Origin of the sequence: Nocardia sp. JW2 (genome assembly GCF_051843015.1) — a bacterium.
Lineage (GTDB): Bacteria > Actinomycetota > Actinomycetes > Mycobacteriales > Mycobacteriaceae > Nocardia > Nocardia coubleae.
This window is the reverse complement of record NZ_JBPXLK010000007.1, coordinates 115,344-227,085: the sequence shown is the minus strand read 5'-3', so window position 1 is coordinate 227,085 and position 111,742 is coordinate 115,344. Positions and strand designations below refer to the sequence as shown.

Annotated in this window: 115 protein-coding genes (2 of these 115 only partly in view); 59 read left to right on the top strand and 56 right to left on the bottom strand. The window is 68.3% G+C overall.

Annotated elements, in window-relative coordinates; translation table 11 throughout:
• On the bottom strand, positions 1-751 hold the 5' portion of the coding sequence (locus ACSVDM_RS13345; protein WP_439265064.1) for a flavin-containing monooxygenase. The gene continues 620 nt to the left of window position 1, outside the view; 751 of the gene's 1,371 nt are visible here — the first part of the coding sequence; the start codon lies at positions 749-751; the stop codon falls past the left edge of the window.
• An 80-nt stretch (positions 752-831) separates the two neighbouring features.
• Here ACSVDM_RS13345 and ACSVDM_RS13340 point away from each other — a divergent pair, with 80 nt between their 5' ends.
• The gene (locus tag ACSVDM_RS13340) at positions 832-1,476 is read left to right on the top strand and encodes a TetR/AcrR family transcriptional regulator (protein WP_067637343.1); all 645 of its coding nucleotides are present in this window, start codon (positions 832-834) and stop codon (positions 1,474-1,476) included.
• A 2-nt stretch (positions 1,477-1,478) separates the two neighbouring features.
• Here ACSVDM_RS13340 and ACSVDM_RS13335 read toward each other — a convergent pair whose 3' ends face one another.
• From ACSVDM_RS13335 to ACSVDM_RS13325, 3 genes are all read right to left on the bottom strand, one after another.
• On the bottom strand, positions 1,479-4,037 hold the full coding sequence (locus ACSVDM_RS13335; protein WP_439265063.1) for a LuxR C-terminal-related transcriptional regulator: 2,559 nt from the start codon (positions 4,035-4,037) through the stop codon (positions 1,479-1,481).
• A gap of 154 nt (positions 4,038-4,191) precedes the next feature.
• Entirely contained in the window at positions 4,192-4,407 is a 216-nt protein-coding gene (locus ACSVDM_RS13330) for a hypothetical protein (RefSeq protein ID WP_067491732.1), read from the bottom strand.
• 68 nt (positions 4,408-4,475) lie between these two features.
• Positions 4,476-4,808: a TfoX/Sxy family protein gene (locus ACSVDM_RS13325; RefSeq protein WP_439265061.1), complete on the bottom strand. Its 333-nt coding sequence runs from the start codon at positions 4,806-4,808 to the stop codon at positions 4,476-4,478.
• A 147-nt stretch (positions 4,809-4,955) separates the two neighbouring features.
• Here ACSVDM_RS13325 and ACSVDM_RS13320 point away from each other — a divergent pair, with 147 nt between their 5' ends.
• On the top strand, positions 4,956-5,384 hold the full coding sequence (locus ACSVDM_RS13320; RefSeq protein WP_067491510.1) for an Ig-like domain-containing protein: 429 nt from the start codon (positions 4,956-4,958) through the stop codon (positions 5,382-5,384).
• Between the two features lie 56 nt (positions 5,385-5,440).
• On the opposite strand, the gene ACSVDM_RS13315 is transcribed toward ACSVDM_RS13320, so the two are convergent.
• Both ACSVDM_RS13315 and ACSVDM_RS13310 read right to left on the bottom strand, forming a co-directional pair.
• Positions 5,441-6,406 carry an alpha/beta hydrolase gene (locus tag ACSVDM_RS13315; protein WP_357151162.1) on the bottom strand — a complete coding sequence of 322 codons (966 nt, stop codon included), beginning with the start codon at positions 6,404-6,406 and terminating at the stop codon, positions 5,441-5,443.
• Positions 6,407-6,484: 78 nt separating this feature from the next.
• Positions 6,485-7,417, bottom strand: coding sequence for an NAD-dependent epimerase (locus tag ACSVDM_RS13310; RefSeq protein ID WP_439265059.1), 933 nt, complete (start codon positions 7,415-7,417; stop codon positions 6,485-6,487).
• 97 nt (positions 7,418-7,514) lie between these two features.
• Here ACSVDM_RS13310 and ACSVDM_RS13305 point away from each other — a divergent pair, with 97 nt between their 5' ends.
• Positions 7,515-8,462: a GlxA family transcriptional regulator gene (locus ACSVDM_RS13305; protein ID WP_439265057.1), complete on the top strand. Its 948-nt coding sequence runs from the start codon at positions 7,515-7,517 to the stop codon at positions 8,460-8,462.
• 61 nt (positions 8,463-8,523) lie between these two features.
• Here the strand turns inward: ACSVDM_RS13305 and ACSVDM_RS13300 are convergent, their stop codons facing one another.
• From ACSVDM_RS13300 to ACSVDM_RS13290, 3 genes are all read right to left on the bottom strand, one after another.
• Positions 8,524-9,105 carry a TetR/AcrR family transcriptional regulator gene (locus ACSVDM_RS13300; RefSeq protein ID WP_439265055.1) on the bottom strand — a complete coding sequence of 194 codons (582 nt, stop codon included), beginning with the start codon at positions 9,103-9,105 and terminating at the stop codon, positions 8,524-8,526.
• Positions 9,106-9,130: 25 nt separating this feature from the next.
• Positions 9,131-10,015: a hypothetical protein gene (locus tag ACSVDM_RS13295; RefSeq protein WP_439265054.1), complete on the bottom strand. Its 885-nt coding sequence runs from the start codon at positions 10,013-10,015 to the stop codon at positions 9,131-9,133.
• Positions 10,016-10,111: 96 nt separating this feature from the next.
• Positions 10,112-10,837, bottom strand: a complete 726-nt coding sequence (locus ACSVDM_RS13290; RefSeq protein ID WP_439265052.1) for an SDR family oxidoreductase — start codon at positions 10,835-10,837, stop codon at positions 10,112-10,114.
• Positions 10,838-10,924: 87 nt separating this feature from the next.
• Here ACSVDM_RS13290 and ACSVDM_RS13285 point away from each other — a divergent pair, with 87 nt between their 5' ends.
• Positions 10,925-11,812 (top strand): LysR family transcriptional regulator, encoded by an 888-nt coding sequence (locus ACSVDM_RS13285; protein WP_439265050.1) that lies wholly within the window; start codon positions 10,925-10,927, stop codon positions 11,810-11,812.
• A gap of 69 nt (positions 11,813-11,881) precedes the next feature.
• Here ACSVDM_RS13285 and ACSVDM_RS13280 read toward each other — a convergent pair whose 3' ends face one another.
• The 6 genes from ACSVDM_RS13280 to ACSVDM_RS13255 form a co-directional block, all read right to left on the bottom strand.
• Complete coding sequence (locus ACSVDM_RS13280) at positions 11,882-12,628, bottom strand: sirohydrochlorin chelatase (protein ID WP_439265049.1); 747 nt, start codon at positions 12,626-12,628, stop codon at positions 11,882-11,884.
• A complete protein-coding gene (locus ACSVDM_RS13275; protein WP_067491501.1) occupies positions 12,622-13,860 on the bottom strand; it encodes a uroporphyrinogen-III synthase in 1,239 nt (412 codons plus the stop codon). The genes ACSVDM_RS13280 and ACSVDM_RS13275 overlap by 7 nt, the downstream gene beginning before the upstream one ends.
• Positions 13,857-14,234 (bottom strand): nitrite reductase small subunit NirD, encoded by a 378-nt coding sequence (nirD, locus tag ACSVDM_RS13270; protein WP_067491499.1) that lies wholly within the window; start codon positions 14,232-14,234, stop codon positions 13,857-13,859. The genes ACSVDM_RS13275 and nirD overlap by 4 nt, the downstream gene beginning before the upstream one ends.
• Positions 14,235-14,297: 63 nt before the next feature.
• Complete coding sequence (gene nirB / locus ACSVDM_RS13265) at positions 14,298-16,844, bottom strand: nitrite reductase large subunit NirB (RefSeq protein ID WP_439265048.1); 2,547 nt, start codon at positions 16,842-16,844, stop codon at positions 14,298-14,300.
• A gap of 30 nt (positions 16,845-16,874) precedes the next feature.
• Positions 16,875-18,314, bottom strand: a complete 1,440-nt coding sequence (locus ACSVDM_RS13260; protein ID WP_439265046.1) for a nitrate/nitrite transporter — start codon at positions 18,312-18,314, stop codon at positions 16,875-16,877.
• A 266-nt stretch (positions 18,315-18,580) separates the two neighbouring features.
• Entirely contained in the window at positions 18,581-19,732 is a 1,152-nt protein-coding gene (locus tag ACSVDM_RS13255; protein ID WP_245655271.1) for an MFS transporter, read from the bottom strand.
• 294 nt (positions 19,733-20,026) lie between these two features.
• On the opposite strand from ACSVDM_RS13255, the gene ACSVDM_RS13250 reads away from it, so the two are divergent.
• Both ACSVDM_RS13250 and ACSVDM_RS13245 read left to right on the top strand, forming a co-directional pair.
• Positions 20,027-20,713: a FadR/GntR family transcriptional regulator gene (locus tag ACSVDM_RS13250; RefSeq protein ID WP_439265044.1), complete on the top strand. Its 687-nt coding sequence runs from the start codon at positions 20,027-20,029 to the stop codon at positions 20,711-20,713.
• A gap of 136 nt (positions 20,714-20,849) precedes the next feature.
• Positions 20,850-22,331: an MFS transporter gene (locus ACSVDM_RS13245; protein WP_067491488.1), complete on the top strand. Its 1,482-nt coding sequence runs from the start codon at positions 20,850-20,852 to the stop codon at positions 22,329-22,331.
• A 55-nt stretch (positions 22,332-22,386) separates the two neighbouring features.
• On the opposite strand, the gene ACSVDM_RS13240 is transcribed toward ACSVDM_RS13245, so the two are convergent.
• The 3 genes from ACSVDM_RS13240 to ACSVDM_RS13230 form a co-directional block, all read right to left on the bottom strand.
• Entirely contained in the window at positions 22,387-23,238 is an 852-nt protein-coding gene (locus ACSVDM_RS13240) for a TIGR02569 family protein (protein WP_067491486.1), read from the bottom strand.
• A 108-nt stretch (positions 23,239-23,346) separates the two neighbouring features.
• Complete coding sequence (gene moeZ, locus ACSVDM_RS13235; protein WP_067637377.1) at positions 23,347-24,528, bottom strand: adenylyltransferase/sulfurtransferase MoeZ; 1,182 nt, start codon at positions 24,526-24,528, stop codon at positions 23,347-23,349.
• A 158-nt stretch (positions 24,529-24,686) separates the two neighbouring features.
• Positions 24,687-25,778, bottom strand: coding sequence for a DUF3152 domain-containing protein (locus ACSVDM_RS13230; protein ID WP_439265042.1), 1,092 nt, complete (start codon positions 25,776-25,778; stop codon positions 24,687-24,689).
• A gap of 191 nt (positions 25,779-25,969) precedes the next feature.
• On the opposite strand from ACSVDM_RS13230, the gene ACSVDM_RS13225 reads away from it, so the two are divergent.
• Positions 25,970-26,635: a TetR/AcrR family transcriptional regulator gene (locus ACSVDM_RS13225; RefSeq protein WP_067985004.1), complete on the top strand. Its 666-nt coding sequence runs from the start codon at positions 25,970-25,972 to the stop codon at positions 26,633-26,635.
• Positions 26,636-26,804: 169 nt separating this feature from the next.
• On the opposite strand, the gene ACSVDM_RS13220 is transcribed toward ACSVDM_RS13225, so the two are convergent.
• Together ACSVDM_RS13220 and ACSVDM_RS13215 are read right to left on the bottom strand one after the other, a co-directional pair.
• Positions 26,805-27,032: a DUF3107 domain-containing protein gene (locus ACSVDM_RS13220; RefSeq protein ID WP_067491482.1), complete on the bottom strand. Its 228-nt coding sequence runs from the start codon at positions 27,030-27,032 to the stop codon at positions 26,805-26,807.
• Positions 27,033-27,213: 181 nt separating this feature from the next.
• The gene (locus ACSVDM_RS13215; RefSeq protein WP_439265040.1) at positions 27,214-27,747 is read right to left on the bottom strand and encodes a YceI family protein; all 534 of its coding nucleotides are present in this window, start codon (positions 27,745-27,747) and stop codon (positions 27,214-27,216) included.
• A gap of 100 nt (positions 27,748-27,847) precedes the next feature.
• Here ACSVDM_RS13215 and ACSVDM_RS13210 point away from each other — a divergent pair, with 100 nt between their 5' ends.
• On the top strand, positions 27,848-28,705 hold the full coding sequence (locus tag ACSVDM_RS13210; protein ID WP_439265038.1) for a helix-turn-helix transcriptional regulator: 858 nt from the start codon (positions 27,848-27,850) through the stop codon (positions 28,703-28,705).
• A gap of 119 nt (positions 28,706-28,824) precedes the next feature.
• Here the strand turns inward: ACSVDM_RS13210 and ACSVDM_RS13205 are convergent, their stop codons facing one another.
• Both ACSVDM_RS13205 and ACSVDM_RS13200 read right to left on the bottom strand, forming a co-directional pair.
• Positions 28,825-29,514, bottom strand: a complete 690-nt coding sequence (locus tag ACSVDM_RS13205) for a ferritin-like fold-containing protein (RefSeq protein ID WP_067491477.1) — start codon at positions 29,512-29,514, stop codon at positions 28,825-28,827.
• Positions 29,515-29,542: 28 nt separating this feature from the next.
• Positions 29,543-30,595, bottom strand: coding sequence for an alpha/beta fold hydrolase (locus tag ACSVDM_RS13200; protein ID WP_439265035.1), 1,053 nt, complete (start codon positions 30,593-30,595; stop codon positions 29,543-29,545).
• Positions 30,596-31,025: 430 nt separating this feature from the next.
• Between ACSVDM_RS13200 and ACSVDM_RS13195 the strand changes: the two genes are divergently transcribed.
• The 5 genes from ACSVDM_RS13195 (at position 31,026) to ACSVDM_RS13175 (ending at position 36,056) form a co-directional block, all read left to right on the top strand.
• Positions 31,026-32,762, top strand: a complete 1,737-nt coding sequence (locus ACSVDM_RS13195; protein ID WP_439265033.1) for a DEAD/DEAH box helicase — start codon at positions 31,026-31,028, stop codon at positions 32,760-32,762.
• A 263-nt stretch (positions 32,763-33,025) separates the two neighbouring features.
• Positions 33,026-34,261, top strand: coding sequence for an Rv3212 family protein (locus tag ACSVDM_RS13190; RefSeq protein ID WP_439265031.1), 1,236 nt, complete (start codon positions 33,026-33,028; stop codon positions 34,259-34,261).
• Between the two features lie 26 nt (positions 34,262-34,287).
• Positions 34,288-34,896: an acid phosphatase gene (locus ACSVDM_RS13185; RefSeq protein WP_439265029.1), complete on the top strand. Its 609-nt coding sequence runs from the start codon at positions 34,288-34,290 to the stop codon at positions 34,894-34,896.
• Positions 34,897-34,931: 35 nt separating this feature from the next.
• The gene (locus ACSVDM_RS13180) at positions 34,932-35,372 is read left to right on the top strand and encodes a GNAT family N-acetyltransferase (RefSeq protein ID WP_439265120.1); all 441 of its coding nucleotides are present in this window, start codon (positions 34,932-34,934) and stop codon (positions 35,370-35,372) included.
• A 6-nt stretch (positions 35,373-35,378) separates the two neighbouring features.
• Positions 35,379-36,056, top strand: coding sequence for an endonuclease V (locus ACSVDM_RS13175; RefSeq protein WP_439265027.1), 678 nt, complete (start codon positions 35,379-35,381; stop codon positions 36,054-36,056).
• On the opposite strand, the gene ACSVDM_RS13170 is transcribed toward ACSVDM_RS13175, so the two are convergent.
• Entirely contained in the window at positions 36,053-36,496 is a 444-nt protein-coding gene (locus ACSVDM_RS13170) for a hypothetical protein (protein WP_067637544.1), read from the bottom strand. The two genes, ACSVDM_RS13175 and ACSVDM_RS13170, sit on opposite strands and share 4 nt — an antisense overlap.
• A 193-nt stretch (positions 36,497-36,689) precedes the next feature.
• Between ACSVDM_RS13170 and ACSVDM_RS13165 the strand changes: the two genes are divergently transcribed.
• A complete protein-coding gene (locus ACSVDM_RS13165; protein WP_439265117.1) occupies positions 36,690-37,634 on the top strand; it encodes a diacylglycerol/lipid kinase family protein in 945 nt (314 codons plus the stop codon).
• 252 nt (positions 37,635-37,886) lie between these two features.
• Complete coding sequence (locus tag ACSVDM_RS13160) at positions 37,887-38,141, top strand: WhiB family transcriptional regulator (protein ID WP_022567051.1); 255 nt, start codon at positions 37,887-37,889, stop codon at positions 38,139-38,141.
• A 111-nt stretch (positions 38,142-38,252) separates the two neighbouring features.
• Here the strand turns inward: ACSVDM_RS13160 and ACSVDM_RS13155 are convergent, their stop codons facing one another.
• Entirely contained in the window at positions 38,253-39,767 is a 1,515-nt protein-coding gene (locus tag ACSVDM_RS13155) for a sensor histidine kinase (protein ID WP_439265025.1), read from the bottom strand.
• Positions 39,768-39,798: 31 nt separating this feature from the next.
• Entirely contained in the window at positions 39,799-40,014 is a 216-nt protein-coding gene (locus ACSVDM_RS13150) for a biotin/lipoyl-binding carrier protein (protein ID WP_067491718.1), read from the bottom strand.
• A gap of 148 nt (positions 40,015-40,162) precedes the next feature.
• Here ACSVDM_RS13150 and ACSVDM_RS13145 point away from each other — a divergent pair, with 148 nt between their 5' ends.
• Positions 40,163-40,237: a 50S ribosomal protein bL37 gene (locus ACSVDM_RS13145; protein WP_022597109.1), complete on the top strand. Its 75-nt coding sequence runs from the start codon at positions 40,163-40,165 to the stop codon at positions 40,235-40,237.
• 56 nt (positions 40,238-40,293) lie between these two features.
• On the opposite strand, the gene rsrA is transcribed toward ACSVDM_RS13145, so the two are convergent.
• Entirely contained in the window at positions 40,294-40,557 is a 264-nt protein-coding gene (rsrA, locus tag ACSVDM_RS13140) for a mycothiol system anti-sigma-R factor (protein WP_439265115.1), read from the bottom strand.
• Positions 40,558-40,568: 11 nt separating this feature from the next.
• Positions 40,569-41,204 (bottom strand): sigma-70 family RNA polymerase sigma factor, encoded by a 636-nt coding sequence (locus tag ACSVDM_RS13135; protein ID WP_067491716.1) that lies wholly within the window; start codon positions 41,202-41,204, stop codon positions 40,569-40,571.
• Between the two features lie 201 nt (positions 41,205-41,405).
• Here ACSVDM_RS13135 and ybaK point away from each other — a divergent pair, with 201 nt between their 5' ends.
• Positions 41,406-41,897 carry a Cys-tRNA(Pro) deacylase gene (gene ybaK / locus ACSVDM_RS13130; RefSeq protein WP_067491458.1) on the top strand — a complete coding sequence of 164 codons (492 nt, stop codon included), beginning with the start codon at positions 41,406-41,408 and terminating at the stop codon, positions 41,895-41,897.
• Between the two features lie 88 nt (positions 41,898-41,985).
• Positions 41,986-42,294: a hypothetical protein gene (locus ACSVDM_RS13125; RefSeq protein ID WP_067491456.1), complete on the top strand. Its 309-nt coding sequence runs from the start codon at positions 41,986-41,988 to the stop codon at positions 42,292-42,294.
• 22 nt (positions 42,295-42,316) lie between these two features.
• On the opposite strand, the gene ACSVDM_RS13120 is transcribed toward ACSVDM_RS13125, so the two are convergent.
• Positions 42,317-43,090 (bottom strand): SOS response-associated peptidase, encoded by a 774-nt coding sequence (locus ACSVDM_RS13120; RefSeq protein ID WP_439265022.1) that lies wholly within the window; start codon positions 43,088-43,090, stop codon positions 42,317-42,319.
• A gap of 85 nt (positions 43,091-43,175) precedes the next feature.
• Between ACSVDM_RS13120 and aroA the strand changes: the two genes are divergently transcribed.
• The 3 genes from aroA to ACSVDM_RS13105 all read left to right on the top strand — a co-directional run bounded on the left by aroA (position 43,176) and on the right by ACSVDM_RS13105 (position 45,906).
• Positions 43,176-44,486, top strand: coding sequence for a 3-phosphoshikimate 1-carboxyvinyltransferase (gene aroA, locus ACSVDM_RS13115; protein ID WP_439265113.1), 1,311 nt, complete (start codon positions 43,176-43,178; stop codon positions 44,484-44,486).
• Positions 44,483-45,487, top strand: a complete 1,005-nt coding sequence (rsgA, locus tag ACSVDM_RS13110) for a ribosome small subunit-dependent GTPase A (RefSeq protein ID WP_208115331.1) — start codon at positions 44,483-44,485, stop codon at positions 45,485-45,487. The genes aroA and rsgA overlap by 4 nt, the downstream gene beginning before the upstream one ends.
• 101 nt (positions 45,488-45,588) lie before the next feature.
• On the top strand, positions 45,589-45,906 hold the full coding sequence (locus tag ACSVDM_RS13105; RefSeq protein WP_225278907.1) for a hypothetical protein: 318 nt from the start codon (positions 45,589-45,591) through the stop codon (positions 45,904-45,906).
• A gap of 72 nt (positions 45,907-45,978) precedes the next feature.
• Here ACSVDM_RS13105 and ACSVDM_RS13100 read toward each other — a convergent pair whose 3' ends face one another.
• The 3 genes from ACSVDM_RS13100 to ACSVDM_RS13090 form a co-directional block, all read right to left on the bottom strand.
• Positions 45,979-47,049 carry a hypothetical protein gene (locus ACSVDM_RS13100; RefSeq protein WP_439265019.1) on the bottom strand — a complete coding sequence of 357 codons (1,071 nt, stop codon included), beginning with the start codon at positions 47,047-47,049 and terminating at the stop codon, positions 45,979-45,981.
• An 86-nt stretch (positions 47,050-47,135) separates the two neighbouring features.
• A complete protein-coding gene (locus tag ACSVDM_RS13095; RefSeq protein WP_439265018.1) occupies positions 47,136-48,704 on the bottom strand; it encodes a protein kinase domain-containing protein in 1,569 nt (522 codons plus the stop codon).
• 62 nt (positions 48,705-48,766) lie between these two features.
• Positions 48,767-50,698: an N-6 DNA methylase gene (locus tag ACSVDM_RS13090; RefSeq protein WP_439265016.1), complete on the bottom strand. Its 1,932-nt coding sequence runs from the start codon at positions 50,696-50,698 to the stop codon at positions 48,767-48,769.
• A gap of 323 nt (positions 50,699-51,021) precedes the next feature.
• On the opposite strand from ACSVDM_RS13090, the gene ACSVDM_RS13085 reads away from it, so the two are divergent.
• The 3 genes from ACSVDM_RS13085 (at position 51,022) to ACSVDM_RS13075 (ending at position 52,626) form a co-directional block, all read left to right on the top strand.
• A complete protein-coding gene (locus ACSVDM_RS13085; protein WP_439265015.1) occupies positions 51,022-51,609 on the top strand; it encodes a DUF4352 domain-containing protein in 588 nt (195 codons plus the stop codon).
• 73 nt (positions 51,610-51,682) lie between these two features.
• On the top strand, positions 51,683-52,126 hold the full coding sequence (locus ACSVDM_RS13080; protein ID WP_439265013.1) for a MarR family winged helix-turn-helix transcriptional regulator: 444 nt from the start codon (positions 51,683-51,685) through the stop codon (positions 52,124-52,126).
• 62 nt (positions 52,127-52,188) lie between these two features.
• Complete coding sequence (locus ACSVDM_RS13075) at positions 52,189-52,626, top strand: hypothetical protein (RefSeq protein ID WP_439265011.1); 438 nt, start codon at positions 52,189-52,191, stop codon at positions 52,624-52,626.
• On the opposite strand, the gene ACSVDM_RS13070 is transcribed toward ACSVDM_RS13075, so the two are convergent.
• Both ACSVDM_RS13070 and ACSVDM_RS13065 read right to left on the bottom strand, forming a co-directional pair.
• Entirely contained in the window at positions 52,601-53,299 is a 699-nt protein-coding gene (locus tag ACSVDM_RS13070) for a type 1 glutamine amidotransferase domain-containing protein (RefSeq protein WP_439265009.1), read from the bottom strand. The genes ACSVDM_RS13075 and ACSVDM_RS13070 overlap by 26 nt on opposite strands.
• 29 nt (positions 53,300-53,328) lie before the next feature.
• A complete protein-coding gene (locus ACSVDM_RS13065; RefSeq protein WP_067491441.1) occupies positions 53,329-53,664 on the bottom strand; it encodes an ArsR/SmtB family transcription factor in 336 nt (111 codons plus the stop codon).
• Between the two features lie 78 nt (positions 53,665-53,742).
• On the opposite strand from ACSVDM_RS13065, the gene ACSVDM_RS13060 reads away from it, so the two are divergent.
• Genes ACSVDM_RS13060 through ACSVDM_RS13035 form a run of 6 tightly spaced genes read left to right on the top strand, consistent with a single transcriptional unit; the run spans position 53,743 to position 59,740 of the window.
• Positions 53,743-55,329 carry an ABC transporter substrate-binding protein gene (locus tag ACSVDM_RS13060; protein WP_439265007.1) on the top strand — a complete coding sequence of 529 codons (1,587 nt, stop codon included), beginning with the start codon at positions 53,743-53,745 and terminating at the stop codon, positions 55,327-55,329.
• A 20-nt stretch (positions 55,330-55,349) separates the two neighbouring features.
• A complete protein-coding gene (locus ACSVDM_RS13055) occupies positions 55,350-56,303 on the top strand; it encodes an ABC transporter permease (RefSeq protein WP_439265005.1) in 954 nt (317 codons plus the stop codon).
• Positions 56,296-57,126 carry an ABC transporter permease gene (locus tag ACSVDM_RS13050; RefSeq protein WP_439265003.1) on the top strand — a complete coding sequence of 277 codons (831 nt, stop codon included), beginning with the start codon at positions 56,296-56,298 and terminating at the stop codon, positions 57,124-57,126. Before ACSVDM_RS13055 ends, ACSVDM_RS13050 begins: the two co-directional genes overlap by 8 nt.
• Positions 57,123-58,190: an ATP-binding cassette domain-containing protein gene (locus ACSVDM_RS13045; RefSeq protein ID WP_439265002.1), complete on the top strand. Its 1,068-nt coding sequence runs from the start codon at positions 57,123-57,125 to the stop codon at positions 58,188-58,190. The genes ACSVDM_RS13050 and ACSVDM_RS13045 overlap by 4 nt, the downstream gene beginning before the upstream one ends.
• A complete protein-coding gene (locus ACSVDM_RS13040; protein ID WP_439265000.1) occupies positions 58,177-58,824 on the top strand; it encodes an ABC transporter ATP-binding protein in 648 nt (215 codons plus the stop codon). Before ACSVDM_RS13045 ends, ACSVDM_RS13040 begins: the two co-directional genes overlap by 14 nt.
• Before the next feature lie 55 nt (positions 58,825-58,879).
• Complete coding sequence (locus ACSVDM_RS13035; protein WP_439264998.1) at positions 58,880-59,740, top strand: D-arabinono-1,4-lactone oxidase; 861 nt, start codon at positions 58,880-58,882, stop codon at positions 59,738-59,740.
• Position 59,741: 1 nt separating this feature from the next.
• Here the strand turns inward: ACSVDM_RS13035 and ACSVDM_RS13030 are convergent, their stop codons facing one another.
• Positions 59,742-60,854, bottom strand: coding sequence for a cytochrome P450 (locus ACSVDM_RS13030; RefSeq protein WP_439264996.1), 1,113 nt, complete (start codon positions 60,852-60,854; stop codon positions 59,742-59,744).
• Positions 60,855-61,059: 205 nt separating this feature from the next.
• Between ACSVDM_RS13030 and ACSVDM_RS13025 the strand changes: the two genes are divergently transcribed.
• From ACSVDM_RS13025 to ACSVDM_RS13005, 5 genes are read left to right on the top strand one after another with little or no spacing between them, the layout of a single operon-like run.
• Positions 61,060-62,088 carry a 3-oxoacyl-ACP synthase III family protein gene (locus ACSVDM_RS13025; RefSeq protein WP_439264994.1) on the top strand — a complete coding sequence of 343 codons (1,029 nt, stop codon included), beginning with the start codon at positions 61,060-61,062 and terminating at the stop codon, positions 62,086-62,088.
• Positions 62,089-62,094: 6 nt separating this feature from the next.
• Positions 62,095-62,961, top strand: a complete 867-nt coding sequence (locus tag ACSVDM_RS13020; protein ID WP_439264992.1) for a hypothetical protein — start codon at positions 62,095-62,097, stop codon at positions 62,959-62,961.
• On the top strand, positions 62,958-63,320 hold the full coding sequence (locus tag ACSVDM_RS13015) for a hypothetical protein (RefSeq protein WP_439264990.1): 363 nt from the start codon (positions 62,958-62,960) through the stop codon (positions 63,318-63,320). Before ACSVDM_RS13020 ends, ACSVDM_RS13015 begins: the two co-directional genes overlap by 4 nt.
• A gap of 13 nt (positions 63,321-63,333) precedes the next feature.
• The gene (locus tag ACSVDM_RS13010) at positions 63,334-64,089 is read left to right on the top strand and encodes a glycosyltransferase family A protein (RefSeq protein ID WP_439264988.1); all 756 of its coding nucleotides are present in this window, start codon (positions 63,334-63,336) and stop codon (positions 64,087-64,089) included.
• Entirely contained in the window at positions 64,086-65,612 is a 1,527-nt protein-coding gene (locus ACSVDM_RS13005) for a class I adenylate-forming enzyme family protein (protein ID WP_439264986.1), read from the top strand. The genes ACSVDM_RS13010 and ACSVDM_RS13005 overlap by 4 nt, the downstream gene beginning before the upstream one ends.
• Positions 65,613-65,853: 241 nt before the next feature.
• Here ACSVDM_RS13005 and ACSVDM_RS13000 read toward each other — a convergent pair whose 3' ends face one another.
• Entirely contained in the window at positions 65,854-67,128 is a 1,275-nt protein-coding gene (locus tag ACSVDM_RS13000; protein ID WP_439264984.1) for a phthiocerol/phthiodiolone dimycocerosyl transferase family protein, read from the bottom strand.
• Positions 67,129-67,327: 199 nt separating this feature from the next.
• On the opposite strand from ACSVDM_RS13000, the gene ACSVDM_RS12995 reads away from it, so the two are divergent.
• The 3 genes from ACSVDM_RS12995 (at position 67,328) to ACSVDM_RS12985 (ending at position 68,769) form a co-directional block, all read left to right on the top strand.
• On the top strand, positions 67,328-68,047 hold the full coding sequence (locus tag ACSVDM_RS12995; RefSeq protein ID WP_439264982.1) for a DUF4352 domain-containing protein: 720 nt from the start codon (positions 67,328-67,330) through the stop codon (positions 68,045-68,047).
• A gap of 123 nt (positions 68,048-68,170) precedes the next feature.
• Positions 68,171-68,449 (top strand): hypothetical protein, encoded by a 279-nt coding sequence (locus ACSVDM_RS12990; RefSeq protein ID WP_067491422.1) that lies wholly within the window; start codon positions 68,171-68,173, stop codon positions 68,447-68,449.
• Positions 68,446-68,769, top strand: coding sequence for a hypothetical protein (locus ACSVDM_RS12985; protein WP_067637425.1), 324 nt, complete (start codon positions 68,446-68,448; stop codon positions 68,767-68,769). Before ACSVDM_RS12990 ends, ACSVDM_RS12985 begins: the two co-directional genes overlap by 4 nt.
• Before the next feature lie 7 nt (positions 68,770-68,776).
• On the opposite strand, the gene ACSVDM_RS12980 is transcribed toward ACSVDM_RS12985, so the two are convergent.
• Both ACSVDM_RS12980 and ACSVDM_RS12975 read right to left on the bottom strand, forming a co-directional pair.
• Entirely contained in the window at positions 68,777-69,196 is a 420-nt protein-coding gene (locus ACSVDM_RS12980) for a type II toxin-antitoxin system VapC family toxin (protein WP_439264979.1), read from the bottom strand.
• Positions 69,193-69,459 carry a hypothetical protein gene (locus ACSVDM_RS12975; RefSeq protein ID WP_439264977.1) on the bottom strand — a complete coding sequence of 89 codons (267 nt, stop codon included), beginning with the start codon at positions 69,457-69,459 and terminating at the stop codon, positions 69,193-69,195. Before ACSVDM_RS12975 ends, ACSVDM_RS12980 begins: the two co-directional genes overlap by 4 nt.
• A 182-nt stretch (positions 69,460-69,641) precedes the next feature.
• Between ACSVDM_RS12975 and ACSVDM_RS12970 the strand changes: the two genes are divergently transcribed.
• Complete coding sequence (locus ACSVDM_RS12970; RefSeq protein WP_439264975.1) at positions 69,642-70,391, top strand: peptidase inhibitor family I36 protein; 750 nt, start codon at positions 69,642-69,644, stop codon at positions 70,389-70,391.
• A 287-nt stretch (positions 70,392-70,678) separates the two neighbouring features.
• Complete coding sequence (locus tag ACSVDM_RS12965) at positions 70,679-71,290, top strand: Uma2 family endonuclease (RefSeq protein ID WP_439264974.1); 612 nt, start codon at positions 70,679-70,681, stop codon at positions 71,288-71,290.
• A 53-nt stretch (positions 71,291-71,343) separates the two neighbouring features.
• Here the strand turns inward: ACSVDM_RS12965 and secA are convergent, their stop codons facing one another.
• A complete protein-coding gene (gene secA / locus ACSVDM_RS12960; RefSeq protein ID WP_439264972.1) occupies positions 71,344-74,145 on the bottom strand; it encodes a preprotein translocase subunit SecA in 2,802 nt (933 codons plus the stop codon).
• A 262-nt stretch (positions 74,146-74,407) separates the two neighbouring features.
• Between secA and ACSVDM_RS12955 the strand changes: the two genes are divergently transcribed.
• From ACSVDM_RS12955 to bluB, 6 genes are all read left to right on the top strand, one after another.
• Positions 74,408-75,817 (top strand): WS/DGAT/MGAT family O-acyltransferase, encoded by a 1,410-nt coding sequence (locus ACSVDM_RS12955; RefSeq protein ID WP_439264970.1) that lies wholly within the window; start codon positions 74,408-74,410, stop codon positions 75,815-75,817.
• A gap of 10 nt (positions 75,818-75,827) precedes the next feature.
• A complete protein-coding gene (locus tag ACSVDM_RS12950; RefSeq protein ID WP_439265110.1) occupies positions 75,828-76,379 on the top strand; it encodes a DUF6912 family protein in 552 nt (183 codons plus the stop codon).
• 79 nt (positions 76,380-76,458) lie between these two features.
• Complete coding sequence (locus ACSVDM_RS12945; protein WP_067637443.1) at positions 76,459-77,589, top strand: ferredoxin reductase; 1,131 nt, start codon at positions 76,459-76,461, stop codon at positions 77,587-77,589.
• A gap of 161 nt (positions 77,590-77,750) precedes the next feature.
• Complete coding sequence (locus ACSVDM_RS12940) at positions 77,751-79,085, top strand: fatty acid desaturase family protein (RefSeq protein ID WP_067637445.1); 1,335 nt, start codon at positions 77,751-77,753, stop codon at positions 79,083-79,085.
• Between the two features lie 94 nt (positions 79,086-79,179).
• Entirely contained in the window at positions 79,180-80,421 is a 1,242-nt protein-coding gene (locus ACSVDM_RS12935; protein WP_439264968.1) for a fatty acid desaturase family protein, read from the top strand.
• A gap of 23 nt (positions 80,422-80,444) precedes the next feature.
• The gene (gene bluB / locus ACSVDM_RS12930; RefSeq protein ID WP_357151045.1) at positions 80,445-81,080 is read left to right on the top strand and encodes a 5,6-dimethylbenzimidazole synthase; all 636 of its coding nucleotides are present in this window, start codon (positions 80,445-80,447) and stop codon (positions 81,078-81,080) included.
• A gap of 48 nt (positions 81,081-81,128) precedes the next feature.
• Here the strand turns inward: bluB and hpf are convergent, their stop codons facing one another.
• The 6 genes from hpf to ACSVDM_RS12900 all read right to left on the bottom strand — a co-directional run bounded on the left by hpf (position 81,129) and on the right by ACSVDM_RS12900 (position 87,628).
• Entirely contained in the window at positions 81,129-81,824 is a 696-nt protein-coding gene (gene hpf / locus ACSVDM_RS12925) for a ribosome hibernation-promoting factor, HPF/YfiA family (protein ID WP_067491399.1), read from the bottom strand.
• Positions 81,825-82,007: 183 nt separating this feature from the next.
• On the bottom strand, positions 82,008-82,652 hold the full coding sequence (locus ACSVDM_RS12920; RefSeq protein ID WP_439264965.1) for a ComF family protein: 645 nt from the start codon (positions 82,650-82,652) through the stop codon (positions 82,008-82,010).
• Positions 82,653-82,685: 33 nt separating this feature from the next.
• A complete protein-coding gene (lpqB, locus tag ACSVDM_RS12915; protein WP_439264963.1) occupies positions 82,686-84,482 on the bottom strand; it encodes an MtrAB system accessory lipoprotein LpqB in 1,797 nt (598 codons plus the stop codon).
• The gene (gene mtrB / locus ACSVDM_RS12910) at positions 84,479-86,203 is read right to left on the bottom strand and encodes an MtrAB system histidine kinase MtrB (RefSeq protein WP_439264961.1); all 1,725 of its coding nucleotides are present in this window, start codon (positions 86,201-86,203) and stop codon (positions 84,479-84,481) included. Before mtrB ends, lpqB begins: the two co-directional genes overlap by 4 nt.
• Before the next feature lie 22 nt (positions 86,204-86,225).
• Entirely contained in the window at positions 86,226-86,903 is a 678-nt protein-coding gene (gene mtrA, locus ACSVDM_RS12905) for an MtrAB system response regulator MtrA (protein WP_067491393.1), read from the bottom strand.
• A 77-nt stretch (positions 86,904-86,980) separates the two neighbouring features.
• A complete protein-coding gene (locus ACSVDM_RS12900; RefSeq protein ID WP_439264958.1) occupies positions 86,981-87,628 on the bottom strand; it encodes a dTMP kinase in 648 nt (215 codons plus the stop codon).
• Positions 87,629-87,747: 119 nt separating this feature from the next.
• Between ACSVDM_RS12900 and ACSVDM_RS12895 the strand changes: the two genes are divergently transcribed.
• Together ACSVDM_RS12895 and ACSVDM_RS12890 are read left to right on the top strand one after the other, a co-directional pair.
• Complete coding sequence (locus ACSVDM_RS12895) at positions 87,748-88,005, top strand: hypothetical protein (RefSeq protein WP_067491388.1); 258 nt, start codon at positions 87,748-87,750, stop codon at positions 88,003-88,005.
• Positions 88,006-88,124: 119 nt separating this feature from the next.
• Positions 88,125-88,412: a hypothetical protein gene (locus ACSVDM_RS12890; protein WP_439264956.1), complete on the top strand. Its 288-nt coding sequence runs from the start codon at positions 88,125-88,127 to the stop codon at positions 88,410-88,412.
• 77 nt (positions 88,413-88,489) lie between these two features.
• Here ACSVDM_RS12890 and ahcY read toward each other — a convergent pair whose 3' ends face one another.
• The 9 genes from ahcY to cofD all read right to left on the bottom strand — a co-directional run bounded on the left by ahcY (position 88,490) and on the right by cofD (position 96,771).
• Positions 88,490-89,971: an adenosylhomocysteinase gene (gene ahcY / locus ACSVDM_RS12885; protein ID WP_439264955.1), complete on the bottom strand. Its 1,482-nt coding sequence runs from the start codon at positions 89,969-89,971 to the stop codon at positions 88,490-88,492.
• Positions 89,972-90,027: 56 nt separating this feature from the next.
• On the bottom strand, positions 90,028-91,185 hold the full coding sequence (locus ACSVDM_RS12880) for an alkane 1-monooxygenase (RefSeq protein WP_439264954.1): 1,158 nt from the start codon (positions 91,183-91,185) through the stop codon (positions 90,028-90,030).
• 153 nt (positions 91,186-91,338) lie between these two features.
• Positions 91,339-91,887 (bottom strand): TetR family transcriptional regulator, encoded by a 549-nt coding sequence (locus ACSVDM_RS12875; protein WP_157104819.1) that lies wholly within the window; start codon positions 91,885-91,887, stop codon positions 91,339-91,341.
• A gap of 77 nt (positions 91,888-91,964) precedes the next feature.
• Positions 91,965-92,147 carry a rubredoxin gene (locus ACSVDM_RS12870; RefSeq protein ID WP_067491380.1) on the bottom strand — a complete coding sequence of 61 codons (183 nt, stop codon included), beginning with the start codon at positions 92,145-92,147 and terminating at the stop codon, positions 91,965-91,967.
• Positions 92,144-92,317, bottom strand: coding sequence for a rubredoxin (locus ACSVDM_RS12865; RefSeq protein ID WP_084456705.1), 174 nt, complete (start codon positions 92,315-92,317; stop codon positions 92,144-92,146). Before ACSVDM_RS12865 ends, ACSVDM_RS12870 begins: the two co-directional genes overlap by 4 nt.
• Entirely contained in the window at positions 92,314-93,546 is a 1,233-nt protein-coding gene (locus tag ACSVDM_RS12860; RefSeq protein ID WP_067491688.1) for an alkane 1-monooxygenase, read from the bottom strand. Before ACSVDM_RS12860 ends, ACSVDM_RS12865 begins: the two co-directional genes overlap by 4 nt.
• 189 nt (positions 93,547-93,735) lie before the next feature.
• Positions 93,736-94,257 carry an NUDIX hydrolase gene (locus tag ACSVDM_RS12855; protein WP_439264951.1) on the bottom strand — a complete coding sequence of 174 codons (522 nt, stop codon included), beginning with the start codon at positions 94,255-94,257 and terminating at the stop codon, positions 93,736-93,738.
• A gap of 202 nt (positions 94,258-94,459) precedes the next feature.
• Entirely contained in the window at positions 94,460-95,806 is a 1,347-nt protein-coding gene (locus ACSVDM_RS12850; RefSeq protein ID WP_439264950.1) for a coenzyme F420-0:L-glutamate ligase, read from the bottom strand.
• Complete coding sequence (cofD, locus tag ACSVDM_RS12845; RefSeq protein WP_439265108.1) at positions 95,803-96,771, bottom strand: 2-phospho-L-lactate transferase; 969 nt, start codon at positions 96,769-96,771, stop codon at positions 95,803-95,805. Before cofD ends, ACSVDM_RS12850 begins: the two co-directional genes overlap by 4 nt.
• A 515-nt stretch (positions 96,772-97,286) precedes the next feature.
• Here cofD and ACSVDM_RS12840 point away from each other — a divergent pair.
• The 8 genes from ACSVDM_RS12840 to ACSVDM_RS12805 all read left to right on the top strand — a co-directional run bounded on the left by ACSVDM_RS12840 (position 97,287) and on the right by ACSVDM_RS12805 (position 104,931).
• Entirely contained in the window at positions 97,287-97,520 is a 234-nt protein-coding gene (locus ACSVDM_RS12840) for a WhiB family transcriptional regulator (RefSeq protein WP_133733920.1), read from the top strand.
• 114 nt (positions 97,521-97,634) lie between these two features.
• The gene (locus tag ACSVDM_RS12835) at positions 97,635-98,117 is read left to right on the top strand and encodes a metallopeptidase family protein (RefSeq protein ID WP_201449895.1); all 483 of its coding nucleotides are present in this window, start codon (positions 97,635-97,637) and stop codon (positions 98,115-98,117) included.
• A gap of 85 nt (positions 98,118-98,202) precedes the next feature.
• On the top strand, positions 98,203-98,577 hold the full coding sequence (locus tag ACSVDM_RS12830) for a DUF3499 domain-containing protein (RefSeq protein WP_067491375.1): 375 nt from the start codon (positions 98,203-98,205) through the stop codon (positions 98,575-98,577).
• Positions 98,578-98,939: 362 nt separating this feature from the next.
• Positions 98,940-100,319 (top strand): phosphomannomutase/phosphoglucomutase, encoded by a 1,380-nt coding sequence (locus ACSVDM_RS12825; RefSeq protein ID WP_067491373.1) that lies wholly within the window; start codon positions 98,940-98,942, stop codon positions 100,317-100,319.
• A 169-nt stretch (positions 100,320-100,488) separates the two neighbouring features.
• Positions 100,489-101,709, top strand: coding sequence for a tobH protein (locus tag ACSVDM_RS12820; RefSeq protein ID WP_439264948.1), 1,221 nt, complete (start codon positions 100,489-100,491; stop codon positions 101,707-101,709).
• The gene (gene manA, locus ACSVDM_RS12815; RefSeq protein ID WP_067637476.1) at positions 101,709-102,929 is read left to right on the top strand and encodes a mannose-6-phosphate isomerase, class I; all 1,221 of its coding nucleotides are present in this window, start codon (positions 101,709-101,711) and stop codon (positions 102,927-102,929) included. The genes ACSVDM_RS12820 and manA overlap by 1 nt, the downstream gene beginning before the upstream one ends.
• A gap of 82 nt (positions 102,930-103,011) precedes the next feature.
• Entirely contained in the window at positions 103,012-103,929 is a 918-nt protein-coding gene (locus tag ACSVDM_RS12810; RefSeq protein WP_067491368.1) for a cation diffusion facilitator family transporter, read from the top strand.
• Positions 103,930-103,983: 54 nt separating this feature from the next.
• Positions 103,984-104,931, top strand: coding sequence for a cation diffusion facilitator family transporter (locus tag ACSVDM_RS12805; RefSeq protein ID WP_439264946.1), 948 nt, complete (start codon positions 103,984-103,986; stop codon positions 104,929-104,931).
• On the opposite strand, the gene ACSVDM_RS12800 is transcribed toward ACSVDM_RS12805, so the two are convergent.
• Positions 104,922-106,391 (bottom strand): phytoene desaturase family protein, encoded by a 1,470-nt coding sequence (locus ACSVDM_RS12800; protein WP_439264944.1) that lies wholly within the window; start codon positions 106,389-106,391, stop codon positions 104,922-104,924. The genes ACSVDM_RS12805 and ACSVDM_RS12800 overlap by 10 nt on opposite strands.
• Positions 106,392-106,588: 197 nt before the next feature.
• On the opposite strand from ACSVDM_RS12800, the gene ACSVDM_RS12795 reads away from it, so the two are divergent.
• Complete coding sequence (locus ACSVDM_RS12795; RefSeq protein ID WP_067637572.1) at positions 106,589-106,804, top strand: DUF4287 domain-containing protein; 216 nt, start codon at positions 106,589-106,591, stop codon at positions 106,802-106,804.
• A 50-nt stretch (positions 106,805-106,854) separates the two neighbouring features.
• On the opposite strand, the gene ACSVDM_RS12790 is transcribed toward ACSVDM_RS12795, so the two are convergent.
• Positions 106,855-108,228, bottom strand: coding sequence for a cation:dicarboxylate symporter family transporter (locus ACSVDM_RS12790; RefSeq protein WP_439264942.1), 1,374 nt, complete (start codon positions 108,226-108,228; stop codon positions 106,855-106,857).
• 94 nt (positions 108,229-108,322) lie between these two features.
• Here ACSVDM_RS12790 and ACSVDM_RS12785 point away from each other — a divergent pair, with 94 nt between their 5' ends.
• The gene (locus ACSVDM_RS12785) at positions 108,323-109,876 is read left to right on the top strand and encodes an ATP-binding protein (protein ID WP_067637483.1); all 1,554 of its coding nucleotides are present in this window, start codon (positions 108,323-108,325) and stop codon (positions 109,874-109,876) included.
• Positions 109,873-110,571, top strand: a complete 699-nt coding sequence (locus ACSVDM_RS12780) for a response regulator (RefSeq protein ID WP_067491360.1) — start codon at positions 109,873-109,875, stop codon at positions 110,569-110,571. The genes ACSVDM_RS12785 and ACSVDM_RS12780 overlap by 4 nt, the downstream gene beginning before the upstream one ends.
• A 1-nt stretch (position 110,572) precedes the next feature.
• Here the strand turns inward: ACSVDM_RS12780 and ACSVDM_RS12775 are convergent, their stop codons facing one another.
• A protein-coding gene (locus tag ACSVDM_RS12775) for a cytochrome P450 (RefSeq protein WP_439264940.1) crosses the window boundary here: on the bottom strand, positions 110,573-111,742 show its 3' portion. The gene runs 156 nt beyond the window's last position; 1,170 of the gene's 1,326 nt are visible here — the last part of the coding sequence; the start codon falls outside the window, past its right edge — the gene reads right to left on this strand; its stop codon occupies positions 110,573-110,575.

Genomic DNA, 111,742 nt, shown 5'->3' with positions numbered 1-111,742 from the left:
GATTCTTCCGCACGAAGCGCTGCTTGAGTTTCAGCGCGACTTTCGGCGGCATCCACTTGGGCATCGACCGGCGGTCACCCACCTGGCCGCGCACGTATTTCGGGAGCACCCACACACCGCGCCGAGCCGACACGAACAGCCGTTCGGCCAGGAAACGCTGGGACAGTTCGGAGGCGATATCGAGCCCGGAATTGCCCATGCCGACCACCACGATGCGCTTGCCACGCATGTCGATGGGATCGAAGGGGTCGTTGTAGGCGTGGCTGTGCATGAGCACACCGTCGAAATCCCCGGGGTAATCCGGCATTCGGGGGTCCCAGTGGTGGCCGTTGCAGACGATCAGCGCGTCGAAGACCTCGGTGTCACCGGCGGCCGTCACCAGCCAGCGGCCGTCGTCGGTCCGCTCGGCCGCCGTGACCAGCGCGTCGAACCTGATCCGGTCGCGCAGGCCGAAATGGTCGACGTAGTCCTTGAAGTACTGGTGCAGTTGCGAATGGTGCGGAAAGTCGGGCCAGTCCGCGGGCGCGGGAAAGTCCTCGAACTGCAGTCGGTACTTGGACGTATCGATGTGCAGGCTCTGATAGCAGGCCGACATGCCGTTGGGATTGCGGTAATACCAATTGCCGCCGACCTCGTCGGACGCCTCGTAACAGACGAACGGAATGCCGTACTCGGCAAGGCGTTTGGCCGCCGTGATACCCGACGGGCCCGCGCCGATGACGCAAACCCTCGGCAGCTCCGGTGTATTCATGCACGACTCCTCATCGACTCACGCTCACCGACGTGACCCGCACCACACGATAGCGGTTCGCTGGACACAGCGTCCAGTGAATGAGCATGCCGTCTACGATGGTCCTCATGTCGCCGGAACCCACCGCCCAGCGAGGCTCGCTGCGCGAGGAACACAAGCGCCTGACCACGGCACGCATCGTCGACACCGCGCGCACACTGTTCGAGACCCGCGGCTACTCCTCGGTCCGGGTCGACGACATCGCCGCCGCCGCGGGCTGCAGCCGGGCCACCTTCTACCTGCACTTCGCCGGTAAACCCGAGGTGCTGCGCGCCATCGCCAACCAGGGCACGCTCACCAGCGTCCGGATGGTGTACGCCGACCTCGACCGCGTGCTCACCACCGGATCACGCGCGGCGTTCGCGGACTGGATGGCCCGCGCGATCGACTGGTTCTTCGTGAACAAGGACATGCTGCCCGCCTGGGACGAAGCCACCGCGGTGGAACCGGAATTCCGCAGGCTGGCCCGCGAGGGCATCATGACGCTGGCCGACAGCATGCCGGACTATCTCGCCCGCTGGCCCGAGGACCGGCGCGAGGAAGCCCGGTTACGGATCGAACTGCTCGTCGCCCAGCTCGAGCGGTTCTTCACCCGCTGGGCGATGCAGGGCACCATCGACGTGACCGCCGAACAGGCCGCCGAAGTCCTCACCGACGTCTGGTTCCCCGCGCTGCGCGCCCCGTGAACTCAGAGCAGGCCGACGCACCGCGCCTGCGCGATGGCCGCACCGCGCGCGTTCACACCGAGCTTCTGATAGATGCCGCGCAGGTGCGTCTTCACCGTGTTCACCGAGACTCCCAGGTCGGCGGCGATGCTGGTGGCGGTCAACCCCGACGGAAGACGGCGCAGCACAACGAGTTCGGTGTCGGTGAGCCGTGGTGCGTCGGCCACGGCACCCCGGTGGGCGCGCACGTGGTCGACGAAGGCGTCGTAGCGACCGAAGTGCGAGCCCAGCCGGTCGAGCAGTTCGGCGGCACCCGGCACGTCAAGGAACGGACGGATCAGGTGTTCCCCACTGGCGTGGGCAAGGGCCTGATCGAAGGCGTCCTCGACCTTGCGCGGACGATCGAGCTGGTCGGCGGCGACCGCGATGAGCAGCCACGCGGCCACGGCCTGGCCGTCGGTGACCTCGCCGACCAGCGGTGTCAGCAGCGGTAGGACGGCGGCCGGGCGCTGGGTGTGCAGCGCAAGGGCGGCTTCGGCCAGCTGGGTGTCGACGGTCTTGCCGAGTACCCGGGTCGCGTGGTCGACGAGGGCGCGCGCCTCGACCTTGGCATGCACCCGCAGCAGTAGCCACAGCACCTCGGTGACCAGGTTTCCGGCGCCGAGCAGCGCCGGGGCGTCGTCGAGCAGGTGGTGCAGGCGCCTGCTCAGCGCGGTGGCCGCGGCGGCGCGGTCGATGGTGTCGTCGAAGGTGAGGACGCCGATGACGATGCGGGCCTGGCGTAGCAGGGCGGGGGTGGTCGTGTCGTCGGCCGACAGGTCGGGCAGCGGCTTGCCGTAAGCGCAACCCTGCCGGTGCGCGCCGTAGGCGGCGGTCACGCGGGCCATCGCGGCCTCCGACGATCCGGTGAGCCCGTAGCGATCAGCGCACTCGAGGGCCTGGGCGGCCAGCACCCGCAGCTCACCGACCCGGCCCGTGATACCCGATGCCGCCGCGACCGCCGTGCGGGCCCGTACCGCGACGCGACCGAGTCCCGCCTCCTCGGCGTAGACGACCGCATGCCGCAAAGCCGCAGTGCCGCTGACGATCCGGCCGCCGAACACTTCGGCCGCACCGCAGTGCAGTGCCACATAGCAGTCGAGATCGGTGTGACCGGTGACCGGCGGCAACTGCCACCGCATGGAGGCCGAATCACCGGCCAGCACGGCCACCCCCGCGCTCACCGCGTGATCGAGCGCGGCGATCCACTCGGCCGGAACCAGTGCCGACCCCGGCCACGAACCCACATGGGCCGACTCCAAATACACTTCCGCCGCGGCGATCTCACCGTCTTCCACCGCGACGGCGGCGCGCAACAACCCGACGAACGTGTCGTCCGACAGGCCGGGTACCTGATCGAGGGCGTGCAACAGCAGGTGACCCTTGCCGTCGAGCACCATCCGTACGCCCCACTCCCACAGGAACGACGCCAGGCCCGGCGCACCCGGTTCGGCGAGCACATGGTCCAGAGCGCATCCGGGCAGGGCGGCGCCGGTGAACCACTCGGCGAGGTGCCGGTGCAACCCGGGCAGGCGTTCGGCCCTGGTGTGCGCGGCCTCGGCCAGCAGGTAGGCCCGCAGCAGCGGGTGATAGGTGTACCAGAGCTGTCCGTCGGTGGCGACCGTGTGCAGCGGGAAGCTGGCACGCAGTAGTTCGTCGAGAATGCGCGACGCGGCCGGGCCGAGCAGTTCCTCGGCCATCGGCAGGCAGAACCGGGTGGGAACGGCTGTGGTGAGCAGGAATTCGACGGTGCGTGGGGGCAGCGTCTCGATGAGTTCGGCGACGAGGAAGTCGGCGACCGCGTGGGTCGGTGCGGCCAGCGCGGTGAGGGCGGTGGTCCGGTCGTCGGTGCCGAGCGAGATGGCGGCGATCCGGACCAGGGCGGCCCAGCCGCGGGTGAGCTCGTGCAGGGCGGCGAGGTCGGTGTCGTCGAGGTGGCAGTCGTGCTGGGCGAGCAGCTCGGCGACGCGATCCGGTGGCATGGCCAGTTCGGTCGCGCCGAGGCGGGTGAGCCTGCCCGCCAGGTCGAGCACGTGCCAGCGCAGCGGCGGTTCGAAACGGCCGCCGAGCAGCGCGGTGATCTTCGGCGGCAGCCGGGTGAGCAGGTACTCCAGACCCGCGAGTTGCAGTGGGTCGGTGAGCAGGTGGACATCGTCGATGACGAGGACGGTCTCCTCGGTGTCGGCGAGCGCGGCGACGAGGTCGGCAGCGCGGTCGGCGGGCGTGCGCAGGACACCGTCGGGAACGGCCGCGGCCGTCGGGTCGAGCGCCCGGGCCACGGCGGCGAGCAGATCGGCGCCGGGGCTGGTGCACACCGTCAGCCAGGCCAGCCGTGGCGCGGGCCGGGCGGTGTTCACCCAGTCGACCATGGCCACGGTCTTGCCGCTGCCTGCCGGTCCGCACACCAGGACGACGTGCCCCGGCGCGGTGCGGGCACTGTCGAAAGCCGCGGTCGCCGCGTCACAGCGGACGGGGGCGAAGGACAGTTCTGGAACGCGGTCCTCGGTCCCACGCCCGGCCACAGCTATCGCGGAGCGTGCCATCACGAGCCTCCTGAACTCGAGTTCTCACCTGCCCCCGACATCGTGTGCAGTTCGACGGTAGGCCACGCGGGCGCCACGAGTTTGCTGGTGACGACATCTCGACGTGCTCGTTACCAGATCGACGCAGGCTCTTTGCGTGGCCCGCCCCGCCACCTCAGTCGGGCAGGCGTGACATCTCGAGCAGCGTGAGGCCGAGGGTGTCGATGCGCGCCAGAATCCCCCGCACAGCGGTGCTGTCGGCGACCGTGCCGAACAGCGTCGTTGTCCCGGCCGCGGCATGATCGCTGGGAATGAGCTCGGGAAACGCCGCGAGTACACGATCGGACAGTTCGCCCTCGAGGACGAATTGATAGCGCAGCGGCCCGGACATGGTGTCAGTCTTGCAGTTCGCGCCCGGGTCACACCTCACCCGAGGCGGGTGAAATCGGCGGTGGCCGATTATTTGCTGGGCAGGGCCTCGGCGAAGGCGACGCCGCGGGCCACCCAGTCCCGCAGCGACGCATCGTCATCGACCGCCTCGGGGGCGACGCGTAACCAGCCGCTGAGCTCGCGGCCACCCATCACCATCGGCGACACCGCCGACCCGTCGAGCAGCGTGTCGCCTTCGGCCGGATCGACACGCACCAGCAATCCGCCCTGCCCGCTGGCGGCGACGGCCATGTTGCCGCCGATCAGGAACGCGAGCCCACCGAACATCTTCTTCTCGGCGAGATCGGCCCGAGGGTAGACGATCTCCCGGATCCGCTCGGCGAGTTCCTCGTCGTATGCCATGGGCCGAGTATGCGCCGGGGTACCGACAGATTCCGCCCGGCTTTCCCGGCCGCCAGAATTTTAAACACCTCTTTTTCTGTTTTGCGGACCGCGGCCGAACCGACTGGCTAATCTCGCGCTCACCACAGCTCGACACAGGAGAACACCATGCAGACCTACCAGGCACGGCGCACCGGCTTCGGCCTCACAGCGTTCACCGCGATCGCGGCGGCGGCCGTGCTGACGGCACCGCAGGCCTCGGCGCTCGTCCAGAGCATCGCGGTGAGCGGCACCACCCACTACGTGGGCACCCCCTACACCGTGACGGCCGATGTCACCGCCACGTCGTTCCTGTTCAAGGTGACCTTCACCGACAACGGCACGCAGATCGGCGAGCCGGTCGCGGTCAGGGACGGCAAGGCGACCATCAGCTGGACACCGACCACGCCCGGCGCCCACGAGATCAAGGCGGTGCAGGAACTCATCAGCTCCAAGACCGTCACCGTGCAGGTCTCCGAGAAGCCGACCACCCCGCCCGACGGTGGCAGCACCGGCTCCGCCGATCTGGGCGGACTGCTCACCGGTTCGGCGAGCTAGCTGCGCACATGACGACGGCCGCCACGTGCTGCGTGGCGGCCGTCGTCGTGTGTGGTTCAGACGCCGAGGGCAGCGGCGAACATCGGCCAGGAGTCGTGCACGTCGTCCTGCCAGTACGGCCAGGCGTGCGTACCCGCGGCCCGGAAGCGGACGTCGGCGGGGATGCCGAGCTGACCGAGGCGTCCGACGAGCGGTCCCGAGCAGCTGCCGACGACGGCTTCCATGGTGCCGCCGACCAGGACCCGGTCGAGCAGCACGCCGACATTGCCCGCGATGCTCGGATCGTTGAGCGCCTCGTGCGGGCCGGGGGCACCGTTGCCCGAGGACAGGTACACCGAGGTGCCACGCAACCGATCCGCGTGCAGCACCGGATCGTTGGCCACCCACGCCGGGTCGCCGGGCCCGCCCCACATGTTGTCGGCGTTGGCGCCGAAGGTGGCGAGCTGGGAACGGACGAGGGTCTGGGCCAGCGGATTCGCGGTCTGCGTGCAGCCGCTGAAGGCGCCGACCGCGCGGTAGCGGCCCGGGGCCGCGATGGCCAGGTTCAGCGCCGAGGTGGCCGACATCGACAGTCCCGCGACGCCGTTGGCACCGGTCATGCCGAAGCGGTCGTCGAGCAGTGGGGGCAGCTCGCTGGTGAGGAAGGTGGTCCACTTGTTGCGGCCGAGAACCGGATCGTCACGTTGCCAGTCGGTGTACATGCTGGCCCGGCCGCCGATCGGGACGATCACATTCACCGGCTTGTCGGCGAAGAAGTCGACCACATCGGTGCGCCGCATCCACGGCCCGCCGCTCTCCCCGCCGTCGACGGCGTTGAGCAGGTACAGCGCGGGCGCGCCCGGACCGGGATGCGACATCCACAGGGTGATCGGCCGGTTCATCGCCGCAGAATGGACGACGACCTCGAACTGCCTGCCGCCGAGCGGCCGGACCTCGAGAATCGATGAATTCGCCGATGCCGCAGGTGAGACCACCACACCGCAGCCGAGCAGGACGAGCAGACAGCACAACAGCCGACGCATGCGCACGAGTGTGCCGCATCGATCAATAGATACCGCGCATTGCCGGCGAAAGTGTCCGTGTCGTCCCGTATGGGTGGGCTAGGGCGTTTCGGCCGGTACCCGAGCGGCCCGGACGACGTCGGCGAGGACATCGTCGACATCCGACGCGGTGACGCCGAAGGTCGTGCGCAGGGCCGTGTCGTCGACCAGGAAGTCGCGGCGCGACATGTGCGCGGTCTCCAGCAGTTCCGGCCAGAACGGGTCGTCGCGGCCGAGTTCGAGGATCTCGTCGTCGGTCATCTCGGTGAGCACGGGAGCCGGTGCGTCCGCGAGTTCCGCGAGCCGGGTCGCGAGTGCGCGGATGCTCGTCGTGATCACCGGCGCGTGCCAGGCGCGACCCCAGGCACGGTCGTCACGCGCCACGGCGACCAGCGCCCGTGCGGCGTCGCCGATCGCGGTGAACGCGTGCGCGAGATCGAGACCCTGCGGCACGCTCGCGGGTTCACCCGCCAGTACCGCGGGCTGCACGAGCAGGGAGAACAGGGAAGCGGCGCCGACTCCGACGAACTGGCCCGCGCGCACCTCGGTGACGCGGACCCGGCCCGCCCGGTGGGCGTCGAGCGCGTCGATCCACACCTGGGCACGGACCCGACCCTTCGCACCGGTGGCCGCGAGCGGTGTGGTTTCGTCCACCACGCCGTCGACGGGGCCGTAGCCGTAGTGGTTGCCGAGCAGCACCAGGTCGGCCCCGACGGCTTCGGCCGCCGCCCTGATCGAATCGAACAGGGGCGGAAGGGTTTCCGGCCAGGTGTGATAGGCGGGCATGGCGCAGTTGAAGACGGTCCGGGCGCCACGGGCGAGTTCGGTCAGGGCGGCGGTGTCGCCGGCGTCGAGCGCGATCAGCTCCACGTTCGGGTGGGTGGGACCGAGCCCGCCCCGGCTCACCATGCGCACCCGCTCCCCCGCTTCGGCGAGCAGCAGTGCGGTGGCTGTCGCGACGCCGCCACGACCGACGATCACATTCATGGACACGGTATTTCCTTTCCCAGCAGGATGTTTCGCCCAACGATGCCGTGCGGGGCCGGGCTACACTAGTGGCCGGAATGCCAGCTATCCCAAGGATCGGGCCATGAAGACAATCGCGGTGGTCGCCGTCGCGCCGGTGAAGGCATTCGACCTGTCCATGCCGGAGACCCTGATGGGTTCGGTACTCGTCGACGGCGAACCCGGGTACCGGGTGGTGGTGTGTACGGCCGAGCCGGGTGTCCTGCCTTCCACGCCGGGCGGTTTCGATGTGGTCGTCCGGCACGGGCTCGAGGTGCTCGACGAGGCCGACACCGTGATCGTGCCGAGCACCGGCAGTCGCACCGGCGCCGATCCGGTCACCCTCGCCGCGCTGCGAGCGGCCGTGGCGCGGGGTGTGCACGTCACCTCGATCTGCAGTGGCGCTTTCGTTCTCGCACAGGCGGGCTTGCTCGACGGGCGCACCGCGACGACGCACTGGGGACTGTCCGACGAACTGGCCACGGCTCATCCACTGGTAACGGTGCGGACCGATGCCCTGTTCATCGAGGACGGGCCGGTCACCACGGCGGCGGGAGCGGCGGCCGGGATCGACCTGTGCCTGCACCTGATCCGCACCGACTACGGCGCCACCGTCGCCAACGCGGCCGCGCGCGCCGCCGTGGTGACGCCGGTACGACCAGGCGGCCAAGCCCAATTCGTCGACACCGCACTGCCTCCCGACGAAAACCTCTCCCTGTCGGCTACTCGCGCCTGGGCCATGCAACGGCTCGACACTCCCCTGTCGCTGCGCGATCTCGCCGCACACGCGCGGACCAGTGTGCGCACGCTGACCAGGCGGTTCCACGAGGAAACCGGACTCAGCCCACAGAAGTGGTTGCTGCATCAGCGCATTCATCGTGCGCGCGAACTGCTCGAATCGACGACGCTGTCGGTCGAGTCGGTGGCCAGGCACAGCGGAATGGGGACGGCGGAGTCGTTGCGCCAGCACATGATTCGCCAGCTCGGCGTGCCGCCGAGCACCTACCGCGCCAATTTCGCCACGGCTCGCTGAAGGCATCCGGGCTCCCGGCGAGGCCGACCGGGAACCGGATGCGCCGGGTCGAAGCAGTGCGTCAGCTGAGGAGCGCGGTGACGATCCGGTTCGCGTCGCGCAGCCGGGAAGCGGCGTTCGGGGTGCGTTCGAGGACCCAGACGCCCTGGAGGAAGACGAGCAGGAAGCGGGCCAGGGCGCGCGGGTCGCTGCCGGGAGCGAGTTCGGCCTGGGCGCGGGCTCTGGTGAGGGCGCCGGTCAGCGCGGTTTCGGTACGGGCCCAACTGGATTCGACCGCCCGGGCGACCTCCTGGTCGCGGGCGGCCAGTTCCACCGCCGACGTGGTGACCAGGCAGCCGAGGAAGCGGTCCTCCGTGCACGACTCGCGCACGAACTGGTCGATCAGCGCGCGCACGGCGGGCAGCGCCGGGCCGGGCACGGACAGCTGCGTGGTGACCCGTTCGTCGACGACCTCCAGGTGCCGCTGCAGTGCCCGCATGAACAGGTCGTGCTTGTTGCCGAAGGTGGCGTAGATGGAACCCCTGGCGATGCCGAGATGCTCGGTGAGATCGGCCATCGAGGTCGACTCGTACCCGCGCTCCCAGAACAGATCCAGTGCGCGGCCCAGTACTACATCGGGGTCGAATTCCTTGGTGCGCGCCACTGTTCGAGCCTAACAGCGCCGCTGGTCAGCGGGGTCCCGCGAGCGGGTACTGCGGGTAGGCCGGGCGGGCGGGTGCGAAGAAGGGCGCCGACTTCGGGTTCCAGAGCAGCACGACGGCTCCGAGCCCGATGGCGAAACCGGCGAGGGTGAACGCCAGTGCTCCCGGGGTGACGCCCAGGTCCGCCACCACCCCGAGTACCGCGTAGAGCGTCGAGAGGACGTTGAAGCCGAAGAATATGGTCGAGGTGATCCGCGCCCAGTTCTTCCCGGCCCGGCACGCGAACGCCATCCAGATCCACAGCCCCACCGTGATCAACGCCCCGACCACCGTCGCACCGACCGTCGCGTACACGAGGACATCGAGGCTCGAGCCGCGGAACATTCCCTCGGAGGAGTCGAGAAGGGTGGTGCGAACGGTGTCGATATCGGTGAGCGAATACGCCCCGCCGAGAAACGTCACCGCCGCCCCGACCAGCATCACGATGAACGCCATCCGGATGTTCTCCGGGACCACCCGCGGCTCGGTCTCCGCCGGCTCCGGCACATACGCGGGATACGGCGCAGGGGGAAACACCGGCCCACCCGGCTGCCCACCGACATAAGGCTGTCCTGGAGAAGCGCCGGGCGGGAACTGCGCACCGATCGCCTGGCCGCCCGGCTGCTGCCCGGGAACATAGGGCTGCCCCGGAGCAGTGCCGGGCGCGAACGGCCCGCCGATCGGCTGCCCGGGCACAGGCTGACCGACAGCGGGCATCGGAGTCTGCGGCTGACCCGGCACATACGGCTGCTGACCCGGTGCGAAGGGAACGGCAGCCGGGGCAGGCGGCTGCGGGACGGCCACTTCGTCGGCGGGGTACGACGTCAGTTCGTTCGGCTCCTGCGCGTACTGCTTGTCGTCCGAACCGGACATGGACGGGTACCCCCTTCGATGGAAATCACACCACCCTATCGCGACCGGCACCCCACTGCCGCCTACGAAGCGGTGCCCCGTCGCCCCTGCGCACAGCTACCAGGCGACGGTTCCCTGATCGTCGAAGAAACCGCCTCGGGGACCGTCGTCGGGGAGGGTGGCCAGGCGCAGGGCGATCGCGGCGCCCTGCTCGGGCGTGCGTTCTCCGGCGAATCCGGTGAAGTCGGTGGCGACGTAGCCGGGGCAGGCCAGGTTCACGATGATGTCCGTGTCGGCGAATCTGCGAGCGTACTGGGCCGTGACGCTGTTGAGCATCGACTTGGAAGGCGCGTAGGCGGCCATGACCGGCCCGGTCTGCAGGGTCAGCGAGCCCATATTGCTCGACATGTTGACGATCCGGGGCGCGGTGGCACGACGGAGCAGCGGCAGCATCGCGTTCGTCACCCGGATCACCCCGAGCACGTTCGTTTCCAGGACCGTGCGCAGGACATCGAGGTCGAGGGTCGTCGGGTCCTGCGCGCCGTCCTCGAACCGGCCTGCGATGCCGGCGTTGTTGACGAGCACGTCGAGTCGCCCGGCTTGTTCCTCGATGCTCGCGGCCGCGGCGGTGACACTCTCGTCGGAGGTGACATCGAGGGCGACGCCGAATGCGTCTGTGCCGCCCGCACGCAACCGCGCCACGGCCTCCCCACGTCGGGTCTCGTCGCGCGCTCCCACCGCGACCGCGAAGCCGAGGGATCCGAGACCTTCGGCGATGGCGAAGCCGATGCCCTTGTTCGCGCCGGTGACCAGCGCTGTCTTGGTGTTGTTCACGCACTCCATGCTCGGCGCGCGATATCCGTTGCGTCCAATATTGATCGGGTACCGCGAGATACCCGGCGGGTATCACCGGGTGGATACAGTGGGCGCGTGGACGACCTGGAGACCCGTGAGCTGCGGTACTTCGTGGCGGTGGCCGAGGAGCTGCACTTCGGGCGTGCTGCCCAGCGGCTCGGGATCGCGCAGCCGCCGCTCTCGCGGGCGATCCGGCAGCTGGAACGTCGACTCGGCGTTCAGCTTCTCGACCGGGACCGGCGGGGCGTGGCGTTGACCGGCGCGGGCGATGTGCTGCTGCACGAAGCCCGCCTCGCCCTCGACGCGGTCGCGTCCGCTGCTCGACGGACCCGGCGGGCGGCGGATCGGCAACGACCCCTTGTGCTGGTGACGAAAGCCGGTGCGTCGCACGAGCTGCTGCAACAGCTTCTCGCCGCGTCGGCGGCCCGCACCGATACGGCACCGGTGGAAGTTCTCCTGTGCGAGGTCGGTGAGCAGGCACGATTCCTGCGCAACGGGCGCGCGGACGTGGCCCTGATGCACCGGCCGGTCGATGACCTCGCCGGGTTCGACACCGAAGACATCTGCACCGAGGGCCAGGTCGCCCTCCTCCCGGCGGGACATCCGCTCGCCGCACGTCCACAGCTCACCCTCGCGGACGTGGCCGACGTGCCCGGTCTCCCCATCGCGCGATGGCCCCGGCTCGACGGCTCCTACCCCGACGGTCCCGGGCCCGAAGTGCGCACCCAGTCACAACTCGCGCAGCTGGTGGCGCTCGGCAAGACCCTGCTCGTCATCCCGGCCTCGAGCCGCGCCTGGCAGTGGCCCGACCATGTCGCGGTACCCGTCGTCGACGCCCCGCAGATCACCACTGTCCTCGCCTGGCCTGCCGACAACCGTGCACCGGCCATCGCCGCACTGGCCCGAGCCGCGGCCGAGGTCCGCACCATGCCACCAGCTGCGGCCCAGACAGCGGGACGGTAAACGGACGACCGCGGACACGGAACGGCTAGCGGACGATCGCGGGTGTTGTTCTGCCCGAAAGCGCAAGTCCTAGTGGACGTTCGCGCGGGCGAGTTCGTGAGCGGCGGTGCGGTAGCGGTCGGCGATGAGACGGACTACCGCGGGGTGGACACCGATCGGTTCGGCGACGCCGTCGGCCCCCGCGTCGTGCAGGCGCTGGTGGAACAGGCCGTGGGCCAGCAGGTACGACGCGATGAACACCCGCTGCGAGCCCGATTCACGCAGGGCGGCAACAACTTCCGGGACGCGCGGGGCGCCGGTGGCCACGTAGGCGATCCGCACCGGTGCGGCGAGCTGCTCGGCGAGCATTCCCGCCGCGCGCCGGACATCCTGGCGCGCACGGGAATCCGACGAACCGGCGGCCGCGAAGACCACCGCGTCACCCGGCTGCCAGCCGGCGGCGCGCAGGCGCATCGCCATGATCCTGGTCAGTGCGGGGTCAGGACCCATGGCGGGAGTCACCGCGACGGCGGTGTGTCCGCTCTCGGCCACCTCACGCGGAACATCTTGGTACACGTGGTAACCCGAGGCCAGGAACGCCGGCACCACCACGGCCGGGCCGTCGAGGTCGCGCAGCACCTCCGACGGCGACGGGCCGAGTACATCGACGAAAGCGGTGCGCAGCAACGGGTTCGGGCCGGTGGTGTCCATGCCGCAGCCCAGTTCGATGCCGACCGCGTCGGCGAGGGCGGCGATCATCTCCACCCCGCGCGCGCTGCGGGTGCCGTGCGCGACGAGCACGAGGGCCGGCTCACCCGGCCGCACCGTGCTCACCACACCCCGATCGTCTGGCTCCGCGCCGACCGCGCGGGAGTGCCGATGCCTGCGGCGTGCGGCGGCTGCACCGGCGGACGCGACGGCGCGTCGGAGCAGTCGGCCGCGTCGAGAGCGAGGCGGTAACCGCGTTTCACCACGGTCTGAATGGCCTTCGGTGTGCCGAGTCCCGCGCGCAGGCGGGCGATCGCGGTTTCCACCGCATGGGTGTCGTCGCCACCGCCGGGCAGCGCCGACAGCAGATCCTCACGCGAGACCACCCGACCAGGCTGACGGGCCAGCGACCGCATCAACGCCATCGGGGCGGGCGCGAGCTGACGCACCTCACCGTCGACGACAACGCAGCCACCGCGCACGCTGATGAGGTGCCCGGCCGCGTAGATCCGGCTGGCCCGGCGCGGCAATTCCTCGGCCACGTGGCGGGCGAGCGCACCGAGCCGCGCCCGGCCGGGCATGGTCGTCGGCACGCCGAGTTCTTCCAGCGGCGCGGCGGTGATCGGGCCGACACAGGCGGCGAGCACGCGTCCGCGCAGGGCGTGCAGCACCGACTCGAGCAGCCCGGTTTCCTTGGCGCGCATGAGAAGTGAGGCCACGGCGGGGGCGCTGGTGAAGGTGACGCAGTCGAGGCTGCCGGAGATGATCGCATCGATCATCGAGTCCATCGGACCGCGGTCAGCCGGCGGCTCCCACCGGTACACGGGCACCGGAACCACGTCGGCGCCCGCGCAGCGCAGCACCTCGCAGAAGTCGGGCACCGGTTCCCACTCGGTGGTCGCACCGTGCAGCTGCACAGCGATGCGCACACCCTCGACACCCTCGGCGAGCAGGTGGTCGAGCACCTCGGCCGACGACTCGGACGCGGGCGACCACTCTTCGCGCAGCTCAGCGGCCCGGATGGCGCCCTTGGCCTTGGGCCCACGGGCGAGCATGCGGGTGGCGGCAAGGGTGTCACGCAGCGTCTCGGCCAACCCCCAGCCCTCGGCGGCCTCCATCCAGCCACGGAAACCGATGCCGGTGGTGGCCACAGTGATGGCGGGCGGGTCGGCGATGAGCTGTTCGGTGACCCGCTCGAGTTCGGTGTCGTCGGCGAGCGGGATGATGCGGATGGCGGGCGCGCTCACCACGGTGGCGCCACGGCGGGTGAGCAGGGTGCCGAATTCCTCGGCGCGACGAGCAGCGGTGATACCGATGGTGAAACCGGCGAGACAGGGTCCCGCTTCGGGCACAGAATTCATGAAGTCACCGGTTCGTTCGACACCGAGACGATGCCTGCGTCGAGTCGCACGGCATACACCGGCAGCGACTGGGTCTCATCGTCGAGGCAGCGGCCGTCGATGAGGGAGAAAGCCTGCTTGAGCAGCGGCGACGCGACCACGGGTACCCCGCCCCGGTCGCCGACGATGCCGCGCGACATGACCGCGGCCCGACCGAACGGGTCGACATTGCCCACGGCGGCCAGTGTGCCGTCGGGTAGCAGGAACAGGGCGGCCTGCTTGCCGCCGTCGAGCAGGACCGCAACGCCGCGTCCCGGAATAAGGAAATCGAGTCGGCACGCCTGGGTCCAGGTCGTGGTCTCGGTGGTGATGGTGGGTGTGTCGATAACGGTCATCGGTTCCTCCTCCGAACGCCTTACCTATTGGTACAGGCGCCCTGTTTCCACAGGGTTAAGCGCTTATTTCCCGGCTGCTGCTGTGTCGGAGCCAACACCGGCGGGCATCCCCGGCAGACCGAGAAGCACTGGCACCTTGCGTTCCCCGCTCTCGTCGAAGGCGATCGTCGGGTCGGCCTCGTCAGGGGCATTGACGAAGGAGACGAAGCGCGACAGCTTGTTCTCGTCCTCGAGCACCGCGGCCCACTCGTCCTTGTAACCGTCGACGTGCTTGGCCATGGCGGCCTCCAGATCCGCGGCGATGCCGAGGCTGTCGTCGCACACGACGGCCTTCAGGTAGTCCATGCCACCTTCGAGGGCCTCCTGCCAGGGCGCGGTTCGCTGCAGGCGGTCGGCGGTGCGGATGTAGAACATCAGGTAGCGGTCGATGTATCGGATCAGCGTCTCGTCGTCCAGGTCGCCTGCCAGCAGCACGGCGTGCTTGGGGGTGAGACCACCGTTGCCGCCGACATAGAGGTTCCAGCCGTTCTCGGTGGCGATCACGCCGACGTCCTTGCCACGGGCTTCGGCGCATTCACGCGCACAGCCCGACACGGCCAGCTTCAACTTGTGCGGCGAACGCAGACCCCGGTAGCGCTTCTCGAGCAGCACGGCCATGCCGACCGAGTCCTGCTGGCCGTAGCGGCACCAGGTGGAACCGACGCAGCTCTTCACGGTGCGCAGCGACTTGCCGTAGGCGTGCCCGGATTCCATGCCCGCGTCGACCAGGCGCTTCCAGATCAGCGGCAGCTGCTCGACGCGGGCGCCGAACAGGTCGATGCGCTGACCGCCGGTGACCTTCACGTACAGGTCGAATTCCTTGGCGACCTCACCGATCACGATCAGCTGCTCGGCGGTCACCTCACCACCGGGCATGCGCGGCACCACCGAGTAGGTGCCGTTCTTCTGGAGGTTCGCCAGGAAGTGGTCGTTGGTGTCCTGCAGCGCGGCCTGCTCGCCCTCGAGGATGTGGTCGCTCGAGGTGGAGGCGAGGATCGAGGCGACGGTCGGCTTGCAGATATCGCAACCCGAACCCTTGCCGTGCTTGGCGATGAGCTCCGAAAACGTCCGAATGCCAGTGACATTCACGATGTCGAACAGTTCGGCACGCGACTGCTCGAAGTGCTCACACAGCGCCTTGGACAGCGCCACACCGGACTGCTCCAGCAGCTTCTTGATCATCGGCACGCAGCCACCGCAGGAGGTACCCGCGTTGGTGCAGCCCTTCACGGCCGGGATATCACAGGCACCCTCGGCGATGGCGCCGCAGATGGCGCCCTTGCTCACGTTGTTGCAGGAGCAGATCTGCGCGTCGTCGGGCAGCGCGTCGGCACCCAGTTCGGCGCCGGCCGGGGAGATCAGCGAGGCCGGGTCGGCGGGCAGCGGGCGCCCGACCAGCGGACGCAGCGCGGCGTAGGCCGACGCGTCGCCGACCAGGATGCCGCCGAGCAGGATCTCGGCGTTGTCGGAGACGACGAGCTTGGCGTAGGTGCCCTTGGCGGCGTCGTGCAGCACCACCGACAGCGCGCCCTCGGTGGTGGCGTGCGCGTCACCGAAGGAGGCCACGTCCACGCCCATCAGCTTCAGCTTGGTCGACATGTCGGCACCGGGGAACTCACCCGCACCGCCCAGCAGGCGGTCGGCGACGATCTCGGCGGTGGTGTAACCGGGCGCCACCAGGCCGTAGCAGACGCCCTCGACGGCGGCGCATTCACCGATCGCGTAGATGTCGGGATCCGAGGACCGCAGGCCGAGATCGGTGAGAATGCCTCCGCGCGGGCCGATTTCGAGCCCGGCCTCCTTGGCGACGGAGTCGTGCGGGCGGATACCGGCGGAGAACACCACCAGCGAGGCGTGGATCTCGGACTCGTCGGACAGGTGCAGCTTGACCCCGCCGGTCTCCTCCTCGATCGACTCGATCTTGGCGGTGCCCACCCCCGTGTGCACGTTCAGGCCGATGTCGGAGACCAGCTTCTCCAGGATCGCGCCACCACCGGCGTCGACCTGGGCGGGCATCAGGCGGTCGTTGTACTCGATGACGTGCGGGGTCATGCCCATCAGGCGCAGCGCGTTGGCCGCCTCCAGGCCGAGCAGTCCACCGCCGATCACCACACCGTGCGCGCCGGGTCCGGCCTTCTCGGCCGCGGCGCGGATGCCGTCCAGGTCTTCGATGGTGCGGTAGACGAAGCACTCGGGCAGGTCGTGGCCGGGCACCGGCGGCACGAAGGCGTAGGAACCGGTGGCCATCACCAGCGCGTCGTAGGCGATGACGTCACCGGTGGAGGTGGTGACGGTCTTGGCCGCGCGGTCGATGGACTCGCCGCGCTGGCCGAGCCGCAGCTCCACCAGCTCGTCGCCGTCGTACATGTTGCCCGGCAGGGCCAGGTCGTCGGGGTTCCAGTTGCCGACGTAGTAGGACAGGCCGACGCGGTCGTAGGCGGGCAGCTTTTCCTCGGAGAGCACGACCACGCGCCACTGTCCGGCGTCGTCGCGCGAGCGAAGGGCCTCGACGAAGCGGTGTCCGACCATGCCGTGGCCGACCACGACCACTGTCTTGCGAGTGCTGTTCATGAGAGTGACCTCCTGGATTGTGGTCGGTTGTCAGCGAGCCGACGAAGTGCTGGATTCGGCCTCGAGGACCAGGGATTCGGCCTCGGCCACGACATCGGAGTCGACGGCGACCCGGGGGCGGCGCAGGAACACCGTCCAGGTGACCGCGGCGCAGACCACGTAGAAGGCGAGGAACACCCAGAACGCGGTGGTCGCCGAGGCGGTGCTGGCGTAGGAGGAGCGGAGCACCATGTTGATGCCGACGCCGCCGAGCGCACCGATCGCGCCGACGAAACCGATCAGGGCGCCGGAGGTGTTCTGCGACCACGCGGCCTGTTCGGCGCGCGGCAGCGGCAGGCTCTTGGACTTGGCCTCGAACACCGACGGGATGATCTTGGTGACGGCGCCGTTGCCGAAACCCGACAGGATGAACAGGGCGATGAAGCCGGCGACCAGGATCGTCATGGTGGATCCGGTGGCGATGCCGTTGTTGCGGTCGGCCAGCGTCGAGGCGAAGATCACGACCAGCGCGGCGGCCATCATGGCGCCGAAGGTGGCGATGGTGACCTTGCTGCCACCGATGCGGTCGGCCATCTTGCCGCCGTAGGGGCGGGCGAGCGAACCGAGCAGCGGACCGATGAACGCGATCGAGGCGGCGTGGATGGCGGCCTGGGTGGCGGTGTCACCACCGGCCTTGAAGCTGATCTGCAGGATCTGGCCGAAGGCGAAGCTGTAGCCGATGAACGAACCGAAGGTGCCGATGTAGAGGAAGGCGATGGCCCAGGACTGCGGCACGCGCAGGGCCTTGAGCATGTAGGACATGTCGGCCTGCTGGTTGGTCAGGTTGTCCATGTACAGCGCGGCGCCGACCGCGGTGACACCGACCAGGACCAGGTAGACCGCGCAGATCACGTAGGCGTAGTCGCCACCGAGGGTGACCAGCACGAGCAGGCCGAGCAGCTGGATCACCGGCACGCCGATATTGCCGCCACCGGCGTTCATGCCGAGCGCCCAACCCTTGAGCCGCTGCGGGTAGAAGGCGTTGATGTTGGTCATCGAGGAGGCGAAGTTGCCGCCACCGAAGCCCGCGAACGCGGCCACGATCAGGAACGTGGTGTAGGAGGTGCCCGGCTGGTTGACGAAGTACAGCGTCAGCAGCAGGGGCACGAGCAGCAGGAACGCGCTGAAGATGGTCCAGTTGCGACCACCGAAGCGGGCCGTTGCCACGGTGTAGGGAATGCGCAGGAACGCGCCGACGAGCGTGGGCATGGCGACGAGGAAGAACTTGCCCGCCGGATCGATGCCGAACTTGTCGGTGGGCATGAACAGCACCATCACCGACCAGATGGACCACACCGAGAAACCGATGTGCTCGGCGATCACCGACCAGATCAGGTTGCGCTTGGCAACGTCCTTGCCGCCGGCCTCCCAGGCCGCGACATCTTCGGCATCCCAGTGCTCGATGTCGTGGTTACGCTTCAGCGTGCTCAAGTTGGGCCTCCCAAAAGTGCGATGGCCCAACGGTAGGAAATGGGTATTGCCGAAATGCTGCGGGAAATTGCGCTTGAATCAACGGTTTCTCACGCCGACCCGGTCACAGGGGTGAGATCAGCCCTTTTGTTTCGGGCATGTGACACAACGGTTTCCGCACGTAAGAAGGCGGCCGGAAATCATTCGAAACGCCCGTGAGGGTGTGATGTAGGTAGCATCGACCCGAACGCACCATTACGCAACTCGAACGGTGAGTTTTCTTCCGCTCAATTCCAGGTGTCTTCGAGCATGCGCGGTTTGCAGGCCTGCCAGGCGCCGGTGAGCAACACACCGAGCGCGACGAGCAGCAGACCGAACGGGGCGAGCCAGCCACCGGTGGCGGTGTGCAGGATGCCGAACAGCAGCGGACCCACACAGGCGACGACGTAACCGACACCCTGGGTGAATCCGGACAGCGCCGCCGAGCCCTGCGGTGTGCGCGTACGCAGGTTGATGAGCGTGAGCGCCATCGGGAAGGTGCTCGGGCCGAGGCCGAGCAGCACCACCCACAGCAGCGGCGCGCTCATCGGCGCGATCAGCAGACCCGCGAAAGCGATGACGAACAGCACCATGCACGCGACGACGACCGGGAACGGGTTGCGCATGCGCGAGACGACGGTCGGCGCACCGAGCGCGGGAATCAGGCCGATCAGCGCGAACAGCGCGACCATGTTGCCGCCGAAGGCGGCGCTCGCGCCCGCATCGGCCAGGATGGTCGGCAGCCAGGTGAACATGGCGTAGGTGGTGAGCGAGGTCATGCCGAACATGCCCGCCATGCCCCAGGCCACCGGGGAACGCCACACTTTGCCTGTGGCCGTCGGTGTTTCGGACGGCAGCGCGGTGGTGTCGGCCTTGTCGCGGCCGCGGCGGTCGCGCAGGACGACCAGCCACGGCACCGCCGCGGCGAAACCGACGAGCGCCCACACGCCCATCGAGATGCGCCACCCGTGCGCCTCGGCCAGCGGCACCGCGACGAACGCGGGAATGACCGTGCTCAGCTGCACCATCACGATGTAGAGCGAGGAGATCGACGCCAGCCGATCGGCGAAATACCGCTTGACCAGCGGCGGAATCACCACATTGCCGATGCCCATGCCGAGCAGCGCCACCCCGGACAAGGCGAGCAGCTCGCCGGTGCCGGAGGAGAAAACGCGGGCGAGCGAACCGAATCCGGCCAGCAGCATCGCCAGCAGAACCGTGCGCTCCAGCCCGAAACGCCGCACCGCGAACGGGGTGACCAGCCCGGCGACACCGAACATGGCGGTCGGCAGCATGCCGAACACGCCGACGATGGCGGTGCCGTACCCGATGTCGTCACCGATCTGCTCGGCCAGCGGGCTGAACGCGGTGACGGCGGCACGCAGGGTGAGCGCCGACATGATGATGGCCGCGAGAACCAGCAGCCGTCCCTCGATCAGTGACCGACGGGTGAGCTGCTCGGGCTCCGCCTGATCGACCTCGGCGGGCGGATTCGGGAGTGCACTCCCACCATCGACCGCATCCCATCGACCATCGACCCGCCCATCGACAGGGGTGAGCCGGGTCAGGGTTTCGGAGGAGGGCGGAGGAGTCACAGACGAAATCATAGGATGACCCGATGATCGACGCCAGCAAATGTGAGCGACAAGTCAGGCTCGAGTACCGGCCTGCCGCTTTGCCTTACGCTGGCTCACGTGCAACCCGTCCGGCGCTCCAGCCTCATCGCCCAGGTGACCGAACAACTGCGCGCCGAAATCCGGTCGGGCCGTTGGCCGGTCGGCGGCCGTATCCCCACCGAACCCGAGCTCACCGAACTCACCGGCACCGGCCGCAATACCGTGCGTGAAGCCGTGCAGGCCCTGGTCCACGCGGGCATGCTCGAGCGCCGCCAGGGTTCGGGGACCTACGTGATCGCCACCTCCGAGGTGGGCGGCACGCTCGGCAAGTACTTCGCCGACGCCGAGGAACGCGACATCCTCGAATTGCGCCAGGCGCTCGACACCACCGCCGCGGGCTTGGCCGCGCGTCGCCGCGACGACACCGATATCGCCAACCTGCGCCGCCTGCTCGCCGAACGCAACGACCGCGACTGGACCAAACCCGACCCGGTGGCCATCGCCGCCGATGTGGAATTGCACCGCGCGATCGTCGTCGCCAGCCACAACGCCGTGTATCTGGAGTTCTACGACTCGCTGCTGCCGGTGATCGAGCAGGTGATCCACGCGCGCACCGCCAAATCCGACGACGCCTACGACAGCGAGCACATCGAACTGGTGCAGGCCGTCATCGACGGCGACGCCGAGCGCGCGATGCAGGCGGCGCGCTGCTTCCTCGGCTCACTCATCGCCGAGTACCCGGATCGCCCGCGTTTCGCCGGGTAACCGAGCTGTCACCCCGACGGGAACGGCGCGGTGAGCCCGAGTTGGCTCGAATGTCACCTGAGGCCATTGTCACGCAACAACCGGCTTCTACCGTTTCTCTCGACACCGCATCACGCGCCCGATCGAGAGGAAGCCGATGACCGCAATCGCCGCCACCGGCCAGACGACAGACACCGCGTCGTTCGAATATGAGAAGAAGGGCCGCTGGCTGACCCAGTGGGAGCCCGACAATCCGAAATTCTGGGAATCGGGCGGTGAGAAGACCGCCAAGAAGAACCTGTGGTTCTCGGTGTTCGCCGAGAACCTCGGCTTCAGCGTCTGGGTCCTGTTCGGTTCCATCGTCACCGCCATGGGCGCCGCGGGCTTCACGTTCCTGGACGGCCTCGGCAAGGGGAACCCGACCGCCGTCGCCAACGCCCTGCTGCTGACCTCGGTGCCCACCCTGGTCGGCGCCACCCTGCGCATCCCCTACACCTTCGCCGTCCCCAAGTTCGGCGGTCGGGCCTTCACCGCCTTCAGCGCGGGCATGCTGCTGTTCCCGACGCTGGGCCTGGCGTACTTCGTCAACCAGCCGGGCACCCCGATGTGGGTGTTCCTGCTGCTGGCCGCGCTCGCCGGTGTTGGCGGCGGCAACTTCTCGTCGTCGATGGCCAACATCTCGTTCTTCTTCCCCGAGGGCAAGAAGGGCGCCGCGCTCGGCATCAACGCCGCGGGCGGCAATCTCGGTGTGGCACAGACACAATTGGCCGCACCGTTGCTGATCACGCTCGGCACGCACCTGTTGGCCAAGGACGCCGCGGGCTACCGGTTCGGCCTCACCCTCGCCATCCTGGTCTGGGTGCCGTTCATCCTGATCGCCGCGTTCGGGGCGCTGCGCTACATGGACTCGATCACCTCGGCCAAGGCCGACGGCAAGTCCTACAAGCTGGCGCTGACCAACCCGCACACCTGGATCATGTCGTTCCTCTACATCGGCACCTTCGGTTCGTTCATCGGCTTCTCGTTCGCCTTCCCGACCCTGATCAAGGCCAACTTCCCGCACCTGACCCAGATCGGCTGGATCAGCATGGTCGGCAACCTCGCCTTCCTCGGCGCCCTCGTCGGGTCGTTCAGCCGCCCGGTCGGCGGGTGGATCTCCGACAAGGTCGGCGGCGCGCGCATCACGGTGATGGTCTTCACCGGAATGGCTGTGGCGGTCGCGTTGATCATGACCGCGCTGTCGATGAAGAGCTTCCCGCTCTACCTCGCCGCGTTCCTGCTGCTGTTCGTGCTCACCGGTGTCGGCAACGGCTCGACCTACCGGATGATCCCGTCGATCTTCGGCGCCACCGCCAAGAAGTACGCCGCCGAACACGGCATGCAGCTCACCGAGGCCCAGGCATCGGCACGTCGTCAGGCCGGCGCCGCGATCGGCGTGATCGGTGCCGTCGGCGCCTTCGGCGGATTCATCCTGCAGCAGGCACTTCGCCTGTCCAACATCAACTTCGGCTCCATGGCCCCCGCCTTCTGGGCCTACGCCGTCGCCTTCGTCGTCATGGCGGGCGTCACCTGGTGGTGCTACCTGCGCACCTCCTTCGCCACCGACAAGGTCCCGTCCCTGGCCTACGCCAACGTCTGACACCACGAAAGCCGCGCCCGGAATCCCCGACCGGGCGCGGCTTTCGGCATTTCTGCTACAGGACCAGGCGGACCATATCGGCCGTGCGGGCAAGACCCGGAAAGGCTTCCGGGGTGGAGCGGGGGTGCAGGGCGTGCACGGCGAGGCGGAAGATCAAGGCGCGCAACAGCATCTGTGGCCATTCGGGCAGGCTCGACCAGCGTTCCAGGAGGCCGTCGTCACCGCCGCCCCAGGCCAGGGCGTCGACGACGACCACACCCGCCGCCCAGGAGGCGGGGCGCCAGTACGGGGTGATGTCGGTGAGGCCGGGGGCGTGGGTCCCGGAGAACAGGACCGTGCCGAACAGGTCGCCGTGGACGAGCTGGTCGGGGCTGCGCACCGGTTTGCGCAGAGTGGCCAGTTGGCCGATCAATTCGAGGCTGCGTTGGCCGTCGGGGGTCGCGGTGAGGGGGACGCCGCCCGCGCGCAGGGTGCGCAGCGGCACCGACTCCCAGGCGGCGCGGTCGGCGGCGACGAACACATCCACATCCACCCACGGCGCGACGGGCGGCTGCACCAGGAAACGCGGGCGCTCCAATTGTGCTGTCGCCTTGTGTAATCGCAGCGACACCGACACCACCTCGTCGTGGCGGGGTTCGGGGGCGCCGTCGATGAAGGTGTCGGCACGCCAGCCCGACACCACGTAGCGGCCGTCGGTGGCACGCACCGGTCGCGCGACGCGCACACCGTCGACGGCGAGGGTTTCGCGCACCTTGGCCGACCACGCCGCGCGGGCGTGATCGGCCACCGGGCTCAGCACCACATCGCCGAGCCGCCAGCCACCGTCCCAGTCACCGAGGGAGACCGGCGTCACTTCGCGAAGACCGAATGTGGCCCGCACATGCTCGGGTGGTTCGACTGAAGTCACTGACGTCACGGCCGTACCGTAACCCTGAGGACGCGTCAACAGCCCGAAGGCACGCTGGCACGCGACCCCATTGCGACCTCCCCGCAATCAACGGCGGACCGGTACGGATCAGTACACGGGCAGCGACGGATCGACCTGCTTGGCCCACGCGACCACGCCACCCTGCAGGTGCGTGGCGTCGGCGAAACCGGCGCGCTTGAGCGCGGCCAGCGCCTCGGCCGAGCGGATCCCGGTCTTGCAGTGCAACACGATCGGCTTGTTCTGCGGCAGCTCCGAGAGCGCCTCACCGGAGAGGATGCGGTCCTTGGGGATCAGGGTCGCACCGTCGATGTGCACGATGTCCCACTCCACCGGCTCACGCACGTCGATGAGTTCGACCTTGTCGGCGTCGAGCAGGTCCTTCAGCTCGGCGGCGGTGACGGTCGACCCGGCGGCGGCGGCCTGGCCCTCCTCCGACACCACACCGCAGAACGCCTCGTAGTCGATCAGTTCGGTGATCGGCTGACGTTCCGGATCGCGGCGCAGCTTGATGGTGCGGTAGTTCATGTCCAGTGCGTCGTAGACCATCAGACGGCCCAGCAGCGTCTCACCGATACCGGTGATGAGCTTGATCGCCTCGGTCACCATCACCGAACCGATCGACGCGCACAGCACGCCGAGCACGCCGCCTTCGGCGCAGGACGGCACCATGCCCGGCGGCGGGGCCTCCGGGTACAGGTCGCGGTAGTTGATGCCTCGCCCGTCGGGTGCGTCCTCCCAGAACACCGACACCTGGCCCTCGAAGCGGTAGATCGAGCCCCACACGTAGGGCTTGCCCGCGAGGACGGCGGCGTCGTTGACGAGGTAACGGGTGGCGAAGTTGTCGGTGCCGTCGACGATCAGGTCGTACTCGCGGAACAGCTCGACGGCGTTGTCGGGTTCGAGGCGGATCTTGTGCAGCCGCACGTCGATTCCCGAATTGATCTCGAGGATCGAATCGCGGGCGCTGTCGGCCTTGGACCGGCCGATGTCGGACTCGCCGTGGATGACCTGCCGCTGCAGGTTCGACATGTCGACCTCGTCGAACTCGACGATCCCGAGCGTGCCGACGCCCGCGGCGGCCAGATACAGCAGGGCGGGCGACCCGAGACCGCCCGCGCCGATCACGAGCACCTTGGCGTTCTTCAACCGTTTCTGACCGTCGACACCGAGATCGGGGATGATCAGGTGGCGGCTGTACCGCGCGACCTCATCTTTGGTCAGTTCCGCCGCAGGCTCGACGAGCGGCGGCAAGGACCCGTTGAAAGACACCTTCGGAACTCCGTTTCTTCGGCGGCTGGCGCCGCGGGTTTGCGGCGCACCCTCTGGTCAGTCCAGATCAAGGCGGCCGCAAACCGATGGCCGTGTGTATCTACAACACTGACCGCCGTACTGTTCTTCCCGCCCATGGTCTCGCACCGGCGGAGTTCTCAGCCGCGCGGGTACGGCCAGGGATTGAAGCGGCAGGTCTTGCCGTCGGGCGGGACCACACCGTGCGGGTCGAGCAGGGCGATGTCGTTGTTCTTGGTGCCGAAGGTCTGCTGCATCATGATCGGCGCCAGGCCGCCCTCGGTCTCGCACGGCTGGTGGCCGTGGTAGCCGATGGCGTGGCCCACCTCGTGGTTGACGAGGTATTGCCGGTAGGAACCGATGTCGCCGTCGAAGGCGAGCGCGCCGCGCACCCAGCGGGCCTCCGACAGCACCACCCGGTCGATGCTCGCGTTGTAGCACGACGAGTCGATGGGGATCTCGAATCCACAAGCGGCGCGGGTGCTTTCGCGGGAGGTGAGCGAGAGCCGGAAGTCGGGTTCGCCGACGTCGATGCGCTGGAACCCGAACTTGGGATCCTTGGTCCAGCTCTTGGGGTTGGCCAGGGTGGTCTCCACCATCTTGGCCACGGCCACGTCACCACCGTAGGCCGAGGTGTCGATGCCGTCCTCCACCTCGACGGTGTAGCGGAACACCCGCTCGGTGCCCGCCCCGACCTGTGGGCCCGCGCCCGGCACCACATGCCAGGTGCCCGCGCCGCGCTCGACGAACGCGCCGCCCTCGGGGAGCGCGCCGAGCGGCAGATCGGCGGGGAACTTCCCGTCGCCGGGCGGCGCGCCGATGATGCCGGACTGGGCGACGTTCGGGCTCAATGCCCCGAACCCCGGGTCCACCGGTGCGGGCTGCTTGGCCACGCGCAGCGCGTCGAAGATCACGAACGCCGTCACCGCCAGCAACACCGGCAGCGCGTAGGCCCGCCACCCGTAGGTGGACACGAAGCGGCCGAGGGCGCTCTGCTTCTTGGCGTCGCGCTGTGGGCTGCGCGGCCTGCCGGTGTCGGCTTCGGTGGGATCCCAGCGTGCGCGGAGGGGCTGACGCGATCGGTCGGCCGGTTGGTACAGCCCGAGGGGGTCGTAGACCTGCAGTTCCCGCCCTTCTGACTCCGAAGTCACTGAACCGGACTCGGTGGTTTGCGTGGGGCGAGCGACATCGCGCCCGCCGCCGGATGGTCGTTCCGGGCGGTCGGTCACCACACCAGATTCTCACAGTGGCCAAATCGGTGACGCGGGTGGCCGGGGAAGATCCGCCGGTTACGGCCCGGCGAACGTTCCCGCCTGGTACTACATTTCCAGGGCGAAACTCTGGGGGAACACTGTGCGAGTATCGTTCGTGGGACATCGGGCGCACATTCGCCTGCCTGGTGTAGTCGACAAAGAGAGCCGAGATGACTGACCTCGTGGACCGCATGACCTCGCGCCGATCGGTGCCGGAGACGGTCCCGGCAAAGCGCGGCACCCGCCTGCCTCGTGACGAGCGGCGTCAGCAACTGCTCCTCGCGGCGAGCGAGGTATTCGTCCAGCGTGGCTACCACGCCGCGGGCATGGACGAGATCTCGCAGGTGGCCGGTGTCAGCAAGCCGGTGCTCTACCAGCACTTCGCGAGCAAGCTGGAACTGTATCTGGCGGTTCTGCAGAACTATGTGGACATCCTGGTGTCGAGCGTGCGTCAGGCGCTGCGCTCCACCACCGACAACAAGCAGCGTGTGCGCGCCGCCGTCGCCGCCTACTTCGACTTCGTCGACAACGAGATGCAGGGCTTCCGCCTCGTCTTCGAATCCGACCTCACCAGCGAACCGCAGGTGCAGCGCCGGGTGGAACAGGCCACCGAGGCCTGCGTCGACGCGGTGTTCGACCTGGTCGCCCACGACTCCGGTCTCGACCCGTACCGGGCACGCATCCTGGCCGTCGGACTGGTCGGCGCGAGCCAGTTCTCGGCGCGCTACTGGCTCGAGGCCGACCGCCCGGTCCCCAAGGACGAGGCCGTCGACACCACCGTCGCCCTGGCCTGGGGCGGCCTGAAGCACGTGCCGTTCCGCCTCTCCGGGTCTTAAGGCCAGACTCGGGTTCGTGGGGATTTCCGGAGGCGGCAAGCTCTCTGGAAGTGGCTGGGTCAGCCCGTACCCGGTGAGTTACCCATGTACTGGCGAAATCAGTTGTCTCGTCCGTGACAAGAATGGGCCCGCCTTCGGTGTGAAGGCGGGCCCATTCTTGTTTCGCGTCTTACACCGTGGCGAAGCCGACGCGGCCGACGGCCGGGGAACCGATCTCCACGTAGGCGACCTTCGCGGCCTGGATCAGGAACTTGCGGTTCTTGTCGTCGGTGAGCTTGACGACGCCACCGGAGCCGCTGAGGGCATCGGTCACCAGCGCCTCGATCTCGTCAGGGCTCTGCGAGCTGTTGATGACGAGCTCCCGAGGGCTATCCGAAATACCGATCTTGACCTCCACGGCCAACCTCCGAACGTAAGAGTCCTGTGTTGTCGAGTTCCAGGCTAACCCGCCTCTCCGCGACTCGGGCCGACGGCTCCCGAAGTGGTTGGCCCCCTGACCGGGCCTGCGGCCGTGTTCAGCACGGTTCTGGGCGTACCCGATGAGTTACCCATGTTCTTGCGAAATCAGTTGACGCTGATCAGGGCTCGATGAGCTCGATTTCGAGTTCGATCTTCACCGTGTCCGACAGCATGCCCGGCATGGGGCCGCCGACACCGAAATCGGTGCGCTTGATGGCACCGGTCGCGGAGAAGCCGGCGTGGCGCGAGCCGTCGGGGAAGTCGCCGACGCCGCCCCACTCCACCTCGAGGGTGAGCGGCTTGGTGACGGTGCCGAGGGTGGCCTCGCCGGTGACGGTGAAGGTCTCGGCGATCCGGACCGGTTCGGTGGCGCGGAAGCTCAGGGTGGGACGGTTGGCGACGTCGAGGAAGTCGGCGTTGCGCACGTGGGCGTCGCGGTCGGCGTTGCCGGTGTCGAAGGAGTCCAGGTCGATGGTCGCGCCGATGGTGGCGGCACCGGATTCGTCGACAACGAACTCGGTCTCGAACCGGGTGAAGCCGCCGCGCACCTTGGCGATGCCGAGGTGGCGAACGGTGAACGAGACCGAGGAATGGCTGCGGTCGAGCGCCCAGGATCCGGCCTTCAGCTGCTGTGTCTGTGTCGAAGAAGTCATGCGTTCAGCCTGACCGGACCGTGGTCCGTTAACCAGACCGCCGTTATCCTGGACCTGTCAGGGCCAGGCTGCCGGAGCCGGGACCAGGGAGGATGGAGCAATGCCCGACCAGCTTGGAGCCCGCTCGACCTTCGCCGAACTGCTCATCGCCCGCCGTGCGGAACTGCGCCCCGAAGACGTGGGCCTGCCCGGCGGCGGTCGTCGGCGCACACCGGGACTGCGCCGCGAGGAGGTCGCGGTGCTGGCGGGCGTGAGCGCGGACTACCTGGCCCGGCTGGAGCAGGGCCGCGACAGCAACCCCTCCCCGGCCGTGGTCGACGCGCTGGCCACCGCCTTGCGCTTCAACGACACCGAACGCGCCCATTTCGGCTGGCTGGCACTGACCACCAGCAAGGAAGCGCGCTGCCCCAGTACGGCTTTCGACCCGAAGCTCGATCAGGTGCCGCCCGCGCTCACCGCCGTGCTCGACGCCCTCACTCCCACCCCCGCCTTCGCTCTGGGCCCGCGCGCGAATGTGCTCGCGTGGAACGACTCCTGGGAAGACCTCGTCGCCCCGCTCGGCCTGCTCGACGATCCCGAGCAGGTGAACCTGGCGGTCTGGGCGTTCCGACACCCGCTGGCGCGCACCACCATCACCGACTGGCCGCAATACGCCGACCTGCTCGCCGATCAACTGGCCCGCACGCGACTGCGCCGCCCCGAAGACGAAAGCATCGCTTCGACCATCGAATTCCTCAGCACCGAACCGGAATTCGCCCACCGCTGGCAACCACACCGCCTCGCCGAAAACCTACCGACCCTGCTCGGCCTCGAACACCCGACCCGCGGCACACTCACCTTCACCGTGCAGACACTGTCCGCAGAGAACGATCAGCAGGTCGTCATCTGGCTCCCCCGCGAAACCGCCGCTCGCGCACCGGAACTACGCCTGATCCACCCCCAGGCAGCAAACGGCTGACAGATCACGCAAGCACATGGGCAACTCACCGGCCACGACCTACCGCAACCCATTGCCAGTCTGGCCGCCGACGCAAGCCTCCCCGCACCTGAGTCCGGCCAAAAGTCGCGGAGAGGCGGTCACAGCCCTAGTTGGGCCATGCGGGCGGCGTGGCGCTCTTGCATGCGGTCGAACAGGGAGACGATGCCGTTGAGGTCGCCCGTGGCGGCCAGCACCAGTTCGGCGAGTTCGTCGCGCTGAGCCATCACGTACTGCGCCTGGGTGATGGCCTCACCGAGCAGCCTGCGACCCCACAGGGTGAGCCGGTCGCGCTCGGACCGGCTGGCGGTGACCGCGTTGCGGACCTCCTCGACCACGAACTGCGAGTGCCCGGTCTCGGCGAGCACGTCGCGCACCACATCGGCGACCTCGGCGGGGAGCGCGCCGGCGATCTCGGTGTAGAAGTCGGCGGCCAGGCCGTCACCCACGTAGAACTTCACCATCGACTCGAGCCACGTCGACGGGTCGGTGGAGGCGTGGTAGGAGTCCAGCGCGCCCTGGTACTGGTCCATCGCCCGCTCGGCGTCGACCCCGCGCGCGCTCAGGGCCGCCTCGAGGGCCTCGAAGTGCGCCAGCTCCGCGGCCGCCATCTTGGCCACCGCGACCCGCCCGCGCACCGACGGCGCGAGCTTGGCTTCCTCGGCGAGCCGATAGAACGCGGACAGCTCGCCGTAGGCGAGGACCGCGAACAGCTCGGTCACCCCCGGGTGATCGGCGGACAGCGGTGCGGTCGAGAAAATTTCCGGCGCGGCTGAGGTCTGGGCTCCCATGACCGCCAATCGTAGTCGCGATCGCGGGTCAGTCGCGATCGGCCAGGAATTTGTCCAGATGCGTCCAGGTGGTGTCGCGGGCCTGTGGTCCGGCGAGAATGCCGAGGTGGCTGCCGGGAACGACCTCGTAGGTCACCGAGGGCGACCCGGTGAGCGTGCGCAAACCCGCCTCGACAGCGGCCTTCGGCGTGATGACGTCGGCGGTGCCGCCGAACAGCAGCACCGGCACCCGCACATCGGCGAGGTCGATGGTGAGGTCGCGCAGGTGCACCTTGCCCTTGCCGATGTCGTTGGCGAGGATGAACCGGCCCCACAGCTGCCCGTAGAAGCGGCCGGGGTAGCCGGGCATGGCGGCCTGGAACCGGTCGATGGATTCCATTCTGGCCAGCGTCTCGGTGCGCGCGATATTGCCCGCGATGAACATCGGCCGCGCCAGTTCGCGGTCGAACGCCGCCACCCGGTAGGCGAATTTGGTCAGCGGCGCGGGGATACCGCCGACGGCCCGCACCACGTTGGTGACCGCTTTGCCGCCGGTGATCCGGGCGACCGCGCGCACCTGCGGCATGCCGAGCATCTTGTCGTAATCGAGCGGCGGGCCGAATCCGGTGACCGAACGAATCGGCAGGTCGGCGTTGGCAGCGGTGGTGAGCAGGGCGAAGATGCCGCCGATGGACCAGCCGACGAGGTCGACGGGCGCGCCACCGCGATCGGCGCTGACCCGGCGGATCGCCTCGGGCAGGATGTCGGTGACCCAGTCCTCGAAACCCATCCGGCGGTCGGCGAAGCCGATCTCGCCGTAGTCGATGAGGTAGGTGGGGCGGCCGGTGGACACCAGGTGGCGAACCAGGCTCTGGTCGGGGCGCAGGTCGAAGCAGGTGGCGGGCGCCGCGAGCGGCGGAATCAGCAGCACCGCGGAATCGGTTGTGGCCGAGTCGTTTTCGGTGTCGTAGCGGCGCAACAAGCGGTGCGGTTCGTCCCACAGCACAGTCGAGGGCGCGGGGTCGGGCGCCTCGATGCCCGCGCCGAAGCTCAGCGCCCAGGCGTTGCGCGCGGCGGTGGTGACGGTGTCGGTGATGCTCACGACAAGAAATGTCTCACATCCCGGTACCGCCGGTTACAGTGACCTCTATTACATCCGCGACACGCGCGAAAACCGGAAACGGTGAATTGCGCTGCGTCGCATCGTGTATGCGGGCGTGACCGGCGACGATTTCGATTTCCACGCGACGCCTCGGCGACGTGAAATTCGGATTGCGCAGAATATCACGCTACAATCACTGTGGACAACGCTAGTTTCGTAGCCCCGGCACACTTCGCGGGCGCGTCACACCACGGCGCACAGCGCCACCCGGCAGCGTTGACCAGGAAAATGTGCGCGCACCGAATCCGTATCACCGATGTGCCGCGCCGATGACGCAGACGCGATCGGCGCTGGCCCGGCGAGTATCACAGGCGGATATGTGGTCGTCGCGGGCCGACCGGCCCGCCCCACCTCGTGCGTGCGAGATGCAATGACGAGGAAGGCACGAACCCTGAGCAAGATCACTGTCGAACAGGAACCCGGTGTGGCCGACACCCTGCTGACGGCCGAACTGGACGACACCCACACGCCGCCGAGTTTCGCCGAATTGGGGGTGCGCTCCGAAATTGTGCGCGCGCTCGGCGAGATCGGTATCGAACGCACCTTCGCGATTCAGGAACTCACCCTGCCGCTGGCACTGGCCGGCGAGGATCTCATCGGTCAGGCCCGCACCGGTATGGGTAAAACGTTCGGTTTCGGTGTGCCGCTGCTGCACCGCATCGCGACCGCCGACACCGGGACCACCCCGCTGGACGGCACGCCGCGCGCGCTGGTCATCGTGCCCACGCGCGAGCTGTGCATCCAGGTGACCAAGGACCTGGAGAACGCGAGCAAGTACCTGACCAACCACCAGGGCCCGCTGAAGGTCGCCGCCATCTACGGTGGCCGCCCCTACGACTCCCAGATCGCCGACCTGAACAAGGGCGTCGACGTGGTCGTCGGCACCCCGGGTCGACTCTTGGACCTGGCGAACCAGAACCATCTGATCCTCGGCAAGATCGGCGTGCTCGTCCTCGACGAGGCCGACGAGATGCTCGACCTGGGCTTCCTGCCCGATATCGAGCGCATCCTCACGATGGTGCCCGACAAGCGTCAGACGATGCTGTTCTCGGCGACCATGCCCGGGCCGATCATCACGCTCGCCCGCACCTTCCTGACCAAGCCGACGCACATCCGCGCCGAGCTGGCCAACGATTCCGCGGTGCACGACCGCACCAAGCAGTTCGTCTACCGCGCGCACGCGATGGACAAGGCCGAACTGGTCGCCCGCGTGCTGCAGGCCGAGTCCCGCGGCGCGACGATGATCTTCACCCGCACCAAGCGCACCGCGCAGAAGGTGGCCGACGATCTGGCCGAGCGCGGTTTCGCCGTCGGCGCCGTGCACGGCGACCTGAACCAGGTGGCGCGGGAGAAGGCGCTCAACAAGTTCCGCAACGGCACCATCGACGTGCTGGTCGCCACCGATGTCGCCGCGCGCGGTATCGACATCGACGACGTCACCCACGTCATCAACTACCAGTGCCCCGAGGACGAGAAGACCTACGTCCACCGCATCGGGCGCACCGGTCGCGCGGGCCGCACCGGTGTGGCGATCACTCTGATCGACTGGGACGAGCTGCACCGCTGGGAGTCGATCAACAAGGCGCTGGGCCTGAACATGGCCGATCCCGCCGAGACGTACTCGCGTTCGCCGCACCTGTATTCCGACCTCGGCATCCCCGAGGGCGTCACCGGTGTGGTGCGCAAGCCGAAGCCGGAGCGCGACGAGGACGCGGTCGTCGTGGAGCGCACCGAGCGCCCCAAGACCACGCGCAGCCGCCGCCGCACCCGTGGCGGCAAGGCCGAGTCCGCCGAGACGACCGCTTCGGAGACCACCACCGAGGAATCGTCGGACGCGAGCGACACCGCCGAAGGCGACAAGCCCGCCCGCCGCCGCCGTCGCCGCCGCAAGCCGGCCGATGGCACCGACGCGACCACCGAGTCGGCCACTGATTCGGCGCCCACCGAGTCGACACCGACCGAATCGGCTGCCACCGAGTCGGCTCCGGCCGATTCGACCCCCGCCGAGGCGACCGATTCCGACGCCGAGCCCAAGCCCGCTCGCCGCCGCCGTCGCCGCAAGCCCGCGGACACCACCGCCGATACTCAGGTAACCGTCGACGCCTGACCGCACCCAGCACCACCCGAAACGGCCCGTCATCACCAGATGGCGGGCCGTTCGCGTACTCACCCGGGCAAAGTGCCCACTACCTCGCCTTGCCGCAGGCAAAGGTCTCACGATTCCGTCCCGGAGCAGCAGGCGAGCACATGGGTAACTCACCGGGGACGGGCTAGGGTGACCCGCTACCTCGTCTGGCCGCCGACGCAACCCTCACCGCACCTCAGTCCGGCCAGAATTCCCGGAGAGGCGGCCCTGCTAGGGTCGCTGGCGTGGTTGTTCCGGAGCGGCGTACCCGTGCCGATGTCATCGCCGCCGTAACGATCGCCGTTGTCTGCCTGGTCGCGGCGGCTGTCGTGTGGGCGCGTGCGGACGCCACCGGCACCAATTCCGTCACCGCCGACTCCCCCGCGCCGACCGTGGTCGCCGCGACCCAGTTGCCCGGCACGCTGCGCGAGCGGTGGCACGCGGCGGACTCGGCGAGTTCGCGGGCGCTCGTCGCCGGGAATGTGGTTGTCACCGGTGACGAAGGCACGGTGAGCGGGCGCGATCCGCTGACCGGTGAGCAGCGGTGGTGGTACCGGCGGGACATGCCGCTGTGCGGGGTGGAGGCGCAGTGGGGTTCGGTGATCGCGACCTACCGCGATCAGCGTGGTTGCAGCCAGACCACCATGCTCGACGCGGACACCGGTGCCCGCAGCATCGCCCGCAGTAGTTACATGGACGACGCGATCCGGCTTTCCGGCGACGGCACCTATCTGCTCGCCCTCGGTGCCGACCGGCTGGAGATGTGGCGTTCGGATCTGGTGCGCACGCTCGAGTACGGCTACGTGGACGCGCCGGTGAACCCGAATACCCAGCCGCGCAACGGATGCGAGCTCCGGTCTGCGGCGTCGAGTTCGTCGCGGCTGGCGGTGATCGAACGGTGTCCGGACGATCCGGGCGCCCGGCTGACGGTGCTCGCCCCGTCGCCGAAGGAAGCCACCGCACCCGAGGAGCACGGCTCGCGCCTGCTCACCGCACCGGGTGCCGACTCCGCCGAGGTGCGGGTGATCGCGGTGTCGGATGCCAAGATCGCCGTCTACTATCCGCCGGCCCCGGCCACCGCGACGGGTCTCGCGCAACCGGCCCGCATCGCTGTGCACGACGGCACCGGCAACGAGGTGTCCTCCGCCGCGCTGGCCGAACCGTGGACCGACCGCACCACCGTGACCCGGCTCGGCTCGGCGATCTACGTGTTCACCGGCAAGACCTTGATCGCCTTGAGCGCCGCCACATTACAGCCCACCTGGACGGTGCGCGACGCGCTCGGTACCCCGGCGTCGATGGCGGGCAGACTGCTGGTCCCCGTCGCCGACGGCATGCTCGCGGTGGATTTCGCCACCGGGACGACCGTTGCGCGGATCGCGGTGCAGCGCAGCGATTACCGCGGCGACCCGATCAGCACGGCGGTGCTCGGCGACACCGTCTTCGAACGACGCGGTGGCAGGCTCTACGCACTCGGCTGAGCCCGCCGGGCTGTCATGATGGAGCCATGTCCGCATCCGACGCCCGTTTGGTCCTGCTCCGCCACGGCGAAACCACGTGGTCCGCGCAACGGAAGCACACCAGCCGCACCGATCTGCCGTTGACCGAACTCGGCGAGGCGCAGGCCCGCGCGGCCGGGTTGGTCGTGAAGTCCCTCGACCTGCGTGATCCGCTCGTCTTCACCAGCCCGCGCCTGCGTGCGCGCCAGACCGCCGAACTGGCCGGGCTCGCCGAGATCCATGTCGACGACGAACTGGTCGAATGGGATTACGGCGACTACGAGGGCGTCACCACCGCCGAGATCCGCGAGACCGTCCCCGGCTGGACCGTGTGGACCCACCCGGTGCCCGGCGGCGAGACGGCCGAGCAGGTGGGCGCCCGCGCCGATCACGTCCTCGACCGGGCCGAGCCTGCCCTGGCCGACCGCGATGTGGTGCTGGTGGGGCACGGGCACTTCTCCCGCGTGTTGATCGCCCGCTGGGGCGAGTTCGCGGTGCGCGAGGGGCGGCGGTTCGCGATGTCGACCGGCGCGGTGAGCGTTCTCGGTTACGACCATGGGGCGCATACGATCTGGGCCCACAACCTGACTCATCGCACCGAAGGAGACCTCCGTTGACCGTGCGCCGCGCCCTCGCGACAGATGTGCCCGCGATGGTCGGGCTCGTGCACGATCTCGCCGAGTACGAGAAGGCTCCCCAGGCGTGCACACTCACCGAGGCGCAGTTGAGCGCGGCCCTGTTCGGGCCGTCGCCCGCCGTGTTCGCCCACGTCGCCGAGCACGAGGGCGAGGTGGTCGGGTGCGCGATCTGGTTCCTGAACTACTCCACCTGGGACGGCGTGCACGGCATCTACCTCGAGGACCTCTACGTGCGCCCCGAAGCGCGCGGCACGGGGCTCGGGCGCGCCCTGGTCACCGCCCTGGCCGCCGAGGCGGTCACGCACGGCTACAGCCGGGTGTCGTGGTCGGTGCTCACCTGGAACACGCCGTCGATCGAGTTCTACCGATCCCTCGGCGCCACAGCGCAAGACGAATGGATCGGGTATCGGCTCGCGGGAAAGGAACTGTCCGCGCTCGCCGCGTCGGCGCGGTGATATCGGATGCGCATAGCTCTACCGCACGATTGGCCCGCCACACCCGAGGACGCCGTCGCACTGCAAGATCGGCTACGCCCGCTGGTTCGCGCCGAAAACCCTGCGCCACCGCAATTCTCGACAGTGGCCGGAATCGATTCCGCCTACGCCGCGGACGGCACCGTTGCCACGGCGGCGGTAATTCTCGACGCGCACACCTTGGAAACCGTGGAAACGGCGGTGGCATACGGTGTTTCGACATTTCCCTACGTGCCGGGCCTGCTCGCTTTCCGGGAACTTCCCGCCACCGTCGCCGCCCTCGAAAAACTCACGCGCACACCGGATCTGCTCGTGTGTGACGCGCAGGGCCGGGCGCATCCGCGCCGATTCGGCCTCGCCTGTCATGTCGGATTGCTGACGGGCATTCCGACGATCGGTGTCGCCAAATCGGTGTGGGGCGAATACGGCGAACCCGGGCCGCGACGCGGTGACAGCAGTGCGGTGACGATCGACGGCGAGATCGTCGGCCGCGCACTGCGCACCAGGGACGGTGTGAAACCACTGTTCGTCTCGATAGGTCATCTCGTCGACCTCGACACCGCCTGCGCCCAGGTGCTCGCGCTCACGAAGAATTACCGGCAACCGGAGACGACTCGCGCCGCTGACCACCTGTGCCGCCAGGCGCTGCGCGCGAAGACCGGCTAACGCTCCTCGGGCAGCTCGCCGTAGTCCTGCGCCATCCACCGGCTCGACGCGGGTGCGAACAGGGCGGCCAGGCCGCCGAGCGCGACGACGGCGAGCAGGGTGCCGTACACCGGCTGATGCGAGTCGGTCAGCAACGACCAGGCGACCGGCAGCAACAGGATCTGCGCGATGACCGCGATGGCCCGGCCCCAGCGCTTGCCGCGCAGCAGCGCGATCCCGGCCGCGAGCACGCCGCCGAACAGCGCGATGAACCACATGGCCGTGCCGACCCCGCTGGCCACCGACTGATCGTGGCCGGTCAGCGCCCGCACGATCAGCACGACCGCCGTGCCGACACCGGCCAGCCCCTCGAGGGTGACGATCGCACCGGCCACCCGCACCGTCGTCGGAATGCCCGAGTCGGCCCGTCCGCCGTGGTCGTGCTCGTCACCCTTGGTCATGTCGCGCTCCGTCACGGCGCCCAGCGTACGACCCCGGCCCCGCACCCCCGACCCCTAGGGAGGGGCGTTCGCGGCCCGGCCCGCCGGTCAGGTGCCGCGGCGTAGGCGACGAAGGAGCAAGCCGCGGTGCCTGACCGGCGGGCCCTCCAGGGCCGCGAACCCGCCGTGCCGCAGGCGCGGCAAGATGGATACAGTGCGGACGCTGCTCATCGTTAATCCCAATGCCACTTCGACCACGCCGGCGACCAGGGACCTGCTCGCGCATGCCCTGGAGAGCCGGACGCAGCTGACCGTTGCGCACACCCAGCATCGCGGTCACGCGGCCGAACTGGCGCAGTGGGCATCGACCCAGGAGATGGACCTGATCGTCGTGCACGGCGGCGATGGGACGGTCAACGAGACCATCAACGGGTTCCTACCGCTGCCCCAGGTGGAAGACGATCAGGTGTGGCGGCCCCGTCTCGGGGTGATCCCCGGCGGCTCGGCCAATGTGTTCGCCCGCGCCCTCGGCATCTCCCCCGATCCGGTGACAGCTACCAACCAGCTCATCGATCTGCTCGGCCGCGACGCGGACCGCCGGATCGGGCTCGGTCTGGCCGATGACCGGTGGTTCACATTCAGCGCCGGAGTCGGTCTCGACGCGGATGTGTGCGAGGCGATCGACGCGGCCCGCGCGAAAGGTCGCAAGGCCACTCCGGCGCGCTATCTGCGGACGACGGTTCGGCAGTTCTTCCGCGCGCGCAGGCATGAACCGAGCGTCACCGTTACCGTTCCGGGACACGATCCGGTGGAGTCGGTGTATTACGCCTTCGTCACGAATTCGAGCCCGTGGACCTATCTGGAGGATCGTCCGGTTCGTACGAATCCCGGTACGACCTTCGAAACGGGCCTCGGGGTGTTCGCGATGGGGTCGATGAGTGTGACGCGCACCCTGTTGCTCGCCCGGCAGTTGCTGAGCGATAATGGAAACCCTAAGGCGGACGCACTGTTTCGGATCGACGATGTCGATTCGGTTCGCATCGATTCTCCCGGCGAGATCGGCCTGCAAATCGATGGCGACTTCATCGGAAAACGCAAGATGGTGCATTTCACATCGGTGCCGAGCGCGCTCGATGTGGTAGCCCCGAAGCCCGTCTGAGCAAGGAACTCTCGAAAAAATCTCCGGGTTGCGCTGCGAAAACCCGGAGACGCGAGTACAAAGGACCGGGCAGGTGCCCCATGTGGGCAGCCTAGAGCGTGATCTCCCCCACGGTGCGCCGCAGACCTATTGACATCTACGGTGATCGTGAAAGCATTCACAAGCAACCGTGCGGAAACATTCGAGTCGCACAAGTGAACGATCCACTAACCAGAGGTGCCCTTTGTGGCGCCCGCGCAAAGGAGCAGAGGAATGGACTGGCGCCACAAGGCCATCTGTCGCGATGAGGACCCCGAGCTGTTCTTCCCGGTGGGTAACAGCGGTCCTGCGCTCGCGCAGATTGCCGATGCCAAGCTGGTCTGCGCCCGCTGCCCCGTCACCGCCGATTGCCTGTCGTGGGCCCTGAAGTCGGGCCAGGACGCCGGCGTGTGGGGTGGAATGAGCGAAGACGAGCGTCGCGCGCTCAAGCGGCGCAACGCGCGCACCCGTACGCGTACCTCCGTCTAGGTAGACAAGACGGGCGTTACCGGGCCAGCAGCCCCGGTCCGGTAACGCATGTGAGAACCCGGCACCCCTGGGTGCCGGGTTTATTGTTGCCCTACAACAGTTTTCGACGCTCTACCGTGCGGAACGGCGACCGAGCGGGACCCGCAGCACCGCATCGGTACCGACATCGGCACCGGGGTGCAACCCGATGGAACCGCCCAGTTCCGAGGTCACGAGAGTCCGCACGATCTGCAGCCCGAGACGGTCGGAACCCTCCAGGCTGAAGCCGGTGGGCAGGCCACGACCGTCGTCGCTGATGATCACGTCGAGCCAGCGCGCCGAACGCTCCGAACGAATCGTCACGGTACCGTTCTGCCCCGCGTCGAAGGCGTGCTCGATGGCGTTCTGCACCAGTTCGGTCAGCACCATCACCAGCGGGGTCGCCCGCTCGGCCGAGAACACCCCGAGCGAACCCGCGCGGCGCACCTTGATGCGTGCGGTGTGCACCGTGGCCACGTCGGCCATGATCGGCAACAGCCGGTCGACGACCTCGTCGAGGTCGACTTCCTCGTCCACCGACATCGACAGCATCTCGTGCACCGACGCGATCGAGGTGACCCGGCGCACCGATTCCGTCAGTGCCACTTGGGCTTCCGGGTTCTCGGTGCGACGCGCCTGCAACCGCAGCAGCGCCGCGACGGTCTGCAGATTGTTCTTCACCCGGTGGTGGATCTCGCGGATGGTCGCGTCCTTGCTGAGCAGGGCGCGGTCGCGTCGCTTCACCTCGGTGACATCGCGCACCAGCACCGCGGGCCCGGCCAGCTGCCCACCCGGCCGCATCACCAGGGTGCGCAGCAACACCGTGGCACCCCGCGCCTCGACCTCCATCCGGCGACCCGTGCGGCCCGCGAGCGCGGCCTGGATATCGGCGACCACCTCTTGCGCGTCGAAGGGGTCGGTGATGAGTGAGCGCGTCGTCACCGCCAGATCCTGGCCTACCAAGTCGGCTTGCAAACCCATCCGGTGATAGGCCGACAGCGCGTTCGGGCTGGCGTAGACCACCTGGCCCTGGGTATCGAGCCGGATGAAGCCGTCACCCGCGCGCGGGCTGGAATGGGTGGCCGCCCGGTCCTCGGGGGTGGGGAAGCTGCCGTCGGCGATCATCTGGCACAGGTCGTCGGCGGCCGACACATAGGCCGTCTCCAGGGTGGAACGCACCCGGGAGCGCTGCAGATCGCCGTCGCGGCTCAGCACGGCGATCACGTCCTCCCCGCAGCGCACCGGAATCGCCTCGCGCACCGCGTGCACCGGGCTCGCGTCCGCGGCGCCGCTCACCCGCACCTCGGTGTCGGTGCGTACGGCGGCCCCGGCGAGCAGCGCGTCGAACACCTGCGGGAAGTCGGTCCGCGAGGCGGTGGTGCCCACCTTGTCGTCGAGGTGCACCGTCGGCGCCGTGGTCGGCCGGATCTGGGCCACGCACACCACGTCGGCGCCGTCGGCGACCGGGCCGGCACCCACCCACAGCAGCAGATCCGAGAACGACAGATCGGCGAGCAACTGCCAATCGCCGACCACTCGTTGCAGATGGTCCACGGCGGTGCCGGGTAGGTCGGTGTGTTCGGCCAGGAGCTCGCTCAGTGTTGCCACGCTGGATCTACCGCTTCGTTTCTCGTGTGACTTACGCGATGGTGGCGATCAGGTCGCCTGCCTGTAGAACCTGGCCCGGGGTGACGTCGACGGAGGTGACCTCGCCGTCCACCTCGGTGAGCACCGGGATCTCCATCTTCATGGACTCGAGCAGCACAAGGGTCTGATCGACGTGCACGTGATCACCCACCGCCACCTCGACAGCGAGCACGGTGGAGACCATCTCCGCGCGCACTTCTTCCACCATGACACCCCGTTCGTAGTCGTGTCGGCCACCGCGCTCGCGGCCGTGGCCGTATCCGCCGAAGCTACAGCCAACCACACGTGAAACAATGGCTCTCGATCAGATTGTGCTCCGCGCTGCGGCGGGGAGGACCCAGAGAAGGGAGCTACCTATGGGTAAGCGCGGACGTAAGAAGCGCAGCCGTAAGGGCAACGCAGCCAACCACGGCAAGCGGCCCAACGCCTGAGCCAGGCTCGGGACACGAAAAAGGGGCACCCGTCGGGTGCCCCTTTTTTGCTGCCGTCAGCCTTCGGTCGACTCGACCCTGGTGACGGTGATGCAGCGGTGGATCTCCACCTTCAGCCGTTCCCGCAGACCCTCGGGCGCGTGCTCGCCACCGCATTTGCGGTTGAGCAGGCCCTTGATCTTCTCCTCGATGCCGTAGGCCTCGATGCAGGGGCTGCAGTGGTCCATGTGTTCCTGCAACCGCGCGCGCGTGGCCTCGTCGCATTCGCCGTCGAGCATGAGCCACACGTCCGCGAGTACGGCCGTGCAGTCGAGCTCCATATCGGGGTCGCTCACTTCGAAACCTCCTGGCGTTCCCCACGGTCGAATCCACGGTCGCGCGCCACCCCGGCGAGCAGACCCTTGAGTTGCTTGCGGCCGCGGTGCAGCCGCGACATCACGGTACCGATCGGGGTGCCCATGATGTCGGCGATTTCCTTGTACGGGAAGCCTTCGACGTCGGCGTAGTACACCGCCATCCGGAATTCCTCCGGCAACTCCTGCAGCGCGGCCTTGATCTCGTCGTCGGGCAGGGCGTCGAGAGCCTCCACCTCGGCCGAACGCAGACCGGTCGAGCTGTGCTCGGCGGTCGCGGCCAGCTGCCAGTCGGTGATCTCGTCGGTCGGGTACTGCGCGGGCTGGCGCTGCTTCTTGCGGTAGGAGTTGATGTAGGTGTTGGTCAGGATCCGGTACAGCCAGGCACGCAGATTGGTGCCCTCCTTGAAGGACTTGAACCCCTGGAACGCCTTGACGTACGTCTCCTGCACCAGGTCTTCGGCGTCGGCCGGATTCCTGGTCATCCGCAGGGCGGCGCCGTAGAGCTGGTCGAGCATCGGCAGCGCGTCGCGCTCGAACCGGGCCGCCAGCTCGGCTTCGTCGACTTGCGCGCCGGACGCCTCGGTAGGCACCACGTCATCGTCGCTCGTCACACCAATCCCTTCGATCGCCGTAGCCACCGAATCTACCGGCAGCACGGAGTCGATGGGCAATCGCACGTCCCCCGACGCGAGGGGACGCTCCTCGAGCAGCAGTGTCACTATCTCTCCTCACGTTGTCTCGGGGGGTGTCACTGCTGTGCAACAGGCACTCCCCCGGCTGTGTTCCCGATCGGCCGGTTTTAGGGTGTGCTCATGGCTGCCGCGTCGACGCCCGCGATCAAGGTGCTCACCGCTGCGAAAATCGCGCACGAGGTCCACTCCTACGCCCACGACCCGCGTGCGGACTCCTACGGCGCGGAAGCTGTCGACGCGCTCGGCGACGCACTGGGGGTGGTGGCAGCACAGGTCTTCAAGACCTTGGTGATCGAGCTCTCCACCGGCGCGCTCGCCGTGGCGGTGCTTCCGGTGCCCGCCAAGCTCTCGCTCAAAGCCGCCGCGGCCGCGCTCGGTGCGCCGAAGGCGAGCATGGCCGACAAGACCAAGGCCGAACGAACCACCGGATACGTTCTCGGCGGGGTCTCCCCGCTGGGGCAGCGCAAAAAGCTGGCAACCGTCGTCGACGCCTCGGCACTGGAGTGGGACCGGGTGCTGTGCAGCGCGGGTAAACGGGGCCTGGAGATCGAGCTCGCCCCCGCCGATCTGGTACGCGCGGCGGGCGCGGTGACGGCGCCGATCACGGCGTAGCAATCCGATCACAGTCTCGTTCCGAATCCACTACCGACGCATTCCGCGCCCGGTACGACCGATTCGACCCGAGGATGTGATGCGAAAAATGTCCACTCGCTCGACGATCGCCACCCTGTCCCTTGCCCTGATACTCGGCTTCGGCGCCGCGGAGGCCGCCGTGCCCGCCGCCGCGATTCCACCGGTGGCGCCGTCCGCACCGACCGAGCCCGGCGACTACCCGCTCAACGGCCAGGGCACCAGCCCGAAGAACGCGCCGGGAGCCGAGAACAACGAACAGGCCGAGAAGACCGAGAACCTCGGCGGCGGACTGGCCACCGAGATCATCGACCTGGTCACCGGCGCCATCAAGTGCGGCCTGAACATCGCCACCGATTCGGTGCCCTGCCCGCTCTGACGTTCGCGGCGGCCGGGCACGATCACAGCAGTGTGGTCTGCCCGGCCTCTTCGTCGGGAACCAGCAGTTCGGGACCGTTGTTGCGCACGTTGTTCACCAGTGTGGACACCGGTCGCGCGACGATATTCGCCACCTCGTCCGCCGCGGGCCCCCCGAGCAATTCGGCGGGTGCCGGGTGGTCCGGATCCAGCCAGGCGTCCCAGTGCTCACGCGGCATCGGTAAGGGCATGCGGTCGTGGATTCGGGCGAGCTCGCCCACGGCGTCGGTGGTGAGGATGGTGCACGACATCAGCGGTTGCGCGTCGGGCTTGCTCCGGTCGCGCCACACCGACCACAGGCCGGCCATGTAGATCCGCGAACCGTCGGCGTGGGACATGAAGAACGGCTTCTTGACCGCCTTGCCCTTGCCGGTCGGAGCGGGTTCGACGAGCCACTCGTACCAGCCGTCCATGGGGACGAGGCACCGCTTGGACTTGGCCGAGTCACGGAACGACGGTGCCGTGACGATCTTGTCGGCCCGGGCGTTGAACAGCGGTTTGCCCTTGGCCGGAACACCCGGCTCGGCGGCCTTGGTCCAGTGCGGGATCAGCCCCCAGCGCATCCGGCGGATCCGCAGGCGCGGATCGTCGTCGGGGTGGTCGTGCTCGTGGCGTTCGACCACGGTGAGCACCTGACTGGTCGGGGCCACGTTGTAGCTCACCGTCTCGTCGGGGTTGTCGAGGTCGGTTTCGTCGACCGCGTCGAGCTCGGCCGCCAAGCGACCGGGGTTGGTCGTAGTCGCATATCGTCCGCACATAGCAACCATGGTGGCACCGACGTCCGACAAGTTCGGCCGACGCGGCGACGCGAGTTCGCGCACCACCGGTGTGTTCGGTCCGCACATGAGGGAGGATGGGCAGGTGAGTTTCTGGCCAGCGCCCCACATCGAGGTCCCCGTCCACGCGACCGTCACCCTGCCCGGTTCGAAATCCATCACCAATCGCGCGCTCATCCTCGCCGCACTTGCCGATGGGCCGTCCATCCTCACCGGTGCCCTGCGCAGCCGCGACACCGACCTGATGATCGCCGCCCTGCGCGCCCTCGGCACCGAGATCGTCGGCGACGCCGAAACGCTCGAGGTCACCCCCGCGCCACTGCACAGTGCCGCCGTTGACTGCGGCCTCGCGGGCACCATCATGCGGTTCCTGCCGCCCGCCGCCGCCCTGGCCACCGGCGATGTCGCCTTCTTCGGCGACGAGCAGGCCAGGCACCGGCCGCTGTCGACCATCCTCGACGCGCTGCGCAGCCTCGGCCTCGACATCGAGGGCGACGCGCTGCCGTTCGTGGTGCACGGCACCGGGACGCTGCGCGGCGGTGAGGTCACCATCGACGCCTCCGGGTCCTCGCAGTTCGTGTCGGGCCTGTTGCTCTCGGCCGCCCGTTTCGAGCAGGGCATCACCGTCAACCACAGCGGTGGTGTGCTGCCCTCGATGCCGCACATCGAGATGACGGTGGAGATGCTGCGCCGCGCCGATGTCGCCGTCACCACCCCGAGCGACGTGCGCGGCGCGCAGACCTGGACGGTGGCGCCCGGCCCGATCCGCGCCGTCGACTGGGAGATCGAACCCGACCTGTCCAACGCGACGCCGTTCCTGGCGGCCGCCGCGGTCACCGGCGGCGAGGTGAGCGTGCCGATGTGGCCGCGCGGCACCACCCAGCCCGGTGACGTGATCCGCGAGATCCTGGTCCGCATGGGTGCCGAGGCCCGCGTCTTCGACGGGATCCTCACCGTGCGCGGGCCGGAACGGCTGGCGGGCATCGATATCGACCTGCACGACGTCGGCGAGCTCACCCCCACCGTCGCCGCGCTCGCCGCCCTGGCCGATTCGCCGTCGGTGCTGCGTGGCATCGCGCATCTGCGCGGGCACGAAACCGACCGTCTCGCAGCGCTTTGCGCCGAGATCAACCGGCTCGGCGGCAATGTCACCGAGACCGCCGACGGGCTCGAGATCGTGCCCGCCCCGCTGCACGGCGGGCAGTGGCATTCCTACGCCGATCACCGGATGGCCACCGCCGGTGCGATTCTCGGCCTGCGGGTGCCCGGTATCGAGATCGAGGACATCGGCACCACCGCCAAGACCCTGCCGACCTTCGTCGCGCTGTGGGAGCAGATGCTCGCGCCTGCGTTATCGGGTGAAGGAGTGGCGCGCTGAGTCGCCGAGGACGCAGCGCGGCCAGCTACGACGAATCCGATGTGCGGGTTCGTCCCGGCAAGGCCTCCTCCCGCCCGCGCACCAAGACCCGGCCGCAGCACAACGACGCCGAGGACGCCATGGTCGTCGCGGTCGACCGGGGCCGGTGGGGGTGTGTTCTCGACGGTGACCCCGACCGGCGCATAGTCGCCATGCGGGCCCGTGAGCTCGGCCGCACCCCGATCGTCGTCGGCGACCGGGTGGGCGTCGTCGGTGATCTCACCGGCAAGCCCGACAGTCTCGCCCGGATCGTCCGGGTCGCCGATCGGCGAACGGTGTTGCGGCGCACCGCCGACGACACCGATCCGTTCGAGCGGATCGTCGTCGCCAATGCCGAGCAGTTGTTCATCGTCGTCGCCCTGGCCGATCCGCCGCCGCGCACGGGTTTCGTGGAACGGACCATGGTCGCCGCGTATGCCGGTGGGCTGGAACCGATCCTGGTGCTCACCAAGCGTGATCTGGTCGCCGAGTCCGAATTCGCTTCGGCCTTCGAGGGTTTGGACCTGAAGATCCTGTACGCGGGGATCGACGACCCCATCGAACCGGTGGTGGAGATCTTGCGTGACCGGCTCACCGCGCTCATCGGGCATTCCGGGGTAGGCAAGTCGACGATGGTGAATCGCCTTGTACCCGATGCCTATCGGGCGGTCGGCGAGGTGTCGGGCGTGGGTAAGGGCAAGCACACCTCCACCCAGTCGGTGGCGCTGCCGCTGCCCGGTGGTGGCTGGGTGATCGACACACCGGGGGTGCGGTCGTTCGGTCTGGCCCACATCACGCCCGACGATGTGATCGCCTCGTTCACCGATCTCGCCGACGCCATCGAGGACTGTCCGCGCGGCTGCACCCATCTCGGGCCGCCCGCCGACCCCGAATGCGCCCTCGATCAGCTGCCCGGTGTCGAGCGACGGGTCGCCGCGATCCGCCAGTTGCTCACCGCGCTGATCTCCAATGAGGCGTGGTAGCACTCGATCAGCGCGCGAATGGGTCTCGGTCGGATTGCGAATTCGACTCGCGTTCGCTCGCGTTCACGACTGCGACACTCCGCGCCGGTACGGTCATGCCCATGAAGCCACCGGCGATCGGATATCTGCGCCGCGACATCTCGGGTGTCGCCCAGTCCTGGGACGAAACGCAGATCCGATCCCTAGCCGAACGCCTCGGTTACCGCTTCACCAAGACGGTGGCCTTCAGCGACCGCACCACCGATCCGCTCGGCCGCCTGCTCGACGTGGTCGCCGCGACCTCCGCCGCGGCCGTCGTCATGCCGAGCCTGGCCCACCTCGGTGACGACTTCCCCCACACCCTCCTCGCCGCCTGCGACATCGTCACCGTCGCCCCCGAGGTGACCCACACCCGCACCGCCCCGGCCTTACCCGCCTAGGAGACGAGGCGTCGCCGTCCGGCATCGGCGCCGTCGACGTGCCCGCCACGCGGGACTGGGAGCGTTCGCGGGTCAGATGAGCGGACGGTAGCGGCCGTCGGGGTCGGTGGTGAGTCTGCCTCGCCGGGTCGCGAGGGTGAGGGCGGCTTCGATGCGGTCTTCGGCGATGCCGGTGCGTTCGTGGGCGAACTGGGTGAGGGTGGACCAGACGAGGTCGTCGAAGGTGGGGCGGTTGTGCTGGGCCACATGGGTTATCGCGTTCGCGATCTCCTCGCCGCAGATCGTCTCGATGGGGCGGGTGGTGCCGGGTGGGGTGAATCGGAAGCCGCGCCAGGTGCCGGGGTCCACGTTGGACGGCCAGACGAAGACGCCGAGTGGGGTCGCGCGCACCAGTTCCTCAGGGACCTGACCGAGCACGCAGATCTGTTGTTTCTCGGAGGGTTTCGGCACGCCGAAGCGTTGGGCCACCAGCGTCACCAGGCGTCCGCGTTCGATCGGGCCCTCGATGGCGATGAGCTCGCGGACCGCGTCACGCACCCGGACGGGGATGGTCGCGGCACTGTCGCGGTCGAGGTCGACGGGCGAACCGAGCACGCTGGTCGGTGCGCTCGCGTAGGGAATTCCGGTGGGCAGCCAGTGGTGGATGCTCCGGGTGCTCGTCACCCACTCGGGCGTCTGTGCGACGGTCGCCGCGATCGGCGCGGACGGCGGAGTGTAGGCCGCGTACGGGAGGGGTTTGGGCGGCGTGACCGGAGGTTCGGGCCCAACGGGTGGCTGTCCGTCGGGTGCGTGGCCTGCCGGTGGCGACCCGAAATAGGCGGGACCCGAGGCAACCGGGCCGACGTGCGGGTGGCCGGGGCCTACCTGCGCGGAACCCGAGCCGCCCGCATGCGGGATGCCTGCAGGCGGGGCGTGCCAGGTTTGCCCAGGGTAGCCGCGCCTTTTATGGCGGTCGCCGATGACCAGCTGCCAGATCGACACTCCCGCGAGCGCGCACCCCGAGCCGAAGAACACCACGGCCAGGGTGATCTCGAACGGACTTCCGTTGCCGATTCCGGTGAAGTACCCGACGCTGCCGAGCAGCACCCCGAATGCCCCGGCCAGCAGCCCGACGACCCACCCGATTCTGCCGACCCACTGCACGGCACGATCTCCACTTCCGACGGCCGACACCGTCCCCTGTCAGCGATGCGAGCAGCTTACTCCGCCGGGAATGCCCCGGACGCACCTCAGCAGCGGAGTTCGGCCGCCAGCGCTTCGATCTTTCGGCGCATCGGGTCGTCGGGTGGCCGTAGCACCGCGAGGTCGTCCCGGAACCGGGCGACGAACCTGGCAGCCCGGGCGTGGTCGCCCGCGGCGGGCAGGTGCTCGGCGAGCGCGAGCCGGACCAGCAGCGCGTCGTCACCGAATTCGTTGTCTGCCGACCGTATTTCACCGAGCATCCGGTACAGCTCGTCGACCGCGGCCGCGGCGGTGAGCTCGCCGAGCGCGGCGCGGCAACCGATCGCGGCCACCCGCGCCCGCCTGCCCCTGGTGCCGGTGGGCTCCTCGATCGCTTCGACCCGCTGCCACTGCGCCAGCGCCCGGCGTTGTTCACCGGAGTGCTCGAGCGCGGTGGCGATATCGCGGTGCAGGTCGCCCAGCTGCGGACTGTCGGGCCCGAAGCGTTGTTCGGCCTGGTCGACGACGCCGAGCAGCACGTCGGCCGCCTGCGCGGCCCGGCCGAGCGCGAACAGTTCGCGATACCGCGCGGCGGCCTCGGACAGACCGGCGACGGCGGGCAGCTCAGGGGAAGGCTTGGGCGGCAGCGGTTCCACCACGGTGGCGGCGGGCGGATTGGGCCGGCGGAAGAGCCGCGTAGGGTCGGAATGGGTCCGCGAGGCGGGGTCCTCCGGTGCGCCCGGCGCGGGCAGGAACGGCAGCAGCCGCTCGTAGACGAGTTGCGCGCTCGACGGTCGCTGCGCCGGATCCTTGGCCAGCAGCTCGAGGACGAGCTGTTCGATCGGGGCCGGCACGTCCCGGCGCAGCGCGCGCAGCGGTGTCGGCGGGTCGGACAGGTGCCGGTTGTGGGTGTCGAACTCCGATCGAGCCTCGAAAACCCTTCGTCCACTGAACATCTCGTGCATCACGCAGCCGAGCGCGTACAGGTCGGCGCGTGGACCCGCCTCCTGCCCGTTCACCAGCTCGGGCGGCATGTAGGCGGCGGTACCGAGAACCGATCCGGTCCTGGTGATCCGCCCGGTGCTCCCGTCGAGCAGTGCCGCGATCCCGAAGTCGATCACCTTCACCGTGCCGTCGTGTGCGACAACGATATTGGCCGGTTTCAGGTCCCGGTGCACCACCGGCAGCACATGGGCATACGACAGCACCGTCGCGATCTGCGCGGCGATCGCGACGGCCCAGCCGACCGGCAGTTCACCGATCTCGGCCAGATAGTCCCGCAGCGTCACGCCGTCGATGTGCTCCATCACCAGGTACACGCTGTCGGCCTGCGCGTCGAGTACGGCGTCGAACACCTGGGGCACGCCGTGATGCCTGATCCGGGCCGTCACCCGTGCCTCACGGCGGAACCGGGCAACGAACTCGTCGACCAGATCGGCACGAGAGGCGAACTGGCGCACCGCGATCCGCTTCACGGCGACCGGCCGGTCGAGCACCGTGTCGTAGCCGGACAGCACCTCCCCCATCCCACCGGCACCGAGCACCCCGGTGATCTCGTACCGCCCGTCGACGATCTCGCCCACCACTACCCCCAGCTCGATACCGGTACCGGACGCCAGCACGATACTGCCCGGCACCGATCGGCACCGCCTCGACTACTCAACCGGGGCCGGTAGCGGTGTCGTCGGCGGCTCCTCGACTACTTCGCCGGTGGCTCGAGTGCGCCCGCCGTCAGGCCGGTGGCGATGTGGTCCGCGGCGGTGCGCGCGGCGTCGGCGGTGGTGCGGGCGCTCACCCGGAGTTGGTGCAGCCGGCGGAATGCCGCGCCGTAGCGTTCCTGTTCGGCGATCGGCAGCAGCGGGATGCGCAGGCGTGCGGGATCGAGGCGGATGGTGGTGGTGCCGAACATGGCGGCCGCGTTGTCGGGGCTGCCGATGAAGCCAGCGAAGAACCAGGGATCCACGCGGGCGGGATCGGTGCGGAAGACGAGCACGCCCGGCCCGGGGACAGCACCGATATCGGCGCCCTCGGCGACGCGGGCGCCCTGGGCGGCACCGTGGTCGTCGCGCAGCCGCGACACCAGGACATCGCCTTCTTCGATCGGCTCCGCCACCGGCGACCCGGGCGTCGTGATGCCCGACGGGTTGCGGCTGCCGAGCAGGTCGTGGCCCGTGAGCACCGGACGCGCGTCGTCGGCGGGGGCCGGGTCGGTGGTCGCGGTGACGATCCGCACCGCCTTACCGGCGATCAGGTTGCCGACCGCCACGTAACGCCAGTCGGTGCCGGGGGCCGAATCCCATTCGCGCACAGCCTCAGCCACCGCCCGCAGCTCGCCGAGGTGGTCACCGAGCGCACCGATCGCGGTGTGCGCTGCGGCGGAGGCGTTGCCCGGGTCGACCGCCGCACGCACCTGGCGGGCGGGCGTCAGATCCACATCGTCGTCGAGGACATCCATCACCCGAACCACGGCGGTGACATCGGGGACGGTCGCGGCCTGCGCGTCACCGGCGTCGAACGCACGCCAGGACTCGACCACCGTGGTCGCCAGGTGCTGCCAGTCCGGTTGGTCCCCGCGATTCGGCAGGCGGGTGGTGTCGGCGAACAGCAACGTGTCACCGGGACTACCGACACCGGGGCGGCGCAGCACCCACAGTTGCAGCCCCACCTGACGCGGCGTCGACGCGCCTGGCGGCAGCGCGATCACCGCGCGCAGGGCACCAGCCCGCAACAGTTCCATGCGGATCCGCCGACCCGAGGAGCGTGCCGCGACGGCGGGCGGCAGGAGAAGTACCGCGGTCGCGCCCGGGCGCAGGTGGGCGAGGGCGTGCTGTGCCCAGGCGAGTTCGGATTCGCCGCGCGGGGGCACCGAATACACCCAGCGCGGATCGAGCGCGAGTTCGTCGGCACCCCAATCACGTTGCGAATAGGGTGGATTCGAGATGACCGCATCGAATTCGGTCTCGGGGAAGGCGTCGGCGAGCAGGGCGTCACCGGCGCGGATGTCGGACTTCGCCTGCGGGACGAGGACGCCGAGCGCGGCCGCGGTGCGGCCGGCCTGCACCGGGAGGATGTCCTGCCCGTTCAGCTGCGTCGCGCCGATACGCGCGGCTTCGAGCAGGAGGGTGCCACCACCGCAGGCGGGATCGAGGACCGAACTCGGGGTGGGTGAGGTCGCGGCGGCGAGCAGGTCGGCCATGAGGGCCGCCACGGGCTGGTCGGTCGGGTAGACGCCGGTACTCGGCCCGTCGAGGCCACGTTCGGACAGCACCGCGAGCGTCTGGATGACGCCGACTTCGTCGATCGCCTCGCGGATGGCCTTGCGCACCTGATCGGCGGCCTTCGCACGCTTGTCGGCGACGAATGCCATGAGCGCGACGACCTCGTCGGGGGCGACCTCGGAGCGCAAGAGGGTGCGCAGCCGCTGCACCGGGGAATCGGCGGCGGTGACGCCATGGCCGCGCAACCACTGCTGCACCTCGGCGAGGTCGAACAGCGGCCGTTTCTCCGAGCCTCCCGGTACGGGCGCGGGGAAGTCGGCGTGGCGGCGCCGCCAATTGCTGACGGTCGCACGAGTGACGCCTGCCAACCGCGAGATCTCGGCGGCGGCCACGGTGGGCGTCGAGTCTGGCATGGGTCTCCTCTCGGCCCCCGGCCCTACCGGCCAGGTAGTCAAGGTCAAACCTTACATGGACTGGTTACTTATCCGTTCAGTCGTACACATTCCAGATACGTCAATCTTGAAAACATTGTTGTTCTGTTGCCAATGGCGCCTGTTCGGTGTAGCGTCCTTCTCAACGGAGCGGCAACCGGCCTGGAACCGCTTCCGAGGCGCAAATCCCTTGCGCGGCAACACATTCATGCTGCGGCATCCAGCCGGGCAACCCCCTCCCCATGACGCCGGACAGTCCGTCCCGGCGCGATCACACCTGACCTTTTCCAGACGAGGAGCCAGCCATGTCCCATCCCCAGCACACCAATCCCGGTGCCCCGCAGCAGCCCTACTACCCGCAGCCGCCGAAGAAGCGCAAGGTCTGGCCGTGGGTGCTCGGCGGCTTCCTGCTCGCGGTTCTCGCCCTCTTCGGCGGCTGCGCGGCCCTCATCGGCGGGGCCGCCAACGAGGTGGCCAAGAGCGAGCAGGCACGGTCGGTGGCCGCACCCGCGGGAACCGAGGTCCGCGACGGGAAGTTCGCGTTCACGGTGACGCGGGTCGACCCGCCGGTCCGCACGGTCGGCGACAACCCGTACCTGCAGAAGACCGCGCAGGGCGAATTCGTGCTCGTGCACGTCGAGGTGACCAATGTCGGCGATGTCGCCCAGCAGTACTTCGGGGCGAATCAGAAACTGATCGACGCTCAGGGTCGCGAGTTCGCCAACGACACCTCCGCGGAGATCAATGTCAACGACGAGCTCGTCGCCGAGATCAATCCGGGCAACAAGATCTCGATGGTCCTGGCGTTCGACGTGCCGACCGGCACCGACCCGGCGGCGGTCGAATTCCACGACTCGGCCTTTTCCAACGGTGCGCGGGTAGCGCTGAAGTAAGCGATCACCCGCCCTCGGTGCCCGGCGGTATCCGCCGGGCACCGAGCCGTGCGCGTACGGGAAAATGCGGGGTATGACCACTGACGACGGGCGACCCGGACCACCGATTATGAGCCCGAGCATCCTGGTGATCACCCTGTGCCGGCGGGTGGAGGCGGCACTGGGAGCGGGGCTGGCGCCGTTGGATCTGACGGTGGCGCGGCTGGGGCTGCTCGGGCATATCAACGGTGTGCCGGGGGCCTCGTTCAGCGAGCTGGCCCGGATGTCGGGGACCAGCGTGCAGAGCGTGCACACCTCGGTGAAGACGCTGGTCGGGGCGGGGTTGGTGCGGGACCGGACCGCGCGGGCGGGGTCGGCGTCGACCATCGAACTCACCGAAGACGGGGTCCGCTTGCTTGCGGCGGCACGAGAAGTGGTGTCGCAGGTCGATATTCAGCTCTTCGGCCCCGAGGCCGATCCGATCCAGCGACAGGTGGGGGCGGCGATTCTCGAGGCGTTCTCGGGTGCCTCGCCCTAGCACTTTCAACAACCATGAAGGTTGCGCTACGCTTCAAGCATGTTGAAGGCTGGAGGTCGGTAGTGGAACATTTCTTGCTGTCGGTGCATGTGCTCGCGGGCATCGTTTTCGTCGGTGGCTCGGCGGTCGCCACCAGTCTTTTCCCCCGCTACGCGCCGATCGCCGCGCCCGAACCCGATTCGGTGCGCAGCCGGTCGGTGGCCGTCGCGATGCACCGCATCACCGGCAACTACGCGAAACTGGCGATCATCGTGCCGGTGGTCGGGATCATCCTGGCCACCATCCAGGGCCGGATGAACGAAATCTGGATCACCTCGGCCATGATCACCACGGCCATCGCGGGCGGCCTGCTCGCGGTGCAGATCCATCCGATGCAACGGCAGGCACTCGACGAGCCCGACGACGGCAAACGCCTGCGGATGCTGTCGATGCTGGCGGGGATCTACAACCTGCTGTGGACGGCCGTCGTCGTGCTCATGATCGTGCGCCCGGGCGGCTGAGCACGTCGAGGAAGACGGCGACGAGGTCGCGGGTCGAGGCGGGGTTCTGGCCCGTGTGCAGGCAGCGATCCGATTCCACATGGGGCGCGAAGGGTTCGGCGCAGCGGTAGTCGACACCGAGTTCGGTGAGCCGGTCCTGCAGGAGCCAACGCGCCCGATCGGCCAGCCCGTTGAGGTCTTCCTCGGCATTGCTGAAGGCGGTCACGCGGTAGCCCGCGAAGTCGTCGCCGGTGGCGAGCAGGGCTGCGGGGCCGTGGCTGATCAGCGCCGTCGGCTTGTCCGCGCGGAGGGCGTCGACGAGCAGCGCGGCGGAATCGGCGTTGCCTGCGAGGTCCTCCATCGGCCCGTAACCGCCGGGGTAGTAGAGGGCGTCGACGTCGGCGGCGGAGATCTCGCCGAGTGCGACGGGATTTTCGAGAACCGTCGCGCCCTTGATCGTTTCGGCCACTTCCTGCGCTTTGTCGTTGCCGCCGTTGGCATTCGGCGCGAGGCTGCCGAGGTCGACGGGCGGCACCACCCCGCCGGGCGTCGCCACAAGCACCTCGTGTCCCACCTCGCGGAAGGCCAGGTAGGCGATGGTGAATTCGGCGGCCCAGTAGCCGGTGTAGTGCTTGGCGCCGGTGGTGAGACTCCAGCGGTCGGCACCGGTCATCACGAACAGGATCTTCGCCATCATCGCCTCCCGAACAGGGCCGATCGACGTCAGGTGTGTTTGGCGCCGATGGTGTGCAGAATCTCGTGGATGATCGGGTCGGCGAGCCGGTTGGTGACCGATCGGCCTTCCCGGCTCGATACGACGCACCCCTCGTGCCGCAGCACGCGCAGCGCCTGGGAGATCGCGTTCTCGGTGCGCCCGATCGCGGCCGCGAGCTCACCCACGCTGATGCCGGGGGTGCGGTGCAGGCAGAGCAGGATCTCCAGCCGGTTGGGGTCCGAGAGCAGGTCGAATCGCTGCGCCCACGCGCGGATCTCGACATCACCGATCGCGCGCCTGCCGAGCTCGACCGGCGACCCGTCCAGTGTGCGTGGCTCTCCCATAACGCCCTCAGCTTAGTCGCCGGGTTCGGCACCGGACTATCATCTGTCCATCTGTTCAGATAAACAGCTAGGAACATCATGATGCGAATTCGGACCGTCGCGGGGGCCGCGTTCGCGCTGGTACTCACCGCCTGCGGTGCGCCGACCGCCACGACCACCGATTCGCTTGTCCTCGCGGATGCCGCCGAACTGGGCGGATACAACCCGATCGCCGGTTACGGCGCGGCAGGCGAGGCGAAGATCTACGACGGTCTGCTCCGGCTCACCGGTGGTTCCGGGATGCCCGGTTTCGCACCCGCGCTGGCCACCGAGTTGCCGAGAGCCGAACCCGGTGCCGCCGTGTGGACGGTGCCGCTGCGCACGGGCGTGCGGTTCAGCGACGGAACCGCGTTCGACGCGGCCGATGTGGTGGCCACCTATCGCGCGATCCTCGACCCTGCCTCGGCTTCGGAGGTCCGTTCGTCGTTCTCGATGATCGAGCGGGTCGAGGCCGTCGATCCCGCCACCGTGCGATTCACGCTGCGGCACCCGTATGCCGCGTTCCCCACCAAGCTGCTCATCGGGATCGTGCCGTCGGAGGCAGTGGCCGAACCAGGGCCCGCCACCGAGTCGGCGCTCAACACGAAGCCGGTCGGCACGGGGCCCTACCGGCTGACGACCCTCGAACCGACCCGAGCCGTCTTCGCGGCGAACGAGAACTATTGGGGCGGTGCGCCTGTCGTGAAGCGGCTCACGGTGCTCCACGTCCCCGACGACAACACCCGCGCGCAGCGGATGGCGAGCGGCGAGCTGGACGGAACCTCGCTGCCGCCGCTGCTGGCCGCCACCTTCGCCGACCGCGCGCCGATGTCGGTGCACGCCAACACCTCTGCCGATTGGCGCGGTGTCTCCCTGCCCGCCGGTGATCCGGTGGCCGGTGATCCCGCGGTCCGGCTCGCGCTGAATTTCGCCGTGGATCGGCAGGCCATGATCGACAACATCCTCGGTGGGTACGGGCGGCCCGCTTACACCCCCGTTCCGGAGGTATACGGCGAATCCCACGACCCCACCGCGACTTTCGCCTTCGACCGGGCGCGTGCCGAGCAGATCCTCGACGCGGCGGGCTGGCCGCGCGGTGCGGACGGCGTGCGCGCGAAACAGGGTGTGCGGGCCCGGTTCACGGTGATGTACAACTCCACCGATACCTTGCGCCGTGACCTCGCCATGGCGTTCGCCTCCGACGCTCGCCGGGTCGGTGTGGAGGTGGATCTCGAAGCGTTGTCCTGGGATCGGATCGAACCCCGGATCGAACGGGCGGGCATTCTGCTCGGCGGCGGCAGCGAACCCTTCGACCCCGATACGCAGGCCTACAACACCCTGCACACCGTCGATCCGGGCGCGGGCAGCCCGTACGACAATGCGAGCCGCCGCTCCGATCCCGCGATCGATGCCCTGCTCGAAAAGGCCAGGCGCACCCTCGATCCGGCGGACCGGGCGGCCGCCTACCGTGCGGTGCAGACCCGCTACGCCGAGGACCCGAGCCACGTTTTCCTCGTCCATCTTGATCACACCTATGTGGTGAAGGATTCGGGTTGGACGATGTCGGGACCGGTGCTCGAGCCACACGCGCACGGCGTGACGTGGGGGCCGTGGTGGTCGCTGCAGACCTGGACGCGCGGCTCGTGAGGGGTCGTGGCATCGCGCGGATGACGCGGCGGCGGGTGCTGACGATGATTCCGGTGCTGGTCGCGGTGTCGGCGGCGCTGTTCGCCGCGGCCGCGGTCTCACCGTTCGACCCACTCGTCGGCTACCTCGGCGACCGCTACGTCACCACCGGCGCCGCCGATCGCGCGGTACTCGCCGGGCAGTTGGGGCTCGACGTGCCCTGGTACCGGCTCTACGCGCAGTGGGCCGCCGACCTGTGCACCGGCGACCTCGGGGTGTCGCGCAGCTTCGCTCAGCCGGTGGGTGAGCTTCTCGCCCAGCGCATTCCGTGGACGATGCTGCTGGTGGTGGTCGCCATGACGGTGGCGGTCGCGGTGTCGCTCGTGGCCGGGGTGGTCGCGGGGATGCGCCGCGGTGGCCTGCTCGACCGGGTGGTGAGTGCCGTCTGCGTCGCCCTGCAGGGGCTGCCGCCGTTCGTGGTGTCGCTGGCCGTGATCGGGGTGTTCGCGGTGGGGCTCGGGTGGTTGCCGCCTGCGGGGCTCACCGATGCGGGCGCCGCGGTCGATGCGGCGCAGGTCGCGCGCCACCTGGTGTTGCCCGCCGCCGCCCTGGCGGTCTCGCAGCTGCCGTGGTTGTTGCTCGCCGTGCGGGAAACGGTGGCCGCCAATCGCGGTGAGGACTTCGTGGTGGGCGCGGTGACGCGCGGCATCGACACCGCGACCATCACCCGCCGCCACATCCTGCCTTCCTCGCTGGCCCCGTTCGTCACGATCCTCGGTGCGCGACTGCCCGAAGTGGTGGTCGGTGCGGTGCTGGTGGAGGAGATCTTCTCCTGGCCGGGGGTGGCGGGCGCCTTCGTGCAATCGGCGAAGGACCTGGATATGGCGTTGCTGGCCATACTGACGGTCGCCACGACGGGTGCGGTGCTGCTCGGTTCGCTGCTCGCCGACATCGCGGTGGTACTGCTGGATCCCCGGGTGCGGGCCGATGGGTGAGCATGCTCGGCGACGACTGGTCGTCGCGGTCGCGGTGCTGGTCGCCGTGCTGATCTACGCGCTGGTCGTGCCGTGGCTCGGTGGCGTCGACGACCGGCTCACCGATTTCGCCCAGGCCCGGCAGGCGCCGTCGGCGCGGTGGTGGTTCGGTACCGATGCGGCGGGACGGTCGCTGTTCGTGCGGATCGCGGCGGCGCTGCGCACCTCGCTGGTGGTCGCGGTGTGCGCGGCGGCGGTGTCGACGGTGCTCGGTGTGCTGGTCGGTGCGGTATCGGCGCTGGCAGGCGGGCGGGCCGACCGGGTGCTGATGCGGTTCGCCGACACCGCCAATGCCCTGCCGCATCTGCTGCTCGGCATCGTGATCGTCGCGCTGTTCCGGGGCAATACCGTGGCGGTGGTGTTGTCCATCGGGCTCACGCATTGGGTTCAGGTGGCGCGGATCGTGCGGGCGGAGAGTCTGAGCCTGCGTGAACGCGACTATGTGGCTGCCGCAGTGCTGGCCGGTGCCGGGCGCACCCATCTGTTCACGCGGCACCTGTTGCCCGCGGTGACACCGCAAGCGTTGATCGCGGTGGTTCTGCTTCTGCCACATGCGATCTGGCATGAATCGACGCTGTCGTTCCTCGGGTTCGGGTTGCCGCCGCACGAACCGAGTCTCGGCACGCTACTGGAGGAGGCGCGGGGTTCGCTGTTACTCGGGGGCTGGTGGACATTGGTGTTCCCGGCGGGATTCCTGGTGGTGACGACCATTGCGGTCGCTGTGGCCGGGTCGTCGCTGCGGGGGATTCTGGTGCCGCCCAAGCCTTCCCGGATTCCGCGATGAACGGGGTCGGCGTAAGCCCCTGTGGGGGGCTGCGGATCAATGGGCTGACGGTGCGGATCCCCGTGCGACGTGGCGTCGTGCATGCGGTGAGCGAGGTATCGCTCGAGGTTGCGGCGGGCACGGTCACAGCGCTCGTCGGTGAATCCGGTTGCGGGAAGTCGATTGTCGCGAGTGCGGTGATGGGGGTATTGCCGCGGGCGGCGATGGTGAGTGGGTCTGTTCAACTCGATCTTCGTGGTCGGAGCGTGCACATCGTCGGTGACCGCGTCGGATCGCGCCCGCCGGCGAGCGCTGGAACCGATCCTGACGCTTCACAATCCGACAGCACTCAACCGATTCCGGGAACTGCGGAGCAACTCCGCACAGATAAGGGCAGGGGCAGCGCGCCCCGATGGTCGGCGCGTCGTCGCCAGGTCGAACCGTACCGTGGTCGTCATATCGCGCTGGTCCCCCAGTCCGCGAGCACACACTTCACACCGGTTCGCACTATCGGCTCGCAACTCGCGGAAACCGTTGCGGCGCTGGGAACCTCGCACACACCGGCAGACCTGCTGCGCCGAGCCGGGCTCGAACCCACAGCATTGGACCTCTATCCGCACCAACTGTCCGGCGGAATGGCGCAGCGGGCGGCGGTCGCGGCGGCGCTGGCCGGTGACCCGGCGGTGATCGTCGCCGACGAACCGACGGCCGGGCTGGACCGCGACCACACCGATCGGATCGGCGCCCTGCTGCGTGAGTGCGCCGACGCGGGTGCGGCCGTCCTGCTCATCACCCACGATCTGAGTCACCTGCTGCGGGCGGGGATCGCCGACACGGTGGCGATCATGTACGCCTCGCGGTTGATGGAGGTGGGGCCCGCGGCCGAGGTGTTCGCGGATCCGTGGCACGACTACACGCGCGATCTGCTCGCCGCGCTGCCGGAGAACGGTCTGCACCCACTCCCCCATCCACCACGGGAGCTGACGAATCTGTCCGACATCTGCCCCTACGCGGGTGGACCTACTGCGCTGGTTCCGCGGCGGCAACGCATGATTCGGAAAGGTGTCGACGGTGCTCATCGCTGATTCGATCACTGTCGGCTACGGCAGCCCCGTACTCCAGGACGTGACGCTGACGATCTCGCCCGGTGAGATCATCGGACTCGGCGGCGAATCCGGTTCGGGCAAAACAACTCTCGCCGCCGCCTTGGCGGGACTGCGCACGCCCGATACGGGGCGCGTCGCGGTCGACGGCGAACCACCCCGACGCGCACGCGGCACCACAGCCATGGTCTTCCAATCCCCGCGCGCCGCGACCAATCCCCACTTCACCGTGGCGCAGATCATCGCCGAGCCCGCCCGAATCCATCGCCGCCCCATCGATATCCCCGCCCTGGCTACCTCGGTCGGCCTAACCCCCGACCTCCTCGACCGCCGCCCCCACACCCTCAGCGAAGGCCAACTCCAACGCGCCTGCCTGGCCCGCGCCCTCGCCCAGAACCCGCGCTACCTACTCCTCGACGAACCCACCGCCATGCTCGACGCGGCGACAACCGCCGCCGTCATCCGCCTGGTCGTCCAGCACGCCACCACCCTCGGCGTCCTCCTCATCAGCCACGACCCCGCCCTCCTCGAGGTGGCATGCACCCGCGTGCACACCCTGCACAAGGGCACACTTTCTCCACAACTCCCTCAGGCGGGGCTCAGCGAACCGATTTAGCGTGGCCGAGTGACACGGCGACGACCGCGATTTGTTCTGGGCCACCGTGGGCGGGATGGGACTCACCGGAATCGTCACCGGTGCGCGAATCCGGTTGAAGCACACCGAAACCGCGTACTTCCTCGTCGACAACGACCGCACCCGCGATCTCGACGAGACCATGGAATTGCTCACGGGTGGGTCCGACGACGGCTACGACTATTCGATGGCGGTGCCCGACACCATTTCCACCGGGGCGAAGCTCGGCCGCGCGGGTTTCAGTCGTGGGTCGCTGGCCACGCTCGATCAGCTACCGCCGAAATTGCGCGCCAGGCCGCTGACTTTCGATGCGCCACAACTGTTCACGGTGCCCGATATCTTCCCCAACGGTATGGTCAACGCCGTCACCACGCGCATCGCCGGGGAGGCGGCGCACCGGATGTTTCCCCGCCGGGCACGCGGCCGGATCCAGAATCTGACGCAGTTCTATCACCCGCTCGACCTGCTCGGGGAATGGAATCGCGCCTACGGCAAACGGGGTTTCCTGCAATACCAGTTCTCGATGCCCTTCGGCGCCGAACAACACCTGGCCGATGCCGTCCGCGCCATCGCCGAATCTGGCAATCACTCGTTCCTCAATGTGTTCAAACGCATGGGCGCGAGCAATCCGGCACCGCTGTCCTGGCCCCACCCCGGCTACATGCTCAGCCTGGATTTCGCTTTCACCGACGGCCTCGGCCGGTTCTGCGCCGAACTCGACGAACGGGTCCTCGCCGCCGGCGGACGCCTCTACTTCGCCAAGGACTCCCGCACTACCCCGGGAATGATCGAAGCGATGTACCCCCGCCTCGACGAGTGGCGGCGCACCCGGAACCGAATCGACCCGGAGGGTGTTTTCGCCTCCGACCTCGCCCGCCGCCTGCGTCTCCTCGGCTGACTCAGGCGAGCCGGATGCGCAGGGATTCGTAGGTGGGGATGAAGACTTTGCGGCGGTAGCGGCGTTCGACGATTTCCCAGGGACGGCCTGCGGCAGTGAGGGATTCGAGCAGGGCGGTGAGTTCGGAGTGGACCAGTTGCGCGCCCAGGCACAGGTGGCGGCCGCCGCCGAACCAGAGCTGGCGGGTTTCGGGGTTGTAGTCGCGGTGGATGTCGAAATCGCCCGCGGCGTTGTTGATGGTCCAGGTGAGGATCTTGACGTGATCGCCGGCTTTCAGATCGCGGTCGGCGACGCGGACGTCGGCGGTGACGGAGCGGCCGACGAGGTAGGCGGGGCTCGTGACGCGCAGGGTTTCGCGGACCGCGTCGGGCAGGCGGTGGGGTGCGGCGAGCAGGGCGCGGTGCTGGTCGCTGTCGTGCATGATCGCGACCATCCTCGTCATGGCGCTGGCCAGGGTGTCGGTGCCCGCGACCGCCATGAGGATCGCCAGCCCGGCCGCGTGTTCGACGGCGAGGCCGAGCTCGCGGCAGCGGCCGAGGGTGGTGTCGGGGTCGGCGCGCTCGTAGGCGGCGGGAACATTCACGGCGAGCCGGGTGGCCAGTTCCCTGGCCCGCGCCACCGCGACCGGGTCGAGGGTGGTGGAGGTCATGGTGCCGAAACCCAGGTTGACCAGCTCCTCCACATGATGGAACAGGCGAAGGAACAGCGCGTCCTGGTCGTCGTCGGGATCCCCGCCGATGGCCGCGGCGATGTCCTCGGGTCGCATACCGACCAGGTCGGAGACGCTGCGGCCGACGAGGATCTGCGCGCGGGCGGCCATGTCGACGGTCTCGCCCGCTGCCAGTCGCTCCCGCAGATCGCGCAGATCGGGACCGATGACCCGCCGGACCAGCGCGTCGGTGTGGGTGAGGGTGAACAGGTCACGCACCCTGGTACGCAATTCGGTGTGCCCGGGGCCTTCGAACAGGTCCTGCACCCAGTCACCGATCACCTGCGACCACCAGTGCCCCGCCGCGCCCTCGGAGACGATGCTGAAGTGGGTGCTGTCGTTGTAGATCTGCCGGGCGATCACGGGATCGGCGACGAACCAGCCGAGTGCGGGCACTTTGCGCACCGGCCGCGCGACCCGTCCCAGCAGCAATAAGCCCGGTAACCAGGGCTGACCTGCGGCTAGTAGGGTGAGTTCACGGCGACGAGCAGTACTCCACACCCCGGCAGAATCTAGCTGACCAGGCCCGATTAGTGAAGGTCTGTGACTAGGATCGGCGGCACGCGCGGTGGCGGAGTCGGCCTTCGCGCGATAGCTGGAAGTGACACACATGGTGAGATCGACAATCGAAGCGATCGGCGCGTACCTGCCGTCCCGCGAGCTGACCACGACGGAACTGATGAGCAGGCTGGCCGTCGAGGCGCCGCTGGATCTGGAGAAGGTCAGCGGGGTCAGGGCCCGCCGGGTGCGCGGTGACGACGAGGACTCGTTCACCATCGCCCTCGCCGCGGCCCGCACCGCACTGGACAACTCGCGCTACGAGGCCGCCGACCTCGATGTGGTGATCTCGTGTTCGATCACCCGCACCCGTGGCACCGATTTCTGCCTGGAACCGTCGTTCGCGCTGATGCTGCGCAACAGCCTCGGCGCCACCCGCGCGATACATTTCGACGTCTCCAATGCCTGCGCGGGCATGCTGACCGGAGTACTGGTGCTGGACAGGATGATTCGGTCCGGCGCGGTGAAACGCGGCCTGGTGGTCTCCGGTGAGTGCATCACGCCGATCTCCGACACCGCGGTCCGCGAGATCTCCGAGAAGTACGACCCGCAATTCGCCTCGCTCACCGTCGGCGACGCGGGCGCGGCCGTGCTGCTCGAGGCCACCGACGGGCCCGGCCTGGACTATGTGGAACTCAATACCAGCGCCGCCTACGCCAAGTTGTGTCTCGGTATGCCGAGCGACCGCAGCGCGGGCGTGGCGCTCTACACCGACAACCGGGCGATGCACAACGAATCACGGTATCTGCTGTGGACCTCGCGTCAGCAGCGGTTCCTCACCGAACGCGACTCGAGTTTCGCCGCCGAGGGCTACGACTACCTGATCCACCACCAATTCAGCGGCCCGGCAGTGGAATTGATCGACAAGATCGCCGAGCGCGAGTTCGACTCGGTGATGCCACCCAAACTCGCCGTGCTCGACAAGTACGGAAACACCGCGTCGACTTCACATTTCGTCGTTCTGCACGACGCGCTGCGGGACGGCCGGATCGCACCGGGGTCGAAGGTATTGCTCGTGCCCGCCGCCTCCGGGGTGGTCGCGGGATTTTTGTCGGTGACACTGGGCGATCTTCGGGTATAGGACAGTATGGGAATTATCATTTCGGCGGCGATCACACGCACCGGCGGCGTCAGCTCGGTGGGTCAGGCGGCCGAGGCCGCCCGCGCCGCGCTCGACGCGGCGGGCTGTCCGCACGAGCAGGTCGACGCGCTCATCAATGTCGGGGTGTACCGCGACGCCAACCTGGTGGAACCAGCGGTGGCCGCGCTCATCCAGCAGGCCGCCGGTGTGGGCCTCGAGTACCGGCCCGGCGATGTGCCGTGCCTGTCGTTCGACCTCATGAACGGCGCCTGCGGGCCGGTGAACGCCATCGGCGTGGCCGCCTCGCTGCTGGCCGACCTACCCAACGGGCACGTGGTGATCGTCTCCGGTGACGCGCATCCGTCGATGAGCGCGGACGCGCACTTCCCGTTCCAGCCCGTGGGTGCGGCGTTCGTCCTCGAGAACCGGGCCGACGTGGCCGGTTTCGGTGACGTCCACGTGAGCGCCGGTGACAGCCTGCCCGATGCGCAGGGGTATGTGGCTCTCGCCGAGATGGGCGCCGAGGGACGCTCGGCGCTGACCGTCGAACTCGCCACCGGCACAGCCGAACTCGTCGAGCACGCGGTGATCGCCGCCCGCGACGCACTGACCACCGACGGTCTCGACGCGGCCGATACAGTACTGGTGTGCGGTAAGCCGACGCCGGAATTCGCCTCCGAACTGGCGCGCGAACTCGGCGTCGCGGCGGTGGTGACCGACGACTTCGCCGGTGATGCCCATACCTCCGCCCTCACCGGCGCCTATGTCGCCGCGCGAGCGGCGGGACACGACAATCGTGCGCTGCTGTTCGTCGCCGCCGACGGCGGGCCGACGGCGGCGGCGGTGACCTACCGAGGACAGGGAGTGCGGTGAGCAGTCGTCCGTTGCATGCGGTCTCTACGGAGGGCGATTTCTGGCAGGTGAGTGTGCCACAACCGGGCCGTCACCGGGCCGAACCCCCGCGTGCCCCGAGTCGCGAGGCGGTGCTCGCACTGCGGGCGATCCCGATTTTCGGGTGGTTGTTCCTGATCCTCGGTGTCATCCGCCCATTCCGCACCAAGCTGCTGCGGGTCGCGTTCTGGATCGATGTGGTGCTCAGTGTCGGCGTGCACGCCGCGCAGATCCCGGCCGCGCGGCGGGTGGCCGCCGAACGCGGTATCCCCGCAGGCCGGGCCGCGCTGATGACGATGCTGCTCGGCGCCACCTGGTGGAAGACCCTGGGCGAGCCATGACCGAACGGCGCCCGTGAGAAAGCCGCTGTGGGTGGTGATCCCCGCGTTCGACGAGGAACGCGGGATCGAGGCGACGCTGGAAGCTCTTGCCGCCCAACGCGACACCGATTTCACGGTGGTCGTCGTGGACAACAATTCCACCGATCGCACCGTCGAGGTGGTGCGTAAATTCGCCGCGGCGAACCCGATTCCGGTGATCGAGGTGATCGACGAGGCGCAGAAGGGCACCGGCGCGGCGGCCGACACCGGTATGCGGTACGCCATCGCACAGGGCGCGCAACTGCTGGCCCGCACCGACGCCGACTGCCTGCCCGCGCCGGACTGGACCCAGCGGATCCGCGCCGGCTTCGACTCCGGTCTGCGCCTGGTGAGCGGGCAGCTGATTCCCCGGACCGACGAGGGGGTTTCCTGGCGGGACCGCACGATCATCCGCGTCGCGCTCGAGGTGGCGTCGCTGTTCGGGAAGGTGCGCTCGGGTAATCGTGATCCGAGATATCTCGGACCGTACGTGATGACACCGGGGTGCAATATGGCCATCACCGCCGAACTCTATTCGGCCGCAGGCGGATTCCCGCGTACCGCCATCGAGGACCTGCACGAGGACCGTGCCCTCGTGAACGCGGTACGCACCATCACCACCGATTACGGGCTGCGCCGTGACGTGCGGGTGTACGGGTCGAACCGACGGGTGCGCGCGTGGGGTATTCGCAAGACGCTGGCCTGGTACGCCGATCACCGGTACCGGCCCGAGGTGGTCGACATCCGGTGAGCTCGTTGTTTCCCGATTTCCTCGACCGTCTCGCCACCCATGCCACCCGTATTCCGGACGCCTCGGCACTCGGAACCGTCGGCAAGCGGGCGCTCACCTATCGCGAGCTGGTCGACACGATCGGCCGGGTGGCACACAATCTGCGGGTCGCCGGGTTGCGGCCGGGTGATCGGATGCTGTTCTCGATCCGGCCGTCGGTGAGTTCGGTCGGCTTGATCTTCGGCACCATCGCCGCGGGCGGGACGATTGTGTTCGTGGATCCCGGCGTGGGGCCGGAGTTGTTCGCCAAGCGCATCGCACTGGTCGAACCACGCTGGGCGGCAACGGAATCGCTGCTCTATGCGGTGAGCGGGCCGCTGGCCGGATTCGGGCGCAAGCGTGGGTTGACCTTGCCCCGGTTCAGTGAGCTCGAGGTTCGGCACCTGCACAGCGGGGTGTGGTTGCCCGGCACACCCATGCGATCCCTACCGCTGCGCCGCGTATTCGGTGACGCACCGGATTCGTCTCTGCCTCAGGGTGATCCGGAAGCGGAGGCATTGATCGTCTTCACCTCTGGCACCACCGACGAGCCGAAAGCCGTTGTGCATACCCGTGCTTCGCTCAGCGCCGGGCTGGCAGCGATGGGTGGGCAGACCAGCCTCGCGCCCGGTGCGTTCCTGCACACCGAACAGCTCATGATGGGTCTGCCCGCGCTGATGTCGGGTGCGCGCTGGGCCATGCCGAAGTATCCCCGTTTCGGCACCCACATCGATCCTGTGCGGTTCACCCGCGACCTGCGCAGCGCCACCCACGCCTTCTACACACCCGCCGATCTCGCTGTGGCCCTCGATGCGCTGGAGGCGGGACGGGTCGTCCCACCGCAGTACCTGCGTCAGGTCGCGCTCGGTGGTGCGCCGGTGACGGCCGCGCTGCTGGGTCGAGCACAGAAGTCGTTGCCCGACACCGAGTTTCTCGCCGTCTACGGCATGACCGAGATCTTGCCCGTCGCGGTCGCCACCGGCGCCGACAAGCTCGCGCACGACGGTGACCTGCTCGGCACGCCTGTTCGCGGGGTCCGGGCACGCATCGCCGACGACGGCGAACTCGTCCTGAGCGGACCGAACCTGTGCCGCGGCTACCTCGGTTCCGCACCGCTGACCGAGATCGCGACCGGTGACCTCGCCCGCTTCGACGGCACCCGCCTCGTCCTCACCGGACGCAAAAAGGACATGATGATCCGGGGCAAGACCAACATCTACCCCGGACTCTACGAACCGGCGATCGCCGGCGTCGACGGGGTGCGCGAGGCCGTGCTGGTCGGGCTGCCCGACGAGATCGGCGACGAACGCATCGTCCTCGCGATCGTCGCCGAGCCCGGCGCGGGCGATGTGGTCGACCGCCTCCGCGCCGTCTTACCGCAGCTCATCGACACCTCCGCCCTGCCGGACGACATCGTGGTCGTCGACCGCATCCCGGTAACCGGGCGTACGAGCAAACCCGACCGAAACGCTCTGCGGGAGATGGTGCGCGCCGTTCTGCACTAGGTGGATCCGCAACGCTCCGCGTATGCCGCGCAGGAGCGGAATACCCGCGTATTGGTTGCCGTCGAATCCAGCGAGGGTTCCTCATCACCCGCAACGGCAAGCCGGTCGCCGAACTCGGGCCGGTGGCAGAACTCGCACGCACCAGCCGGGGATTGCCTCTCATCGGAGATGAAAAGCGGCGCGCCGACCTCGACGAGGTGATCGAGCAATTCGACGCCTGGCGGGTGCGGGGAGGCAGCCGTTACGGTGCGGCGGCGGCGATCATGGTGTCGGCCAGGGTTTCGATTGTTGTTCGGGGGAGCATGGTGTCGACGTAGCAGAAGGTGATCGACATGGTGTTGTCGAAGGTCGCTACGCCTACTGTGAGGGCGCTGGCGCAGGAGTTGGTTCCCGCCACCGTGACGTCGGTGATGTGCAGGGGCTCAGGGGTTTTCGGTGGGGTGACCAGGCCGAGGTTGCTGAGGGTGACGTTCCAGGGGGCGCGGCGGTCGATGAGTTCGATGGTGCGCCTGCCTGATTCGAGGGTGCGAGGGCAGCCGTAGCGGATGGCCGCCAATGAGCGGAGATCGGCGTGGCGGGTGATTCCCCTGTCCAGCTGCGCTTTTGCCGATCGTGCGGCGTCGGGCAAATCGGCACCGAAGGGGACGAAGGTGGGGACTACGGCGGTGAACATGCCTGGTTCGTCCTCGGCGGGAGGGGGATTCAGGCGGGTGCGGATGTCGACGGGGATGCCGATGCCCACCGTGCCGGTCTCTTTCGGGGCAAAGCCGCCGATCGCCTCGGCCAGCGCAGCTGCCAACAGTGCGTTGACAGTGACACTTTCGCGTTGACAGCGGGCGCGCAGCGCAGTGAGCCTCTCCCCTGCGATCATGCGCACGACCGTGCGGGTGCGGCGTACCGGCAGTGGTGGCGGACAGCCGGGCAGGCTCACCGCGCGCCGGGTGAAGGCGGTGAGCTGGGCGGACATATTCGTCCACACGCAGCGCGACATCCGGGTCTGCGCGGGCGGGATGAGATCATCCGGCGCCGGAATCGCCGGGCGGGCGGTGACCACCGGTTGGGCACCGAAGGCGTAGGCGAGCAGTCGCCAGACGAGCGCGACCATCGAACGCCCGTCGAGATAGACATGCGAGAACACCACGATCAGATCGTGCTGCTCGTCGTCGGTGCCCGGTCGAAACGCGAGATCGATGATCCGACCCGGCGCGGTCGCCAAGTCGACAGGCGTCGCGAGCTGAGTGTCGAACACGGTGCGCCAGTCATCGAGGCCGGCGACGATGCGATGCAACACCGGCAGATGCGGGTCCGCCGACGCGACAAAACACGGCCCCTCCCCCACCACCGACCGCAACAACGGAAACTCCGCGACAAGCGCTTCGGCCGCGAACTCCAGCCGATAAGCCCCGATCGGCCCCCACACCCGAATCCGCACCACACAATTCGCGGGCGACAACTGATCCACCAACCAGAACCACCGCTCCGACGCCGACAACGCACGCTCCACCGCCACCCGCATCGCCCGAGCGTACGACGCCACCCGCTGCTCAGGGCCGTGTTGACCGACGGCGCCGAAGTCCGGGCGCAGGTCTGCGTTATCCCTAGAACTTCCATTCGGAGCTGAATCGAAACGCTCGACGGGAGGATCCGCTGAAAGAATTTCCTGATCAAGCTGTAGAAATTCCAGTGCGACTATCACCGAACCGAGGTGTTTGGACATGTCGAATCCACAAGATCCATCGCATGATCAACCGCACGGCGAGCAACCACCGCACGGACAGCCCCACTACGGCGGCGGGCCGGGATACGGCGGGCAGCCGGGATATGGCGGGCAGCCTGGTTACGGTGGGCAGCCGGGATACGGCGGCCAACCGCCGTACGGCGCGCAACCGTATCCGCCGCAACCACCGAAGAAGAAAAGCAAAGTGTGGTTGTGGGTACTGCTCGGTGTGCTTGCCCTTGTCCTGGTTGTGTGCGGCGGTTGTTTCGCGCTTCTCGACAACGCCAGTGACGACACCACCAACAGCTCCGATCGGGCGTCGTCGGCCGCTCCGGTGGGCTCGGAGGTCAGGGACGGCAAGTTCGCTTTCATTGTCACCCAGGTCGACCCGCCGGTGGCCACCGTCGGCGACAACGAATACACCAAACAGACCGCGCAGGGTGAGTACATTCTCGTGCACGTCGACGTCACCAATATCGGCGACGAAGCGCAGTCCTACTTCGGGGAGAACCAGAAGCTCATCGACAGCGCCGGCAAGGAATACTCCAACGACACCGGCGCCGAGTTGGCCATCAACCCCGATCTGACCTCGGAGATCAATCCGGGTAACAAGAAGTCGGTCATCATCGCCTTCGACGTCCCCGCGGGGACCGATCCCGCGGCCCTCGTATTGCACGACTCCATGTTCTCGAACGGTGCGCGCGTGGCCTTGAAATAGGCCGGAACGCACGCACCGCCACCCGCATCGGCCCCGCGCGCACGAAGCGTGCGGGGCCGATGCGGGTGGCGGTTCGATACACAGCTCTTTCACAGTCCGTTACTACGTGCGTATTATGGACTTATGGGTTTCGAGTGGCCTGATTGGGCGATCGCTCACCTGATCGGCATCGAACCCAGCGAGGTTCGGCAGGTCCTCGCAGCGTCACGACGGTGGCCGCGCCCGGCCTTCGACGGCCAGGTGACCGTCTTGACGGTGTGGGGGCGCACCACGGCCGGGCGGCCGTTGATCGTGGTCACACGGCAGCGCGACGACTGGACGTGGGTGATCATCGGCGCACGGACGATGCGTGCCGAGGAGCTGGCGCAATTCGAGCAGTGGGAAAGTGGGAATCCATCATGAGCGATCAGGACTTTCCGTCCAGCCGAGAGGAACTCGCCGATTTCATGGACCGGCTGAGTTTCTCCGACGAGCCTGCCGACGCGCCACCCCGACTGCCGGCCAACGAGGACATCATGGTGACCACCTCGATCCGGTTACCGCTCGGCCTGCACTCCCGCCTCAAGGATCTGGCCGACGAACGGCGCGTCGGAGTATCGACGCTACTGCGCGAATGGGCCGAGGCCGCCGTCGCCGAAATCGACGACGAAGACCACATGATCTCCCTGGCCGAAGCCAAACGCGCCCTCTCCCGAGTCCACCCCATCCACCGAGCCAGCTGAACGCCCCCTACTGGATCGGCGCAGTATTCGCGGCCGTCAACACGCGCACCGAGCAGGTGATGCCCGGCTCGTTCGCCAGCCTCGAATCGGTGGTGAGCAGATCGCAACCATATGCCTCGGCCGCGGCGACATAGGCGGCGTCGTAGGCGGTCAGATTGTCGTGCAGTGCCCAGATTCTCGGGACGAGTACACGCGTGACCGGAACTTCGGGGTCGAGTTTTTCCAACGCGGTGACAGCGCGAGCGGCCTGCCCGGTGGTGATGGTGCCCGCGCGGACGAAACGGCGGATGACGGACAGAACCTCGACAGTCCAATGCTGGGGGGCGATCCAGCGATTGTCGGCTTCCAGGGCATCGCGGCAGACCGTACCGAGTGGGTCGGGGTTCAGGAGCGCGTGAACGAAGACCGAAGCGTCGACCACGATCACTCGCGAACTCCTGGACCGTCCAACGCCGAGTCCCGCTCGGCGCGTTCATCGTCCAAGGCCACTAGGACGTCCTGAGCAGTGAACGCGACATCCCAGGTGGCCGGACTGAACTGCTTGAGCACCGCGATGTTGTCCTGACGCCGGGCTTCATCGCGCACCAGGTCGAAAAGGAATGCCTGCAAAGACTGCCCTCGCTGGCGAGCCAACGCGACCAACTGATCCCGCAGCGGTTCGGGAACGTCGCGAATCTGCAAGGCAACCATGCATGCGATTGTACATGCATGATCGGGTTGTGGCGATGCGCTCGTGATGGACACTGACACGGGCGCCGCCGTGATAGCCGAGAAGTTCGTTGTGCTGAGCAATCGAAACCACGCCCGAACGCGGGTTCCGTTGCGGGCGGAACCGGCTGCGCGAGGGCGGTTTCCGGGCGCATTCTGACGCCGTGCGGACAGTGTTCACGGTGATACTCGCGGTGCTTGTCGGGTTCGGTGTGGTGGCGTGCGACCACGAGAAGGCGACCGAGACGGCACAGGATGTCGTGTGCGAGATGGTGGTTCCGGTCGTCGAGGTCATCGCGCTGAAACTGCGGGCGGGGGTGACGGTGACGGCGGCGCTGGTGACGGCGGCTACCGGGATCGCGCTGAGCGCGGCCTGTGAGTACGTGATCGACCGGCTCGGTGCGGCGCCCGACGAGGAACACACCGTCGAGCTCGAAAGCGGAAATGGCAGCGAGACAACGACAGTCAGCGCCAAGACGTTCACCAGCGTCACCGAGGACTGGTGCAACAAGACCGGCGGCTGCACCGGCTTCGACCGCTGCCCCACTTCATATGTGTGCGTCTTCACCGGGCACGAAGGCGCGGGCAAGATGTCGCTGTTCAAGATCGGCTCGCCCGACCTGAGCGGCCAGCACATCGACGCCGCCGCCGTCTCGGTGTTCAACCGCACCGGCAAGACGGTCACCCTGTTCGACACCGCAGGACACGAAGGTGACAGCTACACCATCGCGGTGTCGACCAAGGGAAATCTGCCCGAGGAATGGCAGGGGCGGGCCAGGTCGCTGACGGTGGGACCGGTACCGACCACCACCTCGAAGAAGACCACCACGACAACCGCACCGGTCCCGACGAGCACGACCCGCAAGCCGACGACCACCACGTCGACCGTGACCACCGCCGCCCCACCCTCCTGACCGAGTGCATTGCCTTTCTCACCTCGCAGCGAGAACAACGGTTTCGGAGCCGATGCGTTCGAGCACGTGCTGCTGCGCGAACTCGCGGACTTCAGGATCGGTGAAATGGCGGAGTCGCGCCTGCACCGCGTGATTGGGCTGTGGCGTCGACGAGGACGGGCAGCTGGCGGTCGGCTTCACCACTGCGCGATATGGGCGCCGCCCGTCGGTTCGTTTGCGCCCATCATGCAACTGCCGAGCCGGCAGCGGTAGTCTCGTACGCGCCTGCGACAAGGAGGAGTTGACCAATGACCGCAGTGCATCCGGAGGAACCGCAGCGGATCACCGCCGAAGAGTTCCTCGGGTCCGAGCCAGACGCCCTGAGCAGCACATTCGGCGATTTCGAGATCGTCGACGGACTCGTTGTTCGGGCGATGGCGCAGAGCGAGGCGCACAGCAGGGTGGTGCGCAGGTTGGCCGCTGCTCTCGAAGATGCGCGTGACCCGGCTGGCCCATGCCTTCGGGTTGCCTCCGATGTCGCTGTACGTTTCGCAGATGCTGAGGACGGAGCAGCGGATCGCCGCCTCAATGTGCGGTACCCCGATATCTTTGTGCGCGATTGTGAACCGTACGACGTCAATTCGGTGCGTAGCCATATCGCCTTGGTTGTCGAGGTCGCCTCGCGCGCGACGGTGGACAGCGACACCGGGATCAAGCGACAAATGTATGCCCGGGCGGGAATTCCGGTCTATCTGATCGTGCATTTCGACAAGAGCTGGGAATCCATCGATCGGATCGAGGAGTATCGGCTCGATTGGTCGGGGATGCGGTACATGCCGCATCGGGTTCACCGCACCGCGTTGGTTCTCGACAATCCGGTGACGTTGGCAATCACCTTCGACGCGTTGGATCGTCCGTAGGAATACAACGAAGGCCCCCACGGAAACCGTGGGAGCCTTCGTTGTTCAAGAGGTCAGCGGCGACGCTTGCCCTTGGTTTCGGTGCGGGCGGCCTCGCGGCGTTCGCGGCGGGTGCCGGTGGACTGGCGGCCGCCGTATTCCTGGGCGTCGGAGTGGGATTCGGCGCGGCCGTCCTCGGCGGGGCCCGAGTAGTTCAGGCCGCGCGGGGTGGACTCGTCGATTCCCTTGGCGCGCAGGGCGGGCGGGGCCTGGTTCTGCGGGGCGGCGTCCTGGGGGCGGGGGGCCCCCACCGGGGAACGCAGGCCCTTGTCGATGGAGACGCCTTCGGGCTGGGGCTGCTGGACCTCGACCTGCAGGTTGAACAGGAAGCCGACCGACTCCTCCTTCAGGCCTTCCAGCATGGCGGCGAACATGTCGAAGCCCTCGCGCTGGTACTCGACCAGCGGGTCACGCTGGGCCATCGCGCGCAGGCCGATGCCCTCCTTGAGGTAATCCATCTCGTAGAGGTGCTCACGCCACTTGCGGTCGAGGACCGAGAGCAGGACCTGGCGTTCCAGGTTGCGCATGGCGCCCTCGCCGGCGAGGCCGTCGATTTCCTGTTCACGCTTCTCGTAGGCGTTGTGCGCGTCCTCGAGCAGGGCTTCACGCAGTTCGTCGCGGGTCAGTTCGCCCGCCTCGCCGGTGGCGGTCTCGCCCGCCAGCTCCTTGTAGTCCAGGCTCACCGGGTACAGCGTCTTCAACGCGGTCCACAGCTTCTCCAGGTCCCAGTCCTCGACGTAACCCTCGGCGGTCGCGCCGTCGACGTAGGCGGTGATCACGTCGGTGATCATGTTCTGGACCTGACCCTCCATGTCCTCGCCACGCAGGATCCGGTTGCGCTCGCCGTAGATGACGGTGCGCTGCTGGTTCATCACCTCGTCGTACTTCAGAACGTTCTTGCGGATCTCGAAGTTCTGCTGCTCGACCTGGGTCTGGGCGCTCTTGATGGCCTTGGAGACCATCTTCGCCTCGATCGGCACGTCGTCGGGCAGGTTCAGGCGGTTCATGATCGCCTCGAGCGCGGCGCCGTTGAAGCGGCGCATCAGCTCGTCACCCAGCGACAGGTAGAACCGCGACTCGCCCGGGTCGCCCTGACGACCGGAACGACCACGCAGCTGGTTGTCGATACGGCGCGACTCGTGCCGCTCGGTGCCGAGCACGTACAGGCCGCCGGCCTCGCGCACCGTCTCGGCGTCTTCCTCGGTCTGCTTCTTCACCTGCTCGAGCGCCGAATGCCAGGCGGCCTCGTACTCGTCGGGTGTGGTGACCGGGTCGAGGCCCTGCTTGCGCAGCAGGATGTCGGCGATGATGTCGGCGTTGCCGCCGAGCACGATGTCGGTACCACGACCGGCCATGTTGGTCGCCACGGTGACCGCGCCGGGCCGACCGGCCTCGGCGATGATCTGGGCTTCCTGCTCGTGGAACTTCGCGTTCAGAACGCTGTGTGCCACACCGCGTTTGGTGAACTGCTTGGACAGGTACTCCGAGCGCTCCACGCTGGTGGTACCGATCAGGACCGGCTGCCCCTTCTCGTGACGTTCCACCACGTCGTCGACGACGGCGTTGAACTTGGCCTCTTCCGACTTGTAGATCAGGTCGGCCTGGTCCTTGCGGATCATCGGCTTGTTCGTCGGGATGGGCACCACGCCGAGGCCGTAGATCGAGTGCAACTCGGCGGCCTCGGTCTCGGCGGTACCGGTCATACCGGACAGCTTGTTGTAGAGGCGGAAGTAGTTCTGCAGGGTGATCGTGGCCAGGGTCTGGTTCTCCGGCTGGATCTCGACCTTCTCCTTGGCCTCGATCGCCTGGTGCATGCCCTCGTTGTAGCGGCGCCCGACCAGGATGCGGCCGGTGAACTCGTCGACGATGATGACCTCACCGTCGCGCACGATGTAGTCCTTGTCGCGCTGGTAGAGCTCCTTGGCCTTGATGGCGTTGTTCAGGTAGCTCACCAGCGGCGAGTTCGCGGCCTCGTAGAGGTTGTCGATGCCGAGCTGGTCCTCGACGAACTCCACGCCCGCCTCGTGCACACCGATGGTGCGCTTCTTGATGTCCACCTCGTAGTGGACGTCCTTCTTCAGCAGCGGCGCGATGCGCGCGAACTCGGCGTACCACTTGGAGGAGGCGTCGGCCGGACCCGAGATGATGAGCGGGGTACGGGCCTCGTCGATGAGGATGGAGTCGACCTCGTCGACCACGGCGAAGTTGTGCCCGCGCTGGACCAGATCGTCCAGCGAGTGGGTCATGTTGTCACGCAGGTAGTCGAAGCCGAACTCGTTGTTCGTGCCGTAGGTGATGTCGGCGGCGTAGGCCACGCGGCGCTCGGCCGGGGTCATGCCACCGAGGATCACGCCGACCTCGAGACCGAGGAAGCGGTGCACACGGCCCATCCACTCGGCGTCGCGCTTGGCGAGGTAGTCGTTGACGGTGACCACGTGCACACCGTCGCCGGAGATGGCGTTCAGGTAGGCGGGCAGCACACAGGTGAGGGTCTTGCCCTCACCGGTCTTCATCTCCGAGATGTTGCCGAGGTGCAGCGACGCGCCACCCATGATCTGCACCTTGTAGTGCTTCTGGTTCAGCACGCGCCACGAGGCTTCGCGGGCCACCGCGAACGCCTCGAGCAGCAGGTCATCGAGGGTTTCCCCCGCGGCGTAGCGCTCACGGAACTCGTCGGTCTTGGCGCGCAGTTCCTCGTCGGTCAACGCCTCGATCTCGTCGCCGTACGCGATGACCTCATCGGCGAGGTTCGACAGCCGCTTGACCATGCGGCCTTCACCAATCCGTAGCAACCTCGTCAGTGTCAGCGCAGGCACGGGTCTCGTCAGTCCTCTGGTCGGAGTCGGGTTCGGGCTAGTGAGCCACAGTGTTGTGGCAATGGTAGTCCGCAGACCACCGTACCCGGCCGCACGTACCGATGCCCGGTGTACCGGGTGCTCACATCCGCCCAGGTCACGGCATTCGGTGAGGCGCCTTGCCCGGCATCACGATTCACCTACTGTGCCGTAGGATGTAGCCGGTGCCCGATCTGCGCCGGGAAGGCGCGCGAAGCGTGCAACGGAAGGAGCATCGGAGCGCGTGATCACGAGATTGACGCCGCAGGACGCGGCGTTCTACCGGCTCGAGTCGAGCAGTAATCCAATTCATATCGGCTCTCTCGCGATCCTCCAGAACTCCTCCGGCGACGGCTCCGGCCAGGTCCTCGACTACGAACAGCTCATCGAGCTGGTCGAATCCCGGCTGCCGCTGGTTCCCCGCTACCGCCGCAAAGTCCGCGAGATACCGCTCGCGCTCGGTCGTCCGGTGTGGGTGGAGGACAGCCGTTTCGACATCAGCTATCACATCCGCCGCTCCGCGCTGCCCGCCCCCGGCACCGACGAACAGCTCTACGACCTGGTCGCCCGGCTCGCCTCCCGGCCGCTGGACCAGGGCAGGCCGCTGTGGGAGATGTACCTCATCGAAGGGCTGTCCGACGGGCGAAGCGCGGTGTTCACCAAATCGCATTCGGCGCTCGTCGACGGTGACACCGCCCTCGAGATCGGGCACGTGATCCTCGACAACAACCCCCTGCCACGCGAACTGGCCGACGACGCCTGGCGCGCACCACGCGAACCGACCGATGTGGAACTGCTCGCCGGCGCGCTGTCGCAACTGGCCGCGCAACCACGCGAGGCCTACTCGGCGGTGCGCGACGCGGGCTCGAGCGCGTTCGGGGTGGTACGCGGCGCCCGGATGGCGGTGCACGCCGCGGCCAATGCCGTCCGCGCGGCCACCTCGGGTGCACCCGACAGCCCGCTCAACGCCCGCACCTCGCGCAGCCGCCGCTTCGATGTGGTGCGCACAGACCTCGAGGACTACCGCAAGATCCGCAGGCACTTCGACTGCTCGATCAACGACACCGTGCTCGCTGTCGTCACCGGCGCCCTGCGCAATTGGCTGCTCTCGCGCAACGAGGCACTCGTCGAATCGACGAATCTGCGTGCGGTGGTGCCGATGTCGGTGTACGTCGACGGCGACAACCAGCTGACACCGGCCAGCGAGGTGTCCTCGTTCCTCATCGATCTGCCGGTGGGCGAACCGAATCCGACGATGCGGCTCTCGCACATCTCGCACGCCACCGAGGCAGCGGGCAGGCAGCGTCGCGGTGTACGGGCGCGCACCCTCGTGCACCTGGCCGGTTTCGCACCGGCCAGCCTGCACGCGATGAGTGTGCGGGCGGCCAGTACCTTCGCCGACAACACCTTCAACCTGGTGATCACCAACGCGCCGGGCCCCCAGACCGCGATGTACATCGGCGGTGCGCGCATGCTGGAGATGTATCCGGTGTCGCCGCTGCTACGCAATCAGACCCTGAGCTTCGGGCTCACCTCGTACGACGGTCAGGTTTTCTACGGACTCAACGCCGACCGCGACGCCATGGCCGATCTCGACGTCCTCGCGGCGTCGGTGCACGAATCGATGGAGGAGTTGCTCGGTGCCTGTCTCTGAGAACGCCAAGATGCGCGTCTACATCCCGGCGACGATCCCGATGCTGCGGCAGCTGGTCGACGAGCGCGAACTGTTCCCGCTCGGCGCGACCGCGTTCGCGGTGACGCCCGCACTGCGCGAGGCCTACGCCGCGGGCGACGACGACGAACTCGCCGAGGTGGCGATGTCGGAGGCCGCGCGCGCCTCGCTGCGGCTGATCGCCGCCGAACGCGACGGACTCGACGACGCCGACGACGACACCACCGCACCGGACGAGGTCGCCACCCCGGGCAGCCCGACCTACCGGCGCTGCGTGATCGCCGCCGACGTCACCGGCGCGAAACTGCGCCCCGACCTCGACGACGCGGTGGTCAAACTGGCCGGGCCGATCACCTACGACCAGGTGGCCTCGGTGCACGTCGACCTGGCCGAAGCCGAACCCCAGGTGGCCAAGGCCGTCGACGTGATCGATGTCGCCGACATGGGCGACCCGGACGCCGAGTTCGTCCTCGGCGACGCCGAAGACCACCAGCTGGCCTGGTACGCCACCCAAGAACTGCCCTTCCTCCTGGATCTGCTCTAGAACCTACGATGCCGTAACCTTGCTGCGAGTGAGCCACCGCGGGTGGCTGGGATGCGCGACAGGGAGTAACGGCGAAGCAATGGTCCTGAACAAGTTCCGGGAATGGCTCGAGGCACCGGCGGCGCAGGTCGCCGATCGCGGCGGCAAGCTGAACGTGCTACGCGGCGCGGTCGCCCGGGTGACCACACCCCTGCTGCCCGACGACTACCTGCACCTGGCCAATCCGCTGTGGTCGGCGCGGGAACTGCGTGGGCGCATCGTCGACGTGCGCAAGGAGACGGCCGACTCGGCGACGCTGGTCATCAAGCCGGGCTGGGGTTTCGACTTCAAGTATCAGCCGGGTCAGTACATCGGCATCGGTATCCTCATCGACGGCCGCTGGAACTGGCGTTCCTACTCGCTGACCTGCCCGCCGGACTGGACCGGCGAGGGCGGCAAGCGGCTCATCTCCATCGCCGTGAAGGCCATGCCCGAAGGCAAACTGTCCAGCCACCTCGTCAACGGGGTCGCCGCGGGCACCATCGTCCGGCTCGCCGCACCGCAGGGCGGGTTCGTGCTGCCCCAGCCGGTGCCCGAGAAGGTGCTGTTCCTCACCGCGGGCAGTGGCATCACCCCGGTGATGTCGATGCTGCGCACCATGGACCGCCGCGACGGTGTGCACGACGTGGTGCACGTGCACTCGGCGCCGACCGACGCCGACGTGATGTTCGGCGCCGAACTGCGCGCCCTGCACGACAAGCACCCGAGCTTCGTCTCGCACCTGCAGCTCACCGACGAACAGGGCCTGTTCGCGCTGTCGAGCCTCGACGAGCTCTACCCCGACTGGCGCGAGCGCGAGACGTGGGCGTGCGGTCCCGCGCCCATGCTCGACGCCATCGAAGCGCACTGGAAGGCCGCGGGCATCCCGGAGAAGCTGCACGTCGAGCGTTTCGAGGTGGAACGGTCCGCGGTCGGCGAGGGCGGCACGGTGACCTTCGGCACCACCGGACGCACCCTGACCGTCGACGGCGCGACGAGCCTGCTCGAGGCAGGCGAGTCGGTTGGCGTGCAGCTGCCGTTCGGCTGCCGGATGGGAATCTGCCAGACCTGCGTGGTCACGCTGTCGGCCGGACACGCCCGCGACCTGCGCAACGGTGACGAACGCCAGCCGGGCGACAAGGTTCAGACCTGTATCTCCGCCGCGGCGGGTGACTGCACACTCGACATCTGATCCCACCGTCACGCTTCGGTTACGGGTATCCTCGAATCATGCGCCGGTCATATGACTGACCGGCAGCGGCTGGTCTCGGCAGTGACGCCGTAGCGTCACCGCCGGGCCCCTCGTGTGTGGACCGAGCGTGCAGGCCGTCAACCGAACAAGAGAGGACCCCGGTGGCCATCACCGATATCCAGGCCTTCGCCCATCTGACGGCGGCCGACATCGAGACCCTGGGCAAAGAACTCGACTCGATCCGACGATCTGTCGAAACCTCGCGCGGTGAGCGCGACGCCAAATACATCCGCCGCACCATCGCCGCCCAGCGCGCCCTCGAGGTCGCGGGCCGCGCGGTGCTGTTCGGCAGCCGCAACCGCTGGGCGTGGCTCGGTGGCACCGCGTTGCTGTCGGTCGCCAAGATCATCGAGAACATGGAGCTCGGGCACAACGTCAGCCACGGGCAGTGGGATTGGATGAACGATCCCGAAATCCACTCCACCACCTGGGAATGGGATCAGACGGGTCCGTCGGCGCAGTGGCGGCGCGCGCACAACTACTCCCATCACACCTACACCAACGTGCTCGGCAAGGACGAGGACCTGGGTTTCGGCATCCTGCGGATGACCCGCGACGAGGCGTGGGAACCCAAGCACCTCGTGCAGCCCGCCGCGAACCTGCTGCTGGCCGCCACCTTCGAGTGGGGCATCGCCCTGCACGACCTGGGGATCGAGAAGGAACTCGCGGGCGTACCGACCAAGCAGCTGCTGTCGGAGCCGAACAAGGACTTCGCGCGCAAGGCGGGCCGCCAGGTGGTGAAGGACTTCGTCCTGTTCCCGGCACTCACCGGTCCGGCCTGGAAGTCGACGCTCAAGGCCAACACCACCGCCAACCTGGTGCGCAATCTGTGGGCCTACGCCGTGATCTTCTGCGGGCACTTCCCCGACGGCGCCGAGAAATTCACCATCGAACAGCTCGACGGGGAAACCCAGGGCGAGTGGTACCTGCGGCAGATGCTCGGTAGCGCCAACTTCAAGGCGGGCCCGGTCATGGCGTTCATGAGCGGCAACCTCTGCTACCAGATCGAGCATCACCTGTTCCCCGACCTGCCGAGCAATCGGTACCCGGAGGTCGCCGCGCAGGTGCGTCAGCTCTGCGACAAGTACGACCTGCCCTACACCACCGGTTCGCTCGGCAAGCAGTACCTGCTGGCCTTCCGCACGATCCACAAGCTCGCGCTGCCCGACCGCTTCCTCAAGCGCACCGCCGACGACGCGCCCGAGACGTCGTCGGAGCGCAAGTTCCACGGCATCTCGTTGCCGGAGGCGCTGCGCGTCGACCCGGAGACCGGCAAGCGCCTCGGCCTGCGTTCGGCACTGCACGACGCGAAGGTGAGCCTCGAGGCGAAGGCGCGGCACGAGCAGGAAGTGCTGCGCGAGGCCAAGGTGGCGCTCAAGAAGCGGGCCCGGCAGGAGAAGGCCGCGCTGCGGAAGAGGGCGCGCGGTCTCAGATAACATCTGAGTCTCGATTTCGCAATAGGACACATCCCACAATCCATCGCGGAAATCACCAACCTACGCTCTCGTAACCTACGGTACTGTAACCGCCATGGCGATCTCGGATGTCAAGGAATACGCGCACCTCACCGCCGCGGATGTCGAAGCTCTCGGTGCGGAGTTCGACGCGATCCGCCGCGAAATCGAATCTTCGCGAGGCGAAGCCGACGCCCGGTATATCCGCAACGTCATCCGGTTACAGCGAGCCCTGGAGATCAGCGGCCGCACTGTTCTGTTCGCCAGCTTCCTGCCCCCGGCCTGGCTGGCCGGCGTCGCCCTGCTCGGCACTGCCAAGATCATCGAAAACATGGAGATCGGGCACAACGTCATGCACGGGCAGTGGGACTGGATGAACGATCCGGAGATCCACTCCACGTCCTGGGAGTGGGACAACGCGGGCCCGTCGGCGCACTGGAAGATCACCCACAACTTCCTGCACCACAAGTACACCAACGTCCTGGGCATGGACGACGACATCGGCTACGGCCTGCTGCGCGTCACCCGCGACCAGCGCTGGATGCCGTTCTACCTGGGCAACCCGATCTACAACTTCCTGCTGCAGGCGCTGTTCGAGTACGGCGTCGCGATCCAGCACCTCGAGCTGGGCAAGGTGGCGAAGAAGAAGTGGGACAAGGATTCCCCGGAGTGGAAGCAGTTCGACGCCGACCGCAAGCTGGTGCTCAAGAAGATCGGTAAGCAGGCCGCCAAGGACTATGTGATCTTCCCGCTGCTCACCGGGCCGTCGTTCTTCTCCACCCTCACCGCCAACTTCGCCGCCAATGTGGTGCGCAATGTGTGGACCAACGCGGTGATCTTCTGCGGGCACTTCCCCGACGGCGCCGAGAAGTTCACCAAGGCCGACATCGAGAACGAGACCAAGGGCGAGTGGTACCTGCGCCAGATGCTCGGCAGCGCCAACATCAGCGGCGGTCCGGTCATGCACTTCATGACCGGCAACCTCAGCCACCAGATCGAACACCACCTGTTCCCCGACCTGCCGAGCAACCGCTACGCCGCGATCGCGGTGCGGGTGCGCGAGCTGGCCGACAAGTACGACCTGCCCTACACCACCGGGTCGCTGCCGGTGCAGTACTTCAAGTCGTGGCGCACGATCCTCAAGCTGTCGCTGCCCAACAAGTACCTGCGCCACACCACCGACGACGCTCCGGAAACCAAGTCGGAGCGCCTGTTCGAGGGCAAGGCCGTGGCGACGATCGATCCGGTGACCGGTCGCAGGCGTGGGTTGCGCACCGCGCTGGCCGCCGGACGACGGATGGCGCGTAGGTCGGCCTGACCGCGCAATGCCACACTGCACCGGTGTGTGCTGAGCAACTGAGCGTCTACGACGCGATCCGTCTGCGTCGCGATGTGCGTGCCGAATTCACCGGCGAACTCGTCGACGACGACACGTTGTGGCGGATTCTGTCCGCCGCCCACCGGGCGCCGAGCGTCGGCAATTCCCAGCCCTGGGACTTCGTCGTGGTCCGCGAAGCGGCGACCTTGCGCCGCTTCGCGGACCACGTGGCCGGCAAGCGCGTCGAGTTCCGTGACGCGCTGCCCGCCGACCGGGCCGCGACCTTCGACCCGATCAAGATCGAGGGGATCGTCGAGAGCGGTACCGGGATCGTGGTCACCCACGACGACCGGCGCGGCGGACCGCAGGTACTCGGTCGGGCCAGTGTCCCCGAGACCGGCGTGTATTCGACCGTGCTCGCCATCCAGAACCTGTGGCTGGCGGCGACCGCCGAACAGGTCGGTGTCGGCTGGGTGTCGTTCTACGAACCCGGGTTCCTGCGCGATCTGGTCGGCCTGCCCGAGGGCATCACGCCCATCGCCTGGCTGTGCGTCGGACCGGTACACGAATTCCAGGAAGTGCCGGATCTCGAACGCTTCGGCTGGCGGGCCCGGCGGGCGCTCACCGACGCCGTGCACTACGAAAAGTTCGGTGGCTGAACGCGATCCGGGCACCCGCGCCCGCGGGTGCCCGGAGTTCCGGACGGGTCAGACCAGCCGGATCAGACCGTAGTCGAAGGCGTGTCTGCGATAGACCACCGACGGCCGGTCCGTTTCCTTGTCGTGGAAGAGGAAGAAGTCGTGCCCGACCAGTTCCATCTGGTACAGGGCGTCGTCGACCGTCATCGGCGTAGCCGGATGGTCCTTCGTGCGCACGATGTGGCCGGGACCCTCGTCCTGGGGTTCCTCGTCGTGTTCGTGCGCCACGTGCCCGTTGGCCTGGGCGAACAGCGAGTCGTCGACCAGGGACGCGGTGGCCTGGGCTACCGAGACGGGCGTCTTGTCTCCGTAGTGCACCACGCGGCGCTTGTCCTTGGACCTGCGCAGCCTGCTCTCGATCTTCTGTGATGCCGACTCGAACGCGGCATAGAAGCTGTCGGCGCACGCCTCGGCACGCACGATCGGGCCACGCCCGCGTGCGGTGATCTCGACGCGCTGGCAGGCCTTGCGTTGACGACGGTTACGCTCGTGGAACAGCTCCACATCGAAGAGGAAGATCGACGGATCGAAGCGCTCCAGCCGGGAGAGCTTCTCCGAGACATAGATTCGATAGTGGTCGGGTACTTCGACATTGCGACCGGAGACCACCACTTCCGCGTGGGGTGTCCGAGTCGAGTCGGCGGCACTGTCCTCCAGTGCCGAAGGGTCAGCATCGTGCACTGATGCCCGTGCAGAAGTCGTCACGCGAGTACCTCCCGGATATGGCCGCACACCAGAGCGAGTGCGGCGGGATTGAGCTGTGCCGATCGGGAATCGCTCGACACCAGAGTTCGCGGCGCCACCTCCCAGAAGCTGTGGTTCGGTGTGTGTTCGCGACGCTAGTCCGCCACGGACGAGTCCGCCACTGTTCACGCAAATTTCGCTGAGTCAAGCCGCACAGGTCACCAAAACGGCGCACGGATGTATGCCGATCCGGCTAAGAACACGTATCGATTCGGTGGCGGTGGCGCCGGTGGTCAACACGTCGTCGACCAGCACTACCTCGGCATTCGCCGGAATTGGTGCCCGCGCGGTGGCCGGGGTCACGGCGATGATCTTGTGCGCGAGATTGTGTACACGCTCGCGCGTGCCGAGCCCGACGGAGTCGCGGACACCGGGCCTCATACGAAGCAGACCGACCGTCCGGCAATCGATCAGCCACCTTGCCGCACAAGCCGTAGAACGGGCTACGGGATCGCCGCCACGGCTGCGGGCGGCCGAGGTTCGGGTGGGCGCCGGAATCAGCACCAGCGGGCGGTCAGCGGACCGTAACCGTGCCAATGCCGCGGCGAGTGCGGCGCCGAGCGGGTCGGCCAGGTCTCGTCGGCCGTGCTCCTTGGCCGCCAGCACCGCGCGCTTGGCCGGACCGCGATAGGGGCGAAGCGCCCAGCACGGAACACCGGGGTCGGTTCGTGGGCGTACCCGCACCGGACCCGTCGTCAACTCGGCCGCGCACGCGCCGCACCAGGGCGTGCCCGCCAGCGCACAGCCGCCGCAGCGGACCGGCAGCACGAGATCGAGCAGAGCCTTCATAGCCGGTGAGCATGACAGCGGGTACCGACAGATTCAGGTCGGCAGGACCGGGACCACGCCTTCGCCGGTGAGCCCGGGTACCTCACGCCAGAAGCGGTCGGTTCGGGTGGGGTCGGCGGTCTGCAGTTGCAGCACCGCGCGGGAATCGGCGACGTACTGGGTCGACTGCGTCGCCGTGACCACCCGGACCGGCGGAGTCAGGTTCTGCGAGGTCACCGGCGTGAACTGGGAACCGTCGATGGACACGGTGAACACCGGGTCGACATTGCCTTCCCTGGCGACCATGAGGGTGTCGCCGGTGATCCAGCTCAGCGACACCGCTGGCGTGCTCAGACCGATCGCCACCGGCAGCGCGGAGGTGAGCGCGTACTTGCCGTCCGGCCTGCGTTCGATCACCGCCACGTACACCTTGCCGTCGGCGATCAGCGCGGCCCGCACACCGGTCCGCGAGACGACCACCTCGGTGATCGGCAGTCGCGGCGCACCCGCGCCCTCGAACAGCGCCGAGGTGTCCACGTCCTGCAGCGACACATTGCCGGTGGCGCGATCGGTGACCGCGCGCACCACGCGCTGCTCGTCGAGGACGGTCCACGCGGCGCCACCGTCCATGGTCCAGGACGGCCGGGCGATACTCGCCGCCTCGACCACACCGAACGCGCCCGCGCCGTAGTTGCCGATCAGCAGGGTGCGGCCCGGTTCCGGTGCGGGCCTTCCGGTGTCGGCGACGGCGGCGACGAACTGGCCGTCCGACGAGATGCCGACCGACTGCAGGTTGGTCGCCTCCCCGAAGGCCCCACTGGGCGCGACGATCCCGTCCGGTGTCACCTGCACGAGGGTGCCGTTGCGCAGTGCGTGCAGCCCGATCTTGTTCCCGCCGGGCGCCGCCGCACTGAACTGGTCGACATCGGCGACCGACCACCCGCTCGCGAAGCGTTCGTCGAGCGGTTTGCCGTCGGCGAGCAACACATACGGGCCGAGGATATCGGCGCGCGACAGCGTCGTCACCACCTGGGCGGCCAGCAGTTCGCGACCACGCTGATCGAGCGTCCCGATCCCACCGAAATCGATACGCACCCCACCGATTCCGACACCCACCTCGCCGGGGTCGTTCTCCGCCTTGGTGATCGGGCTGCGCACCGCGGTAGGCGGGGCGAGCAGGTTGCGGACGACCCCCGCGATGGCCGGCTGTGGGCCACCGCTGAGCAGGCCGACGAGCCGCTCGGTGAGCTGACCGCGCGGCACCGAGATCCAGCGTGGGTCGGGCACCAGCAACTGGGCGGAGCTGTCGAAGTAGTACAGGACGTAGCGCTGGTAGGTGCTCGCGAACGACGCGGAGTCCATCACGACGCCGTCGGGCAGGTCGGTGATGCGCCACTCGCCGTCGATCTTGCTCAGCTCGATCTTGTTCTCGAGCATGCCGTCGGTGGCGCGGTAGACGCCGTCGCGGCTCAGCTCGCCGACCTTGCGGGCGCGCACCACATACGTCGCCCGGTCGCCGGTGCGCGATTCGCGCAGCGTGTCGGGCCGATCGACGATGGTGATACTCGCCTCGTCGTTCCACTCCCCCGCCGTGTCGTCGCGCATGTACTGGCGGGCGGCGGCGTGCCGGTTGGCCGGGTCGGCGCTGGCACCGAGGAAATCGCCGACCAGCAGGTCGGGATCGCGGCCGGGCTCCGGCGGGGGCGGACCCGCCGAGGTGGGTTCGCGCTCGATGGTGCCGAGGGCCTGCGGCGCCGACGATTCGGGCAGGCTCGCGCACCCGGTGAGGACGAGCAGGCAGACGAGGGCGAGCAGCCCCACACCCTTGCGAACACCACCCGCGTTGCTCATGACTCTCGGTCTCCGGTCTCGGTCGCTGCGGCTTCCTCGTTGTCGTCGGCGGCGTCGTCGCGCGGGATGTCGAGGACCTCGGGTTCCGGCTCGGCCTCGGGTAACGCGGGCACCTTGCGCAGCATCGGTTCCAGCGCCAGCGGGCTCGGGCCGAGTTTGCGGCCGCGCACCATCGGCAACAGCAACCGGAAGCTGGCGCCGACGCCCGGATCGCCCCAGGCCTCGAGTCGGCCCTCGTGCAGATTGGCGTCCTCGACACTGATCGACAGACCGAGACCGGTGCCGCCGGAGCGGCGCACCCGCGAGGGGTCCGAGCGCCAGAACCGGTTGAACACCAGCTTCTCCTCGCCCGGTCGCAGACCGACACCCTGATCGCGCACGACCGTGGCCACGGCATTGGCCTCGGCGTCGCCGCGCATCCGGATCAGGACCGGTTTGCCCTCGGAGTGGTCGATCGCGTTGGCGAGCAGATTGCGCAGCACCCGCTCCACGCGGCGCGGATCGACCTCGGCGACCACCGGTTCCTCCGGCAGGTCGACGACCAGCTCGACCCCGGCGTCCTTGGCCAGGTGCCGCACGGTCGTGATCGCGGCCCGCGCGCACATCCGCACGTCGAGGGACTCCACCTGCAGTTCGGCCACGCCGGCGTCGTGCCGGGAGATCTCCAGCAGGTCGTTGAGCAGGCCTTCGAACCGGTCGAGTTCGTTGACGAGCAGTTCGGAGCTGCGTGCGAGGGCCGGGTCCAGATCATCGCTGGAACCGTGGATCAGGTCCGCGGCCATGCGCACCGTGGTGAGTGGGGTGCGCAGCTCGTGGCTGACATCGGAGGTGAACCGGCGCTGCAGATTGCCGAATTCCTCGAGCTGGGTGATCTGATTCGACAGGCTCTCGGCCATCTCGTTGAAAGCCTGCGCCAGCCGCGCCATGTCGTCCTCGCCGCGCACCAGCATGCGTTCCTTCAACCTGCCGTCGGCGAAGCGGCCGGCGATGCGCGCGGCCGAACGGATCGGCAGCACCACCTGCCGGGTGACCAGCGCGGTGATCGCGGCGAGCAATACCAGCAGGACCACGCCACCGATGAGCATCGTGCCGCGCATCAGCGACAGGCTCGACTCCTCGCTGGCCAGCGGGAAGATGAGGTAGATCTCGAGGGTCGCGATCTCGGCGCTCGGGCTGCCGATGATCAGCGCGCGGCCACGGTAGCCGTCCGGGTCGGCGACGGTGGTGAACTGGTAGGACACCTGGCTGCGCTGCACGAATCGGCGCAGTTCCTGTGGCACCTCGGAGATGAGGTCGGTGGTGATCTCCTGCGGCGGGGTGCCACCGACCATGGCCAGCGCGGAGTCGAAACTACCGGCGGCACCCGTGGATTGCCCCGTGCCGCCCCGGCTGGACAGCGCACTGCGCGCGTCGGCCAGCTGCTGCTGGCGGCTGTTGGCGCCCTCGACACCGCTCAGCTCGTTCTCGATCGTGCTGCGGGCACGATCCATCTCCTCGACCGCCGCGTTGATCTTGGCTTCGAGGAGCCGGTCGGTGATCTGACCGGTCAGCACGACCCCGAGGATCGTGATCACGATGAGGGAGAGAGTCAGCGTGGAAACGATGACCCGCAATTGCAGCGAGCGACGCCACAGGTGACCCAGGGCGGTGCCGATGGTCTGGAACCAGTCGAGCACCGGGGTCGCCCACCGCCGCAGCCGCGCGATGAGCCCGTCGGTCACCGCGGCGCCTCACAGCGACCGATCACGGCGGTCCGGCCTTGTATCCGACGCCGCGCACAGTGAGCACGATCTCCGGGTTCTCCGGATCCTTCTCGACCTTGGCGCGCAGCCGCTGCACGTGCACGTTCACCAGGCGGGTGTCGGCGGCGTGCCGGTAACCCCACACCTGTTCGAGCAGCACCTCGCGGGTGAACACCTGACGCGGTTTGCGCGCGAGCGCCACCAGCAGGTCGAACTCCAGTGGGGTGAGCGAGATCTGTGTGCCACCGCGGGTCACCTTGTGCGCGGGCACGTCGATGACGATGTCGGCGATCGAGAGCAGCTCGGCCGGTTCGTCCTCGGTGCGCCGCAGGCGCGCACGCACGCGGGCGACGAGTTCCTTGGGCTTGAACGGCTTGACGATGTAATCGTCGGCACCGGACTCGAGACCGAGGACCACATCGACGGTGTCGGTCTTGGCGGTGAGCATCACGATCGGAACGCCGGAATCGGCCCGCAGCACGCGGCATACGTCGATGCCGTTCATGCCGGGCAGCATCAGGTCCAGCAAAACCAGGTCGGGGCGGATCTCCCGCACCGCCGACAGGGCCTGCGTGCCGTCGCCGACCACGTGCGGGTCGAACCCTTCCCCGCGCAAGACGATGGTCAGCATCTCAGCGAGTGCCATATCGTCGTCGACGACCAGAATCTTGGGCTTCATAATCCTATGTTGTCATCTTCCAGGCCAGGATCGGGCCGCCACGCCATTAATGGTGTGAACCCGTCGCTTATCCAACCTTATCCGGCAAGAATTTCCGTGCACACAGTGAGCAGGGCGGGCCGGTCGTGTTCGGATCGGTATGTCCACCACCGGCCGAACCAATCGCGGTCGGCCAGTTCACGATAGACCTCGCCGGTGCGCTGCTGTAGACCGCTGTCCTTCTCGTAGGCGTCGAGGGCGCGTGCGGTGTCGAGTTCGCCACGGCGACGGGCACGTTCGGCGGCCACCTCGGTGCCGACATCGATGAGCACGGTGAGGTCGGGCACCGGGAGCCCGAGCCTGCCGTATTCCAGATCGCCCACCCACGCGACGATTTCGCCGTCGGCGTCCTGCACGGCGCGGGCCGCGGAATAGGCGGCGTTGGAGGCGACCCAGCGATCGAGGATCACGATGTCGTTGGCGTCCAACAGGTTCGACAGCTCCGCGCTGGCGTCGGCGCGATCCAGGGCGAACATGATCGCCATGGCGTTGATCGAGCCGGCGAGATCGCCGTGCGCCCCGCGCAATGCCTCGGCCGCGAGGTCGGCGTGTATCGATCGGCCGTATCGCGGAAAGGCGAGGCTGCCCGCGCGAAGTCCTTTCGCGGACAGTTCGTCGACGAGCCCGTCGATGAGCGTGCGTTTACCCGCTCCGTCGAGCCCTTCCACCGCGATCAACACACCCATGCCGTGAGATTACCGCGCCGCATGCCACGCCCGTCGACGCGAGCCACTCCGGCGATTCCGGCCCATTCCGAGATTGTGAGGTGTTTTCATTTCAGAGTCTGTTCTACCCAGGAGTCACCATGCGCTCACGCATCGCCCTGCACACCGCCGTCGCCGCCACTGCTCTCGGCCTCGCCCTCGCCGGCGCGGGCACCGCTTCGGCCGCCCCCGTCGACCCGATTCGCCACGGTCACCACAACAACCCAGGTCTGCTCTCCGGCTCCGCATCCGCGGGCTCCGCCGCCGCGGGGTCGGCCGCCCGCGGCTCGGCCGAACTGGCAGGCTGCCTCCTGCTGGAAGTCGTCGTACCCCTCCCCCTCTGCCTGCTGCTGAGCTGACCTTTCGGGTGCGGCCTGTGACTCACGCGGGCCGCACCCCCGGAAACTGCGGTCTGTCGCGACGCTCACCCGACTACGACAGTCGACGAATCAACCGACCCCCGATCGAACGGCCAATCATGAACACACGCACGCTCGCCCTCGCGGCGGGAGCCTTCGCCGTCGCCACCGCTGCTACCTGTGGGCCGGCTACCGCCGCCGATACAACCACCGGCTCCGATGCCGTGGCGCCGCTGTTGAACGAGCTGGTCATGAGTGGGTCCGGGCAAGGGGTCATCACCGGGAGCAACGCCATCACCAGTGGTACGGCGAACGACCCGGCGACGCCCGGTCTGCTGTGCAGCCTGTCGCTGCTGGCGGGATCGAGCGCGCACAACATCCTGTGCGAGGGCTACATCATCGGCTGAACGGGCGGCCGTCGACCTGGCCGAAACGGCGCGAGGGCCCGTCGATCAGGTGATCGACGGGCCCTCGCGTGACGGACTCAGTAGCGGTAGTGGTCCGGCTTGTACGGGCCTTCCACGTCCACGCCGATGTACTCGGCCTGGTCCTTGGTGAGCTTGGTCAGGGTGCCGCCGAGGGCTTCGACGTGGATCTTGGCGACCTTCTCGTCGAGGTGCTTGGGCAGGCGGTAGACCTCGTTGTCGTACTCCTCCGGCTTGGTCCACAGCTCGATCTGGGCGATGACCTGGTTGGAGAAGCTGTTGCTCATGACGAACGACGGGTGGCCGGTGGCGTTGCCCAGGTTGAGCAGGCGGCCCTCCGACAGCACGATGATCGACTTACCCGATTCGAAGGTCCACTCGTCGACCTGCGGCTTGATGTTGATCCGGGTGGCGCCCGAACGCTCGAGGGCGGCCATATCGATCTCGTTGTCGAAGTGGCCGATGTTGCCGAGGATCGAGTGATCCTTCATCGCCTTCATGTGGTCGAGGGTGATGATGTCCTTGTTGCCGGTGGAGGTGATGACGATGTCGGCGTCGCCGATCGCCTGCTCCACGGTGACCACGTCGTAGCCGTCCATCAGCGCCTGCAGGGCGTTGATCGGGTCGATCTCGGTGACCTGCACGCGCGCGCCCTGACCGGCCAGGGACTCCGCACAACCCTTGCCGACGTCGCCGTAACCGCAGATCAGCACCTTCTTGCCGCCGATGAGCACATCGGTGCCGCGGTTGATGCCGTCGATGAGCGAGTGGCGGGTGCCGTACTTGTTGTCGAACTTGGACTTGGTGACCGAGTCGTTGACGTTGATCGCCGGGAACACCAGCTCACCCGCGGCCGCGAACTGGTACAGGCGAAGCACGCCGGTGGTGGTCTCCTCGGTGACGCCCTTGACCGAGTCGGCGATGACGCTCCACTTGGTCTTGTCGCGCTCGAGGCTCTCGCGCAGCAGGTTCAGGAACACCGTGTACTCGGCGGAATGCTCCTCGTCGGCGGGCGGGACGACCCCGGCCTTCTCGAACTGCGCGCCGCGCAGCACGAGCATGGTGGCGTCACCACCGTCGTCGAGGATCATGTTGGCGGGCTCGCCCGGCCAGGTGAGCATCTGCTCGGCGGCCCACCAGTACTCCTCGAGGGTCTCGCCCTTCCACGCGAAGACCGGCACACCCTTGGGCTCGGAGACGGTGCCGTGCGGGCCGACGACGACCGCGGCGGCGGCGTGGTCCTGGGTGGAGAAGATGTTGCACGACGCCCAGCGAACCTGCGCGCCGAGGTCGACCAGCGTTTCGATCAGGACAGCGGTCTGCACCGTCATGTGCAGGGAACCGGAGATACGGGCGCCCTTCAGCGGCTGCACGTCGTGGTATTCACGGCGCAGCGCCATCAGGCCCGGCATCTCGTGCTCGGCCAGGCGGATCTCTTTGCGGCCGAATTCGGCCTGCGACAGATCTGCCACCTTGTAATCGATGCCGTTGCGGACGTCGGCGGTGAGCTCGGTGCGCGGGGAGAGTTCTGAGGTCGTCACGCAGGCAAGGCTACCGTCTGCGGCCGCCCCTGTTCCCGCCTCCGCCCAGGTCGGAGTCAGGCGGGGGCGCGGTATCTGGCCAGCAACCGTCGCTGTTTGACCGGCGCCACGTTCGCCAGGCTGAGATCACCGCCGTAATGGGCGGCCACCCGGGGGTCCATCACCGCACGCCACAGGGGTGGGACGGCCGCGAGCAGGATCATGGTCGCGTACCCGGCGGGCAGCTGCGGTGACTCACTGGTGCTGCGCAGGGTCTGGTAGCGGCGGCCGGGGTTGGCGTGGTGGTCGCTGTGGCGCTGCAGATGGAACAGGAAGATGTTGGTGACCAGGCGGTCGGAGTTCCAGCTGTCGCGTGGGGAGCAGCGTTCGTAGCGCCCGTTGGGCTTGCGCGCGCGCAGCAGTCCGTAGTGCTCGACGTAGTTCACGGTCTCGAGCAGCATCACCCCGATCACGGCCTGCAGCGCCAGCCAGGGCACGATCGCGAGCCCGAAGACCAGCACCAGCGAACCGAACAGCAGCACCGACATCGACCACGCCTGCAGGATCTGATTGCCGGGGGTCCACCAGCCGAGACCCTTCCTGGCCAGGCGTGCGCGCTCCAGCTGGACGGCGGAGCGGAAGCCCCCGATCACGCTGCGCGGCAAGAACTCCCACAGCGACTCACCCATGCGGGCACTCGCCGGATCCTCGGGTGTCGCGACCCGCGCGTGATGGCCGCGATTGTGTTCGACGAAGAAGTGGCCGTACCCCGACTGGGCGAGCGCGATCTTCGACAGCAATCTTTCAGCACGCTCCACGCGGTGACCCAATTCGTGGGCGGCGTTGATGCCGATGCCGCTGACGAAGCCGACCGTGGTGGCCAGACCGAGCTTGTCGACGACATCGAGGTCGTTGCCCGCCCACATCGCGCAGGCCAGCAGCAGGCCGATGAGCTGGATGGGCAGGAACAGATAGGTGCACCAGCGGTAGTAGCGGTCGCGCGAGAGCGCCTCGTAGTCCTCGTCGCGGGGGTTGTTGCCGTCCTCGCCGACGATCCAGTCCAGGACGGGAATCGCGATCAGCACGATGACGGGACCGATCCACCAGAACGCTTCGGCGCCGGTGCGGTACACGAGCTGGGAGGGCAGCAGCGCGCACGCCGGCGCGATCAGCCCGAGAGCCCAGAGATACCGTTTGGGATCACGAAAACCCCCCGGTTTGCCAACCGTTTGCACACCCGCTCCGCTACAAAAAGACCAACTGCCGACGGATGTGAATACTGACAGACCAGGGGCACGTTACACAGCGGCCGCTCCTCAAACGTGGTGATGGTTACATCACCGCGAATAAGAGCTGATCACCCCTTATAGTGATCCGTCCCACTCCGTCTAGGGGCGAATACCGCGTGCCTGAACAATCGCCTCCACATAGGGACTCAGCAACGCGGCCATCTCGGCGGGTGCGTCGCGTTCGGGGACCGGCGGATTGGGGATGTAACTCAGCGCGATGCGCACCAGCGCGTGCGCGAGGACATCGGCCTCGGTGTCGGTGGCGTTCACCCAGCTGTGCTGGAAGACGTCGGCCAGCCGCGCGGTGGCGTGTTCGAGCAGGGGGCCCGCGTCGAGGGTGATGAGCCGCAGCAGATCGGGCTTCATCTCCCCGGCGAGCAGCGATCGGACCAGCGGGTCGGCCGCGGCGGCGAAGAAGAAGCCGGTCATGCCGTCGCGGATGGCCTCGTGCGCGTCGCCGACGTGCCGGTGGATCGCGTCGCGCACCTGGTCGACGAGGGAGTCGGCCAGGCGAAGCGCGTAGGACTGGGAAAGGCCCGCGCGCGACCCGAACTCGTTGTAGAGCGTCTGCCTGCTCACCCCGGCCCTGGCGGCCACGTCACCGAGGGTGATCTTGGACCAGTCCCGTTCGGTGAGCAGCTCGCGCATGGAGTCCAGGACCGAGGTGCGCAGTAGTTCGCGCGCGGCCTCCTGGTACGGCGGACGCGCACCCTGGCGCGCCGCGCTCACGAACGTTCGATCTCGACCATGAAGAAATCGGATTTGCGGGCACCGCAGTCCGGGCAGGTCCAGTCGTCGGGGATGTCGTCCCAGCGGGTGCCGGGGGCGATGCCGTCGTCGGGCCAGCCCTGCGCTTCGTCGTATTCGAATCCGCACTGGGCGCACTGGTAGAGCTTGTATTCGGTCATCGCGCTACTCCTACCGCCTCGAAATCGATCTTCTCCCGCACTCCGCAGTCCGGACAGCACCAGTCGTCCGGCACCGCCGACCACGGGGTACCCGCCGGAAAACCTTCGCGCGGAGCGCCTTCGGCTTCGTCGTAGACATAATCACAGACGGGGCATTTGTACGCACTCACGGCGCCTCCGTTCCATACTTCGCCAGCACCTGCTCGCGGCGCTTGGGCTCGATATTGGCCAAGGTGACATCGCCGCCGTAGTGCGCGAGCAACCGCTTGTCCATCACCTTGCGCCAGATCGGCGGGAAGTAGCTCAGCAGGATCATGCTGGCGTAACCGCTCGGCAGGTTCGGTGCGCCGTCCCAGCTGCGCAGCGTCTGGTAGCGACGGGTCGGGTAGGCGTGATGGTCGCTGTGGCGCTGCAGGTGGTAGAGGAAGATGTTGGTGACCAGGTGGTCGCTGTTCCAGCTGTGTTCGGGGGCGGGCCGCTCGTAGCGCCCGCTCGGTGTCTTCTGCCGGACCAGGCCGTAGTGCTCGAGGTAGTTCACCGACTCGAGCAGGCTGAATCCGATCACCGCCTGCAGGATCAGATACGGCAGCACCTCGATACCGAAGGCCAGGATCAGCCCGAGCCACAGCACCACCGACATCGCCCAGGCGTTGAGCACGTCGTTGCGCAGCGTCCACGGGCCCTTGTCCAGGCGGGCGAGCCGCTCCTTCTCGAGGTGCCAGGCCGAGCGCAGGCTGCCCCAGACGGTGCGCGGCCAGAAGGCCCAGAAGGTCTCGCCGAGACGGGAACTGGCCGGGTCCTCCGGGGTGGCGACCCGCACGTGGTGACCACGGTTGTGCTCGATGTAGAAGTGCCCGTAGAACGACTGGGCCAGCGCGATACGCGAGAGCCAGCGCTCCAATTCGACCTTCTTGTGGCCCAATTCGTGGGCGGTGTTGATCCCGATGCCGCCGATCATGCCGACGCTGATCGCGATGCCGATCTTGTCGACCACATTGGCGCCGCCGGGGAAGCCGAGCCAGTGCAGGTTGTCGGCGGTGATGATGTAGCAGGCGAAGATCAGCGAGGCGTACTGGAACGGCAGGTACAGGTAGGTCAGGTAGCGGTAGTACTTGTCGTTCTCCAGCTGTTCCATGACCTCGTCGGGCGGATTGTCGCCGTCTGGGCCGAAGAGCAGGTCGGCCAGCGGGATCACGATGTAGATCAGCACCGGGCCGAGCCAGAACGGCACTTCGGCCAGGCGGTGCCAGCCGAGCTGGTTGAGGCCCCAGATCATAGGGATCGCGATCGTGAACAGTCCGGTGGGGGCGAACAGGCCCCACAGCCACAGATATCGCTTGGAATCGCGCCATTGCGGCGGCGCTGCCGTCCGTTCGGACGGGTTGGCGTCGGTGGACATCGTTGTCTCCATCCTGAGGCACATCTCACACGTGTGATGTGCGTAACTCTCTGTCACAGACGATAGGCCGCTCCTCCGGTCGGTGTCTAGACAAATTTGTGAATTTGTAAAGTGGATAACGGGGAGATAACGGAAAAGGCGGCCACATCCGTTCGGATGCGGCCGCCACGATCGCCGGTCAGCGAGGGGTCAGGCTTTCAGCGCCACGTCGGCGCCAGGTGGTAGCCCGTCGACCGGCCACCACCGCAGATCGGTGGATTCGGCGCTGCGCACCGGGACCGCACCGGGCGGCGCGATGACCTCGAACAACAGGTCCAGATGACGAGTCGGCACACCGAGCGAACAGGTGATCGGATGCGCCTGCGCACCGTAGAGACCGGGCACCAGCGAAAGGTCGGGGATGCCGGATTCCTCGACGGCCTCGCGCAGCGCGGCGTCGGCGACGGTGTCGTCGCCGGGCTCGCAGTGGCCGCCCAACTGGATCCAGCGGCCCACGCGCGGGTGCAGGGTGAGGAGCACCTCGCGGCGGTCGTGCGACAGCACGATCGCTGAAGCGGTGATGTGGCCGGGCGCGTGTTCGCGCAGACAGCCGCGCGGTGCCGACCCGAGAAACGCCAGCATCGCTTCGCGCAGTGAGGAATCCGTGTCGGTGGGCGGTTTCCAGGAGGTGAGCAGTTCGGTCGCGGAGGCGTGCAGCGATTCGGCGCTCATGACGGTGTCTCCGCACCCGACCGGCGCCACATCGAGCCGACCGCACCGGGCCGCGCCGGGCGCCGCGCCGTCACCGGCCTGCTCACGGTCGGGCGGGCGACAGTGCGCCGACCGTAGCTGCGTGCCGCCCCCGAACGGCGCACAGTTCGACCCGATACGGGCCGGCGTCGCCGACCGTGGCCGCGCGCCGTCGCTGTGCGGTTCACAGTTCGACCAGACCGGGGCCGGGAGCGCCGACCGTGCGCGGCTCGGGTGTCTCCTGCGGATGACCGATCGCGATGGCGCCCAACGGATTCCAGTCGTCGGCGAGTCCGAGGACCTCGCGGGTCACCTCCGGTGCGAAGATCGTCGAGCCGATCCAGCAGCTGCCGAGACCGTCGGCCGCCAGCGCCACGAGCAGACCCTGCACGGCGGCACCGACGGCGACGGTGAACATCGTCTGCTCGGCCACCTGGCGACGCGCGTCCGGGTAGTCGTGCGCACCGTCGGGCACGCAGAACGGGATCACGACCTCCGGCGCGTCGGCCAGGATCCGCCCGCGCGCGACGCGACGTTCGATCCGCTCCGGGTCGAGGCCGTCGGCCGCGAGATCGGCACGCCACTTGTCGGCCATGGCGGCGAGCAGCCGGGCACGCACATCGCGATCGCGCAGCCAGACGAAGCGCACCGGCCGGGTGTGGTGCGGAGCCGGGGCGGTGAGACCGGCGGCGACGGCGGCCCTGAGCCGTTCCGGGTCGACCGGCTCGTCGCTGAACGCGCGCACCGAACGACGAAGCGGCACAGCCTGTTTGCGGCCGAGTTCGATCGCCTCGGCGGTGCCGAGCCAGAACAGGTCGTCCACCCCGCCGCGCAGCAGCGCCGCCGCGGTGGAGCCGTCGTCCACGGTCGGCAGGCCGCGGACCACCGCGATCGGCACCGCGCCGAGCTTGCCCTTCACCAGGTCGGCGGCGGCGGCCAGTTCGTCGGCGACGGCCACCTGCGTGACCTGCAGTTCGTTGCCCTGTCCGTCGACCGCGCCCGCGTAGTCGTGCAGCACGCGCAGGCCGGCCGAGCCGATGGCCGCGTCGATCTGGCCGTTGCGCCAGGCGCGGCCCATCGTGTCGGTGACGACCACGGCCACGTCGACGCCGAGCCGCTGGGCGACGGCCGCGCGCAGCGCTTTGGCGCTGGCATCGGGATCCACCGGGAGCAGCACCAATTCGCCCTCGGCCACATTGGAGCCGTCGACACCGGAGGCGGCCTGCACGATGCCGAGCCGGTTCTCGGTGATGAGGGTGCGGCCTTTGCGCGCGAGCACCCGCACCGCCTCGGCGTCGACCAGTTCGCGGCGGGCGGCGTCGCGTTCCTCGGGGTCGGTCGGGGCGGCGACGATGCGGCCCTCGGCCTTGGAGACGATCTTGCTCGTCACCACGAGGATGTCGCCGTCGGCGAGCCAGGGCGCCTGTGCCACAAGGTGTTCGGCGATGTCGTCGCCGGGCCGGAACTCCGGCAGACCGGTGACCGGCAGGATCCGCAGTTCGCCCGCCGCGTGGTCGGTCGGCGCGCTCACGCCTTCACCCCCGCCAGTTCGAGTGCGGCACGGGCCATTTCGGCCGTCGCCTCGGGATCGGACATGAGCAGCGGCACGCTGCGCACCTCCACACCGGGCACCTCGGCGGTGTCGGTGGAGTGGACGAGCCAGCCGTCGAGGATGCCGGTGGCCGAGCGGGCGCCGTAATGCCTGCCGACTCCTTCGGCCGTCGATTCCACCCCGATCACCTTCAGGCACTCATCGGCCATGCCGCGCAACGGCTTTCCGTCGATCACCGGAGACAGGCCGACGACCTTGGCTTCGGTGGTGCGCAACGCGCCGCGGATACCGGGCACGGCGAGGATCGATCCGATGCTCACGACGGGGTTCGAGGGGGCGAGCAACACGGCGTCAGCCGAGGCTATGATATCGGTCACATTTGGTGCGGGAGAGGCTTGTTCGGCGCCGATGGAGGCAAATCCGTGTGTCGGAAGCGCCGCGCGGTACCGCACCCACCATTCCTGGAAGTGGATCGCGCGACGTTCGCCAGCATTGTCGGGATCGCTGACCACCACGTGTGTTTCGCAGCGGTCGTCGGTTGCCGGAATGAGTTTCACGCCCGGCTGCCACCGATTGCACAGCGCTTCGGTGACCGCGGACAGCGGAAATCCGGCGCGCAACATCTCGGTGCGAATGAGGTGAGTGGCGATATCGCGATCGCCGAGCCCGAACCAATCGGGCTTGGCGTTGTATTTCGCCAGTTCCTCCTTGGCGTGCCAGGTCTCGTTCGCGTGGCCCCAGCCACGTTCGGGATCGATGCCACCACCGAGGGTGTACATGCAGGTGTCGAGGTCGGGACAGATGCGGAGGCCGTGCATCCAGACGTCGTCACCGACGTTGACGATGGCCGAGATATCAGCGTCGGGCAGCAGTTGCCTGATGCCGAGGAGGAACCGTGCACCCCCGACACCACCGACGAGAACGGCGATCTTGGGCTCGCGCACCGCGTGTTGTGCAGTCACAGGGACACAGCCTAAGTGGTGCCGGTTGCCGGGTTGTTTCCCCGTGCTGAAGAACAAAGTTGCTGGTCATTTGCCACGGCACATAACAAGATCAACACGAAAGGCGGGTCCGGAGTGTAACGGAAGGGTGACGGCGGGTTGACCACCGGCAAGTGCGGCGTGTCTAATCACAGACATGTCATTCCGGTCACCGCGAGAAGACATAGCGCGGGGGCGTTTGCGAGAGGGTGCCGGCGCGCCGGAAGGCAGGCTCGGGGAAGCCCGCGAGACTACGTCGCGGTGTTGGGCCGTCGGGGTTCTAGTTGGTCCGACGGAAATCATTCTGCGCTAACACATAGTGAGGAGGCGGAACGATGACCGAAAACCTGGTCTCGCCGACCGATTCCACAGCAGGCGCAGCTCACGCTGTCTGCGCTGAAACGAGCTGGCCGGAACCGGACGCGGCAAGCGAAGTCGCGGCCCCCCGGCTGAGTCTGGTCGTCACGGGCTTCGACGAAATGTTCGAGTCGATCGAAGAGCAGTGGCAGGAACGTGCCCTCTGCGCTCAGACCGACCCCGAGGCGTTCTTCCCGGAGAAGGGCGGCTCGACCCGTGAGGCCAAGCGCATCTGCTTGGGCTGTGAAGTGCGTGACCAGTGCCTGGAATACGCGCTGGCGCATGACGAACGTTTCGGCATCTGGGGCGGTCTCTCGGAACGAGAGCGTCGCAGGCTGAAGCGCGGAATCGGATAAGTGACTGTTCGAAAGTAGACTCTCCAGGCCTGGCCCGGAGCCACGCAGGCGCAGTACGTCGGTGTCTCCGGGCGAACGCCCGTTTACCGGTCAGGCGAGAGAGGCGAAGTACCCATGGCACGTTCCCGGCGACATCTTCCGGCGCCGACCGCTCGTTCGGTGACCCGCCGCGGTCGCGGTGTCCGTGGCCCCATGCTCCCGCCGACGGTGCCCGCCTGGCGCACGCGCGGGCAGAAATTCGACCGGCTGGTGCTCGAAGCCTTCGCACCGCTGGACACCCGCTGGCACGACCGGCTGACCAAACTCGACATCGCCGTCGACGATGTGCCGAAAATCCGTCCGCTGCATCCTGATTCGGTCACCTGGCCGGACGAGGTCGTCGCCGACGGGCCGGTCCCGCTCTCCCGGCTCATCCCCGCGGGCGTCGACCGTCACGGTGCCGCCACCCGCGCGCGCGTGGTGCTCTTCCGCAAGCCGCTCGAGCTGCGCGCCGCCGATCCCGACGATCTCGTCGAGCTGTTGCGCGAGGTCCTGGTGCAGCAGATCGCGACCTACTTGGGTGTCGATCCCGACCTGATCGACCCCGAACCGGAGTAGCGGCGCGCGAGAACGACGCCCTCGTCACCGCGTGTCCGTATCCACTTTTGTGGGCGGGAGGGTTAATCTCGACGTCGTGATCCCTATGCGTCGTTGCTGCCGACCCGGCTGCAAGAACCCGGCTGTAGCGACGCTGACGTATGTGTACTCCGACTCGACCGCCGTCGTCGGACCCCTGGCCACCGTCGCCGAACCGCATTCCTGGGATCTGTGCGAAACGCACGCCTGCCGCATCACCGCCCCCAAGGGCTGGGAACTGGTGCGCCACGAGGGCGGCTTCTCCTCCAGCACCCCCGACGACGACGATCTCACCGCCCTGGCCGAAGCCGTTCGCGAAGCAGGCCTACGCCGCCGCCCCGCCGAACCCGACCAGCCCGGCTACCGCGACACCGCCACCCCGGCCCCGCGCCAAACCCGCACCGGCCGCCGCGGCCACCTACGAGTCCTCCCCGACCCATAAACTGTCCCGCCGCTGTCCCGCCTCCCCGCGACTTCAGGCCGGACTCGTGCGCGGAGAGACCTGCGTTGGCGGCCAGACTCACGTACCGGGTCACCGGAGCCCGTGCCCGGGGAGTTACCCATGTGCTTGCGAGATCCGGCGTTGCGACTCCGGGCCACGTGCCGCTCGTTTTGCCCGCCCACGCCGCCTCCCCCCACACCTGAGTCCGACCAAAAGTCCCGCGGGCAGCGGGTGAGCACATGGGTAACTCACCGGGCACGAGCAAACCCGGCACCCACCCATGTCTGGCCGCCAACGACACCTCCCCCGCGCCTGAGTCTGGCCAAAAGACCCGGGGAGGCGGGTGAGCTAGGCTTTGCGGCATGACGACCCTCGCGCGCTCTGGCGAACTCGTGAACGCCGTGATCAAGGCTTATGACGTCCGCGGGGTGGTGGGCGAGCAGATCGACGCAGGGTTCGTGCGCGATGTCGGTGCCTCTTTCGCCCGGTTGATGCGTGCCGAAGGCGCCGAGCGCGTCGTCATCGGCCATGACATGCGGGAGTCCTCCCCCGAGCTGGCCGAGGCGTTCGCCCAGGGCGTGCAGGGTCAGGGTCTGGATGTGGTGCACATCGGGCTCGCCTCCACCGATCAGCTGTACTTCGCCTCCGGCAGGCTCGGCTGTCCGGGCGCCATGTTCACCGCCAGCCACAACCCCGCCAAGTACAACGGCATCAAGCTGTGCCGGGCCAACGCGCTGCCGGTGGGTCAGGACAGCGGTCTCGCCACCATCGCGGCCGAGGTCGTGTCGGGTGTGCCCGCCTACGACGGTGCGCCCGGTTCCGCCTCGACCGTCGATCTGCTCGCCGACTACGCGAGCTTCCTGCGCGAGCTGGTGGATCTCGACGAGGTCCGTCCGCTCACCATCGCGGTCGACGCGGGCAACGGCATGGGCGGCCACACCGTCCCCGCTGTGCTCGGAACGCTCGGGCCCGTCACCATCGTGCCGCTGTACTTCGAGCTCGACGGCTCCTTCCCCAACCACGAGGCCAACCCCCTCGACCCGAAGAACCTCGTCGACCTGCAGGCGCTGGTGCGCTCGAGCGGCGCCGACATCGGCCTGGCCTTCGACGGTGACGCCGACCGTTGCTTCGTCGTCGACGAGCGGGGCGAGCCGGTGTCGCCGTCGGCGATCACGGCTTTGGTCGCGCAGCGGGAGCTGGCCAAGGAGCCGGGGTCGACCGTCATCCACAACCTCATCACCTCCCGCGCGGTGCCCGAGCTGGTCGAGGAACTCGGTGGCAAGCCGGTGCGCACGCGGGTCGGTCATTCGTTCATCAAGCAGGAGATGGCCGCCACCGGCGCGGTGTTCGGTGGCGAGCACTCCGCGCACTACTACTTCCGCGACTTCTGGGGTGCCGACTCGGGCATGCTCGCCGCGCTGCACGTGCTCGCCGCACTCGGTGAGGGCGACCGGCCGGTGTCGGAACTGATGGCCGCCTACGACGTGTACGCGGCCTCGGGCGAGATCAACTCGACCGTCGCCGACGCCGCCGACCGCACCGCCGCCGTGCTCGCGGCCTTCGCCGACCGCACCGTGTCGGTGGACCGCCTCGACGGCGTCACCGTCGACCTGGGCGACCACGCCTGGTTCAACCTGCGCGCCTCCAACACCGAACCCCTGCTCCGACTCAACGTCGAGGCCGGATCGCAGGCCGAAGTAAACGCACTCGTGACCGAGATCCTGAGCATCGTCCGCGCCTGACTGGGAACATGGGAACCAGGATGCGGAACCACATGATCAGGGACCGGCAGAACGAGTCCAACGGCTCTGTTCGACACCGAGATCCTGAGCATCGTCCGCGCCTGACTGGGAACATGGGAACCAGACGGCCGTGGAGCACACAGCGCGATGAGGGGAGGTGGACTCGGCGATGATCGCTGGAACACCGGTTTTCGACCTCGATGATGCCGCGTCGCTCGAGGCGGCCGACACCGGCGGCTTCTTACGGTCGGCGGCCTCGGGTGGGGCCCAGGTACGGGCCACCGCCGCCGCGGTCGCCGAGACCTCACTGATCGAACGTCTGTCGCAATTGCGGCCGCGCAGCCTGGTGCTCGTCACCGGATCGGGGCGGGCCGCCCGGGCAGCCGGACTGCTGGTCGCCACCCTGGGTGACCGTGCCGGACTGCCGATCGTGCCCGTCACCGCGTTGCCGCCGTGGGTCGGGCCGCTGGACGTGGTGCTCGTCGCCGGTGACGACGCCGGCGACCCGCGCCTGATCGACGCCGTCGACCGGGCCGTGCGGCGCAGCGCCGAAGTGGTGATCGCCGCCCCCAACGAGGGCCCGCTGCGGGCGGTCGCCGCCGGTCGCGCGATCGTGCTCGAACCTCGCGTGCCCGTGCTCGACCACAACCGGCTGCTGCGTTTCCTCGCCGTCGGCATCGCGGTGCTGCGCGGTATCGACGCCCAGCGCAGTGTCCCCGCCACCCCCGATCTGACCGCGCTCGCCGACGTGCTCGACGCCGAGGCCCTGCGCGACGGGCCACACAACGAGGTGTTCCACAACCCGGCCAAGACCCTCGCGACCCGCATGCACGGCGTCGGCGTCGTCCTGGCCGGTGACTCCCCCGCCGCGGTCGAGCTGGCCGGGCACGGCACCGAGGTGCTGTTGCAGTCGGCGGGCAAGCTGGCCTCGGCGGCCGATCTGGCCGACACGGTCGCCGCCGTCGGCAGGCTCGCCCAGGCGGCCGGTGGTGCCGCGCCCGGTTTCGATCCGCTGTTCCACGACGAGGAACTCGACGGTCCGGCCCCGGTCGACCGGGTGCGTGTGCTCGCCCTCAGCGTGCACCCCGATCAGGCGGCCGCGCGCCGCAAGCTGGCCGTGTTCGAGGGCGCGGGCGGCGGGCTCGTCGACGCCGATCTCGTGCACGCCGATGTCGACGTACTCCAGTCCCAGCTCGCCGAACCCGGCTCGGAACCGTCCGCCGAGAGCGCGACCGCCACGTCCGCCGCAGGGGGCGGGCACGGCAGTGAACTCGTGCAACTGGCGGTGCTCGCACTGCGGCTCGACATGGCCGCGGCCTACCTTCGCCTCGGCTCGCACAGTGCGGCCGCGAGCGACCAGGACCGATATCACGACGGGGGACGCTACTAGTGCAGGAACTCGTTGGTGCGCTGCGTTCTTACGCATGGGGATCGCGCACCGCGCTCGCTCGGTTGTGTGGCAGGCCGGTGCCCTCGGCGCATCCGGAGGCCGAACTGTGGTTCGGCGCGCACCCCGCCGACCCCGCGCACGTGAAGTCCAACGGCAGTTCGCGTTCGCTGCTCGAGGTATTGGCCGCCGATCCGGTGCGCGAATTGGGCCCGGTCGCCGAGGGTTTCGGTCCACGACTGCCGTTCCTGCTGAAGATCCTCGCGGCGGAGGAACCGCTGTCGCTGCAGGCGCATCCGAGTTCGGCGCAGGCGCTTGCCGGTTTCCAGCGGGAGAACCGTGTCGGTGTGCCGCTCGACTCGCCGCTGCGCAACTACCGCGACGACAGCCACAAACCCGAACTGGTCGTCGCGCTGGAGCGATTCGAGGCGCTTGCCGGTTTCCGCGACCCGCAGCGCACCGTCGACCTGCTGCGCGCCCTGAACGTGCCCGGTCTCAGCGTGTACGCCGAACTGCTTGCGGCCCAACCCGATTCGGCGGGCCTGCGCACGCTGTTCACCACCTGGATCACCCTGCCGCCCGCCGCCCTCGCCACCCTGCTGCCCACGGTGCTCGAGGGATGCGTGCGGTACCTGTCGGGCACCGGACCACGCGAGTTCACCGCCGAGGTCCGCACCGCGCTGGAACTGGCCGAGGTGTACCCCGGTGACGCGGGGGTGCTCGCCGCGCTGCTGCTCAACCGGCTCACCCTCGAACCGGGCCAGGGCCTGTTCCTCGCCGCCGGAAATCTGCACGCCTACCTGCGCGGCGTCGGCGTGGAGATCATGGCCAACTCCGACAATGTGCTGCGCGGCGGGCTCACCCCCAAGCATGTCGACGTGCCGGAGTTGCTGCGCGTGCTCGACTTCGAACCCATCGACCTGCCGGTGATCGAACCCGAACCCGGCCCCGACGGCAGCGTCCGCTACCAGACCCCGGCTCCCGAATTCGCGCTGTGCCGGTTCGATCTGGCGCCCGACGCCGAACCCGTCGCCCTCGCCGACGCCGGACCCGGCATCGTGCTGTGCACGCACGGAACGATCGAATTGCGTCACGACGGGCGCGAACTCACCTTGGCGCCGGGCAGCGCCGCCTGGATCTCAGCGGCCGACACCGACATCCGCGCGCGAGCACTCGGCGGTGCCGCGCAGCTGTTCAGCGCCTGCGTGGGCGACGGGAACTAGCGTCGGGGCGAACTTTTCGCGCCACTCCCCTTAGGCTGTTGCGAGCAAAGCGTGTTCGGCGAAGCGGGAGGACGGGGACAAGATGTCGGCTGGTGGCGGCAAGAAGGCGATCATCGCCGCATTGACGGCCAATGCGGGAATCGCGGTGGCCAAGTTCATCGGCGCGGCGATCACCGGATCGGCGTCGATGCTGGCCGAGGCGGTGCACTCGGTGGCCGACACCTCCAATCAGGGTCTGCTGCTGTTCGGCCAGCGTGCCGCGGCGAAGGACGCCGACGAACTGCACCAGTTCGGCTACGGGCGCAACCGGTACTTCTATTCGTTCGTCGTGGCGCTGGTGCTGTTCACCCTCGGCTCGGTATACGCGATCTACGAGGGCATCCACAAGATCCAGCACCCCGAGGAACTGAGTCAGCCGATCGTCGCGATCGTCATCCTCGGTATCGCGATCGGCCTCGAGACGTACAGTTTCATGACCGCGGTGCGCGAGTCGCGCCCCCTCAAGGGTGATGCCAGCTGGTGGCGGTTCATCCGCACCTCCCGCAGCCCGGAGCTGCCCGTGGTGCTGCTCGAGGACACCGGCGCCCTGATCGGTCTGATCCTGGCCTTCGGCGCGGTCGGACTCACCATGATCACCGACGATCCCGTCTACGACGGCATCGGCACCCTGTGCATCGGCGTGCTGCTCGGCATCATCGCGGTGGTGCTCATCATCGAGATGAAGAGCCTGCTCATCGGCGAGGGCGCCACCCCCGAACAGGATCGCGCCATCCGCGACAACCTGATCGACGGCGAGAAGATCACCTCCGTCATCCACCTCAAGTCCGAGTACATCGGTCCGGAGGAAATGCTCGTCGCCGCGAAGGTGGCCATCGCGCCCGGCCTCGGGATCTCCGATGTCGCCGATGCCATCGATGCCGCCGAGACACGCGTTCGCACCGCGGTCCCGTTCGCCCGCCTGATCTACCTCGAGCCCGACCTGTACCGACAGGCGAAGTAGACACGGCCCCGGGTCGGGGGCAGAGGCCCTGCGCGGCCGGTAGCGTGCCCCGGTATGGCCGCTGAAGGTGGAGACAGCAAGATCGCGATCCTGGCCGCGCTCGGCGCGAACGCCGGGATCATGGTCGCGAAGTTCATCGGTGCGTTCATCACGGGCTCGTCGTCCATGCTGGCCGAGGCCGTGCACTCGGTCGCCGACACCGGCAACGAGGCGCTGCTGCTGGTCGGCCGCAACCGGGCCGAGCAGGCGCCCGACGTGCTGCACCCCTTCGGTTACACGCGCAACCGGTACTTCTATTCGTTCGTCGTGGCGCTTGTGCTGTTCACGATGGGCTGCCTGTTCGCGCTGAACGAGGCGGTGCACAAGATCCGGTTCCCACACGAACTGGAGTCGCCCGGGGTCGCGATCGCGATTCTGCTGGTGTCGATGCTGCTCGAGGGCTTCAGTTTCCGCACCGCGCGCCGGGAATCGGAGCCGTTGAAGGGCAAGCACTCCTGGTGGCATTTCATCCGCAACAGCCGCAATCCCGAGCTGCCGGTGGTGCTGCTCGAAGACCTGGGCGCACTGGTCGGGTTGATGTTCGCGCTGGCCGGTGTGGGCCTGACGGTGCTCACCGGCAACGGGGTGTGGGACGGCATCGGCACGCTGCTCATCGGCCTGCTGCTCGGCTTCAACGCCATCGTGCTGATCGTGGAGACCAAGAGCCTGATCATCGGTGAGGGCGCCACCGCCGCCGAGGACCGGGCCATCCGCGACGCGCTGCTGGCCGATCCGCGCATCGTGCGGGTGCTTCGCCTGCAGACGCAGTACCTCGGTCCGGAGGACCTGCTGGTGAACGCCAAGATCGCCATGCAGCCCGAACTCGACATCAGCCGGGTGGGTGCCGCGATCGACGCGGCCGACGCCCGCATCCGCGAGGCGGCACCGAGCGTGCGCACGGTCTATCTCGAACCCGACGTGTTCCGGCCGGAGAAGGCCGGTGCCACCGGCAGTCACCGATAGGCGGGTTCCTCGCCGCGCAACAGGTCGAGTGGGTCGGTGACGATGCCGAACCGGGTGCGCAACATGTGGTGTGTCGCGTGTAGTCCGGACATACCGTGCACGCCGGGGCCGGGGGACGTCGACGACGAACACAGGTAGGTGCCGGGAATCGGAGTGGCGTACGGGTTCCAGCGGGCCAGGGGCCGGAACACGGTCTGGCGCAGGGTCATCGCGCCCGCCGAGATATCGCCACCGATGTAGTTGGCGTTGTGGGCGGGCATGAACGCGGCCGGGCGCACGTGCTTGGCGAGGATGAGGTCGCGGAAGCCGGGAGCGAAGCGTTCCACCTGGGCGATCACGTCCTCGCTGATATCGCGATCGGATCCGTTGGGGACGTGGGCGTAGGTGTAGAAGGTGTGCTTGCCCTCGGGTGCGCGGGTGCTGTCGACGACGCCGGGCTGAATGGCCAGTACATACGGGCGATCGGCGAATCGCCCCGCGGCGATCTGCTTTTCGGCCCGCATCGCCTCGGCTCGGGTGCCGATCAGGTGCAGGGTGCCTGCCAGGTCGGCGCCGGGTGCGGTCCACGGCACCGGGCCCGACAGGGCGAAGTCGACCTTGCACGCCGCCCCGCCGTAGCGGAAACGGCCGAGGCTGTTGCGGTAGCGCTCGGGAAGGCGGTCACCGGCGATGCGCAGCAGTTCGGCGGGTGAGGTGTCGAACAGGACGGCGCGGGCGGTGGCGAGTTCGGCGAAATCGTCGACGCGATGACCGGTGACCACCTCACCGCCGAGGCGTTCCAGCTCCGCGATCAGCGCGTCGGGGATGGCCTGGCTGCCGCCGCGCGGGATCACCCAGCCACCCGCGTGGGCGAGGGTGCCGAGCAGCAGTCCGGCGCCGACGGCGGGAATGGCGCGCGGCTGGGTGATGGCGTGGGTGGCCACACCGGTGAGCATGGCGGGGGCGGCGTCCTCGTGAAAACGGTTGTTCCACAGCGGTGATGCCTGTTCGAGCACCCGCAGCCCGAATCGCACACCCGTCGGGACGTTCAGCGGCGGGTGCCGCAGGTCCGACATCGCCAGCTCCACCACCGCGGGCCAGTGTTCGACCAGCGGGGCGAACAGCGAACGCCACGCCGGACCGTCGCGGCCGAGGTCGGCGACCGTGGATTCCAGATTGCGCCAGGCCAGTCCGGCGACGCCGCCGTCGAGCGGATGCGCGTAGGAGACGGTGGGGGCGAGTAGTTCCACACCGTGCGCGGCGAGGTCGAACGCACGGAAGAACGGTGAGGCCAAGGCCATGGGGTGCGCGCCCGCGCACACATCGTGATGGAAGCCCGGCAGGGTCAGCTCGGCGGTACGTGAACCACCACCCGGCTGCTCCTGTGCCTCGAGTACCCGCACCGAGAGTCCGGCACGCGCGGCGATCACCGCCGCGGCGAGCCCGTTCGGCCCCGAACCGACCACTACGACTTCGGCCATCGCCGTCCCTTCGCCGACCGACTTTCTCTCCAACCTACGCGGCGAATCCGCGCCGACGGGCGAGTGGCGCGTCACGTCCCGGTGCCGGACCGGGGCCCGTCGGTGTGTCCGGTCCCCGGGTTGTGATGCCGCGCACACGGCGATGATTTCGGAAGGTGCGCGCCGTCTTCACCGGTAACGAGCACGAGGAGAGATTCATGGCAAACGCACCGCACGGCCCCGCGTCCTACTTTCCTACCATCGAGACCAAATACGGTCGGCCAGTGGACGAATGGCTGACGATGCTCGCCGCCACCGACGGCTCCCACAGCGTGCTGGTGAACTGGCTGAAGTCCGAGCACGGCCTCGGGCACGGGCACGCGACCGCGCTGGTGCAGTTCCACCTCAACCCGGGGAAGTGGGCCCGCGCCTGAACACCGGAACAGTGAGCCGGCCCCGAGCGAGACGGGGCCGGTCCACTGTTCTACTGCACTGCGATAGTGGCAGGCTCGGTCACGGGCTTGGGCTCGGTCTCGGGCTTGGGCTCGGGGGCGCCGTGATCGTCGTCGACCATGGCCTCCTCGTCGAAGGGAAGCTCGCGGTCGAGAACGCGGCGGGTGCGGTCGGCGTCGACGGTCTTGGTCCAGGTGCCGATGAGCAGGGTGGCGACAGCGTTGCCCGAGAAGTTGGTCAGCGCACGGGCTTCGGACATGAACCGGTCGATGCCGACGATCAGGCCGACACCGTCGAGGAGTTCGGGGCGGTGGCTCTGCAGACCGCCCGCCAGCGTTGCCAGGCCCGCACCGGTGACGCCCGCCGCGCCCTTGGACGCGATGATCATGAACAGCAGCAGGCCGATCTGCTCGCCGATACTCAGCGGCTGACCGAGGGCGTCGGCGATGAAGATCGAGGCCATCGTCAGGTAGATGGCCGTGCCGTCGAGGTTGAACGAGTACCCGGTCGGCACGACGACACCGACCGTGGTCTTCTCGACACCGGCGTGCTCCATTTTGGCGATCAGCCGTGGCAGCGCCGACTCCGACGACGAGGTCGCCACGATCAGCAGGTACTCCCGGGCCAGGTACCGGCACAACTTCAGGATCGACACACCCGACACGATCCGCAGCACCGCGCCGAGCACACCGAAGACGAACACCAGGCAGGTCAGGTAGAACGCGATCATCAGCGTCGCCAGCTCCACGACCGCCGACCAGCCCGTGCGCCCGACGACATTGGCGATCGCACCGAAGGCACCGATCGGCGCCAGCCACAGGATCATCGACAGGATCCGGAACACGAGCTTCTGCCCGAGCGACACCGCTCGCAGGATCGGCTCGCCCGCCGCGCCCATCGCCTGCACCGCGAATCCGACGAGCAGGGCCACGAACAGCGCCTGCAGCACGCTGCCCGCCGTCAGCGAGGACACCAGCGTGGTCGGCACGATGTTCTGGATGAAGTCCCAGGTACCACCCGCACCGTGCGCCTGCTCGGCGTACTTGGCGCCCGCACCGGGCTTGGCCGCGCCGAGCCCGGAGCCGGGTTCGATCAGGTTGCCGACCACCAGACCGATACCGAGCGCGGCCGTCGACATGGCGAGGAAGTAGGCGATGGCCAGGCCGCCGACCTTGCCGACGGTGGCCGCTGCCCGCACCGAACCGATGCCGAGCACGATGGTGCAGAAGATGACCGGCGCGATCATCATCTTGATCAGATTCACGAACAGGGTGCCCAGCGGCGCCAGTGACTGACCGAACTCCGGTGCCAGCCTGCCGACGAGAATGCCCGCGAGCACCGCGATAATCACCGCGATGTACAGCCAGTGGGTATGGTCTCGTTTTCGCGCGGTGGTTGTGCTCATGGCAGCGAGCATGCACCGCTAGTGTGATCGCCGTCACGTTTGGTACATAACGTGCTTTAGGTACATAACGTTCAGTTCGAGGTCGGAGGGCAGGATGCGACGAGGACGACTGTCGCTTGCCGGACAGGCCTTCGTGTGGCAGCTGGTGGTGCTGGCGCTGATGATCGGCACGGGTACGGTGCTCGCCGTGCTCGACGCCAGACGCGACCACGATGTGGCCACGGAACTTCAGGTCAGGGATGTCGCCGTGTCGGTGGCGAGGGCGCCGTCGACGCTGGCGGCGGTGAGTTCGCCGTATCCGAGCGGGCTGCTGCAACCGACCACCGAGCGGATCCGGGCCGATACCGGAATGGACTTCATCGTGGTGATGGCGCCGGACCGCACCCGCTACACCCACACGAATCCGGAGATGATCGGCAAGCCGTTCTCCGGCAGCATCGACCGGGCGCTGGCCGGGCAGACGTTCACCGAGACGTTCACCGGCACGCTCGGCCCGTCGATCCGGGCGGTGACGCCGGTCTACGACCGCGGCCGGGTGGTCGCGCTGGTGTCGGCGGGGGTCACGAGGGCCAGGATCGGCACCCAGGTGGCCTCGCAGCTGCCGCTGATCCTCGGGGTGAGCGCGGCCGGACTCGCGCTGGCCGCCTTCTCCTCGTTCCTGCTCAGCAGGCGGCTGCGCAGGCAGACCCACGGCCTGGCGCCCGACGAGTTGCGCGCGCTCTACGAGCACCACGACGCGGTGCTGCATTCGGTCCACGAGGGTCTCGTGGTGTTCGGCACCGGCCAGGGGCCCGCGGAGGTGGTCAACGACCAGGCGCGCACCCTGCTCGATCTGCCGCAGGGCCCGGTGTATCGCGACGACCTGCCCGTCTCGTTGCGCCAGGAGCGCCCGGGCGTGGTGCGCGACGAAACGCATGTGACGACCGACCGCGTGCTGCTGGTGAACCAGGACGTGGTGACCTGGGAGGGCGAGCAGATCGGCACCGTGCTCACCATCCGCGACCAGACCGAGCTGCGCGCGGTGCTCGGCGAGCTCGACACGGTGCGCAATTTCGCCGAGTCGCTGCGCGCCCAGGCGCACGAGGCGGCCAACAAACTGCACACCGTGGTCACCATGGTCGAGCTCGGCAGGCCCGACGAGGCGGTGGCGTTCGCCACCGACGAGCTCGCGCTCTCGCAGGTGCTCATCGACCGGCTGCTGGCGGCCGTCGGTGACGCGGCGCTGGCGGCGCTGCTGCTCGGCAAGGTGGACCAGGCCGCCGAGCGCGGGGTGAGTCTCGCCATCAGCGAGGACACCGCGCTCGATTCCACCGACCCGCTCTCGGCGCAGGAAACCGTGACGCTGGTCGGCAACCTGGTCGACAACGCCATCGACGCCGCCGCGGGCACCATCGACAAGCGGGTCGAGGTGTCGGTGAGTCACCGCGACGGGCACCTGTGTGTGCGCGTCTCCGACAGCGGCCCCGGCATGTCGGCGCAGATGTTCGAGCGCGCCGCCGAACGCGGCTACACGACCAAATCCGATCATGCCGGCCTCGGCCTGGCACTCGTGCACCGTCTCGTCGATCGACACGGCGGTGCCATCACCACAACGGCCGCACCACACAGCGCGGTCACCGTCCGAATTCCGTTGAGGGAGAACCCATGATCCGCGTCCTGATCGTCGAGGACGAACCGTTGATCGCCCAGGCACACCGGGCCTATCTCGAACGGCTCGACGGGTTCGTCACCGGCGGCGTCGCCCATACCGGTCACGACGCGCTCAATCTCGCCGCGTCGGCGATCGCCGACGGCAATCCGTTCCACCTGGTGCTGATGGATATCGGGCTGCCCGACATCAACGGTCTCGAGGTGGCCGCCGCGCTCAACGGACTCTCCCCGCGTCCCGACGTCATCGCGATCACCTCGGCGCGCGAGCTGACCATGGTCCGCAGCGCCGTCGCACACGGGGTGGTGCTGTATCTGCTCAAGCCGTTCACCTTCGCCGCCTTTCGCGAGAAGCTGGAACGCTACCGGGATTTCGACACCGCCCTGCCCGCGGGCGAAGCGGCGCTGTCGCAGTACGACATCGACCGCGCCCTCGGCGCGTTGCGCACCGCCGACCAGCGCGCCGGCGCCCCGAAGGGCGTTGTGCAGCACACCCTCGAGGAGGTGTCGCGGGCGGTGCGCGCGGCCGAGGCGGGCATCACCGCCACCGATGCCGCCGCTGCCGTCGGCGTTTCCCGGATCACCGCGTGGCGGTATCTCGAGAAGCTCGCCGACGACGGCCTCGCCGAACGCCGGGCCGACTACGGCCGGGCGGGGCGCCCGAAAACCCGCTACCGCTGGCGGGTTTCGACCTAGCTCACCCCTGGGTGGTGGCGCCCGCCAGATTGTCGGGCGCCCCGGTGCGCGCCACCGGACCGAGGTCGACCGGCATGTGCTCGAACCCGTGCAGGGTGAACAGATTGCGGCGGACCGGTTCTTCGCGTAAGCGCAGATCCGGGTAGCGGGCGTAGAGCGCGCGCAGGGCATGCACCGCTTCCATCCTGGCCAGGCTCGCGCCGAGGCAGGCGTGGATGCCGCTGCTGAAGGCCACGTGCTCCTTGGCATTCGGGCGGTCGATGTCGAAGCGGTCCGGATCGGCGAAGACCGAGGGGTCGCGGTTGGCACCGGCCAGCGACAGGATGACGGTGGCGCCCGCCTTCACCGTCATCCCGTCGACCTCGACGTCCTCGAGCGCCACCCGGGCGGTGGTCTGCACGGGTGGGTCGAACCGCAGCGTCTCCTCCACCACGTCGGGCCAGCGATCGGGGTCGTTCTGGGCGATGGCGAGCTGGTCGGGGTTGGCCGACAGCGCGGCCACCGCGTTCCCGATGAGGTTGACCGTGGTCTCGAAGCCCGCGCCCATCAGCAGTCCCGCGCCCGCCTGCAGTTCGCGCATCGTGAGGTCGCCGGAGGTGACCAGGCTGGAGAGGATGTCGTCGCCCGGTTCCTCGCGCAGCTTCTCGATGTGCTCGGCCAGATAGTCGGCCAGGGTGTCGGTGGCGGCCATCGCCTCCCGGTAGGAGCGCCACGAGGTGCCGATGTCGAGCAGCGGGGTGACGCGGTCGCCCCAGCGCAGGAACAGCTCGCGGTCGGCGGCGGGGAACCCGAGCATCTCGGCGATGATCGCGATCGGCACCTGGGCCGCGAAATCGGTGACGAGGTCGGTCGAGCCGTGCGCGGGCATCGCGTCGAGCAGTTCGGTGGTGACGGTTTCGACCCGGTCGCGCAGCCTGCCGATGGCACGCGGGGTGAAGGCCGACGCCACCGGCTTGCGCATCCTGGTGTGCTCGGGCGGATTGAGCACGAGCATCGACGGCGGCTCGACCGGGCTCGGCGGCGGAACCACTCGTTCGGCCAACTTGCGCAACGGCGGTGGCACCTCGGGGCCCAATGCCGGGAAGACACCGAATCTGTTGTCGCGCAGGATGCTTCGCACCTGCGCGTGCTCGAAGCACGCGTACGCCAACGGCGTGCGTCGCAGACCGGG

Bases quoted from the DNA above. Each gene is read 5' to 3' on its own strand.
- ACSVDM_RS13340 (WP_067637343.1), top strand. From the start codon at position 832: ATGAGCATGCCGTCTACGATGGTCCTCATGTCGCCGGAACCCACCGCC.
- ACSVDM_RS13335 (WP_439265063.1), bottom strand. From the start codon at position 4,037: ATGGCACGCTCCGCGATAGCTGTGGCCGGGCGTGGGACCGAGGACCGC.
- ACSVDM_RS13330 (WP_067491732.1), bottom strand. From the start codon at position 4,407: ATGTCCGGGCCGCTGCGCTATCAATTCGTCCTCGAGGGCGAACTGTCC.
- ACSVDM_RS13325 (WP_439265061.1), bottom strand. From the start codon at position 4,808: ATGGCATACGACGAGGAACTCGCCGAGCGGATCCGGGAGATCGTCTAC.
- ACSVDM_RS13320 (WP_067491510.1), top strand. From the start codon at position 4,956: ATGCAGACCTACCAGGCACGGCGCACCGGCTTCGGCCTCACAGCGTTC.
- ACSVDM_RS13315 (WP_357151162.1), bottom strand. From the start codon at position 6,406: ATGCGTCGGCTGTTGTGCTGTCTGCTCGTCCTGCTCGGCTGCGGTGTG.
- ACSVDM_RS13305 (WP_439265057.1), top strand. From the start codon at position 7,515: ATGAAGACAATCGCGGTGGTCGCCGTCGCGCCGGTGAAGGCATTCGAC.
- ACSVDM_RS13295 (WP_439265054.1), bottom strand. From the start codon at position 10,015: ATGTCCGGTTCGGACGACAAGCAGTACGCGCAGGAGCCGAACGAACTG.
- ACSVDM_RS13290 (WP_439265052.1), bottom strand. From the start codon at position 10,837: ATGGAGTGCGTGAACAACACCAAGACAGCGCTGGTCACCGGCGCGAAC.
- ACSVDM_RS13275 (WP_067491501.1), bottom strand. From the start codon at position 13,860: ATGAATTCTGTGCCCGAAGCGGGACCCTGTCTCGCCGGTTTCACCATC.
- nirD (WP_067491499.1), bottom strand. From the start codon at position 14,234: ATGACCGTTATCGACACACCCACCATCACCACCGAGACCACGACCTGG.
- nirB (WP_439265048.1), bottom strand. From the start codon at position 16,844: ATGAACAGCACTCGCAAGACAGTGGTCGTGGTCGGCCACGGCATGGTC.
- ACSVDM_RS13255 (WP_245655271.1), bottom strand. From the start codon at position 19,732: ATGTCGGCGCTCACCCTGCGTGCCGCCGTCACCGCGTTCAGCCCGCTG.
- ACSVDM_RS13245 (WP_067491488.1), top strand. From the start codon at position 20,850: ATGACCGCAATCGCCGCCACCGGCCAGACGACAGACACCGCGTCGTTC.
- ACSVDM_RS13225 (WP_067985004.1), top strand. From the start codon at position 25,970: ATGACTGACCTCGTGGACCGCATGACCTCGCGCCGATCGGTGCCGGAG.
- ACSVDM_RS13215 (WP_439265040.1), bottom strand. From the start codon at position 27,747: ATGACTTCTTCGACACAGACACAGCAGCTGAAGGCCGGATCCTGGGCG.
- ACSVDM_RS13210 (WP_439265038.1), top strand. From the start codon at position 27,848: ATGCCCGACCAGCTTGGAGCCCGCTCGACCTTCGCCGAACTGCTCATC.
- ACSVDM_RS13205 (WP_067491477.1), bottom strand. From the start codon at position 29,514: ATGGGAGCCCAGACCTCAGCCGCGCCGGAAATTTTCTCGACCGCACCG.
- ACSVDM_RS13195 (WP_439265033.1), top strand. From the start codon at position 31,026: ATGACGAGGAAGGCACGAACCCTGAGCAAGATCACTGTCGAACAGGAA.
- ACSVDM_RS13185 (WP_439265029.1), top strand. From the start codon at position 34,288: ATGTCCGCATCCGACGCCCGTTTGGTCCTGCTCCGCCACGGCGAAACC.
- ACSVDM_RS13180 (WP_439265120.1), top strand. From the start codon at position 34,932: ATGGTCGGGCTCGTGCACGATCTCGCCGAGTACGAGAAGGCTCCCCAG.
- ACSVDM_RS13175 (WP_439265027.1), top strand. From the start codon at position 35,379: ATGCGCATAGCTCTACCGCACGATTGGCCCGCCACACCCGAGGACGCC.
- ACSVDM_RS13170 (WP_067637544.1), bottom strand. From the start codon at position 36,496: ATGACCAAGGGTGACGAGCACGACCACGGCGGACGGGCCGACTCGGGC.
- ACSVDM_RS13160 (WP_022567051.1), top strand. From the start codon at position 37,887: ATGGACTGGCGCCACAAGGCCATCTGTCGCGATGAGGACCCCGAGCTG.
- ACSVDM_RS13150 (WP_067491718.1), bottom strand. From the start codon at position 40,014: ATGGTGGAAGAAGTGCGCGCGGAGATGGTCTCCACCGTGCTCGCTGTC.
- rsrA (WP_439265115.1), bottom strand. From the start codon at position 40,557: ATGGAGCTCGACTGCACGGCCGTACTCGCGGACGTGTGGCTCATGCTC.
- ybaK (WP_067491458.1), top strand. From the start codon at position 41,406: ATGGCTGCCGCGTCGACGCCCGCGATCAAGGTGCTCACCGCTGCGAAA.
- ACSVDM_RS13125 (WP_067491456.1), top strand. From the start codon at position 41,986: ATGTCCACTCGCTCGACGATCGCCACCCTGTCCCTTGCCCTGATACTC.
- ACSVDM_RS13120 (WP_439265022.1), bottom strand. From the start codon at position 43,090: ATGTGCGGACGATATGCGACTACGACCAACCCCGGTCGCTTGGCGGCC.
- aroA (WP_439265113.1), top strand. From the start codon at position 43,176: ATGAGGGAGGATGGGCAGGTGAGTTTCTGGCCAGCGCCCCACATCGAG.
- ACSVDM_RS13105 (WP_225278907.1), top strand. From the start codon at position 45,589: ATGAAGCCACCGGCGATCGGATATCTGCGCCGCGACATCTCGGGTGTC.
- ACSVDM_RS13090 (WP_439265016.1), bottom strand. From the start codon at position 50,698: ATGCCAGACTCGACGCCCACCGTGGCCGCCGCCGAGATCTCGCGGTTG.
- ACSVDM_RS13085 (WP_439265015.1), top strand. From the start codon at position 51,022: ATGTCCCATCCCCAGCACACCAATCCCGGTGCCCCGCAGCAGCCCTAC.
- ACSVDM_RS13080 (WP_439265013.1), top strand. From the start codon at position 51,683: ATGACCACTGACGACGGGCGACCCGGACCACCGATTATGAGCCCGAGC.
- ACSVDM_RS13070 (WP_439265009.1), bottom strand. From the start codon at position 53,299: ATGGCGAAGATCCTGTTCGTGATGACCGGTGCCGACCGCTGGAGTCTC.
- ACSVDM_RS13065 (WP_067491441.1), bottom strand. From the start codon at position 53,664: ATGGGAGAGCCACGCACACTGGACGGGTCGCCGGTCGAGCTCGGCAGG.
- ACSVDM_RS13060 (WP_439265007.1), top strand. From the start codon at position 53,743: ATGATGCGAATTCGGACCGTCGCGGGGGCCGCGTTCGCGCTGGTACTC.
- ACSVDM_RS13055 (WP_439265005.1), top strand. From the start codon at position 55,350: ATGACGCGGCGGCGGGTGCTGACGATGATTCCGGTGCTGGTCGCGGTG.
- ACSVDM_RS13050 (WP_439265003.1), top strand. From the start codon at position 56,296: ATGGGTGAGCATGCTCGGCGACGACTGGTCGTCGCGGTCGCGGTGCTG.
- ACSVDM_RS13045 (WP_439265002.1), top strand. From the start codon at position 57,123: ATGAACGGGGTCGGCGTAAGCCCCTGTGGGGGGCTGCGGATCAATGGG.
- ACSVDM_RS13035 (WP_439264998.1), top strand. From the start codon at position 58,880: ATGGGACTCACCGGAATCGTCACCGGTGCGCGAATCCGGTTGAAGCAC.
- ACSVDM_RS13025 (WP_439264994.1), top strand. From the start codon at position 61,060: ATGGTGAGATCGACAATCGAAGCGATCGGCGCGTACCTGCCGTCCCGC.
- ACSVDM_RS13020 (WP_439264992.1), top strand. From the start codon at position 62,095: ATGGGAATTATCATTTCGGCGGCGATCACACGCACCGGCGGCGTCAGC.
- ACSVDM_RS13000 (WP_439264984.1), bottom strand. From the start codon at position 67,128: ATGCGGGTGGCGGTGGAGCGTGCGTTGTCGGCGTCGGAGCGGTGGTTC.
- ACSVDM_RS12995 (WP_439264982.1), top strand. From the start codon at position 67,328: ATGTCGAATCCACAAGATCCATCGCATGATCAACCGCACGGCGAGCAA.
- ACSVDM_RS12990 (WP_067491422.1), top strand. From the start codon at position 68,171: ATGGGTTTCGAGTGGCCTGATTGGGCGATCGCTCACCTGATCGGCATC.
- ACSVDM_RS12985 (WP_067637425.1), top strand. From the start codon at position 68,446: ATGAGCGATCAGGACTTTCCGTCCAGCCGAGAGGAACTCGCCGATTTC.
- ACSVDM_RS12975 (WP_439264977.1), bottom strand. From the start codon at position 69,459: ATGGTTGCCTTGCAGATTCGCGACGTTCCCGAACCGCTGCGGGATCAG.
- ACSVDM_RS12965 (WP_439264974.1), top strand. From the start codon at position 70,679: ATGACCGCAGTGCATCCGGAGGAACCGCAGCGGATCACCGCCGAAGAG.
- ACSVDM_RS12950 (WP_439265110.1), top strand. From the start codon at position 75,828: ATGCGCGTCTACATCCCGGCGACGATCCCGATGCTGCGGCAGCTGGTC.
- ACSVDM_RS12945 (WP_067637443.1), top strand. From the start codon at position 76,459: ATGGTCCTGAACAAGTTCCGGGAATGGCTCGAGGCACCGGCGGCGCAG.
- ACSVDM_RS12935 (WP_439264968.1), top strand. From the start codon at position 79,180: ATGGCGATCTCGGATGTCAAGGAATACGCGCACCTCACCGCCGCGGAT.
- ACSVDM_RS12920 (WP_439264965.1), bottom strand. From the start codon at position 82,652: ATGAAGGCTCTGCTCGATCTCGTGCTGCCGGTCCGCTGCGGCGGCTGT.
- lpqB (WP_439264963.1), bottom strand. From the start codon at position 84,482: ATGAGCAACGCGGGTGGTGTTCGCAAGGGTGTGGGGCTGCTCGCCCTC.
- mtrA (WP_067491393.1), bottom strand. From the start codon at position 86,903: ATGAAGCCCAAGATTCTGGTCGTCGACGACGATATGGCACTCGCTGAG.
- ACSVDM_RS12900 (WP_439264958.1), bottom strand. From the start codon at position 87,628: ATGGGTGTGTTGATCGCGGTGGAAGGGCTCGACGGAGCGGGTAAACGC.
- ACSVDM_RS12895 (WP_067491388.1), top strand. From the start codon at position 87,748: ATGCGCTCACGCATCGCCCTGCACACCGCCGTCGCCGCCACTGCTCTC.
- ACSVDM_RS12890 (WP_439264956.1), top strand. From the start codon at position 88,125: ATGAACACACGCACGCTCGCCCTCGCGGCGGGAGCCTTCGCCGTCGCC.
- ACSVDM_RS12875 (WP_157104819.1), bottom strand. From the start codon at position 91,887: ATGCGCGAGCTGCTCACCGAACGGGACTGGTCCAAGATCACCCTCGGT.
- ACSVDM_RS12870 (WP_067491380.1), bottom strand. From the start codon at position 92,147: ATGACCGAATACAAGCTCTACCAGTGCGCCCAGTGCGGATTCGAATAC.
- ACSVDM_RS12860 (WP_067491688.1), bottom strand. From the start codon at position 93,546: ATGTCCACCGACGCCAACCCGTCCGAACGGACGGCAGCGCCGCCGCAA.
- ACSVDM_RS12855 (WP_439264951.1), bottom strand. From the start codon at position 94,257: ATGAGCGCCGAATCGCTGCACGCCTCCGCGACCGAACTGCTCACCTCC.
- ACSVDM_RS12840 (WP_133733920.1), top strand. From the start codon at position 97,287: ATGTTCGAGTCGATCGAAGAGCAGTGGCAGGAACGTGCCCTCTGCGCT.
- ACSVDM_RS12835 (WP_201449895.1), top strand. From the start codon at position 97,635: ATGGCACGTTCCCGGCGACATCTTCCGGCGCCGACCGCTCGTTCGGTG.
- ACSVDM_RS12830 (WP_067491375.1), top strand. From the start codon at position 98,203: ATGCGTCGTTGCTGCCGACCCGGCTGCAAGAACCCGGCTGTAGCGACG.
- ACSVDM_RS12825 (WP_067491373.1), top strand. From the start codon at position 98,940: ATGACGACCCTCGCGCGCTCTGGCGAACTCGTGAACGCCGTGATCAAG.
- ACSVDM_RS12820 (WP_439264948.1), top strand. From the start codon at position 100,489: ATGATCGCTGGAACACCGGTTTTCGACCTCGATGATGCCGCGTCGCTC.
- ACSVDM_RS12810 (WP_067491368.1), top strand. From the start codon at position 103,012: ATGTCGGCTGGTGGCGGCAAGAAGGCGATCATCGCCGCATTGACGGCC.
- ACSVDM_RS12805 (WP_439264946.1), top strand. From the start codon at position 103,984: ATGGCCGCTGAAGGTGGAGACAGCAAGATCGCGATCCTGGCCGCGCTC.
- ACSVDM_RS12800 (WP_439264944.1), bottom strand. From the start codon at position 106,391: ATGGCCGAAGTCGTAGTGGTCGGTTCGGGGCCGAACGGGCTCGCCGCG.
- ACSVDM_RS12795 (WP_067637572.1), top strand. From the start codon at position 106,589: ATGGCAAACGCACCGCACGGCCCCGCGTCCTACTTTCCTACCATCGAG.
- ACSVDM_RS12790 (WP_439264942.1), bottom strand. From the start codon at position 108,228: ATGAGCACAACCACCGCGCGAAAACGAGACCATACCCACTGGCTGTAC.
- ACSVDM_RS12785 (WP_067637483.1), top strand. From the start codon at position 108,323: ATGCGACGAGGACGACTGTCGCTTGCCGGACAGGCCTTCGTGTGGCAG.
- ACSVDM_RS12780 (WP_067491360.1), top strand. From the start codon at position 109,873: ATGATCCGCGTCCTGATCGTCGAGGACGAACCGTTGATCGCCCAGGCA.